Annotated in this window: 135 protein-coding genes, 7 tRNA genes, 3 rRNA genes and 3 pseudogenes (2 of these 148 cut by a window edge); 74 read left to right on the top strand and 74 right to left on the bottom strand. The window is 32.8% G+C overall.

All coding sequences use genetic code 11. From position 1 onward, the window contains the following. A protein-coding gene (locus HA143_RS02290) for a hypothetical protein (protein ID WP_209083031.1) crosses the window boundary here: on the bottom strand, positions 1–147 show its 5' portion. The gene continues 111 nt to the left of window position 1, outside the view; the window shows 147 of its 258 coding nt (coding positions 1–147); its start codon is at positions 145–147; its stop codon lies off the left edge, out of view. Between the two features lie 254 nt (positions 148–401). Here HA143_RS02290 and HA143_RS02285 point away from each other — a divergent pair, with 254 nt between their 5' ends. From HA143_RS02285 to HA143_RS02275, 3 genes are all read left to right on the top strand, one after another. Beyond that, positions 402–575, top strand: coding sequence for a DUF4278 domain-containing protein (locus tag HA143_RS02285; RefSeq protein WP_209083030.1), 174 nt, complete (start codon positions 402–404; stop codon positions 573–575). A gap of 75 nt (positions 576–650) precedes the next feature. After that, on the top strand, positions 651–1,445 hold the full coding sequence (locus HA143_RS02280; RefSeq protein ID WP_209083029.1) for a methyltransferase domain-containing protein: 795 nt from the start codon (positions 651–653) through the stop codon (positions 1,443–1,445). A 39-nt stretch (positions 1,446–1,484) separates the two neighbouring features. Continuing rightward, positions 1,485–2,660 (top strand): aminotransferase class V-fold PLP-dependent enzyme, encoded by a 1,176-nt coding sequence (locus tag HA143_RS02275; protein ID WP_209083028.1) that lies wholly within the window; start codon positions 1,485–1,487, stop codon positions 2,658–2,660. 28 nt (positions 2,661–2,688) lie between these two features. On the opposite strand, the gene HA143_RS02270 is transcribed toward HA143_RS02275, so the two are convergent. The 4 genes from HA143_RS02270 to yidD all read right to left on the bottom strand — a co-directional run bounded on the left by HA143_RS02270 (position 2,689) and on the right by yidD (position 5,564). Further along, positions 2,689–3,393, bottom strand: coding sequence for an SDR family NAD(P)-dependent oxidoreductase (locus HA143_RS02270; protein WP_209083027.1), 705 nt, complete (start codon positions 3,391–3,393; stop codon positions 2,689–2,691). Positions 3,394–3,474: 81 nt separating this feature from the next. Continuing rightward, positions 3,475–5,010: a UDP-N-acetylmuramoyl-L-alanyl-D-glutamate--2,6-diaminopimelate ligase gene (locus HA143_RS02265; RefSeq protein ID WP_209083026.1), complete on the bottom strand. Its 1,536-nt coding sequence runs from the start codon at positions 5,008–5,010 to the stop codon at positions 3,475–3,477. Positions 5,011–5,020: 10 nt separating this feature from the next. Beyond that, the gene (locus HA143_RS02260; RefSeq protein WP_209083025.1) at positions 5,021–5,323 is read right to left on the bottom strand and encodes a glutaredoxin family protein; all 303 of its coding nucleotides are present in this window, start codon (positions 5,321–5,323) and stop codon (positions 5,021–5,023) included. Between the two features lie 4 nt (positions 5,324–5,327). Next, positions 5,328–5,564 carry a membrane protein insertion efficiency factor YidD gene (gene yidD / locus HA143_RS02255; RefSeq protein WP_209083024.1) on the bottom strand — a complete coding sequence of 79 codons (237 nt, stop codon included), beginning with the start codon at positions 5,562–5,564 and terminating at the stop codon, positions 5,328–5,330. Between the two features lie 94 nt (positions 5,565–5,658). On the opposite strand from yidD, the gene rpsD reads away from it, so the two are divergent. The 4 genes from rpsD (at position 5,659) to cysK (ending at position 10,051) form a co-directional block, all read left to right on the top strand. Further along, on the top strand, positions 5,659–6,267 hold the full coding sequence (rpsD, locus tag HA143_RS02250; RefSeq protein ID WP_209083023.1) for a 30S ribosomal protein S4: 609 nt from the start codon (positions 5,659–5,661) through the stop codon (positions 6,265–6,267). Between the two features lie 76 nt (positions 6,268–6,343). Continuing rightward, positions 6,344–7,507: a trans-sulfuration enzyme family protein gene (locus tag HA143_RS02245; protein WP_209083022.1), complete on the top strand. Its 1,164-nt coding sequence runs from the start codon at positions 6,344–6,346 to the stop codon at positions 7,505–7,507. 3 nt (positions 7,508–7,510) lie between these two features. Continuing rightward, positions 7,511–8,980, top strand: a complete 1,470-nt coding sequence (locus tag HA143_RS02240; RefSeq protein ID WP_209083021.1) for a PLP-dependent transferase — start codon at positions 7,511–7,513, stop codon at positions 8,978–8,980. An 84-nt stretch (positions 8,981–9,064) separates the two neighbouring features. Then, a complete protein-coding gene (gene cysK, locus HA143_RS02235; RefSeq protein ID WP_002805805.1) occupies positions 9,065–10,051 on the top strand; it encodes a cysteine synthase A in 987 nt (328 codons plus the stop codon). A 2-nt stretch (positions 10,052–10,053) separates the two neighbouring features. On the opposite strand, the gene queA is transcribed toward cysK, so the two are convergent. From queA to lipB, 5 genes are all read right to left on the bottom strand, one after another. Then, complete coding sequence (gene queA / locus HA143_RS02230; protein WP_209083020.1) at positions 10,054–11,178, bottom strand: tRNA preQ1(34) S-adenosylmethionine ribosyltransferase-isomerase QueA; 1,125 nt, start codon at positions 11,176–11,178, stop codon at positions 10,054–10,056. A 6-nt stretch (positions 11,179–11,184) separates the two neighbouring features. After that, positions 11,185–12,552 (bottom strand): dihydrolipoamide acetyltransferase family protein, encoded by a 1,368-nt coding sequence (locus HA143_RS02225; RefSeq protein WP_209083019.1) that lies wholly within the window; start codon positions 12,550–12,552, stop codon positions 11,185–11,187. A 218-nt stretch (positions 12,553–12,770) separates the two neighbouring features. Beyond that, positions 12,771–13,214, bottom strand: coding sequence for a YlqD family protein (locus HA143_RS02220; protein WP_025880659.1), 444 nt, complete (start codon positions 13,212–13,214; stop codon positions 12,771–12,773). Between the two features lie 38 nt (positions 13,215–13,252). Further along, entirely contained in the window at positions 13,253–15,196 is a 1,944-nt protein-coding gene (locus HA143_RS02215) for an AMP-binding protein (RefSeq protein ID WP_209083018.1), read from the bottom strand. A gap of 27 nt (positions 15,197–15,223) precedes the next feature. Then, positions 15,224–15,874, bottom strand: coding sequence for a lipoyl(octanoyl) transferase LipB (lipB, locus tag HA143_RS02210; protein ID WP_209083017.1), 651 nt, complete (start codon positions 15,872–15,874; stop codon positions 15,224–15,226). A gap of 44 nt (positions 15,875–15,918) precedes the next feature. On the opposite strand from lipB, the gene hpf reads away from it, so the two are divergent. From hpf to HA143_RS02190, 4 genes are all read left to right on the top strand, one after another. Continuing rightward, positions 15,919–16,503: a ribosome hibernation-promoting factor, HPF/YfiA family gene (hpf, locus tag HA143_RS02205; RefSeq protein WP_209083016.1), complete on the top strand. Its 585-nt coding sequence runs from the start codon at positions 15,919–15,921 to the stop codon at positions 16,501–16,503. Between the two features lie 7 nt (positions 16,504–16,510). After that, positions 16,511–17,170, top strand: a complete 660-nt coding sequence (locus tag HA143_RS02200) for a 2-deoxyribose-5-phosphate aldolase (protein WP_209083015.1) — start codon at positions 16,511–16,513, stop codon at positions 17,168–17,170. Beyond that, complete coding sequence (gene recO, locus HA143_RS02195; RefSeq protein WP_209083014.1) at positions 17,171–17,956, top strand: DNA repair protein RecO; 786 nt, start codon at positions 17,171–17,173, stop codon at positions 17,954–17,956. An 85-nt stretch (positions 17,957–18,041) separates the two neighbouring features. Further along, positions 18,042–19,208 (top strand): glycosyltransferase family 4 protein, encoded by a 1,167-nt coding sequence (locus HA143_RS02190; RefSeq protein WP_209083013.1) that lies wholly within the window; start codon positions 18,042–18,044, stop codon positions 19,206–19,208. On the opposite strand, the gene proC is transcribed toward HA143_RS02190, so the two are convergent. The 10 genes from proC to aroQ all read right to left on the bottom strand — a co-directional run bounded on the left by proC (position 19,205) and on the right by aroQ (position 26,338). After that, on the bottom strand, positions 19,205–20,017 hold the full coding sequence (gene proC / locus HA143_RS02185; protein WP_209083012.1) for a pyrroline-5-carboxylate reductase: 813 nt from the start codon (positions 20,015–20,017) through the stop codon (positions 19,205–19,207). The two genes, HA143_RS02190 and proC, sit on opposite strands and share 4 nt — an antisense overlap. Before the next feature lie 7 nt (positions 20,018–20,024). Further along, a complete protein-coding gene (locus HA143_RS02180; protein ID WP_209083011.1) occupies positions 20,025–20,591 on the bottom strand; it encodes a cell division protein SepF in 567 nt (188 codons plus the stop codon). Between the two features lie 150 nt (positions 20,592–20,741). Then, the gene (locus HA143_RS02175) at positions 20,742–21,377 is read right to left on the bottom strand and encodes a YggS family pyridoxal phosphate-dependent enzyme (protein WP_209083010.1); all 636 of its coding nucleotides are present in this window, start codon (positions 21,375–21,377) and stop codon (positions 20,742–20,744) included. A 3-nt stretch (positions 21,378–21,380) separates the two neighbouring features. Then, on the bottom strand, positions 21,381–21,647 hold the full coding sequence (locus tag HA143_RS02170; RefSeq protein WP_209083009.1) for a PII-interacting protein PipX family protein: 267 nt from the start codon (positions 21,645–21,647) through the stop codon (positions 21,381–21,383). Positions 21,648–21,665: 18 nt separating this feature from the next. Next, positions 21,666–22,580, bottom strand: coding sequence for an energy-coupling factor transporter transmembrane component T family protein (locus HA143_RS02165; protein ID WP_209083008.1), 915 nt, complete (start codon positions 22,578–22,580; stop codon positions 21,666–21,668). After that, positions 22,580–23,953, bottom strand: coding sequence for a ribosome biogenesis GTPase Der (gene der / locus HA143_RS02160; protein ID WP_209083007.1), 1,374 nt, complete (start codon positions 23,951–23,953; stop codon positions 22,580–22,582). Before der ends, HA143_RS02165 begins: the two co-directional genes overlap by 1 nt. A 73-nt stretch (positions 23,954–24,026) precedes the next feature. Then, complete coding sequence (locus HA143_RS02155) at positions 24,027–24,512, bottom strand: DUF1823 family protein (RefSeq protein ID WP_209083006.1); 486 nt, start codon at positions 24,510–24,512, stop codon at positions 24,027–24,029. Then, positions 24,512–25,267 (bottom strand): precorrin-2 C(20)-methyltransferase, encoded by a 756-nt coding sequence (locus tag HA143_RS02150; protein ID WP_209083005.1) that lies wholly within the window; start codon positions 25,265–25,267, stop codon positions 24,512–24,514. Before HA143_RS02150 ends, HA143_RS02155 begins: the two co-directional genes overlap by 1 nt. A gap of 21 nt (positions 25,268–25,288) precedes the next feature. Then, positions 25,289–25,897, bottom strand: coding sequence for a tRNA-(ms[2]io[6]A)-hydroxylase (locus tag HA143_RS02145; RefSeq protein WP_209083004.1), 609 nt, complete (start codon positions 25,895–25,897; stop codon positions 25,289–25,291). Beyond that, the gene (gene aroQ / locus HA143_RS02140; RefSeq protein ID WP_209083003.1) at positions 25,898–26,338 is read right to left on the bottom strand and encodes a type II 3-dehydroquinate dehydratase; all 441 of its coding nucleotides are present in this window, start codon (positions 26,336–26,338) and stop codon (positions 25,898–25,900) included. Positions 26,339–26,439: 101 nt separating this feature from the next. On the opposite strand from aroQ, the gene HA143_RS02135 reads away from it, so the two are divergent. The 13 genes from HA143_RS02135 (at position 26,440) to HA143_RS02080 (ending at position 38,087) form a co-directional block, all read left to right on the top strand. Beyond that, positions 26,440–26,521, top strand: a tRNA-Tyr gene (locus HA143_RS02135). A gap of 9 nt (positions 26,522–26,530) precedes the next feature. Then, a tRNA-Thr gene (locus HA143_RS02130) sits at positions 26,531–26,602 on the top strand. A gap of 129 nt (positions 26,603–26,731) precedes the next feature. Beyond that, positions 26,732–26,935, top strand: a complete 204-nt coding sequence (locus HA143_RS09725) for a hypothetical protein (protein WP_245210838.1) — start codon at positions 26,732–26,734, stop codon at positions 26,933–26,935. A 143-nt stretch (positions 26,936–27,078) separates the two neighbouring features. Next, the gene (locus tag HA143_RS09720) at positions 27,079–27,708 is read left to right on the top strand and encodes a site-specific integrase (RefSeq protein ID WP_348534773.1); all 630 of its coding nucleotides are present in this window, start codon (positions 27,079–27,081) and stop codon (positions 27,706–27,708) included. Between the two features lie 389 nt (positions 27,709–28,097). Beyond that, on the top strand, positions 28,098–29,837 hold the full coding sequence (locus HA143_RS02120) for a hypothetical protein (protein WP_348534772.1): 1,740 nt from the start codon (positions 28,098–28,100) through the stop codon (positions 29,835–29,837). 2 nt (positions 29,838–29,839) lie between these two features. After that, positions 29,840–30,871, top strand: coding sequence for a hypothetical protein (locus tag HA143_RS02115; RefSeq protein ID WP_209083000.1), 1,032 nt, complete (start codon positions 29,840–29,842; stop codon positions 30,869–30,871). After that, positions 30,868–31,581, top strand: coding sequence for a DUF6339 family protein (locus HA143_RS02110; protein ID WP_209082999.1), 714 nt, complete (start codon positions 30,868–30,870; stop codon positions 31,579–31,581). The genes HA143_RS02115 and HA143_RS02110 overlap by 4 nt, the downstream gene beginning before the upstream one ends. After that, the gene (locus HA143_RS02105; protein ID WP_209082998.1) at positions 31,578–33,638 is read left to right on the top strand and encodes a DNA cytosine methyltransferase; all 2,061 of its coding nucleotides are present in this window, start codon (positions 31,578–31,580) and stop codon (positions 33,636–33,638) included. The genes HA143_RS02110 and HA143_RS02105 overlap by 4 nt, the downstream gene beginning before the upstream one ends. Positions 33,639–33,867: 229 nt before the next feature. Continuing rightward, positions 33,868–34,128 (top strand): hypothetical protein, encoded by a 261-nt coding sequence (locus HA143_RS02100; RefSeq protein WP_025973738.1) that lies wholly within the window; start codon positions 33,868–33,870, stop codon positions 34,126–34,128. A 62-nt stretch (positions 34,129–34,190) separates the two neighbouring features. Next, a complete protein-coding gene (locus HA143_RS02095; RefSeq protein WP_025973737.1) occupies positions 34,191–34,418 on the top strand; it encodes a hypothetical protein in 228 nt (75 codons plus the stop codon). Then, on the top strand, positions 34,418–36,445 hold the full coding sequence (locus HA143_RS02090) for a hypothetical protein (protein ID WP_209082997.1): 2,028 nt from the start codon (positions 34,418–34,420) through the stop codon (positions 36,443–36,445). Before HA143_RS02095 ends, HA143_RS02090 begins: the two co-directional genes overlap by 1 nt. Then, positions 36,445–37,323, top strand: a complete 879-nt coding sequence (locus HA143_RS02085; RefSeq protein WP_209082996.1) for a hypothetical protein — start codon at positions 36,445–36,447, stop codon at positions 37,321–37,323. Before HA143_RS02090 ends, HA143_RS02085 begins: the two co-directional genes overlap by 1 nt. Continuing rightward, positions 37,323–38,087 carry a DUF6339 family protein gene (locus HA143_RS02080; protein WP_209082995.1) on the top strand — a complete coding sequence of 255 codons (765 nt, stop codon included), beginning with the start codon at positions 37,323–37,325 and terminating at the stop codon, positions 38,085–38,087. Before HA143_RS02085 ends, HA143_RS02080 begins: the two co-directional genes overlap by 1 nt. A gap of 52 nt (positions 38,088–38,139) precedes the next feature. On the opposite strand, the gene HA143_RS02075 is transcribed toward HA143_RS02080, so the two are convergent. Further along, entirely contained in the window at positions 38,140–38,505 is a 366-nt protein-coding gene (locus HA143_RS02075) for a hypothetical protein (RefSeq protein WP_209082994.1), read from the bottom strand. A gap of 72 nt (positions 38,506–38,577) precedes the next feature. Further along, positions 38,578–38,991, bottom strand: coding sequence for a very short patch repair endonuclease (locus HA143_RS02070; protein ID WP_209082993.1), 414 nt, complete (start codon positions 38,989–38,991; stop codon positions 38,578–38,580). Between the two features lie 292 nt (positions 38,992–39,283). Here HA143_RS02070 and HA143_RS02065 point away from each other — a divergent pair, with 292 nt between their 5' ends. Together HA143_RS02065 and HA143_RS02060 are read left to right on the top strand one after the other, a co-directional pair. After that, positions 39,284–39,670 carry a hypothetical protein gene (locus tag HA143_RS02065; RefSeq protein WP_209082992.1) on the top strand — a complete coding sequence of 129 codons (387 nt, stop codon included), beginning with the start codon at positions 39,284–39,286 and terminating at the stop codon, positions 39,668–39,670. Positions 39,671–39,707: 37 nt separating this feature from the next. Next, entirely contained in the window at positions 39,708–39,899 is a 192-nt protein-coding gene (locus HA143_RS02060) for a hypothetical protein (protein WP_209082991.1), read from the top strand. Between the two features lie 96 nt (positions 39,900–39,995). Here the strand turns inward: HA143_RS02060 and HA143_RS02055 are convergent, their stop codons facing one another. Next, the gene (locus HA143_RS02055) at positions 39,996–40,778 is read right to left on the bottom strand and encodes an SIMPL domain-containing protein (protein WP_209082990.1); all 783 of its coding nucleotides are present in this window, start codon (positions 40,776–40,778) and stop codon (positions 39,996–39,998) included. 255 nt (positions 40,779–41,033) lie between these two features. Here HA143_RS02055 and HA143_RS02050 point away from each other — a divergent pair, with 255 nt between their 5' ends. Both HA143_RS02050 and HA143_RS02045 read left to right on the top strand, forming a co-directional pair. Further along, positions 41,034–41,213 (top strand): hypothetical protein, encoded by a 180-nt coding sequence (locus HA143_RS02050; protein ID WP_209082989.1) that lies wholly within the window; start codon positions 41,034–41,036, stop codon positions 41,211–41,213. Next, positions 41,213–41,626, top strand: a complete 414-nt coding sequence (locus HA143_RS02045; RefSeq protein ID WP_209082988.1) for a hypothetical protein — start codon at positions 41,213–41,215, stop codon at positions 41,624–41,626. The genes HA143_RS02050 and HA143_RS02045 overlap by 1 nt, the downstream gene beginning before the upstream one ends. Before the next feature lie 37 nt (positions 41,627–41,663). Here the strand turns inward: HA143_RS02045 and HA143_RS09790 are convergent, their stop codons facing one another. From HA143_RS09790 to HA143_RS02030, 4 genes are all read right to left on the bottom strand, one after another. Then, positions 41,664–41,798, bottom strand: a complete 135-nt coding sequence (locus tag HA143_RS09790; RefSeq protein ID WP_257469929.1) for a hypothetical protein — start codon at positions 41,796–41,798, stop codon at positions 41,664–41,666. An 11-nt stretch (positions 41,799–41,809) separates the two neighbouring features. Beyond that, complete coding sequence (locus HA143_RS02040) at positions 41,810–42,313, bottom strand: ribose ABC transporter ATP-binding protein (RefSeq protein WP_209082987.1); 504 nt, start codon at positions 42,311–42,313, stop codon at positions 41,810–41,812. 18 nt (positions 42,314–42,331) lie between these two features. Then, complete coding sequence (locus HA143_RS02035) at positions 42,332–42,787, bottom strand: hypothetical protein (RefSeq protein ID WP_209082986.1); 456 nt, start codon at positions 42,785–42,787, stop codon at positions 42,332–42,334. 106 nt (positions 42,788–42,893) lie between these two features. After that, entirely contained in the window at positions 42,894–43,361 is a 468-nt protein-coding gene (locus tag HA143_RS02030; protein WP_209082985.1) for a hypothetical protein, read from the bottom strand. A gap of 235 nt (positions 43,362–43,596) precedes the next feature. Between HA143_RS02030 and HA143_RS02025 the strand changes: the two genes are divergently transcribed. Further along, positions 43,597–43,668 (top strand) — tRNA-Thr (locus HA143_RS02025). A 485-nt stretch (positions 43,669–44,153) separates the two neighbouring features. On the opposite strand, the gene HA143_RS02020 is transcribed toward HA143_RS02025, so the two are convergent. The 8 genes and pseudogenes from HA143_RS02020 to HA143_RS01985 all read right to left on the bottom strand — a co-directional run bounded on the left by HA143_RS02020 (position 44,154) and on the right by HA143_RS01985 (position 48,232). Then, positions 44,154–45,671 carry a metal ABC transporter solute-binding protein, Zn/Mn family gene (locus tag HA143_RS02020; protein WP_209082984.1) on the bottom strand — a complete coding sequence of 506 codons (1,518 nt, stop codon included), beginning with the start codon at positions 45,669–45,671 and terminating at the stop codon, positions 44,154–44,156. A 145-nt stretch (positions 45,672–45,816) separates the two neighbouring features. Further along, positions 45,817–46,020 carry a hypothetical protein gene (locus HA143_RS02015; RefSeq protein ID WP_209082983.1) on the bottom strand — a complete coding sequence of 68 codons (204 nt, stop codon included), beginning with the start codon at positions 46,018–46,020 and terminating at the stop codon, positions 45,817–45,819. A gap of 184 nt (positions 46,021–46,204) precedes the next feature. Next, positions 46,205–46,384: a hypothetical protein gene (locus tag HA143_RS02010; protein ID WP_209082982.1), complete on the bottom strand. Its 180-nt coding sequence runs from the start codon at positions 46,382–46,384 to the stop codon at positions 46,205–46,207. Between the two features lie 94 nt (positions 46,385–46,478). Next, positions 46,479–46,613, bottom strand: a pseudogene (locus tag HA143_RS02005) (chlorophyll a/b-binding protein); the annotation flags it as partial. A 242-nt stretch (positions 46,614–46,855) separates the two neighbouring features. Beyond that, positions 46,856–47,038 carry a hypothetical protein gene (locus HA143_RS02000; protein ID WP_209082981.1) on the bottom strand — a complete coding sequence of 61 codons (183 nt, stop codon included), beginning with the start codon at positions 47,036–47,038 and terminating at the stop codon, positions 46,856–46,858. Continuing rightward, positions 47,038–47,190 carry a high light inducible protein gene (locus HA143_RS01995; RefSeq protein WP_209082980.1) on the bottom strand — a complete coding sequence of 51 codons (153 nt, stop codon included), beginning with the start codon at positions 47,188–47,190 and terminating at the stop codon, positions 47,038–47,040. Before HA143_RS01995 ends, HA143_RS02000 begins: the two co-directional genes overlap by 1 nt. A gap of 113 nt (positions 47,191–47,303) precedes the next feature. Continuing rightward, positions 47,304–47,411, bottom strand: a complete 108-nt coding sequence (locus tag HA143_RS01990) for a high light inducible protein (protein WP_209082979.1) — start codon at positions 47,409–47,411, stop codon at positions 47,304–47,306. Between the two features lie 593 nt (positions 47,412–48,004). Then, on the bottom strand, positions 48,005–48,232 hold the full coding sequence (locus HA143_RS01985; RefSeq protein ID WP_245210837.1) for a hypothetical protein: 228 nt from the start codon (positions 48,230–48,232) through the stop codon (positions 48,005–48,007). A gap of 224 nt (positions 48,233–48,456) precedes the next feature. On the opposite strand from HA143_RS01985, the gene HA143_RS01980 reads away from it, so the two are divergent. Further along, positions 48,457–48,639: a hypothetical protein gene (locus tag HA143_RS01980; protein WP_209082978.1), complete on the top strand. Its 183-nt coding sequence runs from the start codon at positions 48,457–48,459 to the stop codon at positions 48,637–48,639. Positions 48,640–48,675: 36 nt separating this feature from the next. On the opposite strand, the gene HA143_RS01975 is transcribed toward HA143_RS01980, so the two are convergent. The 3 genes and pseudogenes from HA143_RS01975 to HA143_RS01960 form a co-directional block, all read right to left on the bottom strand. After that, the gene (locus tag HA143_RS01975) at positions 48,676–49,053 is read right to left on the bottom strand and encodes a phosphoenolpyruvate carboxykinase (RefSeq protein ID WP_209082977.1); all 378 of its coding nucleotides are present in this window, start codon (positions 49,051–49,053) and stop codon (positions 48,676–48,678) included. A 70-nt stretch (positions 49,054–49,123) separates the two neighbouring features. Then, positions 49,124–49,588, bottom strand: a pseudogene (locus HA143_RS01970) (cupin domain-containing protein). A 91-nt stretch (positions 49,589–49,679) separates the two neighbouring features. Then, on the bottom strand, positions 49,680–49,823 hold the full coding sequence (locus tag HA143_RS01960; protein WP_209082976.1) for a hypothetical protein: 144 nt from the start codon (positions 49,821–49,823) through the stop codon (positions 49,680–49,682). A gap of 183 nt (positions 49,824–50,006) precedes the next feature. Here HA143_RS01960 and HA143_RS01955 point away from each other — a divergent pair, with 183 nt between their 5' ends. Then, positions 50,007–50,192: a hypothetical protein gene (locus HA143_RS01955; RefSeq protein WP_209084514.1), complete on the top strand. Its 186-nt coding sequence runs from the start codon at positions 50,007–50,009 to the stop codon at positions 50,190–50,192. 19 nt (positions 50,193–50,211) lie between these two features. Here the strand turns inward: HA143_RS01955 and thiD are convergent, their stop codons facing one another. Together thiD and HA143_RS01945 are read right to left on the bottom strand one after the other, a co-directional pair. Next, complete coding sequence (thiD, locus tag HA143_RS01950) at positions 50,212–50,991, bottom strand: bifunctional hydroxymethylpyrimidine kinase/phosphomethylpyrimidine kinase (protein ID WP_209082975.1); 780 nt, start codon at positions 50,989–50,991, stop codon at positions 50,212–50,214. A gap of 51 nt (positions 50,992–51,042) precedes the next feature. Next, positions 51,043–51,666, bottom strand: coding sequence for a TenA family protein (locus HA143_RS01945; protein WP_209082974.1), 624 nt, complete (start codon positions 51,664–51,666; stop codon positions 51,043–51,045). Between the two features lie 191 nt (positions 51,667–51,857). Here HA143_RS01945 and HA143_RS01940 point away from each other — a divergent pair, with 191 nt between their 5' ends. Further along, positions 51,858–52,031, top strand: coding sequence for a hypothetical protein (locus HA143_RS01940; protein ID WP_209082973.1), 174 nt, complete (start codon positions 51,858–51,860; stop codon positions 52,029–52,031). Positions 52,032–52,052: 21 nt separating this feature from the next. Here HA143_RS01940 and pip read toward each other — a convergent pair whose 3' ends face one another. Then, the gene (gene pip / locus HA143_RS01935; protein ID WP_209082972.1) at positions 52,053–53,003 is read right to left on the bottom strand and encodes a prolyl aminopeptidase; all 951 of its coding nucleotides are present in this window, start codon (positions 53,001–53,003) and stop codon (positions 52,053–52,055) included. Between the two features lie 1,383 nt (positions 53,004–54,386). Here pip and HA143_RS01930 point away from each other — a divergent pair. Next, complete coding sequence (locus HA143_RS01930; RefSeq protein WP_209082971.1) at positions 54,387–55,247, top strand: CPBP family intramembrane glutamic endopeptidase; 861 nt, start codon at positions 54,387–54,389, stop codon at positions 55,245–55,247. Positions 55,248–55,505: 258 nt separating this feature from the next. Here HA143_RS01930 and HA143_RS01925 read toward each other — a convergent pair whose 3' ends face one another. Both HA143_RS01925 and arfB read right to left on the bottom strand, forming a co-directional pair. Beyond that, on the bottom strand, positions 55,506–55,754 hold the full coding sequence (locus HA143_RS01925; protein WP_209082970.1) for a DUF1651 domain-containing protein: 249 nt from the start codon (positions 55,752–55,754) through the stop codon (positions 55,506–55,508). Positions 55,755–55,893: 139 nt separating this feature from the next. Further along, a complete protein-coding gene (gene arfB, locus HA143_RS01920; RefSeq protein ID WP_245210836.1) occupies positions 55,894–56,253 on the bottom strand; it encodes an alternative ribosome rescue aminoacyl-tRNA hydrolase ArfB in 360 nt (119 codons plus the stop codon). Between the two features lie 204 nt (positions 56,254–56,457). Here arfB and HA143_RS01915 point away from each other — a divergent pair, with 204 nt between their 5' ends. Then, on the top strand, positions 56,458–56,694 hold the full coding sequence (locus tag HA143_RS01915) for a hypothetical protein (protein WP_209082969.1): 237 nt from the start codon (positions 56,458–56,460) through the stop codon (positions 56,692–56,694). 228 nt (positions 56,695–56,922) lie between these two features. Continuing rightward, positions 56,923–57,247, top strand: a pseudogene (locus HA143_RS09715) (hypothetical protein). A 112-nt stretch (positions 57,248–57,359) separates the two neighbouring features. Here HA143_RS09715 and HA143_RS01910 read toward each other — a convergent pair. Together HA143_RS01910 and HA143_RS01905 are read right to left on the bottom strand one after the other, a co-directional pair. After that, positions 57,360–57,632 (bottom strand): small RNA NsiR4-regulated ssr1528 family protein, encoded by a 273-nt coding sequence (locus HA143_RS01910; protein ID WP_209082968.1) that lies wholly within the window; start codon positions 57,630–57,632, stop codon positions 57,360–57,362. 67 nt (positions 57,633–57,699) lie between these two features. Then, positions 57,700–58,149 (bottom strand): peroxiredoxin, encoded by a 450-nt coding sequence (locus HA143_RS01905; protein WP_209082967.1) that lies wholly within the window; start codon positions 58,147–58,149, stop codon positions 57,700–57,702. A 946-nt stretch (positions 58,150–59,095) separates the two neighbouring features. Here HA143_RS01905 and HA143_RS01900 point away from each other — a divergent pair. Both HA143_RS01900 and HA143_RS01895 read left to right on the top strand, forming a co-directional pair. Then, a complete protein-coding gene (locus HA143_RS01900; protein ID WP_209082966.1) occupies positions 59,096–59,386 on the top strand; it encodes a TatA/E family twin arginine-targeting protein translocase in 291 nt (96 codons plus the stop codon). A 4-nt stretch (positions 59,387–59,390) separates the two neighbouring features. Continuing rightward, positions 59,391–59,783, top strand: a complete 393-nt coding sequence (locus HA143_RS01895) for a hypothetical protein (protein WP_209084394.1) — start codon at positions 59,391–59,393, stop codon at positions 59,781–59,783. Positions 59,784–59,794: 11 nt separating this feature from the next. On the opposite strand, the gene HA143_RS01890 is transcribed toward HA143_RS01895, so the two are convergent. Then, positions 59,795–60,112, bottom strand: a complete 318-nt coding sequence (locus HA143_RS01890; protein ID WP_209082965.1) for a hypothetical protein — start codon at positions 60,110–60,112, stop codon at positions 59,795–59,797. An 87-nt stretch (positions 60,113–60,199) separates the two neighbouring features. Between HA143_RS01890 and HA143_RS01885 the strand changes: the two genes are divergently transcribed. Then, complete coding sequence (locus HA143_RS01885; protein WP_011375908.1) at positions 60,200–60,415, top strand: Nif11-like leader peptide family natural product precursor; 216 nt, start codon at positions 60,200–60,202, stop codon at positions 60,413–60,415. A 1-nt stretch (position 60,416) separates the two neighbouring features. Here the strand turns inward: HA143_RS01885 and HA143_RS01880 are convergent, their stop codons facing one another. Then, a complete protein-coding gene (locus HA143_RS01880; protein ID WP_209082964.1) occupies positions 60,417–60,902 on the bottom strand; it encodes a hypothetical protein in 486 nt (161 codons plus the stop codon). A gap of 324 nt (positions 60,903–61,226) precedes the next feature. Here HA143_RS01880 and HA143_RS01875 point away from each other — a divergent pair, with 324 nt between their 5' ends. Both HA143_RS01875 and HA143_RS01870 read left to right on the top strand, forming a co-directional pair. Next, on the top strand, positions 61,227–62,756 hold the full coding sequence (locus tag HA143_RS01875; RefSeq protein ID WP_209082963.1) for a phytoene desaturase family protein: 1,530 nt from the start codon (positions 61,227–61,229) through the stop codon (positions 62,754–62,756). A gap of 114 nt (positions 62,757–62,870) precedes the next feature. Continuing rightward, the gene (locus HA143_RS01870) at positions 62,871–63,074 is read left to right on the top strand and encodes a hypothetical protein (RefSeq protein ID WP_209082962.1); all 204 of its coding nucleotides are present in this window, start codon (positions 62,871–62,873) and stop codon (positions 63,072–63,074) included. A 12-nt stretch (positions 63,075–63,086) separates the two neighbouring features. On the opposite strand, the gene HA143_RS01865 is transcribed toward HA143_RS01870, so the two are convergent. Then, a complete protein-coding gene (locus HA143_RS01865; RefSeq protein WP_209082961.1) occupies positions 63,087–63,386 on the bottom strand; it encodes a TIGR03894 family protein in 300 nt (99 codons plus the stop codon). Positions 63,387–63,476: 90 nt separating this feature from the next. Further along, complete coding sequence (locus HA143_RS01860; RefSeq protein WP_209082960.1) at positions 63,477–63,683, bottom strand: hypothetical protein; 207 nt, start codon at positions 63,681–63,683, stop codon at positions 63,477–63,479. A gap of 305 nt (positions 63,684–63,988) precedes the next feature. On the opposite strand from HA143_RS01860, the gene HA143_RS01855 reads away from it, so the two are divergent. After that, complete coding sequence (locus HA143_RS01855; protein WP_209082959.1) at positions 63,989–64,297, top strand: hypothetical protein; 309 nt, start codon at positions 63,989–63,991, stop codon at positions 64,295–64,297. A gap of 277 nt (positions 64,298–64,574) precedes the next feature. Here the strand turns inward: HA143_RS01855 and HA143_RS01850 are convergent, their stop codons facing one another. After that, the gene (locus HA143_RS01850) at positions 64,575–64,715 is read right to left on the bottom strand and encodes a hypothetical protein (RefSeq protein ID WP_209082958.1); all 141 of its coding nucleotides are present in this window, start codon (positions 64,713–64,715) and stop codon (positions 64,575–64,577) included. A gap of 471 nt (positions 64,716–65,186) precedes the next feature. Between HA143_RS01850 and HA143_RS09710 the strand changes: the two genes are divergently transcribed. Beyond that, entirely contained in the window at positions 65,187–65,381 is a 195-nt protein-coding gene (locus HA143_RS09710; protein WP_245210834.1) for a hypothetical protein, read from the top strand. Here the strand turns inward: HA143_RS09710 and HA143_RS01840 are convergent. After that, on the bottom strand, positions 65,378–65,812 hold the full coding sequence (locus HA143_RS01840; protein WP_209082957.1) for an NADH-quinone oxidoreductase: 435 nt from the start codon (positions 65,810–65,812) through the stop codon (positions 65,378–65,380). The genes HA143_RS09710 and HA143_RS01840 overlap by 4 nt on opposite strands. A 369-nt stretch (positions 65,813–66,181) precedes the next feature. Between HA143_RS01840 and HA143_RS01835 the strand changes: the two genes are divergently transcribed. Together HA143_RS01835 and HA143_RS01830 are read left to right on the top strand one after the other, a co-directional pair. Further along, positions 66,182–66,319, top strand: a complete 138-nt coding sequence (locus tag HA143_RS01835; protein WP_209082956.1) for a hypothetical protein — start codon at positions 66,182–66,184, stop codon at positions 66,317–66,319. A gap of 462 nt (positions 66,320–66,781) precedes the next feature. Then, positions 66,782–67,033 carry a DUF3104 domain-containing protein gene (locus HA143_RS01830; RefSeq protein ID WP_209082955.1) on the top strand — a complete coding sequence of 84 codons (252 nt, stop codon included), beginning with the start codon at positions 66,782–66,784 and terminating at the stop codon, positions 67,031–67,033. A 72-nt stretch (positions 67,034–67,105) separates the two neighbouring features. Here HA143_RS01830 and HA143_RS01825 read toward each other — a convergent pair whose 3' ends face one another. Continuing rightward, the gene (locus HA143_RS01825) at positions 67,106–67,996 is read right to left on the bottom strand and encodes a GNAT family N-acetyltransferase (protein WP_209082954.1); all 891 of its coding nucleotides are present in this window, start codon (positions 67,994–67,996) and stop codon (positions 67,106–67,108) included. A gap of 156 nt (positions 67,997–68,152) precedes the next feature. On the opposite strand from HA143_RS01825, the gene HA143_RS01820 reads away from it, so the two are divergent. The 4 genes from HA143_RS01820 to HA143_RS01805 all read left to right on the top strand — a co-directional run bounded on the left by HA143_RS01820 (position 68,153) and on the right by HA143_RS01805 (position 71,555). Beyond that, positions 68,153–69,544, top strand: a complete 1,392-nt coding sequence (locus HA143_RS01820; RefSeq protein WP_209082953.1) for an aldehyde dehydrogenase family protein — start codon at positions 68,153–68,155, stop codon at positions 69,542–69,544. Positions 69,545–69,617: 73 nt separating this feature from the next. Beyond that, the gene (locus HA143_RS01815) at positions 69,618–70,379 is read left to right on the top strand and encodes a LysM peptidoglycan-binding domain-containing protein (protein WP_209082952.1); all 762 of its coding nucleotides are present in this window, start codon (positions 69,618–69,620) and stop codon (positions 70,377–70,379) included. Positions 70,380–70,459: 80 nt separating this feature from the next. Beyond that, positions 70,460–70,669 carry a photosystem I reaction center subunit IV gene (locus HA143_RS01810; protein WP_032526655.1) on the top strand — a complete coding sequence of 70 codons (210 nt, stop codon included), beginning with the start codon at positions 70,460–70,462 and terminating at the stop codon, positions 70,667–70,669. 4 nt (positions 70,670–70,673) lie between these two features. Then, positions 70,674–71,555, top strand: a complete 882-nt coding sequence (locus tag HA143_RS01805; protein WP_209082951.1) for a DNA-formamidopyrimidine glycosylase — start codon at positions 70,674–70,676, stop codon at positions 71,553–71,555. A 44-nt stretch (positions 71,556–71,599) separates the two neighbouring features. Here the strand turns inward: HA143_RS01805 and rrf are convergent. The 5 genes from rrf to HA143_RS01780 form a co-directional block, all read right to left on the bottom strand. After that, positions 71,600–71,716 (bottom strand): 5S ribosomal RNA (gene rrf / locus HA143_RS01800). 64 nt (positions 71,717–71,780) lie between these two features. Then, a 23S ribosomal RNA gene (locus tag HA143_RS01795) occupies positions 71,781–74,656 on the bottom strand. Between the two features lie 258 nt (positions 74,657–74,914). After that, a tRNA-Ala gene (locus HA143_RS01790) sits at positions 74,915–74,987 on the bottom strand. A 12-nt stretch (positions 74,988–74,999) separates the two neighbouring features. Further along, positions 75,000–75,073 (bottom strand) — tRNA-Ile (locus HA143_RS01785). Positions 75,074–75,199: 126 nt separating this feature from the next. Next, positions 75,200–76,684 (bottom strand): 16S ribosomal RNA (locus HA143_RS01780). Together the 16S, 23S and 5S rRNA genes with 2 tRNA genes alongside form the textbook arrangement of a ribosomal RNA operon. A 611-nt stretch (positions 76,685–77,295) precedes the next feature. Between HA143_RS01780 and HA143_RS01775 the strand changes: the two genes are divergently transcribed. After that, positions 77,296–78,735: a glycoside hydrolase 100 family protein gene (locus HA143_RS01775; RefSeq protein ID WP_209082950.1), complete on the top strand. Its 1,440-nt coding sequence runs from the start codon at positions 77,296–77,298 to the stop codon at positions 78,733–78,735. Between the two features lie 2 nt (positions 78,736–78,737). Here the strand turns inward: HA143_RS01775 and petD are convergent, their stop codons facing one another. Beyond that, positions 78,738–79,220, bottom strand: a complete 483-nt coding sequence (gene petD / locus HA143_RS01770) for a cytochrome b6-f complex subunit IV (protein ID WP_209082949.1) — start codon at positions 79,218–79,220, stop codon at positions 78,738–78,740. 32 nt (positions 79,221–79,252) lie between these two features. Beyond that, positions 79,253–79,909: a cytochrome b6 gene (gene petB / locus HA143_RS01765; protein ID WP_209082948.1), complete on the bottom strand. Its 657-nt coding sequence runs from the start codon at positions 79,907–79,909 to the stop codon at positions 79,253–79,255. 72 nt (positions 79,910–79,981) lie between these two features. Here petB and ctpZ point away from each other — a divergent pair, with 72 nt between their 5' ends. The 6 genes from ctpZ (at position 79,982) to HA143_RS01735 (ending at position 84,632) form a co-directional block, all read left to right on the top strand. After that, positions 79,982–81,271, top strand: a complete 1,290-nt coding sequence (gene ctpZ / locus HA143_RS01760) for a carboxyl-terminal processing protease CtpZ (protein WP_209082947.1) — start codon at positions 79,982–79,984, stop codon at positions 81,269–81,271. A gap of 38 nt (positions 81,272–81,309) precedes the next feature. Continuing rightward, positions 81,310–82,566, top strand: coding sequence for an HD domain-containing protein (locus HA143_RS01755; protein WP_209082946.1), 1,257 nt, complete (start codon positions 81,310–81,312; stop codon positions 82,564–82,566). 15 nt (positions 82,567–82,581) lie between these two features. Further along, positions 82,582–83,235, top strand: coding sequence for a septum site-determining protein MinC (locus HA143_RS01750; RefSeq protein ID WP_209082945.1), 654 nt, complete (start codon positions 82,582–82,584; stop codon positions 83,233–83,235). Between the two features lie 118 nt (positions 83,236–83,353). After that, on the top strand, positions 83,354–84,169 hold the full coding sequence (minD, locus tag HA143_RS01745) for a septum site-determining protein MinD (RefSeq protein WP_209082944.1): 816 nt from the start codon (positions 83,354–83,356) through the stop codon (positions 84,167–84,169). A 1-nt stretch (position 84,170) separates the two neighbouring features. Further along, a complete protein-coding gene (gene minE, locus HA143_RS01740) occupies positions 84,171–84,497 on the top strand; it encodes a cell division topological specificity factor MinE (RefSeq protein WP_209082943.1) in 327 nt (108 codons plus the stop codon). Positions 84,498–84,560: 63 nt separating this feature from the next. Then, positions 84,561–84,632 (top strand) — tRNA-Thr (locus HA143_RS01735). Positions 84,633–84,810: 178 nt separating this feature from the next. On the opposite strand, the gene HA143_RS01730 is transcribed toward HA143_RS01735, so the two are convergent. The 4 genes from HA143_RS01730 to HA143_RS01715 all read right to left on the bottom strand — a co-directional run bounded on the left by HA143_RS01730 (position 84,811) and on the right by HA143_RS01715 (position 86,915). Continuing rightward, a complete protein-coding gene (locus tag HA143_RS01730) occupies positions 84,811–85,392 on the bottom strand; it encodes an L-threonylcarbamoyladenylate synthase (protein ID WP_209082942.1) in 582 nt (193 codons plus the stop codon). Between the two features lie 23 nt (positions 85,393–85,415). Next, on the bottom strand, positions 85,416–86,285 hold the full coding sequence (prmC, locus tag HA143_RS01725) for a peptide chain release factor N(5)-glutamine methyltransferase (RefSeq protein WP_209082941.1): 870 nt from the start codon (positions 86,283–86,285) through the stop codon (positions 85,416–85,418). A gap of 12 nt (positions 86,286–86,297) precedes the next feature. Then, positions 86,298–86,450, bottom strand: a complete 153-nt coding sequence (gene psbM, locus HA143_RS01720) for a photosystem II reaction center protein PsbM (RefSeq protein WP_209082940.1) — start codon at positions 86,448–86,450, stop codon at positions 86,298–86,300. A gap of 114 nt (positions 86,451–86,564) precedes the next feature. After that, positions 86,565–86,915 (bottom strand): 2Fe-2S iron-sulfur cluster-binding protein, encoded by a 351-nt coding sequence (locus tag HA143_RS01715; protein WP_209082939.1) that lies wholly within the window; start codon positions 86,913–86,915, stop codon positions 86,565–86,567. A gap of 223 nt (positions 86,916–87,138) precedes the next feature. Here HA143_RS01715 and psbB point away from each other — a divergent pair, with 223 nt between their 5' ends. The 8 genes from psbB (at position 87,139) to HA143_RS01675 (ending at position 94,199) form a co-directional block, all read left to right on the top strand. Further along, positions 87,139–88,662 (top strand): photosystem II chlorophyll-binding protein CP47, encoded by a 1,524-nt coding sequence (psbB, locus tag HA143_RS01710; protein ID WP_209082938.1) that lies wholly within the window; start codon positions 87,139–87,141, stop codon positions 88,660–88,662. Positions 88,663–88,685: 23 nt separating this feature from the next. After that, positions 88,686–88,784, top strand: a complete 99-nt coding sequence (locus HA143_RS01705) for a photosystem II reaction center protein T (protein WP_209082937.1) — start codon at positions 88,686–88,688, stop codon at positions 88,782–88,784. Positions 88,785–88,884: 100 nt separating this feature from the next. Then, positions 88,885–89,364, top strand: coding sequence for a transcriptional regulator NrdR (gene nrdR, locus HA143_RS01700; RefSeq protein WP_209082936.1), 480 nt, complete (start codon positions 88,885–88,887; stop codon positions 89,362–89,364). Positions 89,365–89,474: 110 nt separating this feature from the next. Continuing rightward, entirely contained in the window at positions 89,475–90,566 is a 1,092-nt protein-coding gene (locus HA143_RS01695; RefSeq protein WP_209082935.1) for a 30S ribosomal protein S1, read from the top strand. A 137-nt stretch (positions 90,567–90,703) separates the two neighbouring features. Further along, positions 90,704–91,945 (top strand): methionine adenosyltransferase, encoded by a 1,242-nt coding sequence (gene metK / locus HA143_RS01690; protein ID WP_209082934.1) that lies wholly within the window; start codon positions 90,704–90,706, stop codon positions 91,943–91,945. Positions 91,946–91,957: 12 nt separating this feature from the next. Then, positions 91,958–93,187 (top strand): FGGY-family carbohydrate kinase, encoded by a 1,230-nt coding sequence (locus tag HA143_RS01685; protein WP_209082933.1) that lies wholly within the window; start codon positions 91,958–91,960, stop codon positions 93,185–93,187. Positions 93,188–93,276: 89 nt separating this feature from the next. Then, a tRNA-Phe gene (locus tag HA143_RS01680) sits at positions 93,277–93,349 on the top strand. A 181-nt stretch (positions 93,350–93,530) separates the two neighbouring features. Next, complete coding sequence (locus HA143_RS01675; protein ID WP_209082932.1) at positions 93,531–94,199, top strand: TVP38/TMEM64 family protein; 669 nt, start codon at positions 93,531–93,533, stop codon at positions 94,197–94,199. A 76-nt stretch (positions 94,200–94,275) separates the two neighbouring features. On the opposite strand, the gene HA143_RS01670 is transcribed toward HA143_RS01675, so the two are convergent. Next, complete coding sequence (locus tag HA143_RS01670) at positions 94,276–94,701, bottom strand: hypothetical protein (RefSeq protein ID WP_209082931.1); 426 nt, start codon at positions 94,699–94,701, stop codon at positions 94,276–94,278. A 226-nt stretch (positions 94,702–94,927) separates the two neighbouring features. On the opposite strand from HA143_RS01670, the gene HA143_RS01665 reads away from it, so the two are divergent. Further along, positions 94,928–95,107, top strand: a complete 180-nt coding sequence (locus HA143_RS01665; RefSeq protein ID WP_011375871.1) for a hypothetical protein — start codon at positions 94,928–94,930, stop codon at positions 95,105–95,107. Continuing rightward, on the top strand, positions 95,082–95,633 hold the full coding sequence (locus HA143_RS01660; RefSeq protein ID WP_209082930.1) for a phycobiliprotein lyase: 552 nt from the start codon (positions 95,082–95,084) through the stop codon (positions 95,631–95,633). Before HA143_RS01665 ends, HA143_RS01660 begins: the two co-directional genes overlap by 26 nt. Here the strand turns inward: HA143_RS01660 and HA143_RS01655 are convergent. Next, the gene (locus HA143_RS01655; RefSeq protein WP_209082929.1) at positions 95,617–96,129 is read right to left on the bottom strand and encodes an R-phycoerythrin subunit beta; all 513 of its coding nucleotides are present in this window, start codon (positions 96,127–96,129) and stop codon (positions 95,617–95,619) included. The genes HA143_RS01660 and HA143_RS01655 overlap by 17 nt on opposite strands. Before the next feature lie 178 nt (positions 96,130–96,307). On the opposite strand from HA143_RS01655, the gene HA143_RS01650 reads away from it, so the two are divergent. From HA143_RS01650 to HA143_RS01640, 3 genes are read left to right on the top strand one after another with little or no spacing between them, the layout of a single operon-like run. After that, positions 96,308–96,508: a hypothetical protein gene (locus HA143_RS01650; RefSeq protein WP_209082928.1), complete on the top strand. Its 201-nt coding sequence runs from the start codon at positions 96,308–96,310 to the stop codon at positions 96,506–96,508. A gap of 29 nt (positions 96,509–96,537) precedes the next feature. After that, positions 96,538–98,946, top strand: coding sequence for a UvrD-helicase domain-containing protein (locus HA143_RS01645; protein WP_209082927.1), 2,409 nt, complete (start codon positions 96,538–96,540; stop codon positions 98,944–98,946). 5 nt (positions 98,947–98,951) lie between these two features. Further along, positions 98,952–100,199, top strand: coding sequence for a CCA tRNA nucleotidyltransferase (locus tag HA143_RS01640; protein ID WP_209082926.1), 1,248 nt, complete (start codon positions 98,952–98,954; stop codon positions 100,197–100,199). Here HA143_RS01640 and HA143_RS01635 read toward each other — a convergent pair whose 3' ends face one another. Beyond that, positions 100,200–102,371 (bottom strand): selenide, water dikinase, encoded by a 2,172-nt coding sequence (locus HA143_RS01635; RefSeq protein ID WP_209082925.1) that lies wholly within the window; start codon positions 102,369–102,371, stop codon positions 100,200–100,202. A gap of 10 nt (positions 102,372–102,381) precedes the next feature. On the opposite strand from HA143_RS01635, the gene mtnP reads away from it, so the two are divergent. Continuing rightward, the gene (gene mtnP, locus HA143_RS01630) at positions 102,382–103,275 is read left to right on the top strand and encodes an S-methyl-5'-thioadenosine phosphorylase (protein WP_209082924.1); all 894 of its coding nucleotides are present in this window, start codon (positions 102,382–102,384) and stop codon (positions 103,273–103,275) included. A gap of 37 nt (positions 103,276–103,312) precedes the next feature. Here the strand turns inward: mtnP and HA143_RS01625 are convergent, their stop codons facing one another. The 6 genes from HA143_RS01625 to HA143_RS01600 form a co-directional block, all read right to left on the bottom strand. Continuing rightward, positions 103,313–103,507 carry a photosystem II reaction center protein J gene (locus tag HA143_RS01625; protein ID WP_209082923.1) on the bottom strand — a complete coding sequence of 65 codons (195 nt, stop codon included), beginning with the start codon at positions 103,505–103,507 and terminating at the stop codon, positions 103,313–103,315. A gap of 9 nt (positions 103,508–103,516) precedes the next feature. Then, the gene (locus tag HA143_RS01620; protein WP_002806119.1) at positions 103,517–103,636 is read right to left on the bottom strand and encodes a photosystem II reaction center protein L; all 120 of its coding nucleotides are present in this window, start codon (positions 103,634–103,636) and stop codon (positions 103,517–103,519) included. Between the two features lie 11 nt (positions 103,637–103,647). Then, positions 103,648–103,794: a cytochrome b559 subunit beta gene (psbF, locus tag HA143_RS01615; protein ID WP_025929749.1), complete on the bottom strand. Its 147-nt coding sequence runs from the start codon at positions 103,792–103,794 to the stop codon at positions 103,648–103,650. 1 nt (position 103,795) lies between these two features. Beyond that, on the bottom strand, positions 103,796–104,044 hold the full coding sequence (psbE, locus tag HA143_RS01610) for a cytochrome b559 subunit alpha (RefSeq protein WP_209082922.1): 249 nt from the start codon (positions 104,042–104,044) through the stop codon (positions 103,796–103,798). 134 nt (positions 104,045–104,178) lie between these two features. Continuing rightward, positions 104,179–105,195 (bottom strand): photosynthesis system II assembly factor Ycf48, encoded by a 1,017-nt coding sequence (locus HA143_RS01605; protein ID WP_209082921.1) that lies wholly within the window; start codon positions 105,193–105,195, stop codon positions 104,179–104,181. Positions 105,196–105,204: 9 nt separating this feature from the next. Beyond that, the gene (locus HA143_RS01600; RefSeq protein ID WP_209082920.1) at positions 105,205–105,633 is read right to left on the bottom strand and encodes a rubredoxin; all 429 of its coding nucleotides are present in this window, start codon (positions 105,631–105,633) and stop codon (positions 105,205–105,207) included. Positions 105,634–105,709: 76 nt separating this feature from the next. Between HA143_RS01600 and HA143_RS01595 the strand changes: the two genes are divergently transcribed. Genes HA143_RS01595 through HA143_RS01585 form a run of 3 tightly spaced genes read left to right on the top strand, consistent with a single transcriptional unit; the run spans position 105,710 to position 107,342 of the window. Next, a complete protein-coding gene (locus tag HA143_RS01595) occupies positions 105,710–106,072 on the top strand; it encodes an NAD(P)H-quinone oxidoreductase subunit 3 (protein WP_011375859.1) in 363 nt (120 codons plus the stop codon). Then, on the top strand, positions 106,063–106,812 hold the full coding sequence (locus HA143_RS01590; RefSeq protein WP_245210833.1) for an NADH dehydrogenase subunit K: 750 nt from the start codon (positions 106,063–106,065) through the stop codon (positions 106,810–106,812). Before HA143_RS01595 ends, HA143_RS01590 begins: the two co-directional genes overlap by 10 nt. Continuing rightward, positions 106,812–107,342: an NAD(P)H-quinone oxidoreductase subunit J gene (locus HA143_RS01585; RefSeq protein WP_209082919.1), complete on the top strand. Its 531-nt coding sequence runs from the start codon at positions 106,812–106,814 to the stop codon at positions 107,340–107,342. The genes HA143_RS01590 and HA143_RS01585 overlap by 1 nt, the downstream gene beginning before the upstream one ends. Here HA143_RS01585 and HA143_RS01580 read toward each other — a convergent pair. Beyond that, entirely contained in the window at positions 107,339–108,724 is a 1,386-nt protein-coding gene (locus tag HA143_RS01580) for a gluconeogenesis factor YvcK family protein (protein ID WP_209082918.1), read from the bottom strand. The two genes, HA143_RS01585 and HA143_RS01580, sit on opposite strands and share 4 nt — an antisense overlap. Before the next feature lie 198 nt (positions 108,725–108,922). Between HA143_RS01580 and HA143_RS01575 the strand changes: the two genes are divergently transcribed. Both HA143_RS01575 and HA143_RS01570 read left to right on the top strand, forming a co-directional pair. Beyond that, positions 108,923–109,645 (top strand): ABC transporter ATP-binding protein, encoded by a 723-nt coding sequence (locus tag HA143_RS01575; protein WP_373921629.1) that lies wholly within the window; start codon positions 108,923–108,925, stop codon positions 109,643–109,645. A gap of 5 nt (positions 109,646–109,650) precedes the next feature. Then, entirely contained in the window at positions 109,651–110,496 is an 846-nt protein-coding gene (locus tag HA143_RS01570) for an MlaD family protein (RefSeq protein WP_209082916.1), read from the top strand. Between the two features lie 7 nt (positions 110,497–110,503). Here HA143_RS01570 and bchD read toward each other — a convergent pair whose 3' ends face one another. Continuing rightward, positions 110,504–112,373, bottom strand: the 3' portion of a protein-coding gene (bchD, locus tag HA143_RS01565) for a magnesium chelatase ATPase subunit D (protein WP_209082915.1). It continues 308 nt past the right edge of the window; 1,870 of the gene's 2,178 nt are visible here — the last part of the coding sequence; the start codon falls outside the window, past its right edge; the stop codon is at positions 110,504–110,506.

Here is a 112,373-nt window from a genome sequence, read left to right as displayed (position 1 = left end):
TAAATTTGATTGGCTTACATCATATTTACTCAAAGTAAAAGTTATCAAATAAATAATTGAAAAATAGGCATGTAGGGAAAAAAATTCTTTTGGCTTCAAGACTGGCCACCTTAAAGTATTTCCCAAGAAATATAAAAAACCTTTCATAAAAGAATAGTTACATGAAGATTAAACCAAATATAAACATAATCCTTTTTCTAGACTATTTATAAAAAAATTTACCTAAGATAATAATTAAAAAACTATTAAATCTTCGTTTCTATTTGTAAAAACTAGACATAGATTAAATAATAAGCTTATAATAATTTTGTAGCAATAGCTACTTTTTCGTTCACTCTCACTTGAGGGCGCAGTTCGAGTCATACCATGGAACGGGGGATGGCCGTGTTGTCAAATCGAATATGACTACTTTAACTTACAGAGGTAAAAACTACGTTCAAAACAAACAAGCAGCTAAAAAGCAACTTGTTGAACTTACCTACAGAAGAAACGTATACACCAACAGAATGGATGACGCTTCTTCAAGTAATGAAAAAGCAGAATTAAATTACAGAGGTGTAAATTACACTAAATAATTTAATTTAACAAATTAGAAGCCCCTTATTCAGGGGCTTTTTTTTCGCTATATTTACCGAGAGTCATCTAAACACATGTCCGAAAATTGCTGTAATACAAATCCATCGACTGAAGCACTTAATAATTTCGATCATAAAGATGCGATTCAAGAAAGATATGGTTCAGCCGCATTAGAAAAAGAGAGTTGTCTTTGTACACCAGTTGGATTTAATCCCATTTTACTTGAAGCAATTCCTCAAGAGGTTATAGAAAGGGACTATGGATGTGGTGATCCAACAAAATATGTTCAAAAAAATGATATCGTCTTAGATCTTGGAAGTGGTAGCGGCAAAAATGCTTTTATTTGTGCCCAAATTGTTGGTAAAGAAGGGAAAGTTATTGGAGTTGATCAGAATACTGACATGCTTTCATTATCAAGATCAGCCTCTAAAGAAGTTACAAAGAATATAGGTTTCAAAAATACAGAATTTCTAGAAGGATCAATTGAAAAACTCGATGAATTAGATAAAAATTTAAATCCATTAATCGCCGACAAATCAGTTGATATTATTTTAAGTAATTGTGTTTTAAACTTGGTAATTCCAGAATCTAGAAAGAAGCTTCTAAGAAATATAAAAAGAGTTTTAAACGATAATGGAAGAATTGCAATTAGCGATATTGTCTCTAACAAAAAAGTTCCTTTAAGATTACAAAATGATCATGATCTATGGACAGGATGTATTAGTGGAGCATGGTATGAGCCAGAATTTATTAGTGATTTTAAAGAACTAGGTTTTAAAAATTTAAAATTTGCAGAAAGGAGTGATGAACCTTGGAAAGTTATTGAAGATATTGAATTTAGAACAGTAACTTTAGTAGGCAATATTTAAAGAAAATTCAATAGTTTAATAATCTAATTTAAATTTTCCATGAGAAATAATCTAAGAGATCAAATCCCAGCATTAAAAAATAAATGTTATTTCAACTATGGGGGGCAAGGACCATTACCAAAATCTTCTCTAGAAGCAATAGTTAAAAATTGGGAAATTATCCAAGATTTAGGACCATTTACCAATGATATGTGGCCTTTTATTTACAAAGAAATATTGACCACAAAAAGAATCATTGCGCAAAAATTAGGTATAAATTCAAAGAATATAGCTTTAACGGAAAATATCTCTTCTGGTATGATTTTGCCTTTTTGGGGAATAAAAGTAGAAGAGGGAGAAGAGCTGTTAATAAGTGACTGTGAACATCCTGGAGTAGTAGCTGCAAGTCGAGAATTTTGCAGAAGAAATAAATTAATATTCAAAATTTTGCCAATCCAAAAAATTAAAAATTTAAACGATGAAAATGTAATCTTAGAGATGTTAAAAAATCTAAATAGTAAGACTAAGATCCTAATTATTTCTCATATTTTATGGAACTTTGGATATAAAATTCCTTTAAAACAAATTTCTATCGAATTAAAAAACAATCGAGAAAATTCTTATCTACTTGTTGATGGGGCTCAAACCTTTGGGCACATAAAAATTGAAGAAGAAGTTTTTTATTCTGATTTATATTCAATAACTTCTCATAAATGGGCATGTGGTCCAGAAGGGCTTGGAGCCATTTATGTCTCAGATAGATTTATTCATGAAACAGATCCAACAATAATTGGTTGGAAATCATTAAAAAAAGAACAAGGCATCTATGAGACTTCAGATAATCTTTTTCATGATGATGCAAGGAAATTTGAAATAGCTACCTCTTGTATTCCTTTACTTGCTGGGCTCCGGAATTCTTTAGATCTTTTGGATAAAGACTGCCATGAAAAAGAAAAAAACAAAAATATCAAACAATTAAGTGGAAAACTTTGGGATGAATTAAATCAATCAAAGGGAGTTGAATTAGTTTTAGAAAAAAAATATTTAAATGGGATTGTTAGTTTTAATATCGAAAATATTAAAGATAAGGATAAATTTGTAAAGAAACTTGGAGAAAAGAAAATTTGGATTAGAGTTTTAGAAGATCCAAAATGGTTTAGAGCATGCATACATCAAATGACTACAGAAGCTGAGATTGATTTACTTGCTAGAGAAATAAAAAAATTATTGACTTAAAGATCTTTTGATATAAAAAAAATTTATTTTACCAAGGTATCTCCGAGTTGTCCCATGCAATAAATTTTCCTGTAGATTCTGGTGATTGATTTTTAATAATATTGATCAAGAATTGGGAGGATTTTTCTTTACTAAATAATTTATGTTCTGGAACAAATTTATGAAAAGGTCTAGATAAATCAGTATCTACTGTTCCTGGATGAAGCAATGTGATAGCAGCCTTTGGGAAACGTCTAGCCCATTCAATACTTAAAGATTTAAAAAACTGATTTTGCGCAGATTTTGCAGCTCTATATGAATACCAACCTCCAGTTTGATTATCTCCAATGCTACCAACTCTTGCACTTATACTTGCAAAATTAAAATCAAAATCTTTTGGTATAAATTCTTCAATCGCTTTAGCTAATAAAATAGGAGAAAAGGCATTTATTGAAAAACTTTCCATAATATTTTTTTTATCAAGATGTTGTAATCTTTTTTCTGGTTGAAGAGAATCACTATGAAGTCTACCTGTAGCATTAACAACTAGCCTTAATTTTGAAGGATGATTTGATATTTTATTTTTCAACTGCAAAAGGGATTGAGAATCCTCTATGTCTAATTCCCAAAAAGGATTAAATTCACTTTTTCTTCCACACAAAACAACATCTAAATCTTTTTCACTTTCATTCAGATCTTTAGCTAGTTGTGTTCCAATTCCACCTGCGCCTACAACTAAGGCTAAGCCTTTCATTTTTTTAAAAATAATTCCATTGATTCTAAGAAACTTTTCTTGTGATTTGCGTAAAGATGTTTCCTATTTGATTAGGAAATTTTATTGAGATTTATTTTTTTCTTTTAATAATTTATAAGCTATTTTTCTATCATCAAAATTAATAACTTTATCATTGAGAATTTGGTAGTCTTCATGTCCTTTTCCTGCAATTAAAACAATATCTTTTTTATTGGCAAATTTAATAGATTCATTTATTGCTTTAAATCTATCAATTTCAATTGTTATTTTTTCTCTTTTTTTTATACCCATCAAAATATCATTTACTATCTTTTGGGGTTCTTCTGATCTTGGATTATCTGAAGTTATAAAAAGTTGATCAGAAAACTCTTCAGCTATTGATCCCATTAAAGGCCTTTTACCAAGATCTCGATCTCCTCCACAGCCAAAAACAGTAATGAGTTTCCCCTTACAAAGTTTTTTAATTGATTGCAAAACTTTTTTCAATCCATCAGGCGTGTGGGCATAATCAACAATTACTGTTGGAAGTGATCTTGAAACGTCATCATTTTCAATTTCTATTTTCTCCATTCGCCCAGGAGCGCCAGGGAAAGATCGTATTAACTTTGATAGATCTTTTAAAGAAAAATTAAGTTTATACAAAATTGTTATTGCTTGAATCGCATTCATTAAATTAAATTCACCAACAAGTGGAACAAAAAGTTGAATTCTTTCCTTGGGTGTATGAAAAATGCAGGTTGAGCCATTTTCAGTAAATTTTTTATCTGTTACGAAAAAAAAATCATCATTTTCAAATTCACTTTCAGTAATCTTTGTAGACACTAATGAAGATCTTTTTTCAAGATCAGACGATAATTTAGATATCCAATGGTCATCGTGATTTAATACAGAAATTCCATCCTTTTCTATTAAATAAGGTGGGAAAAATAATTTTCTTTTTGTTTGAAAATAAGATTCCATATCTGAGTGATAATCAAGATGATCTTGAGTTAAATTAGTAAAAATAGCCGCCTCAAATTCGCAGCCTGATATCCTGTTTTGGGCAATAGAATGAGAACTTACCTCTAATATCGCGAATTCAGATTCTGCCTCAACAGCAGCATTTAATTTCTTTTGAAGTTTATCAGCGAAATCAGTTGTATGAGAAGCCACCTCAGAGAAGCCAGGCCATCTATTGAACAAGGTTCCAAATAATGCAGTCTTTTTTCCTAATTTTGTTAAAAGATATTCCAATAAAAAAGTAATTGTCGTTTTTCCATTTGTACCCGTAACACCAATAAGTTTTAGTTTTCTTGAGGGCCTATTCCAAAACTCAGCGACTATTTGACCAAAAATATAATCTAAATTATCCTCTATAACCAAAACCCTATCTCGGTAAATAGATCCAATATTCTGTTTTGCCGCAGATCCAATAATGGCAGCCTCTGCACCATTCTCAATTGCCTCAATACAATATTTTCCTCCATCAACATTTAAACCAGGGATACCTAAAAATAAAGTTCCTTTTTGTACTTCTTTAGAGTTAAAAGAAATATTATTGATTTCTTGATCGATTAGATCTAATGAAGGGATGATCCCTACCAAATCTAAAAGTTTATGTAAATTTATAGATCGCATATAACAAAAATTATTTCTTGATAATGGTATTAATATTTTTTTGAAACCAATTCTTTAATTGATCATCTTTTAATCTTGGGGAAATACGAGGCAATTCTATAATGTCCTTGGACCTAAGTCCTTCAACAGCAATAACAGGCACTTCATAATCATATTTTTTATATTTATCTTGATATAAATCAAACCTATCAATATCAATTTCTTTAAGCTCTTCTAGATTAGGGAATAACTCATTAAGATTTATTTTTGCCAGTTTGTTTTTTAGTGAATCACAAAGGCAACATCCCTGCCTAACAAAAATAAATATTTTCATTCATTTAATCAGGCACAGGGTCACATCCGCAGGGAGTTAAAGGATGACATCTGCTTAATCTTCTTAAAGTTAACCAACCTCCCTTCCAAGGTCCATGTCTAGTAATTGCCTCGTATCCATAAGAACTACAACTTGGAATAAATCTACATCTTGGTCCGAAAAAAGGAGAAAACCACTTTTGATAAAACGAAATCATAAAAAGAAGTATATAAGTAATTGATTTATTAATAGTTTTGAACACTTTAATGATGTAAAATGATATTTCAGTAGTAATTTAGTTTAATTGAATTTAATCAATTATCCAATTTATTGCAAATTTCTATTTAATTTAAATTATGTCAAGATACCGCGGCCCCAGATTAAGGGTTACGCGTCGCTTGGGAGAACTACCAGGTCTCACTAGGAAAGCTTCAAAGAAGTCAAATCCTCCAGGTCAGCACGGCCAAGCCCGTCGCAAGCGATCAGAATATGCAATTCGTCTAGAAGAAAAGCAAAAACTTAGGTTTAATTATGGAGTTTCTGAAAAACAACTAGTGCGTTATGTAAAAAAAGCCAGAGCTCAGGATGGATCTACAGGAACAAACCTACTAAGACTTTTAGAAAATAGACTAGATAATATTTGTTTTAGATTAGGTTTTGCAGGTACTATTCCAGGCTCAAGACAATTAGTAAATCATGGCCATGTAACTGTTAATGGGAAGGTCCTTGATATTGCTGGTTATCAATGTAAATCAGGCGATGTAATCGGAATTAAAGAAAACAAAGCAAGCAAAAAAGTTGTTGAAGGTAATATAGAATTCCCTGGTTTAGCAAATGTCCCCCCTCATCTTGATTTAGATAAACCTAAATTAACAGGAAAAATAAATGGGAAATGCGATAGAGAGTGGGTAGCTCTTGAAATAAACGAACTACTAGTTGTTGAATATTATTCAAGAAAAGTTTAATACTACTTTTCTTTGGATTATTAATTCTCTCACTTTTTAAAAGAGAGATTTAATTTAATTCTTATTTTTAAAAATAATGGGAAATAAGGAAAATAATATAGAAAAGCCAGGTTTTAAGACCTTATCTATTCACCATGGGGAAACATTTGCAGAAGAAACTGGATGCGTTATGCCTCCTATTTTTTCTACATCTACTTTCAAACATGGAAATAAAGATAATTTCGACTACACCAGATCAGGTAATCCAAACTTTAGAATTCTAGAAAACATCCTTAAATCAATAGAAGATTCTAAATACTGTACAGTTTTTGGATCTGGAATTAGCGCGGTAACTGCAATTTCATCAACACTAAAATCAGGTGACAAGATACTCTGCGAGTCAAATCTCTATGGTTGTACAGTGAGGATGTTCGAAAAAATTTTCAAGAAATTTGGACTAGAAGTTTTATACACAGATTTTACAAACGAAAATAATATCAAAAAGATTTCAAACTTCGAGCCAACCTTGATATGGCTAGAAAGTCCTACTAATCCACTTTTGAAGGTACTTGATATTAAGGCGATTTGTGATGAAGCGAATAAACTCGAAATACCAGTAGTTGTAGACAACACATTTTCTACAGCGCTTATTCAAAAACCATTGGACCTTGGTGCAACGCTATCGGTTGTAAGCACCACAAAATTCATTAATGGACATAGTGACGCACTTGGAGGAGCAGTACTGACAAATAATGAGGAATGGAATAGTAAGATGCTTTTCTCTCAAAAAGCTCTCGGGCTTCAACCATCTCCTTTTGATAGTTGGCTAATTACGCGAGGAGTAAAAACTCTTCCTTTAAGAATCGAACAACAAACTAAAAGTGCAGAATTTATTTCTGAAGAATTAGGTAAACATAAAATAATAAGTAAAGTAATTTACCCTTTTAATCAAGAACATCCGCAATTTAATTTAGCAAAATCGCAAATGAAATCTGGAGGTTCAATGATCACCCTAAAATTAAATTTAAAAAAAGAGGATACTTTTAAATTTTGCAAATCTCTCAAATATTTCTCTCTAGCAGAAAGCCTTGGAGGAGTTGAAAGTTTAATTTGTCACCCTGCAACGATGACTCATGCTTCTGTTGATGACAAAACAAAAAATCTACTAGGGATAGATGATGCTCTTGTCAGATTATCAATTGGATGTGAAGATACAAACGATTTAATCTCGGACATTTTATTTGCTTTAAATAAATTCTGAAAATTGAGAGATTTACTTAAAAAACCTATATGGAAAAATTTAGAGTTGGGATATGCAATTCCTGATAGTATTCATGCCGTTTCTGTAGCATTACCAACTTGGAATGATGTAATAAATTATGAGGAAAAAGATCAAGAATGCATGAATTTATTGAAGTCCATTTACCCACGATTCGGGCTAAACCCCATAGTGAAAAGATTATGCGAAAAAGTAAAAAAGCAAAATTACTACAACAATAAAAGTATCTGGCCATATCCGAATGAACGCATAGCTTTTAAAGCTAAAAAATACATTGATAGAAATACTTCTGAACAATTCTCGTTAATAGAAAAAAGAGATAATTTAGCTTTCTTAATAACTGAAAAAGAAGGAGGTATTTATGCAAAATATTTTTGGCAACATACTGGTCTTGGTCTATCTTCAAGAGCTGCCGCTATAGAACTAGGACTTGAAGATTGCCCTCCAAAATCTTACGTAAATGAATGTTCTCAAAGAATAAAAAATAGAATTTCTAAATCTACAAAAATTAACTCTAATGATATTCACTTAACTTCATCTGGAATGTCTGCATTGCATACATCATTGGAAATCATATATAAATTATTTCCAGCTAAACCAACACTCCAAGTTGGTTTTCCATATGTAGATGTACTTAAATTACCAATGAAAATCTTTCACGGAGCAAAGTTAATTACAGAAGAAAATTGCGCGGATATTGAATTAGAAATCAAAAGAATAGATCCATCAGCATTAATTATTGAACTTCCAAGTAATCCAATGCTCAAATGTGTAAACATTAAAAAAATTTCAAAAATTGCAAAAAAGCTAAATATTCCTTTAATTATTGACGATACAATTGGTTCGAATTTAAATATAAATTCCATAGAACATGCAGATATAGTTTTTACTTCACTTACAAAAATTTTTTCAGGTAGTGGTGATATTCTTGCCGGATCATTAATACTAAATCCAAAAAGCAAATGGATTGATCAGTTTAGATATGCATTAAACGAGATTAATATTCCAATACTTTCCGATGGAGATATAGTTTATCTAGAGAAAGTTAGTAGAGATGTAAATCAAAGAGTTTTTGAACAAAATAAAGCATGTTTAGAATTAAAAAAAAGATTAGAGACACATAGCGAGATTAAAAATATTTTCCATCCTGAAAATTGTCCAAATTTTAATTCTTTACTTAATTCTGATGGAGGATATGGCTGCTTATTATCGTTTGAATTAAATGGAGGATTGAACAAAGCTAAAAAATTTTATGATTCTCTAAAAGTATCTAAAGGACCTAGTTTAGGTACAAAATTTACTCTCGTTTGTCCTTATGTTTTACTAGCTCATTATGACGAGTTGGATTGGGCTGAAAGTTTTGGTATACCCTCGCACCTTATTAGAGTATCAGTTGGATTAGAAGACCAAGATCAATTATGGAAAACCTTTTCTGAAGCACTAAATAATTTCTAAATTCCTAGTATTTACCGTATAGAAACTTATATACTCTTTTTCTAAATAATAGTTAGTATTAATATATATTTTCTCAATATATAAATGGCAAAAATTTATGAGGACAACAGTTTTGCTATCGGAAACACTCCATTAGTAAAATTAAAATCAGTTACTAAAAACGCGAAAGCTACTGTACTTGCAAAAATTGAAGGTAGAAACCCCGCTTATAGTGTCAAATGTAGGATCGGCGCAAACATGATCTGGGATGCCGAGAAAAGTGGGAAACTTACAAAAGACAAAACTATTGTTGAGCCAACTTCTGGAAATACAGGAATTGCTCTAGCTTTTACTGCTTCAGCAAGAGGTTATAAACTGATCCTTACAATGCCAGAATCCATGTCAATTGAAAGAAGAAGGGTTATGGCAGTGTTGGGTGCTGAAATTGTTTTAACAGAGGCATCTAAAGGTATGCCTGGAGCAATTGCTAAGGCAAAAGAAATTGCAGAAAGTAATCCTTCTCAATATTTCATGCCAGGTCAATTTGATAATCCAGCAAACCCTGAAATTCATTTCAAAACTACTGGACCAGAAATCTGGGATGATTGCGATGGTGAAATTGATGTCCTAGTTGCAGGGGTTGGAACTGGTGGCACAATTACAGGAGTTTCAAGATACATTAAGCAAGAGAAGGGCAAGAATATTACTTCTGTAGCTGTAGAACCATCACATAGTCCTGTTATTACGCAGACAATGAATGGAGAAGAGGTTAAATCCGGACCACATAAAATTCAAGGAATTGGAGCAGGATTTATTCCTAAGAACCTTGACTTATCAATTGTTGACAAGGTTGAACAAGTAACAAATGACGAATCTATAGAGATGGCTCTTAGACTAGCTAAAGAGGAAGGCCTATTAGTAGGAATATCTTGTGGAGCTGCTGCTGCTGCTGCTGTTAGATTAGCTGAACAAGATGAATATGCTGGGAAGACAATTGTAGTTGTTCTACCTGATTTAGCTGAGAGGTATTTATCATCAATTATGTTTACTGAAGTTCCAAGCGGAATCATTCAAGAACCAGTCAAAGCCTAAATCTATTTTTTATCCAGTAGTGAATCTGGTGAAATATACATCGCATCGCCATAAGAGAAAAATCTAAATTTTTCTTTTATGGCTTTCTTATACAAATCTAATAATCTTTCTCTACCAATCATTGCACTTACTAAAAGTAATAATGAACTTTTAGGAAGATGAAAATTAGTTAATAATCCATCAACTACCTTAAATTTATAACCTGGCTTAATTACTAAATCTACGTATTTAGCTATGGGAATAAAGTCATTAATTTCGTAAGAATAACAACTTTCAAGAGCTCTTACGCTTGTTGTACCAATAGCAATTATTCTTCTATCTGTTTTCTTTACTCTTTTTATTTCCTCCACTACTTCCTTATTAACACTTACCCATTCTTTATGAAGTTTTAAGTTACTTAGATCTTCTTGATCAATTGGTTTGAATGTTCCATAGCCCACGTGCAAAGTTATCGGTATAATTATTACTCCCTTTTTTTTTAGATTGGAAATAAGACTTTTGCTTAAGTGTAAACCAGCAGTTGGCGCAGCAACGGCCCCTGGATTAGTTGCATACTCAGTTTGATAACTATTCTCATGAAAAGATTCTTCTTCAGTATTTTTTATATAAGGCGGGAGAGGGATTTCCCCGTATTTATCAAGAAGGTCATTCATTGAATTGAGATCAGTTATATTTTCAGGAAATTTAATAAATCTCCCTCCAGTTTCTTCATCAACCCCATCAACCATCAAATTAATATCTTCTGCAAAAGGAGATTTTAATATTATTTTTCTATTTATTTTTAACTTTTTCGCCGGCTTTGCCAAACATAACCAAACACATTCATGGGATCTTTCTAAGACTAATAATTCGACTAACGTCCCATTTTCCAATTCAACCTTTAACCTAGCTTTCATTACCTTAGTATTGTTAACAACTACAAGATCGCCTTCTCTAAATTCATCTAAAAGATTCTTGGTAAATTTATTAGTTGAGCAGTCTTCTTCTAAAACACTATTTCTAACTATCATCAATCTTGATTCATGCCTAATTGCAGAAGGTTTACTAGCAATTAATGAAGGATCAAGTAAATAATCATAAGATTCAAGCCTATAATCTCTTTCTTCTTTATTAATTTGAGAAATCAATTAAATTTATGATACGAGTGTCTCTGGCTCATTTTCAATCAGGTTAGCCAAGTCTTTCAAGAATGAAGCTCCATCAGCTCCATAGATCACTCTATGATCAGCTGTTAGATTTACTTGCATTATTTTTTTAACAGATATTGAACCATCACTATTAGCAACAACGGTTGGTTTCGATGATGCTATGGCTAAAATAGCACCGGTACCTGGAGGAAGAATTGCGTCAAATCTATCAACTCCAAACATCCCAAGGTTAGATAAAGTGAAGGTTCCCGTTGAGTATTCATCAGGTTCTAGTTGTTTTGATCTTGATCTTTTTACGAGATCTTTCCATTCCCTAGATAATTCAAATAAATCAGTATTGCATGGTTCTTTTAAAACTGGAGTTATTAGTCCACCATCTTCCATCGCAACAGCAACAGCAATATTTATATTTTCTGGATAAGAAATTCCATTTTCTGAGAAACTGGAGTTTACTTGAGGATGTTTCTTTAGTGTCTTTGCAACTGCTTTAACTAGTAAAGCAGTCATAGTCACTCCGTTCTGTTTTACTTTTTTATAGAAATTATCTAATTTATCTGTGTTAATGGAGTAACCTACCCTAAAACATGGCACATCTAAACTAGATTCCATATTTTTATTTACCGCTTTTTGAAGAGTATTAAATTGAACTGTTTCTCCGGGATTACCAAAACTATTTCCTGAAGCTTCGGGTTTACTTTCAACTCCCAAATTTGAACCAGGAATCGATGCAGGAGAACCACCTTCGCCTATCCATGGAATAGAGACTGGTTGGCCATTAGCTTTTAAAATATCATCTGCTTGAATTCTTCCATGAGGTCCTGATCCATGAACCTTTGCTAAATCAACACCCATTTGAGAGGCAAGTTTTTTAGCTCTTGGAGATGCAATCACCCTCGAAGAAACATTATTTGTAGCGGCATTAATTTGATCGCTATTAAAAGATGGGGCTTCCTTTTCACTCTTTAATACGACTTCTTGTGTTTCTTTTTTTATATTTTCAGTCTGGGCTACTGGTTTTTCTTCAGTTTTATTGCTTACCAATTCAAGTTGATCCGAACTAGAAACTTCGGGTTGATTTCCTTTATTTTGTTCTTGAACAGAAGCTATCTCATCCTCATTTTCTACAATAAGACCGATAGTTTCTCCTACTGGTGCAGTGCTGCCAGCAGGCATTAAAACAGCTGCAAGATATCCATCTTGAAAAGATTCAACATCCATATCTGCCTTATCAGATTCAACAACCAAGACAGATTCACCTCTTTCAACTTTATCTCCTGGATTTTTCAACCATTCCACAATCTTGCCCTCCGTCATAGTAGAACTCAAGGCAGGCATGAATATTTCGTGAGACATAAGAAAATTGTTATTGCATAAGTTTCAAGGGATTTCTACCAAACTTCCTAAAGTTTTTATGGTTAAGAACCCTTTAAACTCTTGTTTTAATTATACGAAATCATGTTCACAGTGGGAACTCTTAAAACTTAAGAAAGTAATAATTTAGATCGATTAGAAATTAAAACTTTTCGAAATTAAGATTTATTTATATTTATCAAAAATACTTAATCTTCTCTTTAATTATTATCTATAGATTGAATAACTCCATCTTTAACCGTAATCGAGACTTGCATTTTTTCAATAAGATTGTCTCCCACAGTGACATCACAGAAACTATCCACTTGCCCTTGATCAACAATTTCGTCCATTTTTAATTCGCGAACTTGACTCTGTTGTTGTAGTAGATTTCTTTTTTGTTCTTCAATTTCATTTCGTTTTGCTGCGACTTGTTGTTGAACCTGACTAACCTGTTCTTGAACCCTTGGATCTAGAGGATTAACCGATTGGGATCTAATATTATTTACTATTTGCTGCCCCTCTTGCTCCAGTTGCGATAATTGCTGGTCAATGTTTGAAATTGCTTTACTTAATTCTTTTTCAGCATCTTCCTTCCAAGTTGGTGTAACTACAGCTTTAATAGCTATTGAGCGCTTAATAGATATTGAGTTTTTTGTTTCCATAAAAAATTAAATTACCTTTTTAATATAGATAGAACAAATCAAATTTTCTTACTAAATTTGTTTTCATACATATTTTCTATTTGTAATGAATACTTTTTTTCTATTTCTTTTCTTTTTTGTTTAAGAGTTTGTGTTAACAACCCATTTTCTAGAGTAAAAGCATCAACAAAATAACAATCTAATATTTGTTCTTCTGATCTTGCTCCTAATCGACTTTTAAGCATATTATTAATTTTTGATTTAAAAAATGTACCAATATTCTTATTCAGGTTTAATTTTGAAAGGTCTTCTTCCAAAAACTTGCTTCTAACCAATTCGACATTAGGAACTACAAGGGCTGTTAAACATTTCTTATCTTGTCCTACTAGTTGAATCTGATTAATAAATTCAGAACTAAGGATTTCAGTCTCTAGCGGATTCGGTTCTATATTTTCACCACTTGATAGCACTATCGTATCCTTGGCTCTTCCTGTTATAAAAAGAGAACCATTTGGTATTAGAAAACCTAAATCACCAGTATCAAACCAACCATCCTTGGATAAAACATCTTTTGTAGCTATTTCATTATTAAGATAACCTTTCATTACTTGCGGCCCCCTAACAAGAATTTTTCCGACTTCTCTGAACTTCAGAATCTTTTTTTTATCATCATTCACTATTTTGATTTCAGTAAATGCTAGAGGCTGACCAGATGATCCTCTAACATTTAATTCTCTTCTTCTACAAGTTAATACTGGACTAGTTTCTGTGAGTCCATATCCCACCAAAACATCTACACCTAAAGATTCAAAAAAAAGATCTACATGTTCTGGCAATGCACCTCCACCGTTAATGGGAAATTTCAGTTTTTCTCCGCATAGTTGTCTAAGAATATTCGGCCATAAAAAAATAGTAGACAATTTATGTAAAGGATATCGGCTAATAACAGAACCCAGTAAGGGGATTTTTGATTTAAAAGTTATTTGATTTATATCTATATTTCTTATCTTTCTAAGACTTCTTTTGAAAACCGAACTATTACTTATCAAAAACTTAATAAGTTTTTGCTTTTTGGGAGGCATTTTTTTCAAAGCCTGAAAAAAACCATCATGTATTGCTTCCCATAGTCTCGGTACAGTAGCCATGACAACAGGTTTTATTTGTGTAATATCATCTTTCAGAAATTTTGGGATTGTATAGTATTGAGAACAACCACATGAGAAAAAGAAGTATTCAGCGCTCCTCTCATAAGAATGCCAGATAGGTAGCACACTTAATACAGAAGTACCAGGCTCTGGATCAGCGATATAGGCTAAGTTAATTATTTGATGCAAAAGGTTTGCATGTGTTAAGGGAACACCTTTAGGTTTTCCAGTTGTCCCAGAAGTGTAAAGAATAGTAGCAACGTCATCAATTCTTGGATTACATTTTTCAATAATATTATTCCGAGAATTTTCTTTTTCTCCTGCACTTATAAATTCACTCCAACTTATTAAACTTTCAAATTTTTCATCTTCTAAATTAATTATGAATCTCAGTCTCTTTTTTAATTCTTCTTTGTGACTTAATTTTAACCAAGTCTCCTTAGATTGAACTATTAGCCCTACTGAATTAGAATGCTCAATAATATAGTCCAGTTCTACTGAAGGAGAATTAATACCTCTGACTGCATTTATAGCTCCTAAACGCATTAATCCTTGATCTGCTATGAGCCATCTTGGAGAATTTTCAGAGATTAAAGTAACTACATCACCTTTGACTAACCCATAATTTTTAAAAGAAAAAGATACTTTTGTTATTAAATCAGCTAACTCAGAATAAGAGAATTTTTCTTTATATTTCCCTCTTAAATCACAAACAGCTAAAGTATCGCCACATTTAAATTTCAAATTCTCCCAAATTTGATCTATGTGATTAAGATTCTTAATATAATCTCTATTTTTAGCAAATTTATAGTTTACAGAAAGTGGTTTGGCTGAATGCCAATACGCTAAATCACCCATATCAAATTGATTTTGGAATTTTAATTTCTATTTTGATACAAAATCAAAATTAAATTCTTCCTGAATGATTTTTTTAACAATTCTCTTGACTTCTTTGATATTTAAATTTTTGTTGAAATCAATCATATTTGCCATTAGACAATCTTTAATTCCGCAAGGAATAATTTTATTAAAATTTTCTAATTCGCAGTCAAAATTAATTGCAAATCCATTTATCGTAATCCATCGTTTACACCCAATCCCAATTGAAGCAATTTTCTTATTTCCTGTCCAAACACCAGTCAAACCATTTTTCAAGTGACATTCTATATTATAAGTTCCAAGAATTTTTATAATAATTTTTTCAATTTTTCTTAAATACCAATTCAAATCTTTATTAAAATTTTTCAAATCTAAAACTAAGTAAGTTACTAATTGTCCAGGCATATGACAAGTAACCTCACCGCCTCTATCAATTTTAAAAACATCATATTTTTCATCATTCAAAGAAAATAGTAAATTATCGTAATTAGATCCTCTACCTAAGGTATAACAAAGCTGGTGCTCCCCTATCCAAATAAAATCAGGTTTAGAGTTATCTAAAATCAATGCCTGCTGATATTCTTTTTGTAATTTATAAACATCATTGAAAAAAGAAATTTTATCAGGTTGTTTAATTATTGCTGTTCTATTAAGCATATTTAAGTAGATTTAGAAAGTAAGTAAATATTTTTAGATTTGTTATGAAAATTTTAATCCATGGAAAGAATCTTGAGCTCACTGGAGCCTTAAAAGAATATACTGAGGCAAAGATAGAAAAAGCAACGCATCATTATAAGGATATCGTTAAAGAAGCTGATATACACCTTTCAATAGAAAAGAACCCAAGAGTCTCATTCCAAACTGCAGAAGTTACTATTTTTGCCAATGGCACTGTAATTAGAGCGGAAGAAAAAACTGAAAATCTATACTCAAGCATTGATTTAGTTTCAAATAAACTTTGTAGAAAATTACGTAAATATAAAGAAAGAAATAATAAAACAACTCATAATAATCATTCTAAAAATAATGAGTCTTTCCCTAATGAAAGTGCCGAATCAAGCTTTATAGATAAAGCTTTATTCCAAGAAGGAAGAGAAGCAAGTCTGCCTGAGCCATCTATAAAAAATAAGTACTTTGAAATGAATCCAATTTCATCAGAAGAAGCAAGAAAACAATTAGATCTAATTGATCATAGTTTTTATGTTTTTCGAAATAAGAAAAATAATGAAATTCAAGTTATATATAAAAGGAATCATGGAGGTTATGGCTTGATTCAATCTAAATAACTTTTAAATGCCAAATATTGAATATGAATTAAACGAGAAAATTCATGCAATTATTATTAACCCCTATCTAACCTGGGAAGATTTCTGTGCGAATTGCGATTTAATAAAAAAATATAATATCAAGAATATTTCTACTTCACTGAATTTTTTAGCTGATTTTAAAAACCGTTTGAGCAATTACAGCCCAAACATAAACGCACTCATTTCTTACCCTTTAGCAGATTTACCAGTTTCATTTATTGACGAATTAGTCTGTTTCGCAAAAGATAAAGGTGCAAACGGAATTGAATATATCCCAAACTTTATCAATTTATCAAAGAGAAATTTAGAAATTTTTGCTGCTGAAATTGAGCAAGTTAAGTTATCTGGATTACCAGTTTCAATAATCATAAATAAATCAAAACTACAAGAAGAAGTTTTGTACAATGCGATAGAGATATGTTTGGAATTAGGAATAAAAAATTTTCAATTTGGGGACGGGTTTGGTCCCCCAATTACATCGAATGATATACCCGAAATATTAAAAATAATAAGCAACCAAAATCAAATTAAAATTGTAGGTGGCATAAAAAATCTCACTCAAGTTATTGATTTGTTGGATGCTGGAATAAATTGCATAGGCACTTCTAAGTTTTATGAAATTTTTCAAGAAGTAAAAATTATTTAAATGTCTGGTTCTGGTGAGTGCAGATTAGAAGGCCTCTGTATTAAAGCTTCTCCATTAGGCGAAAATGATAGGTTAATAACTATTCTTACTGACGAGCAAGGAATAGTTAGATTAGCTGTACCTGGGGCAAGACGGCCAAAAAGTAGTCTGGCAGCAGCAACGCCACTAACATATTTAAGTTTGCAGATTTTTGGGAAAAGAAATCTTAAATCCGTCAGACAAATTAAAATATTAAAAAGCTATTCTGGTCTAGGAAAAAATATTGAATGTCTTGCAGCCGCGCAAGCAATAACCGAATTAACATTTTTGTTAGTGGGTAATAATGACAGGCAACAAAACTATTTGTCCTGCGTTCTTGCCCATTTAGATAGGATTTATTTATATGAAGTTTCTAAAGAAGAAGACATTAAAATGCTCTCAATAAGTATTCAATCTTTAATCCATTTATTGGCAATTGGGGGGATTAATTTGCCTATTCATCATTGCTGTAAAACAGGAGAGCCTATTATTCCGCCTTTAGGGAACTGGGAATGGAGTTGTTATTATTTACCAAATGAGGGGTTTTCATCCATCGAAGATCCTCAAAGTAAACTAAAGATTAATGCATCTGAAGTAGCTTTATTGCAGAGACTTCTCTTCCCCGAATTACCTATAAAATCCAACGGAGAATTATTAGGACCTAAAAAAGTTTGGCTAAAAATATTATTTATTATTGAAACTTGGGTCTCTACTCAATTAGAAAAAGATCTATCTTCACTAAAAATGTTAAGGGAATTATATAGTTAGTATTTACATGGACCATTAACAAATTTCAAAATTATGATCTTGGGTACTTTTACTGTTAACTTTATAAATAGTTCATTCAATTAATGTGATTCATATTGCTTGGTTGGGTAAAAAATCTCCTTTTTGTGGAAACGTAACTTATTGCAATTCAACCACTGAGGAATTGAAGGCCAGAGGTCATAAAATTAGTTTTATTCATTTCGATAATCCCTCTAGTACTAATTCATCAAAACCATTATTTCTAGCAAATGATCCTGATGTAAGTCTTCCTTATTTAATTAAGTCCCAAGTTTATACTATCCCCTCTCTAAGAGCAGAAAAAGAACTAAGACTATCATTAGAAAGATTAAAACCAGATATCGTACACGCTAGTCTAACTTTATCCCCATTGGACTTTAGACTTCCAGAACTTTGTAATGAAATTAATGTCCCACTTATAGGAACATTTCACCCGGCATTTGATGCTAATAATCGAAATTTAACTGCAAGTACTCAACAACTAACATATCAACTTTATGCTCCCTCTTTAGCTAAGTTCGATAAAATAATCGTTTTTTCAGAACCTCAAAAAAATGTTCTAGTAAAATTAGGAGTGCCTAAAGAAAAGCAAATAATTATTCCAAACGGAGTGGATGAAAATATTTGGCAACCTTTTCGAGAAAGAAATAAAAAATATGATCAAGTAAAAAATAAATTAGGAAATGAAAGAATTTTTTTATATATGGGTAGGATTGCTAATGAGAAAAATATCGAAGCACTATTACGTTCTTGGCGCCAAACAAAAAACAATAATTGTAAATTAGTTATTGTTGGAGATGGACCAATGAAGCCAACACTTGAAAATAGTTTTTCTAACCTTAGTAAAGAGAAATTAATTTGGTGGGGTTCGGAAGTAGATTTAGAAACCAGGATCGCGATAATGCAGATAGCAGAAGTATTTTTCTTACCAAGCTTAGTAGAAGGTTTATCATTATCACTTTTAGAGGCAATGTCTACTGGGACTGCATGCATAGCTACAGATGCTGGAGCTGATGGTGAAGTTTTAGATGATGGAGCAGGAATAGTAATTTCAACTGATAATGTGGCTACGCAACTAAAAACTATAATTCCAATTCTGGTAGAACATCCTTCATTTACAAAATATCTCGCGGGAAAAGCTAGAGATCGAATACTTGAAAGGTATACAATTACTAAAAATATAGAGTCGCTTGAGAAAGTTTATATAGATTTAAAAAATAATCTCAAAAACTAACTAAACTCTTTACTTCGATTACTAGCTGAAATTATTGATTCAATTAATGCTGACCTTACACTCTTTTTTTCTAATACTCTTAAAGCAGAAATAGTTGTTCCCCCTGGAGAGGTTACCAAATTTTTCAGCTCGGAAGTAGTTAATTTTTTTTCTTTTATTAAACTGATAGTTCCAAGTATCATCTCCATAACAAGTTCTTCTGAAAGTATTTTTGGTAATCCACCGCTCAACCCGCCATCACTTAATGCTTCTATAATTAAAGAAACAATTGCAGGGCCTGAAGAAGTTAATGCTAAAAATATATCAAGGTAATCTTCAGTAAATTCGTAGACCTTACTTGTATTTTCAAATAATTTTTTTGTAATTTTTTTCTGATATTTTGTAAGATTTTCACACCAAGCAATTCCTGTTAAACCCTTTCCAACAGTTATTGGAATATTTGTAACAACTCTCACACATTTATGATTAGGAAATTTATTAGTAAGTCTATTTATGGAGACTCCCGCAAGAATTGAAACTAATAAATTGTCCTTGATTTTTATATTATCGGGCTCAAATATATCTATAAGATGCTGAGGTTTTACCGAAAGAAGTTTAACTTGACAATCCCAAATTATTTTTGACTCTTTAGAACTAGATTCATAGACGTTTATATTATGCTTATAATTTTGTTTTATATTTTCTAAACTTTTTCGTGATTTTACAACACAATAAACATCATTTGGCTGAATGAATTTTTTATCTAATAAAGGAGTTATTATAGCATTTGCAATATTTCCAAAACCAATAATCGCAATTTTATCAGTCACAGATTAATCATGAATTAGCACTTAATTTAGAATCACCCCATGCTGGTTCAGGAGTAGTGTTTTTCCCAAAACTATATTGTGGTGTATTTTCTGTAGAACCGGAAGAAGGAGTAGCTTCTTCTGGGGAAGAACTAGTTACACTTACACAACTTGGAGCAAAAAGAAAAATACTTTCGCCGACTCTCTCTTGATGTCCATCAATTGCATATGTCCCCCCAGCAACAAAATCAACCGCTCTTTGGGCTTGATCAGGATCCATCATAGTTAAATTAAGAATTACAGTTTTTCTCTCTCTTAATGCTTGTATGGCTTGAGGCATCTCATCAAAACTTCTTGGTTCAATCAAACTTACTTCTGAGGATGAATTCGAGATCCCAGGCATTCCAACTACTTTTGATGATCTGTTGTTATTCATAAAATCGAATGGATTTGAATTTGCAAGGGCATTTGGATTTTTTTTGAAATCATTAATATCATTTAATTCATCCTCTGATGCATAATCAAACTCATCAAAATCATCATCGAGATACTCATCTCCTGCAACAACTGCCTTTAATCTAGAAATAAGTGACACCTTTTAAATCCTCTTGAAATTGATTACTAAGGTTTAAGAACCTTAAGTAATAGATTCATTTTTTAAATGAATAAACTACCTATACTTAAATAACGTTACTTGTACTTTACTGCAAGTTTATAGATAAGATTTTTATAAAAAAATAACTAATTAGAATCTATCTCCAAAAATCAAAGATCCTAATCTTAACCAAGTTGATCCAGCATCAACAGCTTCCTCCCAATCCCCAGACATACCCATTGAACAATCTGGAAGTTGGAGTGAATCAGCGAGGGAACGACATTTTTTAAACAATTCTAAATTTTCTTTAGAGCTAAGTCCTTTAGGATTAATAGTCATCAAACCGGATAATGTGATATTTTTCAATTCTTGAATTTCTCTCCATTTCAATATTAAAAGTTCAGGATTAAGGCCTCCTTTATTAGGGTCATCACTAAACTTAACCTGCAACATTATGAATGGATTTTTATTCTCTTCAAATGAAATATTAGAAATCTTTTGCAACTTTTCAAATGAATCTACTGAATGAATGTATTTAAAATTTTGCACTATCTTTCTTATTTTATTATTTTGTATTCGTCCAATAAAGTGCCATTTTATTTGTTTAAGTTCTTTTAGGATTAATTGCTTCTCAAAAGCCTCTTGAAACTTACTCTCACCAAAATCATTCTGACCCATATTTTGAATAGTCTTGATTTCTTGACTTTTAAATCCTTTACTTACAGCAAGGATATTTACATTTGATGGGATTTTATTTTTGATTTTTAAAAAATTTGCAGGATTCACCTTTTATATAAAAGTTTGTGTGAATAAATTCTCCCATTTCGGTAGATCTTCAGATCCTGTTCTTCTAGCTCTTTGAAGGTTTAATTCTGCCTGATTACGAGCATCTAAATAAGGTATTACTTCAAACAAAACTTCTCTCTGTCTAATTTCCACGGAAAAAAACATTTTTTGGGCATATAAAGTTGCATAGATATCTCTCCCATCATTCCCAGGAGATACTTGGTATAACATTCCAAATGTTGGGTGGTTTAAATAATGCTCTGAACTCAAATTAAAATATTGTATTATTTATAATGCACCATACAGTTTTCTAAGAAAAATTGCTATGCAAATAAAACATATCGATAATGTATTGGCAATTACATTTAGAGATTTCGAAGGGTAAAAAGTTTTAAATCTATTGGTTGTTATATTAATTTTTTCCTTAGAGAGCAATGATTCTGCTCCTTGATCAATTCTCAGAAATATATTCTTAAATAACCTTTCCACTAAAATCAAAAAAATATTAAAGGCTTTCTTGAATCCTAAATTTCGAAAATTTATTGATCTAACTGACACTGATTTAATTATATTTTGCAATTCTTCTTGTACTAAAGGAATAAAACGTAATGCAATTAATAACTGAAAAAGCCACTTACTAATTGGTAATCCAATTTTTCTTAATGGATAGAGAAACCAACCTAATCCCCATACAATGTCTTCTTGTAATGTAGTTAAAAGCATCAAATTAACACTATGAATAAAAGTAAATATCAAAGTGGAAGTTTTTATACCTAGTTCCAAGGCTTTTCTTGATAAATTATAAGGACCAAAATTTATAAACCATATCTTCTGCGAAGGAATTTGCAAAATATTCCATTTTTTATAGCTTTCCAGTACCACTTGCAACTCGTTGGGATTTCTTAAGTAGCTATCAAGAGATTGAAAATCAGAAGATGCGAGTATTGATATACATCCAATTAATAACGATAAGCATGAGAGAACACATAATGATCGCCACCATACTCTTGGTGGCAATAAACTTAGAAAAGTGATTAATAGTAAACAACCCACTAAAAACAATCTCCATATTGGACCTGCCCAAATTGGAGTAATTAGGAATATCATTACAATAATTATTTTTAATCTACTATCTATAATTCTTAGCCAACTTTTATTGCCATAAACGTATTGACCAATAGAAAATTTGGTAAGTAAATTCATTAATCTTTCTGAATTAACTCAATATTGTCCCTTTCAACGTCCTTATTTAATGCTCTTTGCTGTTTTCCTCTCCAAAGCAAAAGGAGAGGTGTTCCTTCAAATCCTAAATTTAATCTAATTTGTTTTTCAATATATCTTCTATAAGTTATTCCAAATAATTTAGGATCATTTACAAAAAGACTAAAAGTGGGAGGTTTATTCTTTACTTGAGTACCGTAATAAAGCCTACCTTGCTTGCCGCTTCTTTTAGTTGGAGGACTTTTCCAACTGACAGATTCTTTAAGCACTTCATTAAACACAGATGTTGTAACTCTCCTTCTATGTTGATTTACAGCATTAAGAGCATGCTCAAAAATATTATCAACTCTTTGTCCGGTTAGGGCAGATATAAAAATCATTTTTGACCAGTGTAAAAAATAAAGTTTAGATCTAAGTTCTTTTTCTACTTGATAAATTGTTGAACTATTTTTTTCTACAAGATCCCATTTATTAACGACAATTATACATGCTCTGCCTTGTTCTTCTATTCGCCCTGCCAACTTCTGGTCTTGGTCAGTTACTCCATCTATAGCATCTATAACTAATACACAAACATCACTTCTATCAATAGATTTAAAAGCTCTATTAATACCAAAGAATTCAGTACCGTATTTAACATTTTTCTTTCTTCTAATCCCTGCAGTATCAACAATTTTCCATTGGTTATCACCTTTTTTAATAAGCGTATCTATTGAATCAGTTGTCGTTCCACTAATATCACTAACTATTGCTCTTTTTTCTCCAGCAATTGAATTTAACAAACTAGATTTACCAACATTTGGCCTTCCAATTATTGACATCATTATCTTTTCTTCTTCATCCTGAATATTATTTTCAGGAAGTTCGCCAATAACGAGATCTAAAAGATCGCCAGTACCTGAACCATGAATAGCGGAAACAGGGCAAGGTTCGCCTAATCCTAATTTCCAGAACTCTGAAGCTAAAGAGATTCCAAGAGTAGTCGATTCACATTTATTAACAGCAACAATTGTTTTACAGCTTGAGTTTCTTAACCACTTTGCTATTGACAAATCACCATCAGTAATACCTTGGTTTCCATCTACAACAAGTAAAGCGAGTGCGGCCTCCTCTAAAGCTAAAAAAACTTGTGTTCTTATCTCTGGGAGAAATTCACTTTCATCATCAAAAACTAAACCTCCAGTATCCACTATTTTAAATTCCTTACCTCCCCATGACGCATTTTGATAAGTTCTATCTCTAGTAACACCAGGTTTATCAAATACTATTGCATCATTACTTTGGCAAAGACGATTTACCAAGGTGGATTTCCCAACGTTAGGTCTTCCGATAATTGCTATTGTAGGAAGAATCAATTCTTCTCTCCAAAGAAAGTAGTATCCATTACAACTATAACCTTAATAGAATCATTTACCTTACTCAAAAAATTTATTTAATTTCTGGATCACCAAAATGTCCTTTTACTGGATTAACAGGCGGTGGAATCGGACTTGGAATAACATCATTATCAGTTGAAAAACAATTATTTTCAATAGTCCAATAAATCAACCAATTTACTGCAGTAGCTCTTCTAGTTCTTCTTGGATAAAGTTCGTTAATCTTATAACCTTTAAAATTAAGAAAATTTTTCAATCCCTGTTTATGCTCCTTTGGAATTGATCGTGTCAAATGAACTGATGCTATTCGCTCTGAAATAATTTGAGGAGCCTTTACAAATTTTTCTGACCAATAAGCAGGCGTTAATGCACTCGGAACCCAATCATTTATAGGTAGTTCTTGAGTATAAAACAGTCTTTCCCAAATCAATTCACAAACAAAAACATCACTCACCTTATCTTCAAGAACTAAAAATAATAGTTCCTTACATATTGGCCATGTAAATTGATTTTCTTCAAAATTTTCTTTTTTATACATTAATCGAACCTTATCAAAATCAAAGAGAAATAAGGCATAACATCCTCTTTATATTGTGATGCATATTGAATAATTTGATTAGGCATGCCAACATTTAAAGCAATTAATGATGTATTGATAATATCTTCTTTTTTTAAGGTTTCTCTGACTAACTTCCATCTTTTCCCAACTTTCATAATTGCCAAAACGATTTTATTCCCTCTGCTTTCTATTATTAAAGAGGTTAATTCTAAATTAGAAGATGGGCATTCTTTGATTATCAAGGTCTCACCTTTTTTAACTAAATCAAACTCATTCAAAGCTGCTGCTGCTGAAATAGAAGAAATACCAGGTATGGTTTTGGTAATAATTTCAGGATAATTATTTTTTATTATCCTCAGAATATTAGAAGAGCTTGCAAATAGCGAAGTATCTCCAAGACAAAGTAAAACAACTGATTCACCATTTTGTATAAATTTTACAATTTTTTCTACAGCATTAAACCATATTTCATCAGGTTCAAAATCCTTCCTAGCCATTGGGAAAATGATAGGTACATTTTTTTTGAATTTGGTATATTTCTTGACTATTTGGGCAGAACAACTCTTTTTATTATCATCTGATATGGGGGAAACGATAACTTTCGCTTTTTTGATTGCATCTAAAGCAGCAATTGTTAAAAGTGAGGGATCTCCAGGCCCAACCCCAACAATAGTTAATGATGGCAAATCACTTTTAAAACCTTTAAATATTTTAAAAAACTCTTTTATTATCATGCTTATATAAGAAAAGTATTTCTAGCTATGGACCCTTGGCATAAGACAACGCTCAGCGAGTATCTCTGACTCCAATTTAGACAATTCCTCTAACCTTTTATAAATTAGATTTTTAGAGAATTTAGTTTGCGCTAGTTTCCAATAAATTCCAAAGTGTCTTGCCTCACTCTCAAGCAAAGATTTATAAAGATTTCTAAAAGATTCTTCTCCAGAATTAAGAGCAAGCAAGCTTAATCTTTCATGACTTCTTGCTTCTATCAGTCCTGCGATTAAGAAACTATCAAGCATTCTGTTGGGTTCATCCTTTCTTATATTCTTAGCCAGTTCTGCTCCATATGGAGGCGGTTTTAAAGCCTTAAGATAATATCCAAGATCCTTTAAAAAATAAAGTATTTTTTCAAAATGCTCTAATTCCTCTCTCGCAATTGGACTTAAAACTTCTGCCAAATTTGGTTCTGATGGATATCTGAACATCAATTGAACAGCTACTCCTGCTGCTTTTCTTTCACAATGAGCATGATCAATAAGAATATCTATTGGATTAGATAATGCAAGTTTGATCCAATCATCTGAGGTTAATGAGGATAAATATTTAATATGAGAAGGAGGCCTTTTAAAATCGACTAGCATTTAATCTTTTCTAGTTAAATACTCAATAATTCCATCAAGAGCTAGGCTATAACTATTTATACCGAATCCACTAATTATGCCTATAGCTTTATCTGTAAGAAAAGATTCTTTACGAAATTCTTCTCTACTAAAAATATTTGAAATATGTAATTCTACAAATGGAATTTTTGATCCAATTAAGGCATCTCGAATGGAAATCGAGGTATGAGTAAAAGCACCTGCATTTATGAGAATACCTTGAATACTTTTAACTGAATCTTGAATTTTATCTACTATTTCACCTTCATGATTACTTTGAAAACAATCAAGATTAATACTTTTTTCTTGGGCAGCTTTAGTTAAATCTTTTTCAATATCATTTAATGTTTTATTACCATATATTTCTGGTTCTCTAGTTCCTAATAGATTTAAGTTTGGTCCATTTATCAATAAAATATTCATCAGCAATAAAGTCTTTTCTTCTAAATGCTATCTAGAAAGAAACAAAAAAACCAAAACATTTTCACACAAAGTGACCATTAACTGATAAGTTCAATTAGTGGGGGTCGGTGCCCGAGTGGTTAAAGGGGGCGGACTGTAAATCCGCTGGCTCTGCCTACGTTGGTTCAAATCCAACCCGGCCCACTTTAAATTGCCCTTGTAGCTCAGCGGTAGAGCACTCCCTTGGTAAGGGAGAGGTCTCGGGTTCAAGTCCCGACGAGGGCACTCGCGGGATAGCTTGGTATCAGTGAGATTACCACTATCGCAGAAAGAAATCATTCAGAAGTGGACGTCCGTTTTGGGGTCCACTTTTCTGTTTTAAAGGCAGATATCTGGAGGTGCATCACACAAACGATGACACCGAAATGGCAACAATCAGAAGAAGCGGCAGCGGCTGGCAGGTCCTTATCAGAAGGAAGAATTATGTCGGTCCAAGGTCCAGAACTTTTCTTTCCAGAGATCTTGCAAAATCCTGGGCAGATGCAGTCGAAGAGAGGACAAAAAAAGTTTTTCCGAATATCCCTATCACCCTGGGAGAGGCAATCAATGACTATATAAATGGTCCGCTGCTGCTGCACCGCAGTGCGGAGAATGAGAAATATCCTCTCAGGGTGACGGCAGAAAGCTGGCTTGGAGATGTTCCACTAAGTGATCTGCAGATAAAGCACTTTGCAGTCTGGCGAGATGAACGATTACTTAAGGTGAAACCCAACACAGTGATGAGAGAACTGAGGATATTAAGAGTACTGATCGATTGGGCAAAGGATGAAAGAGGCGTGGAAATAAAAGATAACCCCGCAAGGAATCTGAGAGTAAGAGGGACCGGAGATGCAAGAGCTCCTTTTTTCACTGATCAAGACGAGAGAAGACTTTTATATGAGCTGTCTCAGATATCCAATAAAAATCATCTGAGACTCACAAAGCTAGCTCTGACAACTGGGTTCCGCCGCTCAGAACTATTGAGCCTGACATGGAGGAATATAGATCTGAAAAAAAAATTACTCTATATATATAGAAAGAATTGTGCCGCCATAGATAATTCAACCGGACTGAAGCTTGTTCCTATGCCGGAAAAGGCGCTAAAGATTCTTGAGGAATTACAGGTAAGAGATGGGAAAGTTATAGAACTATCAAAAGGTGCTGCGAGAAATGGATTCGATAAAGCCCGAAAAAAAGCCGGACTTGAAACTCTCAGATTTCATGATCTAAGACATATAGCCATAAGCAGAATGTGGCGTTCAGGAATGAATGCTTTGGAGATAAGTGCATGCAGTGGTCACAGAGATATAAAAATGCTGATGCGCTACAGCCACTTTCAACTTTCCATATAAATCAGCAGTGCCCCATAGGGGGGTTATTGCAAGTGATGGAGCGTATAAAACCTGTAAAGAAATTTATGATTAATTTTTAGAATATGGCTTCTAAATGTTGCAATTCTCTGGCCTTGAGATGACAATCTGATCGTGGCATCTATCATTTATTAACGCTTTATATAGTGTCTGAAGGGGAATTGAAAACAGCAAAGACACAACTGAAATGGATTGGGACACCATCGCTTGGACAGGGTAGATCCAGTGGTGGTAATGCCGCAAGTGAAATTTTTGAAGCAGGTGGATCACAGAGAAAAAGATCACTGCTGGAAACACTTGTCAGAGAAATCTGTCAGAACAGTCTCGATCAGAGAAGGGATAAAAAGGTGAAAATATTTTTTGATCTGATTGTGCTGAAGGGAGAGAAAAAAGAGAAATTTCTTAAATCAATCAACAGTGAAACTCTTATCCCTCACCTTTCATCAGTGAAAGGTTCAAGTGGAACTGCCCTCACCCTGAAGGCCGGACTTGAATCCATGAAATCATCTGACCTGGTGTGTCTGAAAATCAGTGATTACGGAACTGATGGACTGACAGGTGATGACTGGGACGAGAAAGGAAATTTCCGTAAGCTCTGTGTGCAGAATTTTTCAACCGGAAAAGAGTCCGGATTAGGAGGAAGCTTTGGGCTGGGAAAGGCAGTCAGCTGGATGCATTCAAGAATATTCACTGTTCTTTTCTCATCAAGAATTGAAGGCAGAAAGAAATTAAGAATTTTTGGAAGAAGCGAAATTCCCGCTCATGAAATGGACGGGAAATCATGGCTTGATGGTGCCTACATGGGATCTGAAAGTGAAAAAGATGGAATTCCTATTGCAGAATCCACCTGGATGAAAGAAAGAGATGCAGAAAAAATTCTTCTCAATCGTGATAATGAAACTGAGTGCGGAACAACTATCCTCATCCCAACTTTTCATGAACCTGATCGCGATGATACCGGTTCATCAGGGATAAGAGATCCCGAGGAGCTCTGCAGAGATTTCACAAAGGCTGCATCAAAATGGTTCTGGCCTGCAATCAGCTGGGAAAGACTTGATTTCAAAGCAAGGGTATTTCGGGAAGAGGGGAAATCAGCTGAATACATATCTGAAGCGCGTGCTGATGAAATATGGTCTCCATTCGTTGAGTGCGGAAGAGTCGAACCTTTCGAAGGTGCAAAATCATTATTCCCAGGCGAAAGTTCCTCAATTGATGTTGAGTTTCCCATACCTAGAAGAGTGGAACCCTCAGACAATCCTGAACTTCTTCATGATGAGCTCAAAAGTACTGTCAGACTTGGAGTTTCAAGAGTCTCTTCGAAAGAGGAATGTCTACCATGCCGTTCAACCATTGCTCTTATAAGGGGTTCTGGAATGGTTATAGATTATGCCGAAGGTACAAAATTAAGTGATGGAGGTTCCTATTGTGCAGCTGCATTTGTAGGTACATCCTTGAATGAGATTGCCGCATCTGACAAGACAGAGTTGAGCAGGGGAAATAACGCATTCGCTGAAGAGTATTTCCGTGCAGGTGAACCAGTGACTCATGATGACTGGCTGCCTACAACAAGAAGACTTAGAGAAAGTTATGCATGGAGAGGTCATGCCAGCAGACTTAGAGGAATAAGATATGAACTAAGGCAGATCCTCATTCAGAACTTACTGACTTCATTTATTGCTCCTCCTGATGAAGGACCAGAAATGCTTAAAAGAATGATTAATCTTGGCAGAGGAATTAAAGAAAAGAAAAGTCTATCCAAGACAAAAAGTTCCGCACTTGAAGTTGTTATAGATAGAGATCAATGCTCCTTCATTAAAAAAGCCAATGGATGGAGAATAGCCGGCGAATTAGTACGATCAGGTGAATCAAACAGAACTGCAAAAGTACATTTATCTTTCCAGAGCATTGCAGACAGTGGCCAGGGAGAAATGTGGGGAATAAGTGATATGCGACTTATGGGAAGTGAACAATATATTTCATATGACGACTCTGATTCAAGAAGATTTGTATTCTCTGCTGAAAACCAATTTTCATCAGTTCCTTTTGAGTGCATAGTCAAACCTCCATCAGGAGTAAACCCTGAAATTGCTGGCTTCAGGAAGGTGGGTTAATTATGCATTTTGTCCCCTGGAAAACAATAGATCTTGATGGAGCATTTCGAATAACAGCTCCAGACAGTATTTCTGAAGAGGTGATTCAGGAAGTAAGCAATGGAATTACTTTCAAGTTCAATGGCAAACTTGAAAAGACAAAACTTGAAATACTTCTAACTGCACCATTTGAATGGGAAGAAACACTTCATTCCACAGAAAGAGAAAATCCTCCTGCTAAATTCATATGTCGTCTTATAAGCAGATCAACAGGTAGAAGAGAAATAATTGATTTAGAGGATGGTGGTGATGGATTCTTTTTTTCCGAGACTTCCTATATACCTTTTTTAAATGGAGAAGAAGTCAGAGCAGAAGCTCTGCTTGTAAGAACAGAACAATTTGCCGGAGAAAAATCAAGGAGCGGCTATGCCACAGAAATGGGGCAGATAATTGGGAGGAGTCTTATTCACACCATTCGTTTTGCAACCGCCGAAGCTAATAACGACTCCATCTTCAACATAAAGTGGCAATCCTTTCCCCCTGAAAGTAAAGATCAGTTATGGAGATTAATCCCAAGTGAACCTCCAGTAATTGAAATGAATGCAGATGTGACTGGATCATTGAAAAAACTTCTGATGAGTAAGGCCTTGAGGAAAGATATCAATTCTCTTCAGAGAGATATCATCTTCACCGCAATTTGTTCCTCTGTTTGGACCATGCTTATTTCGATTTCGATGAACTCCATCCAGAATATGTTGAATACAAACAGTGACCTGAGCAGTGAAGAAATTGTTGAGCAATTGCCGCCATCACAACTTCAGACTCTATCTCTATTTTCCAAGAATCTTCTTGAAACTAATATTTCCCCACATGAGGCGGTTGTTGCTCTTGCTAATGAACTTAGATCACCCGAATCTTTTCAGAAGTTTATTCTAAAAATGAGTTCAATAATCCAGCAGGAAACAAAGATTCTGGAATTGGCCGAAATAATGGCAAGAGGGTGCAGTTTTGAATCAGATATTCCCATTGACCTTGAAAAAGAGGAAGTTGCATGAGCGAAAAACTCTTCAGATTAAAATCACCTCTAATAAGTAATGGACTTATTTCTGCTTTAAGAAATCCGGATTCTGTAAGTGTAGAGGAAGTGAATTGCACGGTTGATCTTACGAATCTCTCAACACTTATAGATCAACTTATTCTCGAAAAAGTAATTGGTGCAAACCTAGATGCAAGATTAGTTGAGTGTGTTCATACAACATTCAAATCTCTGCCTTCTCATATTCTTACTGATATGAGGATGTGGCACTGGCTATGCGTAATAAGATATCCAAATATTCCGTGGCTTAGATGGAGAGGTAATATTCCGGTTGATCCGGAAGATGGATTTACTGTTGGAACAGGAAAGAAACATGTTCCATCACTTAGATTTCTTGGGACATCATCAATAAATGGACATGGCAGAAATACTTTCTCGAGACTTTTTTTTGCCGCCGACAGGATGATGGAGAATGATCATTCTGACTATTCCCTGGTCAAAAAATTATTTACCAGTCAGGAACTTCATCTTGGTTTGAGTGATCGAGAATTTGGCCTGATCCCAAAGATAAATAGAATACTTACTGAAAAGCTAGTTGAATTACCAGACAGCAAAGTAAGAATTGCAATAAGAAAACTAAATTCCCTTGGAGGTTCAATATGTCTTGATCTTTTAAGTGAAGAACAACTCCAGCAGTTAATTGATGCTCAGAGTGAAGAGGTCGCATGATTCATAAAAATGCAGTAGGGAAAAGTGATCCACATAGATTAAGTCCTGTAAGAGGGCCTTCATCAGAACTTGAGGCCCATGTAGATTCATGCAGTTTTGATGAACTTCCAGAATATGCAGCAAAAGTTCGATCTATAAAAAAAGAACCTTATTTTGCTGTTGACCTTTTTTCAGGAGCAGGAGGGTTAAGTTTAGGACTAAAAAAAGCAAATTTTGATGTAATACTGGCTTGCGATATCAGAAACGATTCAATAATGACTCACAGACATCACTTTGGTGGATGTTCATATGAATGTGATTTAAGCAAAAGAAAAGTTATTAATGAAATTTCAGAACAACTTAATAAGTGTGGAGAAATATCACTTATCGCAGGTGGACCACCATGCCAGCCTTTCTCCCGAAATATCAAATGGAGAAAACATAACGAAGAAGTTTCTTCTCAACATCAGGAACTGAATGAAGATAGAAGAGAATTATGGGAATCATTTATTTCGATAGTGGAGCAGGTTAAACCAAAAGCTTTTCTAATGGAGAATGTTACTGATATTGCGCAGACAGGTGAGCAGGAAATATATAGATCAATAATTAATAGAGCTGAAAAAGCTGGATATCGTATAAATCCCAAATTAATTTATGCATGGCAGTATGGAGTACCTCAGCTCAGGCCAAGATTATTTATTTCAGGAACAAAGATAAATGAATGCGCTCCAATGATTTGGCCAGAACCTGAATGTCCTTCAATCGAAAAAGCAGTTACATTAGACCAAGCGATTTCAGATCTTCCTCCACTTAAAGGAGGATGGGATGAAAAGTGGAATGAAAAATATAGCTATGAAGGACCCATAACTCCGTATCAAACATTAATGAGGGAATGGTTGAATATTGATGACGAGATAATTCATGATCATCTGATAAGAAGAGTCAGAGAAGATGATCTTGAGACATTTAAATTAATGCGATCAACCGGGGTTAAATATTCTCAATTATCGGAAGAACAAAGAAGATATTCAGTTACGAGTAGAGCTTTCAGAGAAGGTAAAAAAGTAAAGGAAAATCAGAAAATGAGTTTTGGTGATAAATACAATATTCTCAAACCTAATGAACCATGTCTGACAATAACCGCTCATATGTCAAAAGATGGTTACTGGTATATTCACCCTCACCAGAATAGAACTCTTTCCGTCAGAGAAGCCGCGAGAGTTCAATCTTTTCCTGATGGTTTCAATTTTTATGGAGGGCCTTCACATAGATTCCACCAAATTGGAGAAGCCGTTGCACCGCTTGTTGCATATGCAATCGGCAAATCATTAATGAAATCGATTAAAAATCAGAACGAATTTACTCAACCTGATTTAGTTCCCAAACTTAGATTTAATCTTATTAACTGGTATGAATCAAACAAAAAAGAAGTTGAACTTATATGGACAAAAAAAAGGGAAGGCAGAAAAATAATTCCAAGCAATATAAGGGCATGGAATGCATGTCTTGGAAATTTACTACCCGAGACTTTCAAAAAAAATACTAAAGAAAAAAATAAACCTGCAAGCTTAGGAGATAAAGATCTTGAAAAAAGGAAAAAAGATACCTACCAAAGATTAAAAAACTATTGGCCTACTCCTGAGATTTTTCTGCAAGATAAAGTTAGAAAAATGAAAATAAAAAGTTTTAGTCTTGAAAAATATATCCCTTCACTAGAACTAATTGCTGAAGAACTTATAAAAGATGAAATTGACTGGAGTGAAATCACAAGAAAAGAATATGATTTGTTTTCCAGGAATTCGGTAAGAGGCGCATTAGCTACAGTTGGATTAACCACAGAAATAAAACAATCAATATTTATTAGCAGAATTATTTCTCAGATCATGGATATTGATCATGAAATTCTAAAATTCAGCAATATTAATAGAGATATACATATAGGCCATTTACTAGAGACAGATAAGGAGGGGACAGGCTATTGCTCATTGCTGGCTCTATCGAAGGAAGAAGATACAGAAGAAATTATCAAACATAAATTAAAGGGATTTCTTAAGGGAAGCGATAATAAAGCTGCCTGACAATTTATTTATCCGTACATATTGCATATGTACGGTATAAACGAATTACTTGACAAATATATTTGATGTATATATAGTCAATAGTAAGTTTATCTGGTGTCCTGATGACTTCTATACGCAGTCTGAGAGCTATAGCACCCTTGATATGGGGTAAAGCAGGGCAGGTTTTGTTTGTTTTTCCTGAGTGAGCACCAGATTTACTCTCATTTATTCTTTCTATTTTTCAATTATGACTTCTAAATCTATTCCTCAAGACTTAAATTCGGTCGAATCCAGAAGAGATATTTTCTGTAGATTGGCTACCAGCCGCGTAGAAAAAGTCGCATATGCTCTGGATATCCTCTCAAAACTTTCATCAAGAAGGTCAGACTACACAGAGGAAGATATTAAAAATATCAAAAAATTCCTTCAATCTGAACTTGATAAAGCACTTGCAGCTTTTACCCCTGCAAATGAGACGGCAAAAAAGACTTTTGTTTTGAAAGCCTAAATCTCATATATTGCATTTAATTTTTAATGCAATAATTAAATTCTCATAAACAGGAAAAGTAATTGGCTACAAAAAATAACTCTGAACACTTTATTGAATTGGCTAATAAGAGAGTTCCAAAAGCTCTCAAATATTTAGACCTAGTTGGAAATCTTGCAAACAAAAGCAACTATTCCTACACAGAGCAACAATCGCAACAAATTAAAAAAGCTCTTAAAGATAAAGTTAACGAGATTTGTAGAAAATTTGATTCCGGTACTAACAGCGATTCTTCATTCAAACTCAAATAATGTATCAAACTGACTCTAAAAGTAATGAATGGTTTTTCCCTCCGCTATTTGGAGGAGAAAGACAGGGTTTAAATTTGGGAAGTGTAGACTTATTCAAAAAGGTAGATAATTTAGGCAGAGAAAGTGCACAAAACTGCATTAATGCAACTAATTCTTCTGAAGCGACAGTAAAAGTAACCTACAAATTAGAAACTATTGATTCAAAGTATTTCCCTGGCAGAGATGATTATTTATACAGATTAACTTCTGCAAAAAAATATTTTGAAAATTCAGGCGATGGTACTTGGACTAGTAACGAAATAAACCGACTGGCAGAATCAATCAAAATGCTTGAATCTCCTACTATTAAGGTTTTAGTAATAAGCGATTACAACACCACAGGATTATATGGGTCAGAAACTCATAAGATGAGTCCCTACTTTAGATTTTTTAAATCAACTGGATTTAGTGCTCATCAAGGTTCTCTTGCTGGAACCTATGGTCATGGGAAAAATGCCTTAATTAATTTTTCAAAACTCAGAGCAATATCTGTTTATTCAAAACATATTTCTCATCCAGAAAATCAAAGTATGCAAACAAGAGACCTTTATGTAGGACGGTCTAATCTTTGTACACATATTAAAGATGATTTAGAAACTCAAGGAACCGGATATTTTGGAATAACAAGCTCTTCAAAAAATGATTGGCAATCTTTCAGAGGTGATCAAATAAAAAATGTAGAAATCCCATTTGAGAGAAATGAACTTGGAACAGATATATATGTATGGGGATTTCCTGAATCAGACGAATGGGATTTAAAACTATCTATGGGATTAAGTTATGCGTTTTTTCAGGCAATTAAAGAACAGAAAATTGAATTTAGAATCATTGAAAATAACCAACTTAAGTGTTATTTATCTTCTGAAACCATAGAAGAGCAACTTGCTTATTTAGAGCATAACTGTAAAGCCAGATTAGGAGAAAGAGATTGGAAGTTTAATAATGCAAGTCTCATAAAAGGTTTTCTAAAATGTAGTGGCGAGGGTAAAAATATTAAAAATATAACTAAAGAAATTAAAGACCTCGGTTTGGTGAATTTAGATATATATTTCGATAAAAATGATGCGACATTAAAAAATAAATACTGCATCATGAGAAAACCTCTGATGACAATACAGAGTTTTGCAAAAAAGTGTGGTACTCCATATCAAGCTGTTTGTAAGGTTCTTAGTGATGAAGGCAATATATTATTGTCTGAATGCGAGGATCCCACTCATACAGAAATAAATGCGGAGAATGTAGAAGTTGCCAGAGAATACGATCGTAAGAAATATGCAACTGCTATTAGAAATTTAAAGATGTTTATTAATAAAGAGATAAGTGAATTAGATCCAAAAATTGAGACCTTCAAAGAAATTCCCGGGGCGAATGAATATTTACCCGGAGATCCTTTAAGCAATGATACTGAGACTTTTTATGATGGAACAGATTTAGATCAAGGTAATGATCAAGAACAAGAAACTTTTGAAATGAGGCTCAAAAAAGATATAAAAGTCTTTGACCCGAAAGCCCCAAGGCCTAAAAATCCGAAATCTAGAGTTGTTAGAAGAAAACCATCTTCAAAAGGAAATACAGGAGGTAATACAGGAAACTTAGGCGGCCAGGGTACTTCAAATGGAGGGAAAGGTCATGGAGCTGGAAATACTGGAGGCAATGCAAAGGAGGACGAACATGGGAAACAAAATTCAAACATTCCTTCTGAAGATCTTCAAATTATTCGTACAAGGATGGATGGGAATCCAAAAATTAGCAAAATAAATATAAAAGCACTTAAAAACGTTGAAGGTAACCTAAGACTTGGCTTTACTCTTACAGAAAATGGGGAAAGTTTTTTCCCAATAAAAAAATTCAAACTTCTTAATTCTACAAAATCCAATTCGTCAGTAGATGAGCTACTTTTTAAAGACTTAAAACTTGATAAGAATGATGATTTTTATTTAGAGGTAGAATTCCCGACTTCATCTAATTTGACTATTGGGGCATATTAATGATTAGTAGAGTTTCTTATCCAAACCCTGTTTTAGGTAATCCAGGCGATTATGAAAAAGAGGCATTATTTACTTTTAAATCCTTTACTTGGTTTATTGAAAATGATGGTGTTTCACTTGAGGTACCCTTACCAAGCATTAATGATCAAAAATTAAATGGCTATTTTCAAAATAATGAAGCTTCTCTCTACTTAAAAATAATTAGCCCATCATCATATTTCTCAAAAATAATTGAATTAAGATATGACGAATTCATTGAAGGAATTTTCAAAATCACATTCCCAATTGGAGAATTAAATAAAAAAATCTTTTTTTCTTTTTATCTAGCTACTAATCAAACTCTTACAGTTGAACCCGAACTTTTATCAACAAATTTCCCATCAAGTTTTCCCGCTCTCAAGAGCGATATTATTGCTAAAAGCCCACAGTGGAGCGAATTAATTGATCATGAATGGGATCCAAAAAAAAGCAACTCTGTAAGTTTTATGGCAGTAACATTTCATATTGATGAGAAAGAAAAGGAAACTTCTGTTGATTTTGGAAGAGATAGAATTATGATTCAACTTCCCAAAAGTTCATATGATGAATATATTCATTTTGGAGAAAGTAAAGCAGACATAATCCATAGTGGAATTGTTTTTCCAGTTCTTATACAGGCTGTGAATTACGTAATCAATTCAGAAAATAATTCAAGTGATGAATTCTCAGAAAAAACATGGTTTCAAAGACTTAATCAACTAATCTTTGATCAATCTCAAGAACTAGAAAATTTAACACCTCTTGAAATAGCTCAGAAGATTCTTAAAGATCCTATGAAGAGAGGTATTTCCTATCTAACTATTAGTGATAAAGATGCTGAATCGGAGGAGGATTATTAATGGAAAATTTAAAAGTTATAAGAACATCAAAACAAGAATCTTTAACAAGGGAAGTTGAATTATTTAAAGATGAAAAACAACTTGCCCAAAATTATATTAATTCTGAAGGATTTATTTTTGAAGAAGCAGATTTAATTCCTACTAATTTAAACTTAGATATTGAAGAAATAAATTCAAAATTAAATCCCAAATCCGATTCAGAAAGTTCAATAATTATTTATGAATCCCTTAAAAACCTGAATTTAATTAATGCTTCAGATAAAAGGCTATGGACTACTTTATGTCATAAACAATTCATGAATTATGTTCAAAATAGATGGCCATTAAAAGATACTCCTAGGAGTATTATTCTTTCAAGATGGTTATTTAATGGAACCGATCGGACCGCTTTTACAAGAAATGCAATATCAAGATTATGGTGGGCTGGACATCTAACAGCAGAGCCGTGGAAAAAAGAACCTTCTCTAGAGTTTTTAAAGAATGATGACCCTTACAAGTACACCAGAATCATGACAGATGTTGCACAACTTTGGTTTGATATTACTGAAAGAGAATGGGGTGGCAATCTAATTTATAGAATTTGTTTTTTAGAAACTTTTGATAGAATTTCAAAATCTAAAAATGTTAGTGCAACTTTTTTAAGCAGAGAGTTATCCAAAATTTTTACTGGTGTATTAGTAGCAGATGTTGTTCTAGTTGCACATAAAGAACCTCAAGCTCTTATCGAATATGTGGAAGAATTAACAAGCTATTTAGAAATATAAATATCGAAATTAAAAAATTTTTTTTTAATAGTTTTTTATTAGTTTTTTAATTTTAAATTCCCAAAACTTTTTTTCTCAAGATTTTATATTCTTCACTGGATATTAAACCTTTATTTTCTAAAGAAGATAATTTAATTAATTCTGCCTCTATGTAACTCTCAGAGTTAGATGAAATGTAAGAATTATTTTTATCTTTAGATAATGAAGAATCTTCGAAATTATTCTTATTTTCTGAATTGAATTTTTGATCTAAATGAGAGATGTAAAAATCTATAGATTTTCTAATAATACTTGAAATTGATAATCCTGGTCTACTTATTTTTTTTAATTTTGAATATTGACTGTTATAAACTTGGATACTTATCCTATGAAGATTATCTTCAAGATTGAAGTAATTATTATTATTTGATTCGTCCATCATTTTTTATTTAATCATGTAGTTAATTCTAATCAAATTTTAAATTTCTTTTCAGATATTATTTTTTTTTGACTAAATAAAATCAATTAATTTTTCTCTTAAATTATCTACTTTTTTTGTTTCACATTCCCAAATAACGACAGATTTCCAACCTATATTTTTTATTTTTTCCTGAATTTCTAAATCTCTTTTTACATTTACTTTAAATTTATTTTTCCAGAATTCTTGTCTTGTTTTTGGGGTAGAAGCATACTTACAATTTTCATGCCTATGCCAAAAACATCCGTGTACAAAGATAACTGTTTTATATTTTGGGAGGACAATATCAGGAGATCCTGGTAAACCTTTTGAATGAAGTCTGAATCTATATCCCATTGAATGAAGAATCTTTCTTACCTTAATTTCAGGCTTTGTATTCTTCGATTTAATTGCAGACATATTCCTTGATCTCTGCTCACTTACCTTATATATTTCTTCACTACTCATCTAACCAATCAGTTTTAAACAATATACTCTCCATCACCCTAAAGGCACCTATATACAGTACGTGCATTATGTGTTTACACACATACCCACGTATCAGATATAAGTGGTTTAGTTGTAGTTGAGAGTGGTTTATTTTCAGTACTTACAATGATGATGTACACACATCCAGTAAGTAGTCCCCTCTAAATTTCTTGTCTTTTACCCCTCCTTCCCGTGTATTATGGAGGGGTTTCGTAATCCATTGCAATCACTGGGATCTGAGATATGATAAAAATCCTTATATTTAGAATTTATGACAATAAAAATCTTTCTAATACCCCTATTATTAGTCTTCTCACAAATACCTTTGAAGGCTCATGATCACACCTTTGAAAGCTGGAATGCTAAACAATGGGAAGACTATCCTTTTGAATGTGTAGAGACAGGAGCTACACCAGAATATACAAGGTGCTACGCAGAGAAAGCAAATAAAAGAGACTGGGATTTAAGGCAAGAATTGAATGACGATAAACTTTGGAAAGACTGGATGAGTGCAAGACGCAGGATATGTCATCACTACAAGTCAAAACATTTTGGGCAGGGAACAGTTAAACCCTTAATGGTAATTTCATGTGAAATGAGACTAAATACCGAAGCCACTAGATACTGTATTAATGGTGAAGATAAGCAATGCGGATAAAAACAATCTTATAATTTTAGATAGCTCGTCTTAAGTAATGTCACTATCGTCATACCGGATGCACAGAATTTATCTTGCAGCGACCATGAATTATGGTCTCGGTTCTGATGATCCAGAGGAGTTGGCCTACTACAACAAAATCAGAAAAGAGATGGATGATATGAAAAAAGAACCAGTTAAAAAAGGGATACCCCTAAATTGGGATACCCCCGAAGGAATCGATAAATGAACCTGAATACTTTTTTATTAATTGATGGGAGTCTGATGCTTATTGGTCTGCCCTTATTAATGATTCTCAAGGGCAGAAAGAAGACTCCCTAAGTCATCACTTAACCGCGAAAGTCACTCCCATAACGGCAGTAATATCTTTCTTGATAGTTGAAGTGTCATAAGAACCCCAGCTGCTTACCTTCGTGGAATTAGGAACAGTTATCTGAAAAACTCCGGTATTCACTCTCTTTAAACCACCTACTTCAGAGCCTGCCTCTAGAGCGATAGCTTCAGCCCTGACTCTTGCATCCTTTGCTGCCTTAGCAAGCATGTCAACTCGTTTATCAGCCAGCTTTGAATAGGTGAATTCAGGACGGCTTGGTTTCACCCTTACCCCTTTCCCAAGCAATTCTGATATCTGACTGTGAGTCTTCTGGATCTTATAAACATCCCTACTTTCAATCTCAATATTCTGATAAGTAATCCATTCAGTTCTAATGATTTCATTAGTCTTGGGATTCCTGGTTTTATATTCACTGATACTCGCAGGTCCAAGATAAACATCCTGCTTTACACCATCCTCAATTCCATTGGCTTTAAGGAATTCCATTGTCTTATTAATGGACTCCTTGTGCTTGGTAAATGAGTCAATCTGAGTTTTACCTGAGGTCTTTACCTGGACTGACCATTTTGCAATATCACTCTCAAAACTTTCAGTACTTGCACCTGTAACAGTGATAGTATTCTCAACCGTTCTGAACCCTCTCACAAGGACCGTGGAGGCGCCTATAAAACCTCCGATAGATAATACAGCCATTGCGAAAACAAGTGGCGGAGTGCGGCGTATAACACCCAGAGAATCGCCCGGCAGCGACCTGAGTCTCTTAATAATTTTCATTGTCTATCAGTATGTGTGTAGGAGCTTTTTAACAGCTGAACCGAAAGAAAAATTATTAGAAAATCCCTGACTTTTATTCTTTCGTTTCTATCTGGCCATTAATGGAAACATCTAAGTTAGATGTGCCAATTTTGGAGTCGGTTACTAATATTGCCAAACGAAATAATGAAGCGCAAGAAGTATATTTGTATTATGAGAAAAGTTATTTAGAACTAAACAAAGCATTCAAAATAGACAATCTTGACCAGCAAAACTATGGAACTATTTACAAGAGAAACTATTGGTAATTACACGAGAGATCCTTACGAAAAAAATGATCATAAATACTCCAAAGAGATGCAAGAAGTAAGAAAAGAATTACGCAAGCTAGATCAAGAGACAAAAAAAGATGGGGGTGTTGTTGATTGGAATTATATGCTCAATGACATGATGTAATGGGGAAAAGAGGTAAGCCAAAAAGAATAATTAGATGCGGGAAACCAAAAGCTTGCCCTGAATGCGGGCAAAAGCAACTACTTGAAGTTGTCTATGGTATGCCAAGCGAAGAAGTAGTGGATAATATTGCCGAATATGATATTAGAGGTTGCTGCATGGGACCTTTTCGAGAAGTAAAAATAAAGGATAAAAGCGGTAATGTTTATATTTGCCAAGTACCTAAAGCTAACTGGGTTTGTTCAAACAAAGATTGTCGACTAGAAATTTATTGGAGAAAGGATTGCGAACTTACTTCACCAAAAGATGAAGCATATAATTTTTATGGAAATAAGTGGGATACAAATGATTTTGAAAATCAAAACGAAAAGTTTTTAAAATTAAGGAGCAAAGTACATAGAAAATTTAGATCATAAAAACAGAAATCTTTTCTTTTAAACATGGAATATTTTTTTATGGATATAACTTTTTAATAGCTTCTTCTTGTTCTTTTTTTTTGATTTCTTCAGCATCATAAACAGGACAAGTATTCTGATTAAGTGATGAGAAAAAAGCACTCTTTTTAAAACGTTTGATTATAGGAGTCAATAGTAAAAGTTTCACTTTTTATATTTGCTAAATTGCTCAAACATACTTAAATATTGCAGAGGAAAGACGCTGGTTAAATTTTCTATTCTCTCTTCATCCAATACAACACCCTCCGGCAATTTCTTTACTAACTTTGGGATAGCTTTTTTTGTCTCTTCTCTGCAAAAATTAATTCTGTAAGTGGCTTCTTTTTTAATATTATTTTTAATTAATCCATCTTTTTCAAGCATTGATTTTAAATCAAGATTATTTCCTTTTAGAAGAGCAATTAAAACATTATCTGCAATTTTTAAAGCTTCCGCCGGTTCTTTATCTTTGTTTATTCCAAATACCCAGGTACAGGCACCAACACCCAATGCTCTTGCTATACAATCATCATTTCCAATCTCATCACAGGGTAATCTAAAAGACTCTTCAATTTTTTTTAGATCATATCCATTCTCACCTTCTGGGAAGCCGGCTTGAGCGTAGAAAGGAAACAAAAATATTATTGTGACTAGAAGTAAGCGTCTCATATTAAAAATAGAACTTTATCAAATTATTATCTCTAGTTTTCCTTTTTTGAAGACGTCTAATGGAGCAATAGCACAACCGTAAGTAGTCATTTCTTTAAACATCCAATTTGCTGCTTCTTTATGTAAAAATGGTTGAGGTTGTTCAGATTTTACAGAACAACAGTACCAAGGATTTAATTCCCAGAGATTATCTCTACTCCACATTATTGAGAAGAGAGAATATGAATAATGTGGATGTGGTTCCGGGAATGAGCAAACATAAAAATTTATTTTTTTTGTAGAGTATTCTTTGTACACAAAAGTTGCAACTTTGATGGTATCTGGAGGTAAGGAACTCTCTAGATTATTAAAGTCAGTTGATTCACAGAAATCTTCTTTTGGTCTTTCTCTCTCGCCTAAAATGCCGAACGCCGTACCAAAAGCGGTTACCTCATCATGCCAATATTCTTCTATTCGATAAGTTTCTTTTCCCATTAATCAAAAATTAAACTAAAAAAAAGAATATTTCATGACTCTTATTTTAGTTCTGATATCAAATAAAAAAATACTTAAAAGAAAAGTTGAAGTAGGTGAGAAATATTCAAATTATTAGTTCTAATTTGCCTTCTATAAAATAATCTACTTCTGCGAAACCAGAGCCTTTGGTAGTCATTCTTTTCAACATCCAATTTGCTGCTTCTTTATGTAAAGGTGGTTGAGGTTTTTCAGATATTACGGAACAACAGTACTCAGGTATTTTTTCCCAGTGACTCCATTCTTTATTCCACCAGATAGAAAAGAGTGAATAAACTTCCATATGAGATTCTTTCCATTGTGTTTCTGTAAAAGATGCGACATAAAAATATGCTTTTTTTGGGGAGTACTTTTCATAAAAAAAAGTTGCCACTGGAATTGTATCTTCAGGGTTCCAACTCTCTAACTTATATCGGTCAGATGAATACATCTCATCTGAATTGTGAGCCAGGCTACCTTTGGGATGCATCGCTCCAGCAAAAGCTACTGCCTCATCATGAAAGTAATCTTTTATTTGATAAGCTTCTTCTCCCATCAAAAAAACATAAAAAAAGAGGGTTTTATCCCTCTTAGTTTAGATCGACTGTCAATCAATAAGATTATCCCATAGCAGTAATATCGTCTGCAAAAAGTGGACTGAAGATAAGTTACAGCACTCCCTAGAAATAATTTGACAGCCACAGGCAGGCCGTCTAAATTTATTCTGCACACTTCAGAATCATTGTGCTGCAGGCAGTCTTGATTGGTCCAACCCGGCCCACTTTAAAATTGCCCTTGTAGCTCAGCGGTAGAGCACTCCCTTGGTAAGGGAGAGGTCTCGGGTTCAAGTCCCTACGAGGGCATAGCCCAAAGCCTAACTACCGCAAAGATTTTAAAGAATTTAGAGAGTAGAAATTATACATCCTCCAACCATCCATAACGGGATCATCATGGGATACAGACTCTGGAGATGACCCATATTGGGATTAAACCCCTCATTTGAGAAGTAGTTAATCTATCAAAACACTTGATATAGATTTTTTTATGATTTTGCATAATCAAAAAAATTACGAAACCTAATTATTCAAAAGTACTCCTTTGATCCTTTGAATATAACCAATAAAATCAATTTATAAGTAAGATGGCGGAACGTATTTAAGAGGGAATATTGCACTATTTAAGTACTGATATTTAGCTTGTACATGTATCAAGCGCTTCCCCTAAGGCAAAGTTACTTCAATGATATCGTCAAGATTCAAGGCGTTAAATCTTGGAGATTTAGTCATCTTAAACGTATTGAGTTAACAAGTGTTTAAGACATGACACAATCTTCTATATTTTTTGAAAATTAATCTGAAAGCTTGTACCATTCAGACTCAAGATTGGAGCCAGATTCTTTATCACAGCTTCCACCTAATGAATCAACAATTGTACAAGTGTTGTGAACGGCTACTGAAACCGTATTACCATCCATCATCAATCCATCAACGAATATTTGATCAGAAGCTAAAGGAACAGAACTTTGCCTACTTAAGTTCTTTAATAACTTAGACGCTGGTATTTGTTCTGGAAATATTGCCTTAACATTTTCTTCCTCTAGCATATTCAAAGTTGAACTAATGTTTTCAGGTCTTAAGCTTGATGAATCTCCAAGGAAGTCTAGTAAACTAACTGTCTCAAAACCAAAAGCATCACCGTAGTATTCCATTGCTTTGTGTTTAGAGACAATTACTCTGTTTTCCTCTGGAATAGAGCTTACTTGTTTGACGATCCAACTATCTAAGCCTTCTAAGAGTGAATCAGCTTTTTCGAATCTTTCATTAATTAGTTTTCTGTCCCCTCTATTAAAAACTGAAATATCTTTCTTTAAGTTTTTACTTATAACATCTCCCATTTTTATGATGTTATGTGGATCATGCCATACATGTGGATCTAGGCCTCCATGGTCATGATGGTGATGATGCCCCTCTCCTTCGTCGGGTACTTGTGCTATTGGTTCGACATCACTATTTAAAACGTCTTTAAAAAAGTGTTGAGTTGCTTCAAACTCAAAAGGCATGTGTTCAGTAAAAAAAATATATTGACCATCTTCTTTGATATCCACGTTAAAAACAGTGCTTTCTTTCCTTTGATCAAAGTTAAGAATAAAAGCTTTATTACTTGCAATCAATGTACCATTATTTTTTCTGCTTATTGAGTCTTTAGATCCTAATAATTCTTTAGCTAAATCTTCAGAACCTTCAATATCATTAGATTTAAGAATCACCATCTTCATAGCAGGATCTGCATATTCGCCATCAACTTTTTCAAATGACCATTTGTAGGAACCCTTAGAAAGCTGGAATTTACCTGCCCATTCGAAATCACCTTCAGCATGATCATCATGTCCACCATGCTCTGAGTGATCATCATGAACTCCATGATCAGAATGATCATCTACCTTAGCTGAATGTTCAGCATGATCATCGTGACCTCCATGATCAGAATGATCATCTAAGTCTATTGCACTAACACCTACAACAACAGTATTCTTTTTACTTTCCCAATTTCTCATACTTGGAGTCATTTCTTTGCCAAGAGTGAATACTTTGTCTGCGCTATTTAGTAATTGAGCTTGTCTTGGATTGATCTTTAAGTCATGAACATCCTGTTTTCTATCTACTAAGCATGTAACTTCGTCAGAAGGTAATGCAATTGATTTAACTAAATCACAAACTAGTGGTTCAACTGCAACATATGACTTTCCTTTGGCCATGACATCCTGCCCAAAACAAGAAAATATAATCGTTCCAGCTATTGCCGAATTCTTAATAATTGAACTACTTGAACTTGTTTTATTTGTTAAAAGTCTTTTAAAAATTGACATAAAAAATGATAGATATTTTAAAATGATAATCATTTTCATTGTTTCTGGCAAGCCAAGGTATCAAATGTGATGAAAAGTGAATCCGTCTAGCTATTCATGGGATCTCAAAGAATCGTAATTTTTTATTCAAACTTTATTCAAACTTTTAGCGATTGACAGTCGATCTAAAATGATGAAATCTTTGATCGTCAACGTCTGCCATTAAATCATATTCTTTTAAGTTTTCTGTAATCCTTTTATATTCAACATCAAGTTTTTCAGATTTTTCTTTCATCCTTTTATATTCAAAATAATTTACTAAATAAGCTAAATATTTTTCTAAAAAATTTATATTGATTTTTAGGTTCATTAATATCCTTTATTTATTAATAGCTAATAATTATCGTTCTAACTTTTTTTGATTAATAGTCGATCTAAACTAAGGGGCAACTAGCCCGTTTTTTTAATGATCACACTCATCACAGATAGGAAACAAAAAAAGCTTGCCTATATCCCTAAAAGCAAGCTCTCATGACGATTTAATTTTTAAATATTTATACTGGCAATCTACAATCAAGTTCTATTATTCCTTCATCCATTAATCGACCAATTTTTAAAACTATTGCCATATCTAACCTTGAAAATTGTGATTGATGATTTGTAATCCAATCCAATTCAGATAAAGTTATTACTCCAGTTGTATTAACTTTGAGAAAGAGAATTCCTAAATTCATTTATTTAATTAGTTGCTTTTTTCCTTTAGCTATCATTACCACTGGCACTAATAGATATATAAAGAAGGAGATTAAGAAAATGTCTAAATTCATTTTAAAAGATACCTGGGATGATCCAGCCAAAAAGACCGTAGTTTACTACCAATGCGAATAAACCCATCATTGCCATTCTTCCATTAGTTCTCTCAGCATTTTGCCAATAAGTTGATTTTGAGTTTTCCATTTTTTTAAATGTTCGTTAATAAGAATGATTAAATTTTTATAGTGCGAAAGCAATACTTAGTGCTATCGCAGTAGTTATTATTCCAATGCCAAATAGTGATATGGCATTTAAATATGTTTTTATAAGAGTCCTACTTTTCCTGCCGTAAAAACCACAGCAAGAAAGAAACCAAACTCTAAAAGTTCTTTAGCATTTGAAGGGACTGAGTTAAATAAAGATGAGATGAAAATCATTTTGATTTATGTCCTCTAAGCCCCTTGAGGAAAATAGTTATACACCGGGGAGATAAATCCACCGCCATCATCATCGTCATCATCATCATTCCATGGCAAATCACTCAACATTAATGCACTAACAATAAATACTGTTATGACTGGCATAAAAGGAAAAAGTATAGTGTTAATCCAAGTGTTAATTCCTGCCTCAAGCATTACACAAAGCCAGGAATAATTTGACCAGTAGTTAGATATGCACCAATAGCAGCCATAAGACCAAGCATTGCGAATCTACCGTTGATAGTTTCTGCAACTACTTTTTCCTTTTCGATTGTTTTTGTTTTTAAATTTTTTTTGGAATTTTTCATTTGATTTTGGTTTAAAAAAATTAAATTTTATTTTTGAAATTATTTAGTTAAATAAGCGAGGAATCAAGCAGTTAATCAGACTATTAAAATCAAAAAACTTGCTAATGGGCTAATTAAAAAATACCTGGAATAATTTGACCAGTTGTTACGTAAGCACCAACAGCTGCTACGAAGCCGAGCATTGCCGCCCAGCCATTGAATTTTTCTGCTTCTGGAGTCATAATTAAAAAATATATTATGTAAAGAAATATAACATAAATATTAACCAATGTAAAGAAATGACCTAAATTTCAATTTAAAGTAGTACTAATGAAACAGTATTGTTACATATATGCATAGAGGCATATAAAATACTTTTGGAATTATGAGCAACCTGCTTTGGATTTAAAAATTAGTAATAGCTATTTAAGAAGACAATATGATCAAAGACCTTTCCTAGATCTTATTTAACAAAACATTGGAGATTTAAAAATAAGGAGTGTATGGTACTTCTGTTTTCGTTGCGTCGCCATAATAACTTTCAGCTGACTTTACTAAGATCCAATAAATAAAATTTACAAATGATTTTTCCATAGGAATATCTATATCTTTTCTAATTCAAATCAGAATCTCAAATAAAAACAACGTAGAAAATACTTAAAAAAAGAGATTTAGATTCTATTAGTTAGTTTATGATGACTAGTTTTGTATGAATGCTACTAGTGCTTGTCTTATAAATCTATTTAGTGGAGAGTTAGTAGAGAGAAAAGAGAAAGTTAAATCATCTACGATAAACTAAATAAAATGCTTTGGATTTGGCTAACTTTCGAAAAAGTTAACAAAATGCCATGCCAGCAGCACTATTGCGACAGCCCCAAGTTCTATGGCATGGAAAGTCAGGCATACAACCAGCAATATGCCATTTGTCACTTCTAAATACTTCTTCAGTTGGCATACCAAACATTGAGGGTCTAACCTCTCTATTCCTACATCGTGGGCAAATTATTGGTTTTCTATTACAAATAAACCAATTTTCTCTTTCTGGTATTGGTTTGCATTTCATTAAGTTTAATCGTCAAATAATTTTCTCAAATGTTAACGACTAGAAGAGGATAATTTCTTTACCAATTTATCTAGTTGATCAAGTTCTGAGATTTTAAAAGCATTTAAATTATCTTTAAATTTAGATTTTTCATCCTTTATCAATATGAATCCATCAATAAAAAAGAATCTTTATTTTGTATCGCATGTACCGTTTATATGTTTTTTGGCAGCTATTAATTAGATATGAGTTATTTTGCAGAACCTAACCATATTGAATATGATGCATGGTTCGATAAAAATATCGACCCTCTAGATCTAGTGGATTATTTAGATGAAAGGGAGTTCAGTGATTCAGTACACCAAAAGTTTCATAAAATTTCAACTAGAAATTTAATAATTGGGTCTTCTGATAATTTTCACTGGTAAGTGAAAGATCTTTTCATTTATTAAATATCGTAATCCTTATGCAGAATATGTCCCATCACTTTCTCTTCTTGCCTTAGCTAATACAATCTCATCTACAACTTTTTTAATCATGTAAGCACTTTTTTTACCATAACATTTTCCTTTTTTGATTTTCTCACAATCATTTTGAAGAGAACCAACATATTCACAACAATCACATTTAATATCAATTTTCTTTCCTTTATAAACATCTAAAGCTTTAGAAAAAATCCATTGCTGAACTGAAATACTTTCCCAACTATCAAAATTTGACCACTCAACGAAATCCCTATTAAGAATATCTTTCAATCCTTCTACTTCATTTACGTATAATAATTCAGCATCTTTTCTGGATTCATTTTTAATTCCAATTACTTTGACAGGATTTTGATTCATTCCTAATAAGTCGCTAAATTAACTCTATAAATCTAAAGCAAAATTTCATAAATCATAAAAGAAAAATTTCTTAAATAAGATCATTAATTGCTTTACCTAATCTAGAAGCATAATTTATATTACTGAGCAATTCAAAATCCTTAAAATCAAACCCAGGGCCAACACAGCAACTCACTAAAGTAAATTCTCCTTTACTTTTTGCCGCTTGCCAATATCCAGATAGGATCATTTGTACTGGATTATTGAAATTTAAAATTAAATTTCTTTTTAACGTATTTTCATTATCTAGGCACCATAAATTCAGAGGATCACCCCTTAGATAAATCCAAATTTCATCTGCATTTTTTACTCTTTGCTAAGTACTTTTTACGACTCTAAAAGATAATAAATTCCCGTATTGAAGTTTCTACTTTAGCCGTCTTCCCTTATTTAGAGAACTCTTACTCCTTAAGATCTCCTTAAACCATCCACCTTCAGGTTGCGGAGATAAATTAAATTGTTTAATTATTTCTATATTTTTTTGATTAGGATTCACTTCACAAAAGTATCTTAAAAATCCCTATTAATCTATTAATACAGTGTAGTAAGTTGAAAATAACTCAAAATAAAATTAAGCTTTCAAAAACTTAAGCGCAAATAACTGACAAGTCTACAAAATTCTTTTTTTCATCTGCCAGTTCAGTAATAATTCTATGCAGCCACTCAGGGGTAGTTTCACAATAGCCCACGTTTAAAATAGTTTTTTGCTTTGCTGTTTCTTCTTTATTCATAATTTAATGTATTTTTATACAAATTAGTCTTTAATTAAATCCATGTGAATAAGTCTTAATTACTATCTATTTTAAAAAGTTGTATTTAATACAAATTTGAGAACTGCTGGTATACAAATAACATTTAATCCTTGACAAAAAAATCCATACAAGTTTGAGTAGAAAAAATTTAGTGTTTAACCTATGAATAACGTCAAGATTGAAGAATTAATGAAAGTAAGGTTTGATGGTATTGCAAATAGAATTGGGCAATTAAGCAAAAGCGAAAGTGAGTCTTTATTGCTTGAGCATCTTGAGTGGTTGGAAGGTGGATGGGAGTCAGAAGAAATCTTATTTTTAAAAAAGCCCTACAGGAAATGGTGGTTCTAACCTCCCTTTTATAAATAATTTAATGATGACCTAAGGGACCAGGGCCAGATCCTATCTTGTAAGAATTCTCCAAAGATTTTTCAACAAATGATTTTGCTTTTTGTATGGATTCAAGTAGCTCAAAACCTAAAGCTTTGTAACCACAAATAGCAGCACTTAATGTACACCCACTACCATGTGTATTGTTTGTATTTATAAAATTATTAAACAACCACTCTTTTCTACCATTTAAATCAAGAAAAAAATCTTTACCTTTCATATCTTTTAAACCGCCACCTTTTATAAGTACAGCTTTAGCTCCCATAGCAATAATATTTCTTGCGGAATTTTCGATATCTTCTTTACTCCTAATTTCCAAACCAGAAAGTAGATTTGCTTCATAAATATTTGGGGTTACCAAATCTGCAATTGGTAATAAGAGCTTCTTATAAGCATTAATTGCAGAATCTTCCAGTAATTTAGAACCAGTTCTTGTAACCATAACTGGGTCAATAATTTTGGTTATTTTATATGTATTTAATTTTGATGCAGTATCATCAATTATCCTTTCATTAAGTAACATTCCAGTTTTTAAAGCATTAATACCAAAATCAGAAAATAAAGTATCTAACTGACTTAATAAAGTATTCTTCTCTACTGATTCAACACATGTAACCTCAATACTATTTTGTGCGGTAATACATGTAATAACAGAGCATCCATGTACTTTAAGGGCCATAAAAGTTCTTAGGTCAGCCTGGATACCTGCTCCTCCTCCAGAGTCACTACCTCCTATTGAAAGTGCAATTTTAGAATACATAATTTTATTAAATAGACTTTATAAATATTATAAAAATATTCTAAATTTAAATTAGAAATCTGAATACGCATTAAAAAAATCCAACTCCAATTCCATAGCTCTTTTATATAAATATTTTGCCTGATTAATATCATATGAATCTTGATTGGTCTCAATAAGATTTTCTAGTGAATTTGCTAAATTTTCAAAGCACTCATCAGAGTAAGTTATTATCCATTCTTTATATTTATCATCAAAATGCTCTTCATATAAACTTTTTCCTATCCAAGAATAGAGTCTCATACATGGAGTCATTGCAAACATTATCTCAACGGAGCTAAGTCTCTTAGCAGTATCATCAAGAAAATCTGTATAATTTTTAGTAGTTTTTTTTATATAGTTATTAGACAAATCAATATCCCATTCTTTTGCATAAGTTTCATGAAGAATCAACTCTTCTGAAACACCCATTAGAAGTTCACTTAACTTCCTTATTGAATACTTATCTTTTGATTTAGAAACGGCAAGACCATATGCCTTAGCAAAAGTCTCTAAAAAGAAATAATCTTGAGCTAAATATTCTTGAAATATATTTTCAGGAAGACTTCCAGTTCTTAAACCTTGAACAAATTTTGTATTTAAACTTAGTAAAGCGAGTTCATAATTATCCTCCCATAGTATTTTTGTTATTGTCATTTTTTTTTGTTATTCTAAGATTTTTCCTAAGAAAAAGTATATACAATATGAATTAAAATAGATATCTAAATTGGATTATCAATTATTTTCAGATTACTTTTATTAAAAAAAATTTTTAATTTTGAAATTAAATAGTTAAATCCAAGATAATGTTATACAAGCTTTAATGAATTGTTTAAATTTAGTTAATTATGTCTGAAAAATTTGAATGGGACGATACCAATAGTTCAGGTATATGGTGGAGTACCAATGTAAGTATTAGAGACGAGTGTACTTTGCTTAAGGAAGATACTCAATGCAAAGATTCTGATATCGTCGAACTCCTTCGAAGTATTGCCCAGAATATTGAAGATAATGGCCTCTAGTTTTTTAAAAATATTATTTCATTAGAAATTTTCAATTCCTTTTACAGCTTTTATTAATTCGATAGTAATACCTTTTTCACTCATTGAATGACCAGCATCATTAACAATAATCAATTCGGAATTCTTTAATTTCTTATTTAAATCCCAGGCACTCCTAACAGGACATACCACGTCATATCTCCCTTGAATTATTTTTGTTGGTATCGATTCTATAATTTTTATATTTTTCAAAATAAAATCATCTTCTAAGAAAATATTATTAATAAAATAATGACATTCGATCCTTGCGAATGCGTCTGAAAAAGAATTAACTTGGGACTTATCAAAATCGAATTTTTTATTTATTAAATGACTAGTTGAGAGTTCCCATTTTGTCCAAGCTGCTGCTGCTCTTGATCTAAGCTTCACATCTGAAGATGTTAAATATTTATAAAAAGAACTTATTAAATGATTTCTTTCTTCTTTTGGTATTACAGAAATATATTCTTCAAATTGATCGGGGAATATCTCACTTGCACCATATTGGTAGAACCATAACAACTCAAACTTTCTACATAAAAATATTCCTCGCAAAGTCAAGCTAATAACTCTTGAGGGATTATTTATTGCATATACAAGTGAAAGTGTTGAACCCCAAGATCCTCCAAACAAATGCCAACTATCAATTTTTAATAGAATCCTTAATTTCTCAATATCATCAACTAAATGATTAGTCGTATTTTCTTTTAATTCAGAGAAAGGAGTTGATTCACCACAACCTCTTTGGTCAAATTGAATAATATCGAATTTTTCTGGATCAAAGTATCTTCTATATCTTGGTTGACTCCCGCCTCCCGGACCTCCATGAATAACAAGTATTTTTTTGCCATTTGGATTACCAGATCTTTCCCAATAAATAGTATGAATATCACTAACTTTTAAAAACCCCTTTTCTCTTACATCAATTTGTGGAAACAAGATTTGATCTTTCATTTTCAAATATTTTTAATTACTTATATAAATCTATAGTATCCAAAAAGAAATCTAGTTTATAAGCAATTACTTAAACATAAAAAAGGACTGTTTGAACAGTCCTTTTTTAATATCTCATTTCCTTCTTTAAGGATATAAAATTACATATTTTAAAGTCTATTTACTCATAAACCTAGAATACGTGAATTCGGGGATTTCTCTCGATAATTTCAGTCCCTATTGTCGCTAGTAATTATAAAGCGAAGTCTTATCAGACTAATTGATTGAACTTTAATTTTCGAATAATCCCATGCTCAGGAATACGCTTCCTATATTTTGGAATTTGCTAAATTTCAGGCGGACTATCAATCATTTAGATTGCCTCCGAACTCAACATTTATAAATTACTCCTTTTTATATTTTCAGTAAATCCGTAAATATGCTGATTTACTTTTTTCTTAATCTATAAGAGGATTTTAATGATCCATTGTTTTTTATAGATAAATATAGAAATTTAAATTATTTAGTTATTTGCTTAATTTAGATTCATAAATCAAAATAGATTCTATTATTCTTTATATCACTATCAGAAAGTTTATAATCTTCCAATTTCCACTAAAAAAACTTTATACACACATCAACAGATGGATTCTTATTACGGCACTTTCGCCACTCTCTAATCCAATCTGCTAAGGCAAAAGTGTTTTTTGTAGTAAGCATATTTATCAATCAGGGTAATTAAAATCGCCGCCAAGAGGTTCTTCATACAAATGTGTCTTCTTTTATACCTTTATTATAATTTTCAATCACCTTTTTATAAGATGATATGGAGGCAACTAAATCTCCTACATATATAGGCTCCATGGTAATTGTTATAATATTTTTAATTCTTAATTATTTTATATAGGAATTTAATAAATATATTATTTATATGCATTATGGATTTCATCAAAAAGAACAAGATTCTAACTGTAATGGCAGTAATTGCAGTTTTATCATTTGCATTAGAAAAAGCAGGCATAATACACCCTTAAATTATTTTATAAATAATTTCCTAATGCAATAAGTAAACAGAAATTATTACTGCAAAAATAAGCAATGGAGAAAATAATGTAAAAATGAAAGTTGAAAGATTAATAAGCATAGATTTTAAATAAATACACAAATTTAATAAACATCACTTTTAGACATTTGCAATAAGTAAAATTTTAATTATTACGATATAAAAAAGATTTGAATAAAGAAAGATATAAAGAAGAATATGAAGAGGCCTCAGAATTACTATGGACTAGTGATAAAGAAGACAAAATAACTCGGCAATTTTATAAAGATTTATCTCATCTTTCAAAAAACATAAATTATATTAATAAGAAGCAAAGTGGGGTCAATTAATATTTAAATAAAATGAAAAAATTAATAATATTCACTAAAAGTTTTTTTCTTTTAAGACCAAGATGCATATCCACTATATTTTTTATTCCAATTCTTTATGGCATTGGATGGGCTTTATCTCAGCCATTATTATTGTTGAATTTCGAAAAAGAAAATTTATCCTTAATTGGAACTATTTTGACATTCTTACTTTTTATCTTTTTACTTCCATATTGGTTTTATATAAAACGGAAAATATCAAATACATGGGTCCTTCTTGGGATTACTAAACACAAATTCTTAAAAAACTTTGTAAATTTTTCTCAAGGTATTTTATTTGCTTTAGTTTTAATTATTCTAATTCTTGTACCATTATTGCAAAAAAATTATATTTCTTGGATAGGTGAATTTTCGCCAAGCATATTATTAAATTCTATTGTACTTGGATTAGGAGTTGGATTCGCAGAGGAAATAATTTTTAGAGGCTGGTTACTAGAGGAATTAAAATTTGACTATGGTATAAAAATATCAATAGCTTTACAAGCTATAGCTTTTAGCTACGTTCATAATTTATCAAATGAGATCTTTTGGAACATAATTGGATTACGTTTAGGATTTATTTTACTTGGAATATTTCTATCATTAATAAGAATTAGAGATAAAGGTTCTTTATGGAATTGCATAGGAATTCATGGAGGACTTGTTGGTATTTGGTTTTTTATAAATAACGGATTAATAGAATTTAAAGAAAATACACCTTCTTTTTTAGCAGGTCCTTTTACACAAAATATTCCAAACCCAATAGGCAGCTTTAGTGCAATTTTAATATTACTTTTGTTATGTATTTTTTATGCAATAAAATCAAAAAAGATTTTTTCTAGACCTTTTAATTAGATATCAATACCGATTGATTTTTGATTAATAATTGTCAGATTTAAATAAAGCTTAGTAATTATATGAAATTAGAGGCAGCAATAAGATTTATTATGTTTTTAGTAATTTTTGGAGTTGCAAACTATCTAATAATGTTGAGAAGATACGAAAACGACATCAAAAAAAGGAACTTATTGCAACATAAAAAAATTTCCAAGCTATATCCTAAAGGTTCATTTATTTTCTGAAATTAAAAAAAGTTTTATGATGAAATTTTTCTCACCATTTTTTATTAGTTTTTTGCCAACCTTCTTTTAACAATTTTTGCCATAATAATCTTGCTTCTTCAATAACAATTTTTTTTCTAGTTTTCATTAATGGAGGATTTTCCCCATGAATTCCCATAATGATCCCTTCTTCAATAAACATATAAGCAATAGATTTGTCAGAAGGCTCTTTCTCTTTATAGAAACGCATCACCCCTACAAAATTGGAGTCAATTAACCAAAAATCATTATTTGAATTCACTAAACCAAAATTTAATTAAATTAATCATATGCTTTCATTACATTTTGAGAGTGAAATATTTATTTATTTTTCTCATAATTGATATATTTTTTCTTTTTATCTACTTTTTTCAATTCGCCATGTTTTTTCTTAAGCTCAACTATTTCTTTTGCGATGCTTGAGTAGGTTTTGTAGATTTTCTTAATTTACATGGTTTATTTAAGCCATTTTTTATGATTGAGCTAAATCTTATTAATGCTAGCTGCCTATTTAGTAATTGATTTCTATGTTCTTGAACCGCCAAACTTAAACTATTTTTGACTAATTTGTTTTTCAAATTAATCTTAAGAATTGCTTTCTGATAATCATTAAGGACTTTTGAATCTTCTAAATTAAAAATAATCTCTACTCTGCTTTCAATTTTATTTACATTCTGCAATCCAGGACCAGAGGATCTGGAAAATCGCCACTTAATTTCGTTGAATGGGATTACTAATGTTTTAGTAATTTTTAAATCCATTTTTAGTTCTTCTTAATTTAGATTTTTATAATTATCTCTCTAATAATTTAAAACATACCTTAAAATTTGATCGGTAAATACTGGGTGGTTATGTTAGGTAAACCGAAATTCGGTGTATTTGCCGTATAAATATCTTCGGTATTTATCCTTTCATATTTAAAAAAATTATTAGATATTGGATTTGTACTAATTCAAAGGTCACTTATGTATTCAATGTTTGATCTTCTTTTTGAAACACCTTCATATCGCCCAGTATATGTTATTTCTGATAGTGAAATGAAGGAGCTAAAGAAAAACCAACATCAAGAAGAACTTGATGAAATTACAACACAAAAAGTAAAACTTGAAGATGCGTTTAAAGCTCAAATCAAACATCTTGAAGAGAGAGAAAAAGAATTAAAGAAAGAACTTAAAGTACTCTCTGGCTCAAAAAATAAATAATTTATTTTTAGAAAATTTACTTTTTTAAAAGACGGTTTTTAATCGTCTTTTTTAATTCTTCTAGTTTTAAGATATACATTAATCCACAGATTTTAAAAATATTTTCCATAATTAAAAAATGAAGAATAAAAAAGAAAAAATAAGAATGTTTTTACCCTTTAGTTGGGTAATTTGTGCAGCAATATCTTTTGCTTACATAAATGCAGATTTAATAAATACTTAACATAAATGTCTTATCTCTCAAAAGAAGAAATACTTGCATCTTCAAGTGGCTGAGTAGCATCTTTTTTAAATTATCTTCCTGGTTTAGGATTGGGTTACTTCTATCAAAGGAGAAGAAAACCTTATTTTTTAACCATCGCTGCTAGTACTGCATGGTTCGCTTTAGTTTTTTTTAGAAGGAGATTCAGAACCTTCTCAAAGAGAACAAATAATCGAAATTTCTGCTCTTTTTTTCATATCAATAATTATGGTTATAGAAGCAAAATTGGCTTTCACAAAAGCTGAAAAAGAAAAAATAATGTCCTCTGCAAAAAATGTATGGCTTAAATAATCCAAAAAATTAGATTTAATAAAGTAATTAATTAGTTCTCAGTTTCTTAATTTAAATAAATAATTATCATAAATACTTTTTAAGATAAATTTTAAAAAATCCTTTTGTTTTTCTAATTATAAAAAAATAAAATTTCCTTTTCTTTGAGGCCTTCCCATCCTGAGTCAATTAATAATTGATTCAAAGTTTCTTTATCAAAATGCTTAGAACCAGTTTTGACGCATCTATTTCTCATTGATTTTTTAACGCCACTCCTTTGTCTTTTATTCTCTTCATCCATAATTCTGTTATATAGATCTAACATTTTTGGAGGGATTGGTGTACCGTCAAGATCAACTCCATTTTGAATCGCAAGATCAACAGCTTGCATTCCCATTTTCTTCATATACTAAAAAAAATCTAAAACTATAATAAAACAAAACATATTAATCTTGAATTCTGTGAATAATAGTTTATTTATTTTGAATTTCCTTAAGTACTCTAATAGCCTCTTTGATGTGTTCAGGACCATTCAATAAATCTCTAAAAACATGTCTAACTATACCTTTACGATCGATAACATACGTTACTCTACCATCCATAAAGCCTAATACTTTAGGAACTTTAAAAGTTTTCCTGAGAGAATCATTGGTATCGCAAAGTAGTGGATATTGTAATTTATTTTTATTGGCAAATGCCAAATGACTTGATGTACTTCCATTACTGACTCCCCAAACTTGCGCACCTAATACTTTAAATAAGTCATATTTATCTCTAAATCCGCAAACTTCTATGGTGCAACCTGGCGTATCATCTTTTGGATAAAAGAACAAAACAAGAGGATTTTTTAATCCCTTATTTGATCTTTCAATTCCATTTTGATCCAGTAAAGAAAATTCTGGAATTTTATCTCCGATCTGCACAATAATTCTTATAAAGCTCCATATTAGAGGTTAATTTGTTTTATTTGTGGCCTTAAAGATAAATAACTAGTATAAAAGTCAATTTTTTGTTTTAAAACATACTAAAAAATTATTGAAATAAACTAGGATGAATTTATTAATTCAATATTATGGAATTAATAATTTATATTTTTTTTCTTATTCTTTTTTTAGGAGTTATTTTAAATTTAAAAATAACTAATTTTAAAAAAGTTAAAGAGATACGAAACAAAGCTAAAGATTATTCAAAAAGAATAATTTAATATTTATTACTAAGATTAAAATTGAATTTTTTCATTGGGAGTAAATACTAAGCAATATTTTTTTACTAAGTCCTTTGTCTGATTGTTAGAAGAGCTTGTTAATTTTAATTTTAGTTTTTCTATGACCTCATTAGCATTAATCTCACCAAGTCGATATCTTGCACACTTATCCAATACTTTAAACATTTTTGTGGCAACAGCTTCAGCTGGATAAATTAGAAAATTAGGTAAAAAACAACAAATAAGTACTTCAATTTTTTTAAAGAAATTATATATTTAGCGAATAGTTTCAATAATTAAGGATAAAAAATTAATTTAGAAAAAGATTCAAATATAATAGAATAATCTAATATGAGTTGAATCTAGGATTTCTCTAACAATAATAATAAAAGAAATTAAGATAAAATAATTGACAATAATAATTAATCTCCCTGAAAATGAGAAAATTAATAGATAAACATAAAACTCTTATAAATTGGTACCAAAAAAAATTCAAATTAAGTGATTATCAATTACTTTGGTTGGTTTTTTTTAAAGGGATATTAATAACAATAATATTTTTCAAAATTTTTTAATATTAATAAAGCTATTCCAAAAATGAAATTTTTGTATGATTTGACTATATTTAATTATAGATTTCCTAATTATTTAAATAGTTATCAGCTATGAATATTTTTGGTGTAGGTTTGCCTGAAGTTACTGTAATACTTATCTTAGCTCTTTTAATTTTTGGTCCCAAAAAGCTTCCAGAATTAGGAAAACAGCTTGGCAAAACTTTGAAGAGTCTTAAAAAAGCATCGAATGAATTTCAAAATGAAATCGATCAAGTTATGAACGAAGAAGATAAAGACGTATCGCCAAAGTCTACAGAAAGCAATCAAACAAATGAAATTAATCAAGAAAAAAAAGATTTGGCAAACAAGAATTTTTCAAATAAAGAAAATAGCAACAACTAATATCTTGGATAGGCCCATAACCCCCATAGACGAATTTGAAAGAGCATTAGATAAAGCAGCTCTTACTCAAGAAGAATATGAATTAATAGACTACATCCGCTATACAAGCGTTTTTACACAGCCAAGTCTTATTAAAGATTTAAAAAGGTCATCAAAGCCTCCTCTTTTTTCAGTTCTGTGTCAAATTTGCAGAAAAATTGGTTCAGAGATGCCAGCTCATTTCACAAAAGTAATTGAGTGGTCAATTGAAATTAGCGATCACGATACAAAATGGGATGCTCATTTAATTTGCGCAGAAGCATTGAATATAGACAATGTTCCATTAAGTCCTATTCATGGAACAGCTTTATTTGATGTTCTTGTTGTACACAAAGAATTATTTCTTGGCTTTGAATGAATTAAAACAATCTAATCATCTAAGGGGATAGAATCAGTATCTATAACTTCCGAATCATGATATTTATTTATTTTATTTTCAATCCAATTATTAATATAACTAACTAAAGGTAGTGAACCTCTAAAAATAAAAATAGAAGTAGGCAAAGCGCTTAATAAACCGACAACAGGACTTTTAAAAAGTAATCTTCCAGCCTTAATATTAAATAAAACAATAAGTAAGGAGGGAACGATAACTTTAACTACTGTTTTGAGCGCCTCAATCCAACCAACACGATAAGTCCACCATATAAGAACTATTCCAAATACATAAAGAAATAGGTAAGTCATAAAAATAGTATAATAATTATCTATTCATCTTGTTCTGAATAAGAACAAGATTTTTATAAGTTATTTAAAATCAATCAAATTCAGGTGATGAGTTTTTCTGAAATAAGAAAATTTTTAATTAAGATGCAATCTGATGAAGACTTAAAGCAGCTTGTTACATCATCCTCTACAGCTGATGATGTAGCACTAATAGGCCAACGCTTAGGGTATGATTTTTCAGGAGATGATCTCTTAAGATTTAATGGACAGAAAGTTGATAAAGTAACCGTCAGAAAAGTAGATCATCCAGGGGAATACCACTAATTTAAGACTTAACCCATATTGCGAGCCCGCCGCCCCTGCCTCTTGCACACATCCATTTATCTTTAGTGCTAATTGCTATAAGTGAGAAAAATGGCATTTTTTTATCTTCAGGTTTTTTTAGTTCCTTATTAAATATTGGAAAACTACTAATACTAATCTTCAATTCTTCAAAATAAAAAGTTAACAAAGGTCTAAGCCCTTTCAACTCTGCGCTGCCTCTGAATATAATATTTAATAATCCTAAATTAATTGAATTTTTTATTTCAAAATTCAGTTGATCTTCTTTATTTTTCTTTTTCAATTCTAGTTTTGCAGATAATACTTGGAGAATCGAACTAGGTATATTTTTTATTTCATCTGACTCTTTTCCCCAGACATACTGAAACTTCCATATTCCTAACAATTCCTCATAAATTATTCCGCTACCATTCTTTTGAGAATTTTTTTCTAATAGTTTTAACTCTTTGATACCAGGGAAGTCCTTCATAAAAAATTTCAATCTAAGATCTAAATACTAAGAAAACCTCATAAAAAATGTTCTTGTTTAAATAAATCCCATAGAAATATTTCTTTGTTTCGAAATATTTCTAAAAAAAAGGAGCTTTGACACACATAAGGAACAATGTCTGGTTAATATATTTACAAAAAGTAACTAAACCTATGGATTTCATTTCTAAAAGCCAAGGATATGTACCTCTCAAAGCAGTTCCTTACATATTCTTCCTCGCAATTGTACTAAGTATTACAACTTCAACAAATACATTCGTTTAAAACGATTTAGTTTTATAAGTAAAAATAAAATCAATATTTAATGCAAAAATATGATGTCGTAATAGTCGGTAGTGGCATTGGGGGTTTATGTTGTGGTTCAATACTAGCTTTATCAGGTAAAAAAGTTCTCATCTGTGAAGCACATTCCCAACCTGGAGGTGTTGCTCACAGTTTCAAAAGAAATGGTTACACCTTCGAGTCTGGGCCTTCACTATGGAGTGGGATAGGTAAATGGCCAACAACTAATCCCTTAGGGCAAATTCTTAAACTACTTGATGAAGAAGTTGAACTATTTCAATACAAAGGTTGGCAAGTTATAGTCCCAGAAGGTAATTTTAATCTTGATGTAGGGGAAGAACCCTTTAAACAAACAATAAAAACTTTAAGAGGTGACAAATCTGTCAAAGAATGGGAATCATTTATTTCTGTAATAAAACCTCTTAGCCAAATAATAAATGAGATCCCTTTACTCTCGTTTTCTCCTGAATCAATAAATTTCTTAGATCTAATAAATTTAACCTCAAAATTCTTACCTTATATCAAGCAAATACCAAAAATTAATAAGGGTTTTGGGAATTTAGTAAATAATCACTTAGAAGATCCTTTTCTCAGAAATTGGGTTGATTTATTGAGCTTTTTGATAAGTGGAATGTCAATGGATGATACAAATACAGCTGCTATGGCTACTTTATTTAACGAATGGTTTGAACCAAATTCCTACCTTGAATACCCCAAAGGAGGCAGTGAATCTATTGTAAAAGCCTTAATTAATGGATTAATAAAAAATGGGGGAGAATTAATACTCTCATCAAAAGTTAAAGCAATAAACTTCAATAAAAATTTAGCGACGGGTATAACTCTTGAGAATGGTTCCACTTATAGTTGTGAATCTGTTGTAATGAATACTGACATTTGGAATTTAAAAAAGTTAATCCCAAATGAAATCTCAAAAAAATGGAAGACAAAGGCCTTAGATCCTAATAAATGTGATTCTTTCCTTCATATACATTTAGGTTTTGAGGCTGATGGTCTTGAAAATGTGCCCGTACATGCGATACATGTTGATAAGTGGGAGAAGGATATAACCGCAGAAAGAAATATAGCTGTATTTTCAATCCCATCTGTTTTAGATAAAAATATGGCCCCTAAAGGGAAACATGTTCTTCATGGATATACTCCAGCAAATGAACCATGGGAAATTTGGGAAAACCTAAATCCAAAAAAACTAGCATATAGAAATTTGAAAGAAGAAAGATGTTCAATATTCCTTAATGCCGTGCGAAAATTCATCCCTGACATAGATGAAAGGATAGATTTAAAGATGTTAGGGACCCCAATTACTCATAAAAAATTCACTAATACGCATTGCGGCAGTTACGGTCCAGCATTATCTGCCGCAAAAGGTCTTTTCCCAGGATGCAAAACTCCAGTGAAAAATTTATTTACCTGCGGTGCGAGTACATTTCCAGGTATTGGAATTCCCGCTGTTTCAGCAAGCGGTGCTTATGCGGCTGAAAAAATTATTGGTAAAACAGAATTTAAAACTCTTCTTAAAAGAATAAACTTATGAATCAAGTTTTTTATAACTATACAAATACTTAGTTAAGAAAAAAGAATAAAGAGAGCAAAAACGATCAAGAATGATAATCTTTATCTGAACATAAACATAACTTATAGCTTTTATATGTTATTCTTATCAATTCCTCAAGTCTGGCATTTAGTAGGCACTTGGTCAGAGCAACTTCCAAGCGAGGCAAATCTTATAGGAATGGGCCAAACAGAATTAATGATGACTTTACATTCTATCTTTATTCCTCTATTACTTGTAATTTCATATTATATATTCAAACAACTTAATAAAAACGAATCAAAGAAAATTAAAGGATGATCGTTTTAAACTTTATTTAGCTGAACTTCTTCTAACTACTTTTCTTCCAGTAGAATTATCAACTCCGCTTGAATCTTTAGTTTCTTGTGATTGAGAATTAGTTTCAACAATATCAATATCACTCTTATCCATTTCTGCACAAACACCTACTACCATTGCAGCCTGCATTTGATCTGGCAAATCCCCAATAGTCAATAAGGCCTTCAAAACTAATTGAAGTCGGGTTTGCCGATCAATTTCTGGTCTTAATTTTTTTACAGTATTCCAAAGTTCTTGGGTAACTTCTTTTAAAAGTTCTCGATCTACAGCCAAATTAAAACCTTCTTGTCTTTACACTAATCTAACAAAAAATTGGATCTCTTAAAATAATATTCAATAAAAAGATTGTTAGTTGAAATTTTTCTATGAGAATACAAGTTGCATTTGTTGATGCAATTCATTCTTCTCTTGCAAAAGTTCATCTTTTTCAATCTTTCTTAAGGTAAAAGTTCTATAAAATTTCTTTTGAATCTTTATTGGAGTATTTTCAAACTTTTCATTTTTACTTACTAGAGAATTCCACTCTTTTGAATTAAAAGTGGCATAAGGAGAAGATGAAATAACTTTCATGGCTAAATAATACATCTGTACTAATAATAGTACAGATTTACTGTAATGCAACAATTTCCGAGCTTTAATTACCCGCTCATACGTCTTTGGGAGTTAATTAAATTTTCTTTTCTTATCTAAATCATAAAATATATAAGTTTTACATATGAATAAACGTATCATGCATTACCTATTAATGCCTTTTTTTAGTGTCTTAAGACTTTTCTTGCTGAAAACCCTTTAAAATAAATAATTTGTTGGAATTCACATTGACAAGATATTTTTAATCATCGTTCCTATAAAAGTAGTAAGAATTTGATTTTAAAATGCTTTTGAGTAATCAAAAAAGAATAAAAATTCAGGGAATAATTAAAAGAATTGCACATGACAAATCAATTTCATTAGAAGAAAGAATATATGTCGAGAAATTTGCTAAGCACAATTCTACAATTTCTCTTTGGCTAAAGAAAGCTAACAGCTTTAGGAGGAATGTTGTAAAAAACGATAGTGGAATCGATTCCCTTTTACAATCATTTGGGATAGATGGACTCTACAAGGAAAATCATTTCAACCCAAATGAAGATGATATATCTGACTGGTTTGGCGGAGCACCTGATTGGTTAAGAAGAAGTTAAGATCCCTATATATTCAACTTATCCAGGCTGTTTTACACAAATATATACTCGCTATAGATATAATCACCCAAAAAATCCAGGGCAAAAATTTAATGGGAATTAAATAATTTTTTGAAACGGTTTGCATATAGATTTTTCTTTTAGATTATTTCCTCCTTACTATTTTTGAAAATAGGTTTAATTGCTCTATTTTTATATAGAAAATAATAAATCCATACTTAAAGATATTAAATTAAACAAAATTCATAATAAGGTAATAAACCTAAACCACCATTATCTAAGCAACTTTATTTTGAATTTTGATTGGGAAATTTGCTATTTTTGTTTCATCCTGTTCTGAATCATTCCAAAATTTTATAAGTCTTTTTAATTCATCAATCCTCTTTTTTGCATTCGCAATCTTTTCAGTTTTTGTCATACAAAGTTTTTATCTACCCAATTAATGCATGAAAAAAATATATTTCAATGGAAGATCTAGATTAAGATTAGAAATATTAATTTTTGGTTAATCACCTAAATACTAAATAAATCACTTTAAAATAAGTAATTATACTTTAAGGGAAGTGAGGCTCATGAAAAAATTTAATTCTTTTATTTTAAATATTGCGATCAAATTTTGAGACTTCATATACTCTGGTATGAATTTACAAAGATTTTGGGTTTTAGAAGTTATAGCTAGATAACCTTATTTTGCATTTCTTTGAGTTCTGCATTTGAAAGAATCCCCAGGAATTAAAAATGACAAAACAATGTTTTTGATGAAAGAACATTTTTATCAAGCTATTTAACGAAACTAAGTATCTTAAAGAAATTTAGAAAAGAGGAAGAGATAGTTTTTGGATTGATAGATGTTTTTGCGAGACAACTTCTACTTCTTTATTAATGGATCATGGTATTTTATTATTTTGTCTCTCAAGCAAATGCTTATGATGTCAACATAAAAACAGAAGAACATGCATTTAAAACTTATTCCAAATATTTAAAAGATAATCCAAATGATCAAAAAATTAAAGAAATCGCTCAAGATAAATTAAATCAAGTTCAAGAAGTTAACCAAGCTTTATCAATACTAACTTCGGTTTAGATTAGTGCTGAAAAATCTATTAGCAATATTGATATCATCACTGAAGAAGAGATTAATCCTAGGCTAATCATCAATAAGACATAACCTTTTTTTCTAGGTAATTTATAAAAAGACAATCCAATGACCAATATCATTATTAATGAGAAAAAAATTATAATTTTTTCATTAACTAAATTAAGATGCATAACTAAATTTGTTTCTTCAAAATATTTCAGAAGTTTCGATAGCAATAATTCTTCTTCTATTTTCTTGAAATAATCAATGGCACTTATTAAAGCAGAACTTAATAAAGAAAATGCAACTAGTGCAGTAACTGGTTTTGTCAACCTGTTAACTGTTCTGTTAAAACTTGCCCACAAAACAAAAATAAATAAAGCAGTAACAAGAGGTATTAAAGGTATAAGAAATGATGTATTTATGAAATTCCCCACGAATAAAATTAGTATCTAATATAAAATTTTATATTATTTTGAAGCGTTATTTGATTAAGTAAGAATTTTTTAAAATTTTAAATGTAATTAGTACCTATTGCATTCTGTGTAAATTGATACCAAAATGTTATGTGTTATCGATAAATAAAATGCTAGTTATTTCTGAAATTATTCTTGCAAGTGCTATCTTCCTAGGAATTGTGTATTGGGAAGTTAAATTTCTATACGCCAAAACTACAGTAGCTAAATAACTTTCACTAAATACAGACAAAGTAAGGATCCATAAAATTTAAATAAAATTTAAGAATTGAAGTTGACAAAAAAAGCTCCGAATATGAGAGAATAAACACAAATAAATTTAGCCTTCTCATGAGCGAAGTTCAACATTCCAATACTAACTCAACGCAGCAACAGCAGCAGCAACAGCAGCAGTCCTTTACAGATAGCAAAATTAATTCTGCTGAGAGCGAGAGGCTTTATCTTGAGATGAAAGAGGCTTGGCTTTAAATTTAATTCATGTTTGAAATAATATTTCTATAAATTTGTAATTTTTTTTTTAATTTTGAAATAATCAATACTTTTTTATTTTTCTATACCCTTTAAATTTTGTTTAATAGCTAAAGAAATTTGTTTAGAAAACTAAAGCAGTTAGAGAAAATTAACGGAAGAATCGCAATGGGAGGGTTGATATATTTAGTGTTTACAAAATTAGTTTCTAACCGTGATGACATATTAGACCACCTTAAATCTTATTTAATTTAAAAAATGAATTGGAAATCTTATCCGAGAATATTTCTTTGTATATAAGCGTCAGTCAAAGCTAAAATCAATCCCAATAATGTTGAAAATATAGCGATTTCAGTGCATTCTGTTTTATTTTTGAATCACCTCTAGTTTGCGAAATAATTCAAAGTTCGACAACAAGATCAATAATTTTCTATAGTACAGACATACTATTAGTTATTTATTGTGACCTCGGCAACTCCTGAGTTTCTTTTCGTTAGGCCTGGTGATTATGTAGCAATTAAAAATGAAGAAAATTGCAAAGATACTAAGGCAAAGAATAAAAATTATTGGGTCGGTCAAGTTATCGACTGTATTGGAGGAGCTAGAAATCCAACTTCATGGACCTTGTTTCAAGTAGCCAATATTGATAATGGAGAGATCACTATAATCAACGCCGATATTGTAGAAAAAATTTTGAAACCTTCTAAAAGTTAAGCTAATGGGTAATCAAACAAACTTCTTTCATTATTACAAAAACAAAAGGCGACAAGCACATTTTAGAGGAAATCATCCCAGTTCCAAGCAGGCAAGTCCGTATACTTGATTCATGGGGCAGGGAGGTTGAATGCCTTTATACATTCTGTAAGTTTTTGATATTTCCTCAAATCCCAAACTTGATAAAAGATAATTTGCATAAGGATTAAGATTAGAGCAATCCAATAAGATTTGGGAATTTAAGTCACCAACCAACTCCCTTATTAATAGTTCAGCAAGTGGTGGAGTATCCGCTAAAAGAGGTCCTATTCTCCAGCCTTGCTGATTATCCTCCAAGAGACAAGGTCTTATCCTGCCAAATCCATGGCATATCTGATTATTATCGACAATTGCACTGACATTACCATGAGAATTTTTCAACCAGTCATTTAGAAAATGTGGCCTAGGACTAGGTTCTCTTTGATCATCATAAATTAAGACTGCTTCAGAAGAAATTTTATTACCAGGTACAACTTGAAAAAAATGAAATTGATCTTTATAGAAATTTCTCAATGGCAAATCTTGAGAACCATTTAATTTCCATCGATTTGTAATAGAAGATTTTCTAAAACCCCACTTTTCGTAATCATTCAATCTCTCTGGGGCAGCTTCTAGACCAATACAATCAACATTTTTTAAATACTCGAGTGCATGTTTCCATAATCTCACGCCATATCCATTATTTCGGAATTCTTTTTTAACGATAAATAAACCTATAAAACCATACGAGGAATTATATTTAATGCACGCAATAGAACCTATAGGATTATTGTCGAGACAGGCGACCCATACTCCTTGTTTATCTGTATTTCTATAAATTGATACGTCATCCATTCCAGGAGAAAATCCTTCTAACCTTGCCCATTCTGTAACTTCTGGTATTTCATTTATGGATATCAATCTAATTGAAAATTTTTCTCTCATAGAAATATATTAACCAATAAAAATTTGAATTTTCAAAGGCAATATTAATTAATTTGATTATTTCTTATAAGTCATTGACTTTGGTTTAAGTGGCTAAAAATTTTAGTTATTTAAAATTTATCCTCTGATATATTTAATACTATTCATAGAAATAAAATGAAAATCTCGGATAAATTTCATTTAGAAGACATCTATAAATTAAAAAATACAGTTCTAACTGGTAAAACTGAAGATATAAAATGGCGGATCAAACATATAAATATAGTTTCTCAACTTTTGGATGAAAATAAAAAAGAGATAATAAAATCACTTTTTGTTGATCTAGGAAAATCTGAAATTGAAGGGCTTGCAGAGATCCTTTTAGTGAAAGAAGAAATTTCACTTATAAAAAAGAAACTCAATTCTTGGATGCGTCCAAAAAAGATTGATACACCTTTTTATCTATTTCCATCATCCTCCAAAGTTGTTTATGAACCTCTTGGGTGTGTGTTAATTCTTGGTCCATATAATTATCCATTACTTTACGTTTTCAAGCCATTGGTAAATATTTTCTCAGCAGGAAATACTGCAGTTATAAAACCGTCAGAGAAATGTCCTGCGACCTCAAAACTTATTCAAAAGCTTACTTCCAAATATTTCCATAAAGATGTCCTATTAACAGTAGAGGGTGATTACAAACAATCCATAAAATTAATTGAACAAAATTTTGACCACATATTTTTTACAGGAAGTACTGAAACTGGAAAATCCATTATGAAATTGGCTTCAAAAAATCTAACTCCGTTAACTCTTGAATTAAGTGGAACAAATCCTGTAATCATTTTCAAGAATGCAAATTTAGAAATTGCTGCTAAAAGAATTGTTTGGGGCAAATTTTTTAATTCTGGTCAATCGTGCATGGCTCCAAATCATATCTTTGTAGATAAAGAAATTGAAAAAAATTTCATAGAAAAATTAAAGCAATGCATAGTAAGTTTTTATGGGGAAGATCCAATTATTTCCGAAGACTTATCTAAATTAGAAAAAAAGCAATTTTCATCGACTGTAGAAATTATTAAAAGATATAAAAAAGAAAAAAGAATTTTATATGGGGGAACTTTTAGTAAGAAAAAGTTAAAAATATCTCCTACAATTTTGAAAATAAAATCAACTGAAACAGATATTTTGCAAAAAGAACTATTCAGCTCACTACTTCCAGTAATTGGAATCAATGATAAGGAATCTGCTTTAAAACAGATTAATCAAACATCAAAACCATTAGCAATCTACTTATTTGGAGGAAATAAAAAAATCCATAATCAAATTTCAAGAATAACCAGCTCAGGGACTATTTGTATCAATGATGTTATGTTACCAGTCCTTATCCCAAATTTACCTTTTGGAGGTGTTGGGCAGAGTGGTATTGGAAAATTTCATGGAGAAGCAGGTTTTCGAAATTTTTCAAATCAAAAATCTATTACTTTCAAAGGTTTTTTATTTGATTTAAATCTGCGTTATCCTCCTTACGAAAGAATAAAGAAATTTTTACAGTTTATTTTTAAGATTTAAATTACTTAAATTATTTTCAAAAGGCCTAGCGATTTTGGATTAAGAGCTTATCTTTAGATAAACAGTGAAGTTAATGAAATTAGTATTTTTAGTAATTGCAATCCTTATTAATTTTCTTAATCACTCATTGATAAAGTCCGAAGAAAAGATTAGTTCAGGAAATAATAAAATTGAAAATATTACTAAAAAAGAATCAATTAATGGAGAGCAAAATGAAACAAAAAAAATTCATATTGTAAAAACTGGAGATACAATTTCAAATATTTCAAAACTCTATTCAATTAATAAAAATTTAATTATTAAATTAAATAAATTAAAAGACGAAAATTATATTTATGTTGGCCAAAATCTTATTATCTCCGAATCCAATCTAAATTCTACAAAACAATCAGATTTAATAACTAATTATCATATTGTTCAAATAGGAGAAAATCTTACTGAGATATCGAACAAATATAAGTTAAATTTAGGATATTTGATAGAAATTAATAATCTCAAGAATCCAGATTCTATAAAAGTTGGGCAAAAGCTCTTCTTAAGCAAAAACAAACCAAGTAGTTCAGAAAATGAACAAATAATTAATAATAATAAAAATAATAAATTATTTGAGTTAGATAAACAAATTTATGGTCCAATAATTATTCAAAATAAATCTTATGAGAAAATTAAAGGTAGAAAAGTTTTAAATGTACTAAATCAAGAAAATAAGAAACTGATTCTTTCAATTAATTGCATTACAAATGAATTAGATGTGAGAATCCCAGGCAGAAAATGGAGGGGAAGTGAGCCTGCTAAAGAAGAGTTCGAAAAAAACTTAATAAATGATTTTTGTTAGAACTTTTAATTAATATGTGTGAATAATTTGTCTAAGACTATTAATGATGGGTTATTGTTTAAAAAGTTAAATTAAAAGTAATGGCAATTTCAAGAGGAGATCTCGTAAGAGTAAAAAGACCAGAATCATATTGGTACAATGAGATAGGAAAAGTTGCCTCTGTTGATGAATCAGGTATCAAATATAACTGTGTAGTTAGATTTGATAAAGTAAATTACAATGGCATAAGCGGTACTGAAGGTGGAATGAATACAAATAATTTTGCTGAAAGTGAATTAGAAAAAGCTTAAATAATTGCCTGAGTTACCTGAAGTCGAAACTGTTCGCAGAGGTTTAGAGCAAAAACTTAATAACTTTATTATTAAAAAAGTAGAAGTCTGTAGGGATTCAATTGTAGCTTTTCCTGATAACAAGCAGGAATTTATTAATGGACTTCAGAACTCAATTTTGCACAAATGGGATAGAAGAGGAAAATATTTAATAGCTGAACTAAAAAAATTTGAAAATGAGAATATTCAATTTCCTCTAGAAAAATCATCAAAAAACAACGGTTTTCTTATAGTTCATCTAAGAATGACTGGATATTTTAAATTTATTGATAACTCTACTCAGCACTGTAAACATACAAGAATAAGATTCTTAGATAAGAAAAATAAAGAGCTTAGGTACATTGACGTAAGAAGTTTTGGCCAAATGTGGTGGATCAAGGAAGGATTATCACCTAACAAAATAATCAAAGGATTAGGTTCATTAGGTCCAGAACCATTCTCTAAGGACTTTAATGCAAATTACCTAAAGAAAGTTATTTCGAAAAGAACAAAATCTATAAAAGCTATCTTATTAGATCAAACAATAGTGGCAGGTATAGGGAACATTTATGCTGATGAAAGTTTATATTCTGCTGGTATATCACCTTTTAGGGAAGCTAAAACAATAAAGAAGAATGAGTTAATTAATCTTAAAGAATCAATTGTTAATGTATTAATAAAAAGTATAGGTTCTGGGGGAACGACATTTAGTGATTTTAGAGACTTGGAAGGAGAGGATGGAAATTTTGGTTTACAAACAAATGTCTATCGGAGAACTGGTAAACAATGTCGCAAATGTGGGAATTTAATTGCAAAGCAAAAAATTGCTGGAAGAAGTACACATTGGTGTCCAAATTGCCAAAAATAAAAAAGGGCTTACTCAAGAAGAGTAAACCCTTTATAAATATTTTTACCTGGCATTGAGCTATTTTCTCAAGGGGCTACCCCCTAAATATTTTCGCCGCTGATGCGTTTCACAACCGAGTTCGAGATGGATCGGAGTGGTTCCACATCGCCATGAACACCAGGATAGTGTGAACCTTGAGAACTGCATAGAAAATTATATAAATTAAAAACAATAAATTAAGTTTATTTGGTCAAGCCCTCGGTCTATTAGTACTCCTCCGCTGCACTTGTTACCAAGCTTCCACGTAGAGCCTATCAACGGGTGTTCTTCCCGTGACCTTACTGGCTTAAGCCATGGCAATACTCATCTTGAGGTGGGCTTCCCACTTAGATGCTTTCAGCGGTTATCCACTCCGCACATGGCTACCCAGCGTTTACCGTTGGCACGATAACTGGCACACCAGAGGTGCGTTCCTCCCGGTCCTCTCGTACTAGGGAGAAATCCTCTCAATATTCCTGCGCATACACCGGATATGGACCGAACTGTCTCACGACGTTCTGAACCCAGCTCGCGTACCGCTTTAATGGGCGAACAGCCCAACCCTTGGGACCGACTTCAGCCCCAGGTTGCGATGAGCCGACATCGAGGTGCCAAACCTCCCCGTCGATGTGAACTCTTGGGGGAGATCAGCCTGTTATCCCTAGAGTAACTTTTATCCGTTGAGCGACGGCCCTTCCACGCAGAACCGTCGGATCACTAAAACCGACTTTCGTCCCTGTTCGACTTGTAGGTCTCACAGTCAAGCTCCCTTCTGCTTTTGCACTCAACGACTGATTTCCAACCAGCCTGAGGGAACCTTTGTGCGCCTCCGTTACCTTTTAGGAGGCGACCGCCCCAGTCAAACTGCCCATCAGATACTGTCCGCTTCCCGGATAACGGGTAAGCGTTAGAACCCTAGCTCTAAAAGAGTGGTATCTCACAGATGACTCAATAGTACCCACAAGCACTATTTCAACGTCTCCCACCTATGCTGCGCATTCAGAGCCCGAGCACAATATCAAACTACAGTAAAGCTTCATAGGGTCTTTCTGTCCGGGTGTATGTAGTCCGCATCTTCACAGACAATTCTATTTCGCCGAGCCTCTCTCCGAGACAGCGCGCAAATCGTTACACCTTTCGTGCGGGTCGGAACTTACCCGACAAGGAATTTCGCTACCTTAGGACCGTTATAGTTACGGCCGCCGTTCACCGGGGCTTCAGTCGCCAGCTTCACTAAAAGCTAACCAGCTTCCTTAACCTTCCGGCACTGGGCAGGTGTCAGCCCCCATACATCGTCTTGCGACTTAGCGGAGACCTGTGTTTTTGGTAAACAGTCGCTTGCGCCTCTTCACTGCGACCAGCTCTCGCTGGCACCCCTTCTCCCGAAGTTACGGGGCCATTTTGCCGAGTTCCTTAGAGAGAGTTATCTCGCGCCCCTCGGTATTCTCTACCACCCCACCTGTGTCGGTTTCGGGTACTGGCATTTGTGTATTAACGAGTATAGGGCTTTTCTTGGAAGCATGACATCACCAACTTCGCTGCCGTAGCAGCTCGTACTCACGCCTTAGCTCAAGATGTTTTCTCCATCTCTCAAAGCCTCGAACGCTTGAACCAGTAACCAACATCTGGCCTGGTTAGCCTTCTCCGTCCCCCTTCTCAATACACATCTGGTACAGGAATATTGACCTGTTATCCATCGACTACGCCTTTCGGCCTCGCCTTAGGTCCAGACTAACCCTCCGCGGACGAGCCTGCCGGAGGAACCCTTAGGGTTTCGGGGCATGGGATTCTCACCCATGTTTTCGCTACTCAAGCCGACATTCTCACTTCTATGCTGTCCACGTCCGCTTACGCTAACGCTTCACCCTACATAGAACGCTCCCCTACCATAAATAAATTTATCCGCAGCTTCGGTATAACGCTTAGCCCCGTTCATTTTCGGCGCAGGATCGCTCGACCAGTGAGCTATTACGCACTCCTTTGAGGATGGCTGCTTCTAGGCAAACCTCCTGGTTGTCTGGGCAATCCCACCTCCTTTATCACTTAGCGTTAATTTTGGGACCTTAGCTGGCGGTCTGGGCTGTTTCCCTCTTGACTATGGAGCTTATCCCCCACAGTCTGACTGCCTAGTTACACACAGGGTATTCAGAGTTCATATCGATTTGGTACCGCTTTCGCAGCCCGCACCGAAATGGTTGCTTTACCCCCCTGCTGGAGCACTAGACGCTACGCCTCAACGTATTTCGGGGAGAACCAGCTAGCTCCTGGTTCGATTGGCATTTCACCCCTAACCACAGCTCATCCGCTGAATTTTCAACTTCAGTCGGTTCGGACCTCCACTTGGTATCACCCAAGCTTCATCCTGGCCATGGTTAGATCACCAGGGTTCGGGTCTATAAACACTGACAAACGCCCTATTAAGACTCGCTTTCGCTGTGGCTCCACCATTTCCGGTTTAACCCGCCAGTGCCTATAAGTCGCCGGCTCATTCTTCAACAGGCACACGGTCACCCGATTAGTCGGGCTCCCATTGCTTGTAAGCTCACGGTTTCATGTTCTATTTCACTCCCCTCCCGGGGTTCTTTTCACCTTTCCCTCGCGGTACTGTTTCACTATCGGTCACACAGTAGTACTTAGCCTTACGAGGTGGTCCTCGCAGATTCACACGGAATTCCACGTGCTCCGTGCTACTCGGGATACAGCTAGGTCAACTTATCTTTCGATTACGGGGCTTTCACCCTCTGTGGCACGCCATTCAAACGTTTCTTCTAGACTTGTTGATCCATATTGCTGTCCCACAACCCCGATAGTCAAGACTATCGGTTTGGGCTATTCCCCGTTCGCTCGCCGCTACTGAGGGAGTCGTTATTTACTTTCTCTTCCTCCAGCTACTAAGATGTTTCAGTTCGCTGGGTTAGCTCGCACCAACCTATATATTCAGTTGGCCGTCCATGGGGTTGCCCCATTCGGAAATTCCCGGATCAAAGTGTGCTTCCAACTCCCCGAGACTTATCGCAGGTAACCACGTCCTTCATCGCCTCTGTGTGCCTAGGTATCCTCCGTGAGCCCTTTGTAGCTTGACCAATAACTTCAAAATTGAAGCATCAGCTTAATAGAATTGTTATTAATGCATTCGCACAAATAATAAATCTGCATCATTAAAGATGCTTATTGTCTTTAAAAATAATCTATGCAGTTGTCAAGGTTCTCTGAAAACAATGAAATTAATTCAATGAGTCCAGCATCTTAATAAAGATAATTAGGAAGCTAGATTCGTTCAGAATTTGATCACAACTCAAAACATTTCCTTTCTCCAAGATTATGGAAGAGGTGGTAATCAGTGGAGGTAAGCGGACTCGAACCGCTGACATCCTGCTTGCAAAGCAGGCGCTCTACCAACTGAGCTATACCCCCAACATAGAGATATGGGCCATCCTGGACTTGAACCAGGGACCTCACCCTTATCAGGGGTGCGCTCTAACCACCTGAGCTAATGGCCCAGGAAAAATAATGGGTGTGACCTAGAAAAACTTAGGAAATGAAATCCTTAAAGTAATTAAGAATGTGAGATACCGATCGACCTAAGGTGACAAAATAATAATATTAAACATTTTGTTGTCTCCCTGTTAGGAGGTGATCCAGCCGCACCTTCCGGTACGGCTACCTTGTTACGACTTCACCCCAGTCATTAGCCCCACCTTCGGCGTCCTCCTCCACAAGGGTTGGAGTAACGACTTCGGGCATGGCCAACTTCCATGGTGTGACGGGCGGTGTGTACAAGGCCCGGGAACGTATTCACCGCAGTATGCTGACCTGCGATTACTAGCGATTCCTACTTCACGTAGGCGAGTTGCAGCCTACGATCTGAACTGAGCCACGGTTTATGGGATTTGCTAGCTCTCGCGAGTTTGCTGCCCTTTGTCCGTAGCATTGTAGTACGTGTGTAGCCCAGGGTGTAAGGGGCATGATGACTTGACGTCATCCACACCTTCCTCCGGTTTATCACCGGCGGTCTTTCTAGAGTGCCCAACTAAATGCTGGCAACTAAAAACGTGGGTTGCGCTCGTTGCGGGACTTAACCCAACATCTCACGACACGAGCTGACGACAGCCATGCACCACCTGTCACTGCATTCCCGAAGGCACCCTCAAATTTCTAAGAGGTTCGCAGGATGTCAAACCCTGGTAAGGTTCTTCGCGTTGCATCGAATTAAACCACATACTCCACCGCTTGTGCGGGCCCCCGTCAATTCCTTTGAGTTTCACACTTGCGTGCGTACTCCCCAGGCGGAACACTTAACGCGTTAGCTACGACACCGAAGGGGTCGATTCCCCCGACACCTAGTGTTCATCGTTTACGGCCAGGACTACAGGGGTATCTAATCCCTTTCGCTCCCCTGGCTTTCGTCCATGAGCGTCAGTAATGGCCCAGCAGAGCGCCTTCGCCACTGGTGTTCTTCCCGATATCTACGCATTTCACCGCTACACCGGGAATTCCCTCTGCCCCTACCATACTCAAGCCTTTCAGTTTCCACTGCCATGATGGAGTTAAGCTCCACTTTTTAACAGCAGACTTGAAAAGCCGCCTGCGGACGCTTTACGCCCAATAATTCCGGATAACGCTTGCCACTCCCGTATTACCGCGGCTGCTGGCACGGAATTAGCCGTGGCTTATTCCTCAAGTACCGTCATATCTTCTTCCTTGAGAAAAGAGGTTTACAGCCCAGAGGCCTTCGTCCCTCACGCGGCGTTGCTCCGTCAGGCTTTCGCCCATTGCGGAAAATTCCCCACTGCTGCCTCCCGTAGGAGTCTGGGCCGTGTCTCAGTCCCAGTGTGGCTGATCATCCTCTCAGACCAGCTACTGATCGAAGCCTTGGTGAGCCATTACCTCACCAACTAGCTAATCAGACGCGAGCTCATCCTCAGGCGAAATTCATTTCACCAATAGGCATATGGGGTATTAGCGGTCGTTTCCAACCGTTATCCCCCTCCTGAGGGCAGATTCTCACGCGTTACTCACCCGTCCGCCACTAACCCGAAGGTTCGTTCGACTTGCATGTGTTAAGCACGCCGCCAGCGTTCATCCTGAGCCAGGATCAAACTCTCCGTTGTGTTCAAATCCTTTTGTAGATAAATCTACTCAATATGAATTGCATTCTCCAAATAAAATTAAGATTGACTTAAGTTATTTAGGTTCAGCCTCCTTAAATAATTAAGGATTACTTTGAGTGCACATTAAAAATATTTCAAAGTGACTTTCCAAGATCTCAGATCCGTTGGTTTTCAAAAAACTAAAAGTTAGCAATTGAAAACAATTTATATATTCTTGACGGGACCTCACACCTTTATTGCAAATACATCTCAAAATTACCAAATATAAATTTGATAAGGTTTTGACGCAATAAAAGCATCAGTTCCTAAGTTTTTAAATTTTCTAGGTGCAGAGTTAAACAACAAGTGGATAACTCAATTTGAAGGGAAAACCCTTCTTCTGGCTGAAAATATTGATCGAGATCAAATCTCCAAAAGATTCATTCATTTACCAAAAATCAGATTTAAGATAATCGATTGAATAATGCAAAAAAAAATATTTTTGCCCAGAAGAAAATACTAAACCATCCGACTGTAATTATGCAACCTTTTATACAAAAATTTTTTATTAATTTTTTATTTGTTCAAAGTCTATTTAAACAACTAGGCTTAAATAAAGGGATATAAATGAAATGGCAGAAAGATTTAGTCAAAAAAATTTAAGAGTAAGACCAAGTTCTGATGAAAAGAAAATTGTAACAAATGCAAAAAAACACTTCGAAAAGACTTTAGTTGAAATATCAGGCGAGCTAGTAGGTAGTGTTGCGGCACTAGAACACCCAACAAAAAATAAAAAGTTGAATTATGGAGAAATATTTTTAAGAGACAACGTTCCAGTAATGATTTACCTCATTACACAAAAAAGATATGAAATAGTCAAAAGGTTCCTAAGTGTATGTCTTGAATTACAAAGCACTAATTATCAAACGCGTGGAGTATTTCCTACTAGTTTCGTTGAAGAAAATGGAAAGCTTATTGGAGACTATGGTCAGAGATCAATAGGGAGGATTACTTCAGCTGATGCGAGTTTATGGTGGCCCATTTTATGTTGGTATTATGTCAACAAAAGTGGTGATTATGCCTTCGGGAAAAGTCAAATCGTTCAAAGAGGTATTCAACTTTTACTAGATCTAGTTCTGCACCCAACATTTGAGGGTACTCCAGTACTTTTTGTCCCAGATTGCGCATTTATGATTGATAGACCTATGGATGTTTGGGGAGCACCTCTAGAAGTAGAAGTCTTATTGCATGGATGTTTAAAAAGTTGTATAAATTTAATGGAATTAAGTCGAGCAGATCATGTTAGTAGACTGTTAGATCAAAGACTTATTCTCACAAATCAATGGGTTAAGGATTTAGGAAGTTTTCTCTTAAAACATTATTGGGTTACAAGCCAAACAATGCAAATCTTAAGAAGAAGGCCAACTGAGCAGTACGGAGATGACCAACACTTTAATGAATTTAACGTGCAGCCTCAAGTAGTTCCCTCATGGCTTCAAGATTGGTTAGAGAATAGAGGTGGTTATTTAATAGGAAATATTAGAACAGGAAGACCTGACTTTCGATTTTACAGTTTAGGAAATTCTTTAGCCTGTATGTTTGGAGTACTGCCCCCTCCAGAACAAAGAGCTTTATTTAGATTGGTTTTACATAACAGGCAGCATTTGATGGCTCAAATGCCTATGAGAATTTGTCATCCTCATATGGATGTAGAAGAATGGCAAAATAAAACTGGTTCGGATCCAAAGAATTGGCCTTGGAGTTACCATAATGGTGGTCACTGGCCAAGTTTGTTTTGGTTCTTTGGTGCAGCTGTTCTTTTACATCAAAAAAAGTTTCCTTCTGATGATGTGATTCTTATGGAAGAAATGAAATCTTTAATAGAGGAGTCATATTGGTGTCAACTTAATCAATTACCTAAACAAGAATGGGCAGAATATTTTGATGGACCTACAGGTACTTGGGTTGGGCAACAATCAAGAACATACCAAACTTGGACAATTGTTGGTTTTTTATTAATGCATCATTTTCTTAGGCAAGAAAACAATGATTTAGATATGTTTAAAATTTAATATTAAAATAATCCTAAAGTAAGAGATTTATCAATAGGTAAACAAGCTCCGATACCTAGATATATTGTTAAAACAGTCCCAAATAAGAAAACTGCCATTGCTATTGGCCTTCTAAAAGGGTTAGAGAATTTATTAACGTTTTCGATGAATGGCAAGATAATTAATCCAAGAGGTATTAATGTTTGAAGTGCAATACCTAAAAGTTTATTAGGAACTACTCTAAGTATTTGAAAAACTGGATAAAGATACCATTCGGGTAGTATTTCTAATGGTGTAGCAAAAGGATTTGCTTTGTCTCCTAACATTGAAGGATCAAGAACTGCCAGTCCAACGACACAGGCAATAGTACCTAAAATTACTACTGGGAATATATATAATAAATCGTTCGGCCAAGCAGGTTCTCCATAGTAATTATGACCCATACCTTTGGCTAATTTTGCTCTTAATTTTGGATCAGATAAATCTGGTTTTTTTAACGTCGACATTTTAATCTCTAGATAATTTAAAGTATAGGAGTTTATAAAGGACCTGAAATACCCTGTTTACGAATCATTAAAAAATGCATCAACATGAATACGGCTAATGACCATGGCAATACAAAAGTATGAAGACTATAGAATCTTGTAAGAGTAGATTGTCCAACACTTTCTCCACCTCTAAGTAATTCAACCATAAAGTCACCTATTACTGGTATTGCAGCAGGTACACCTGAAACAATTTTAACGGCCCAATAACCAACTTGATCCCATGGCAAGGAATAACCTGTCACACCAAAAGCGACTGTTATGATAGCCATTACAACACCTGTAACCCAAGTTAGTTCTCTTGGCCTTTTAAAACCACCGGTAAGATAAACTCTAAAAACATGAAGGATTAACATCAAAACCATCATAGATGCACTCCATCTATGAACAGATCGAATTAACCATCCAAAACTGACATCGGTCATCAAATAACTTACTGAACTATAAGCTTGAGTAACTGTTGGCTTATAGTAAAAAGTCATTGCAAAACCTGTTGCAAATTGAATTAGGAAGCATACTAAAGTTATGCCTCCTAAACAGTAAAAAATATTTACGTGAGGGGGTACGTACTTGGAAGTTACGTCGTCAGTTATGTCTTGGATTTCAAGCCTTTCTTGAAACCAGTCATAAACGGATGAAGAATTCGCCATCCAAAAAAAAATTAGCTTTGATATTAAAGAGCTTACTTAAAATTCTTATACTTGGTGTTAACACTTAACCCAATGAATTCATCTTTTAACAAACTTTTAACATTCAAAACATTGATTAATGCGTTAATGATCATTGTTTTTTCTACTAATATTTTATTAGTTGAAAGAGTCGATGCTCTCAGTGATACCAAGCAATTAGTACTTGACGCTTGGACCTTGGTTAATGAGGGTTTTTATGACCCAGAAAAGTTTGACGAAATACAATGGAAGAGAATTAGACAAAAAACACTACAGAAACAAATTGAAACAAGTGAAGAGGCTTATTCTGCAATTGAAGACATGTTAAGACCTCTAGAAGATCCTTATACAAGAATTTTACGACCGAAAGATTATGAACTCTTAAAATTAAGCAATTTTGGTAGTGAGATTAATGGTGTTGGACTCCAACTGGGTGAAGATGATGAAAATAAAAAAGTTAAAGTTATCTCTACTCTTGGAGGCTCACCGGCAGAAGAAGCTGGAATAGTAAGCGGTGACTTTATAGAGACAGTTGATGGGCTTTCATCAGAGGAATTGGGACTAGCAAATACTGCCTCTAAGTTGAGAGGTGAATCAGGAAGCAAAGTTTTAGTTAAAATATCTTCGAAATCAGGAGAAGTTAGAGAGGTGGATTTAGAAAGGAGATCAGTAGATCTTAGACCAGTTAGAACAAAAAGAATAAGAGATGACTCTCATACAATAGGATATTTAGGGATAACTCAATTTAGCGAAAGCGTACCCAAAAAAGTTGAGGAAGCTCTTCAAGAGTTAAAAGAGAAAGAGGTTGAAGGTTTAATATTAGATCTTAGAAATAATTCAGGTGGACTAGTAAGCTCAGGAATAGCAGTTGCAGACTCATTCTTGAGTGAGAGTCCAATAGTTGAGACAAAAAATAGAAATGGAATCAAAGATGCAATAATTTCAGAAAAAGAGACATCTTTTGAAGGGCCAATGGTAACTTTGGTAAATAAAGGGACTGCAAGTGCTAGTGAAATACTTGCTGGTTCTTTACAAGATAACGGTAGATCGATTCTCATGGGAGAACAAACTTATGGGAAAGGTTTAATTCAGTCCCTAAAAAGTTTGGCAGAAGATAGTGGAATAGCAATAACAGTTGCTAGTTATTTAACTCCCAAAGGTAATAATATTCAAGGTCAAGGTATTACACCTGACAAGTTACTGGATCTACCTGATGCCAGCGAATACGGAAGTTCTGACGATAAATGGGTGAGGAATGCAGAATTATTTCTAGAGTCACTTCTAGATAAAGAAGAAGTTCCTATTCAAACTAGTGAATTGAGCAATGAAGAAATAAAAATTTAAAATAGCAAAAGTTTGTTTTTTAGAAAATTTTAAACACTATGAGTATTAAAAGGATTTTTCATGATCCAATTCATAAAGAAATAGTATTTGATTCAGGGAAGCCAGAAGAATTAATGATTATGGAATTAATTGATACTATCGCTTTTCAAAGGTTGAGAAGAATAAAACAATTAGGGGCAGCATCATTGCTTTTTCATGGTGCAGAATCAAGTAGATTCACCCACTCAATTGGCGTTTTTTGTATCGCGAGAAAAATATATAAGAAATTAATTGAAGGTAAATCTTCATTTTGTGAAAATAAATTTGTTCTCTATGGAGCAGCTCTATTACATGATTTAGGTCATGGACCTTTGAGCCATACCAGTGAAGCAATATTCGATCATAATCACGAACGATGGTCTCAAAATTTAGTTAAAAATTATTCTCCAATAAATTTAATTCTCAAAAAGTATGACAACGAATTACCTAGACTAATTGGGGAATTATTTGAATCAAAACAACTATTTTCAAACCCTTTAAAAACATTGATTAGCAGTGAAATAGACTGCGATCGTCTCGATTATCTTTTACGTGATAGTTACAACACAGGTACCAAATATGGCTTAGTAGATTTAGAAAGAATTATTTCAGGCCTTACTTTTGCACCTGACGGCAATATTGCAATCAAACCAAAAGGAGTTATCGCAATTGAGCATTTTTTAGTACTAAGAAACTTGATGTATAGAACTATCTATAACCACAGAATAAACGAAATATCATCATGGATTCTGGAAAAAATAATATTTACAATAAAAAATAATTATGAAAAGAAAATTTGGTTAGATAAATCTCTTTATAAATGGATATTTTCTCCTGCAAAGGTTGATTTTGATGATTTCATAAGAAATGATGATATAACCTTTTACTACCATTTGATTAGATGGAAAGATGAATCTTTCGAGCCACTTTCTACGTTATGCAAAATGTTTATTGATAGAGATTTATTAAAAGCATCAGACATAAGTTTTTTAAGTAAAATAGATAGGTTAGAAATCCTTGCATTTGCAAGAAAATTATGCGAAGAAAATAATTATGATTCAGAAATTTTTTGTGGAATCAAGGAAAGATCTTTTAAAGGTTTTGAATCTAACAATGCACTAAAAATTTGGGATGGAGCCTATCAAAACTCATTAGAGAATAGTTCTGCATTAATAAAAACTTTAATGAAGTCTGAAGAAATCTCCTTTATTGTTTATCCAGGTGTGATCAAAAATGAAATTAAAAATCAAATTTCATTAATAAGAAATAATTCCTAAAAGATAAATAATTCAATGAAAATCGTTATAAATAATCTCAAAAGTCAATCTCTAGAAAATATATCATTTGAAAATTGGGACGATATCCATGAAACTTTTAAAAAAATTTCTTTGATGAAAGGACCTCTGGAAGCAAAATTTTTCGCAATCAATGAGTCAATAAGTGCTGATCAATTATCAAAATTAAAAATTAATTTTGACAAAATTAATAATTTTTCTTTATTCATCTATTCAAATAATAGAGATACAATAATAGCTGGAAACTCTTTAAAAATAGATTCAACTTTTGTTAGAGAAAAAGAGTTAAAAAAGTTACTTTTACTTAATTCAAAAAAGAAAGACGATATTCTTCACGAAGGGACAGTAAGATCAGGAGATAGAATATCTTCAAATGGGAACCTATGCATTATTGGAGACGTTAATCCTGGAGCAATAGTTTCCGCCAAGAAAAATATTTACGTTTGGGGAAAGCTCCTAGGGATCGCCTTCGCAGGAAAGGGTGGGGATAATAATGCCTCTATTTCATCACTTTATTTAAACCCTTTACAGTTAAGAATTGCTGATGTGATAGCTATTGGACCCAAGGAAAAGCCCAGAAATTCTTATCCTGAAATTGCTTTAATAGATAATAAAATAATAATTATCAAGCCATACCTAATAAAAACTTAAAATTAATCAATCATTTGAAATAAATTAATTCAAAGTTGATAAATTTAAGAATTACTTAATCTTTAAAATATTTAACTTTCTCAATAGTGGCCTTATTATTTGGAAAATCCTTAAATTCGTGTCGAAAAATACTCGCACTATATTAATTTGTTCAGGGAAAGGCGGTGTTGGTAAAACCACCTTAACTGCAAATCTAGGCATAGCACTTGCCAACAGCGGAGCAACCACTGCAGTATTAGATGCTGATTTCGGCTTAAGAAATTTAGATCTTCTTCTAGGATTAGAAAATCGTATTATCTATACTGCTCAAGATGTCCTAGACAAAAATTGTCGTCTTGAACAAGCACTGGTCAGACATAAAAAGGAGCCTAATCTTGCTCTTTTACCTGCTGGAGATCCTAGGATGTTGGATTGGATGAAGCCAGAAGATATGCAGAAAATCAGTGAGCTGCTTAGTGAAAAATTTGATTTTGTTTTAGTAGATTGTCCTGCTGGAGTAGAGGATGGTTTTAAGAATGCCCTTGCAGCTTGTAAAGAGGCTATTGTTGTTACCAACCCTGAATTATCTGCAGTACGAGATGCCGATAGAGTTATAGGAATTCTTAATACATCTGATATTGAGCCTATCCAGCTTGTAATCAATAGAGTGCGTCCCAATATGATGGCTAGTCAAGAAATGTTATCTATCGAAGATGTTCAAGGAATCCTTTCTTTACCGTTACTAGGTATTGTTTTAGAGGATGAACAAGTAATAATAAGTACCAATAGAGGAGAGCCACTAACACTTACAGATAGTATATCTCCTGCAAAAAAATGCTATTTGAATGTTTCACAGAGACTAACTGGAAAGGATGTGCCAATTATTGACCCCAAAAATGAAGGTAAAAGCCTTAAAGATAAATTCATCAGATTAATGCAAACACGGGTTTTTTAAAATGATGACTCTCAGAGACCTTATAAACAAATTACTAGGAAGAGAAACGGCTAGCGCAAATACAGCTAGAGAAAGATTACAACTTGTTCTGGCTCATGACAGAGTGGATATGAGTTCCTTAACAACTGATCTTTTGGATAAAATGAGGAAAGAAATCCTTGATGTTGTTGCTAAATATGTTGAGATTGATTTTGAGGAAGTAGCAGTAAGTTTAGAGACGGAAGACAGAATGACTGCATTAGTAGCCAATTTACCAATCAAAAGAACTCTTTCAGGGGAAATCAAGTTTAAAAAAAATGATAAAAGTGATAAAGATCTACAAAAGTAATAAATTATAAAAAGCTAAAAAAATACTAATAATTGCTCCTCCTTAATTGTAAGATGTAATAAGGCCGGCTTAGCTCAGCGGTAGAGCAGCGCTTTTGTAAAGCGAAGGTCATCAGTTCAAATCTGTTAGCCGGCATTTTGAGATATTCAATTCTGTTCAATATTTTTTGCCGAAAATAACAAAATAAAACCTACTAAAGCAATAATAGGAAATAATCTTATTTCAAGAACATACTCTAAAAAAGATGCAAGTGGTTCAAATATCCAATAAGTAAAAAATTGAATTAACAAAACAAAACACAATAATAAAAACATTAATGCAATTCCTGAATTAATACTTCTCCTTCTCTAATCAGTCTCCAGTCTTCACTATTATTCCAAGAAATTATAGTACTTGCTTTTCCGCTACCTTTTTCCCAAGGAACCGGTCCAAGAATATCTACGCTAGGAAAGTCTAAAGCAATTCCCTCAGCTTTAATTGATCCCTTGAAGCCCGAAATATTTGCACTCGAAGTTAATAATGGTCCTGCTTCTCTCATAAGGGATTGAGCCATATATGAATTTGGAATTCTTAAACCTAGAGTAAAATTTTTACTTGTTAAGGTTGATTTTTTATTCTCTGAAACAGGAATAATCAAAGTTAAAGCTCCTGGCCAATATTTGGCAGCTAAATTTTCAAAATCTTCTTTAGCAGATTCATCAACATAATCTATTAATTGTTCATTTTCTGCTCCCATAAGAATTAAGGGCTTGTTGCTATCTCTTTTTTTTATGTCATAAATTATCTTTGAAAACTCTGGCAAACATCCAATTGCAGGTAAAGTATCTGTCTGAAAAATGATAGGCAAACCACTTTTAAGTTTCTCAAGAGCCGATTCTTTATTAATTACATTCATTGAAATTATGAACTAATCATAATTTATTTATATCTTCCAATTGTAAATCTTCCAATACCCGAAAAATCTTGTAAGACTTCTACAGATGTAAATCTATTCTCAAGAAACAATTGTCTTACGATTGATCCTTGATCAAAATGATTCTCAAGTATTAACCATCCTTTTTCTTTTAAGAATGATGGCGCCTTGTATATTATTTCCCGAATATGTTCCAAACCATCTTTGCCTGCTAATAAAGCAATTTTAGGTTCAAAATTCTTTACTTCAACCGGCAATTTTTTATATATTTCTTCAGGAATGTATGGCGGGTTTGAAATCACAAGATCTAATTCACCTTTTAAAGACTCAAGAGGATTCCACCAATGTCCACAACAAAATCTCAAATTCTGCTGATTTGAAGAATTCATAAAATTTCTGGATGCAATATCTATTGCATTTTTATCAATATCAGTAGCAATTCCCTCCCATGAAGGATTTGCCATTGCTAAAGCAATACTAATAGCACCTGATCCAGTTCCCAACTCAGCAAAAACTAATTTTTTGGAATTGTTTTCAAAAATCTTAAGTACAATATCAATTATTAACTCCGTTTCTGGCCTTGGAATTAGTACGTTTTCAGAAACACTTAATTTCAGATCTCTCCAGAAAGTAAATCCAGATAGATGTTGAATAGGTACATTATTTGTAAGATGATTATCCCAAACAGATTCAATTAAATCTAAGTTTTTTTGAAAATAAAAATCTCCCTCAGAGTTCAATCTAAGTAAATTAATTTCATTATGAGATATTCCGGCTATTGATTCTAACAAGAGATAAAGAGATTCTTTATCTCCCCCTTTAAATAATTGTTTTTTTTCCCACAATAAAAATTCTTTTGCAGAAACATAAAACATTAATTAATTAATTTAGCGTTTTGGTCCCAGTTTACCTTTACCAGAATCTGAGAAGAAGCTTGATTTTTCACCATCTTGAGTGGAGATATATAAACCTATTAGAAAAATAGTTGGTACTCCCACGAAAAGAAGACTTGCTATGAACCCAAAATTTGTTGTTTCCATTTAGAGTGACGATTTCATAATTAAATAGACTATAAACATTTAAATAGAAATAAAGTGAAAAAATCAATAAATTGCCTCAACTGATTAACAGTCTTAAACAATTTAACGAGATAATTATTTATTATCACTCCTTTCTTTTAGTTCCTTTAAGTTAGAAGGAGGAGATTGAGGTTTTGTAAGTATTACTGCAGATGAATTAATTAGAGTTTGACATGCAAGTCTCCAATTTTTAGGTCTATTTTTAAGTTTCTCTTCTTCCACAGTAGTAAGTGGACTCAAAGAATTTTTGCTTCCTCCTTCTATAGAAACGAAACAAGTACTGCATTGTCCTGCTCCACCACAATTACCCAACATTCCTTTAGGCCCATAAAGTTGTAATTTCTCTCTAATTATGAAATCCCTTAAATTTTCTCCAGTTTTACACTGAATATCAACTCCTTCTCGGATGAATCTAATAGTTGCCATTTTTGTAGTTATTTTTCCTATTTTGGCGTTTTACTTTGAGAATTGTGACCAAAATATTAACAATTTTTAGCCCAAAATTCCTCGAAACTAAAGTAATAGGAATTGATTTGGCCAATTTTTGCAAGAAAATAAATTTATTTACAAAAATCCCTCAAAGACTAAAAAACCCTTACTATCGTGATGTTTAGCTGTTTATTCAGCATAGTTATCTAGAAATTAACCGATGGGATTGCCTTGGTATCGAGTGCACACAGTAGTTATTAACGACCCAGGTCGACTACTGGCTGTGCATCTCATGCATACTGCATTATTAGCCGGCTGGGCCGGTTCTATGGCTCTTTATGAATTAGCCATTTTTGATCCTTCAGATGCTGTTCTCAATCCAATGTGGAGACAGGGGATGTACGTCATGCCATTCATGGCAAGATTAGGAATCACAGGAAGTTGGAACGGATGGGATATAACCGGTGCTACTGGGGTTGATCCCGGATTCTGGAGTTTTGAAGGAGTTGCAGCAGCACACATAGTATTTAGTGGACTTTTGATGTTAGCTTCAATATGGCATTGGACATATTGGGATCTTGAACTATGGGAGGACTCAAGAACAGGAGAACCTGCACTTGATCTACCAAGAATTTTTGGTATTCACCTTCTCTTAGCTGGCCTTACATGCTTTGGATTTGGAGCTTTTCATTGTGCCAATGTAGGTATTTGGGTTTCAGACCCTTATGGTTTAACCGGTCATATTGAACCAGTGTCTCCATCCTGGACTGCAGATGGCTTTAATCCATTTAATCCTGGAGGGATCGTTGCGAACCATATTGCAGCCGGTCTATTGGGTATTATTGGGGGTATTTTTCATATCACAAACAGACCTGGAGAAAGACTTTATAAAGCGCTTAAGCTTGGAAGTTTGGAAGGAGTATTAGCTAGTGCTTTAGCTGCTGTTCTTTTCGTATCTTTTGTTGTTGCAGGAACAATGTGGTATGGATCAGCAACAACTCCAGTTGAGTTGTTTGGTCCAACAAGATATCAATGGGATTCTGGTTATTTCAAAACTGAGATAAATAGAAGAGTCCAAACAGCTATGGATAATGGTGCTACTAGAGAGGAAGCATACGCTTCAATTCCAGAAAAATTAGCATTTTATGACTACGTAGGTAATAGTCCTGCTAAAGGCGGATTATTTAGGGTCGGAGCTCTTGTTAATGGCGATGGCTTACCAACTGGTTGGCAAGGTCATATTACTTTCCAAGATAAAGAAGGTAATGATTTAGAAGTAAGAAGAATACCTAATTTCTTTGAGAACTTCCCAGTCATACTTGAAGATAAAGAAGGTAATGTAAGGGCCGATATTCCATTTAGAAGAGCTGAAGCCAAGTATTCGTTTGAGCAAACTGGCATTACTGCAACTATTTATGGTGGAGACTTAAATGGTCAAACATTTACTGATCCTGCGGTAGTTAAAAGATTAGCTAGAAAAGCACAGCTTGGCGAAGCATTTAAGTTTGACAGAGAAACTTATAAATCTGATGGTGTATTCCGAAGCTCTCCAAGAGCATGGTTTACCTATGCCCATTTATGTTTCGGATTGTTATTCTTATTCGGTCATTGGTGGCATGCTTCAAGAACCCTTTACAAGAACAACTTTGCTGGTATTGATTCTGAAATTGGCGACCAAGTTGAATTCGGTCTATTCAAGAAACTTGGTGACGAGACCACTAGAAGAATCCCAGGAAGGGTTTAAACTAAACTTTATTATTTATTCTCATGGAAGCTTTTGCTTACGTTCTTATTTTAACTCTTGCAGTTGTTACTTTATTTTTTGCTATCGCTTTTAGAGATCCCCCTAAATTTGATAAAAAATAAAATTTTAAAACCCTCTTTCTAAGAGGGTTTTTTTTTATCTACTTTTCATAAGTGTGATATTAATCTAGTATTAGGGTTACAGATTTTCTTATTTCGCTATATGCAGTGTCCAACCTGTCAAAATACGGATAGCAGAGTTTTGGAATCAAGAGCTGCTGATAGTGGGAAAAGTGTTAGAAGAAGAAGAGAGTGTCTAAATTGCAGCTACAGATTTACCACTTATGAAAGAGTTGAAACAATGCCAATTTCAGTTATTAAAAAAGATGGGGGTAGAGAATTATTTGATAAACAAAAATTATTTTCTGGTATATCAAGAGCTTGCGAAAAGACTAATTTCACTAGTGAAGCAATAATTAATTTTGTAGATGGAATTGAATCACAAATCATACAAAATTCTAATAAAGATATTAAATCTTCACAAATTGGAGAGTTGATACTTAAAAGCCTTAGGAAAGAAAACGAAGTTGCTTATATAAGATATGCCTCAGTTTACAGAAAATTTAATGGGGTAAAAGATTTTATCTCTACTCTGGAATCTCTAAAAGGAAGTTCAAAAAATAAATTAGCTTCAATTTTATAAAATTAAGCATCATTAAAGTGTAGAATACATAACACAAATGTTTTCTGCTATTGGTTTGCAGGCTAGTAGCATTCCTTTCTAACTACCTTAGGTAGTCTGCGTTGTAAAAAATGAACGAAACTTCTTCCCAAACTATTAAAGAAATTTCTGAAGATAAAGAAATTCAAAATTCGTCTGAATTAGATAATAATTCAGCATCCCATAATGCGGAAGATTTATCATTCGAAAAGAACGACATTCCTTCAGCAGATTCTTCTTCCAGCAGAACAAATGCGGATTTTGATAATGCAGGTTTCACACAAGAAGAATTTGCATCCCTTTTGGGTAAGTATGATTATAACTTTAAGCCTGGCGATCTAGTAAAAGGTACAGTTTTTGCTCTAGAACCCAAAGGAGCCATGATAGATATAGGTGCAAAAACAGCTGCTTTTATGCCTGTTCAGGAGGTTTCAATAAATAGAGTTGAAGGACTAAATGAGGTTTTACAACCTTCAGAAAGCAGAGAATTTTTCATAATGAGTGAAGAAAATGAAGATGGCCAATTAGCACTTTCTATTAGAAGGATTGAATATCAAAGAGCATGGGAAAGAGTTAGACAACTGCAAAAAGAAGATGCCACTATATATTCCGAAGTTTTCGCAACAAACAGAGGTGGTGCTCTTGTAAGGGTAGAAGGCTTAAGAGGTTTCATCCCCGGTTCTCATATAAGTGCTCGAAGAATTAAAGATGACTTAGAAGGTGAATACTTACCTTTAAAATTTCTTGAAGTTGATGAAGAAAGAAACAGATTAGTACTTAGTCATAGAAGAGCTTTAGTTGAGAAAAAAATGAATAGACTTGAGGTTGGTGAAGTTGTTGTAGGTTCTGTTAAAGGTATTAAACCTTATGGGGCTTTTATTGATATTGGAGGAGTTAGTGGTCTATTGCACATTTCTGAGATCAGTCATGAACATATCGAGACTCCTCATAATATATTAAATGTTAATGATGAAATGAAAGTTATGATAATTGATCTTGATTCAGAAAGAGGACGAATTTCATTATCTACTAAAGCACTTGAACCTGAACCAGGCGATATGCTAACTGACCCTCAAAAAGTTTTTAGTAAAGCTGAAGAAATGGCTGCGAAATACAAACAAATGTTATTTGAACAAACTGACGATAACGAAGAGATGCCCACAGCCTCATCTGAAACAGTATAAATTCACTCATCTATTTTGTGCATGAATATCTGAACTTAAGCCTAATTATTCTTGTACAAGTATTTTTTAATTTACAATAATTGATTTCTAACGATAGTCTAATTTAGGATAAAGACTAATTTCAAAATAATTTGTCAATGAGTGATTTCATTTTTACCTCAGAATCTGTAACTGAAGGTCATCCTGACAAAATATGTGATCAAATTAGTGACGCTGTTTTAGATGCTTTATTGACAGAAGATCCAGAAAGCAGAGTTGCATGCGAAACTGTTGTTAATACTGGTCTTTGTTTACTTACTGGAGAAATAACTTCAAAAGCAAAAGTCGATTACATAAAACTTGTGAGAAATGTAATTAAAGAAATTGGATATGAAGGCTATAGAGCAGGTGGTTTTGACGCAAATAGTTGTGCTGTTTTAGTAGCACTTGACGAGCAATCACCAGATATTTCACAAGGAGTAAACGACGCAGAAGATGTTAACGATGATTTGGAAGATAATACCGGAGCTGGTGATCAAGGCATAATGTTCGGCTATGCATGCGATGAGACGCCTGAATTAATGCCCTTACCGATTAGCTTGGCACATAGATTAGCTATTCAACTTGCCAAAGTGAGGCATGAAGAAGTCCTTAATTATCTACTCCCTGATGGTAAAACTCAAGTAAGCATTGATTACGAAAAAGGGTTACCAGTTTCTATTAATACGATTTTAATTTCAACTCAACATAATCCTGAGATTGATGGAATAACAAATGAAGAAGAAATTCGTCAAAGAATAAAAGAAGATTTATGGAAGCATGTTGTAATTCCTGCTACTGAAGATTTAGAAATTAAACCAAATATTAGCAAAACAAGATTTCTAGTAAACCCTACGGGAAAATTTGTCGTAGGAGGGCCTCAAGGAGATGCGGGACTCACTGGCAGAAAAATTATTGTAGATACTTATGGTGGATATGCAAGACACGGAGGAGGGGCATTTTCTGGTAAAGATCCCACAAAAGTAGATAGATCAGCCGCTTATGCAGCACGTTATGTAGCTAAAAGCATAGTTAAAGCAAAATTGGCAAAAAAAGCAGAAGTACAATTAAGTTATGCAATTGGAGTAGCAAAACCAATTTCCATTCTCGTGGAAACTTTTGATACAGGTATTATTTCACAAGCTAGTTTGACTGAGCTAATTAAAGAGCACTTTGATTTAAGGCCCGCAGCAATAATAAAAGAATTTAACTTAAGAAATCTACCCAAAAAAATGGGAGGTAAATTTTTTAGAAAGACTGCATCCTATGGACATTTTGGAAGAAGAGATCTTCAGCTCCCTTGGGAAAACGTAGAAGAAAAAGCAGCCCAATTAGCAGCGGCTGCCAAAATCTTTTTATAAAATATTTTTTCTATGCCTGATAATTTTTATGGAGGGTTAGATTTTGGAACCAGTGGTGCAAGAATATCAATAATTAATCTTCATAAGAAATTAGTATATTCAAATTCAGTACCTTATTCATACAGCTTTAAAAATCAAAATTCTTGGATCAATTCTTGTGAAAATCTCTTAGTTAGTTTACCTATTGAGGTAAAAATCAACCTTAATAAATTGGCTATCTCCGGCACCTCAGGAACTTTAACAGCATCCAATTTGCAAGGAGAGCCGATAGGAGAAGCAATACCTTATGACCAAGCATGTAATGAAAATAAGATCCTTCTTGAATCTTTAACTTCTGGAGAAGGTCATCTACGTACTCCATACAGTAGTCTTGCCAAAGCATTAAAACTAATAGATAAATATGGGACAAATATACTTTTAAGACATCAATCTGATTGGATCACTGGTTGGTTTTTAAAAGATTGGACTTATGGAGAAGAAGGTAATAATCTAAAACTTGGTTGGGATCTAAAAAAAGAATCGTGGCCAAAAAGCTATCTCAATACTTCATGGCAAAAATGCCTACCTCATATAGTAAAAAGTGGAAAAATTATTGGACAAGTAAATTTTGATTTGGCGGAGAGATTTAACTTGAATAAGAAATTAATATTAATCTCAGGCACCACTGACTCGAATGCAAGTTTAATAGCTGCAGGTTTAGATAAAGAAGATGGTCTCACAGTTTTAGGAACAACAATTGTGGTTAAGAAAATTATTGATAAACCTATAAAAAAACAGGGAATTACAACCCATAGAGTAAACGGCGATTGGATATGTGGAGGAGCATCAAATGCGGGATGCGGTATCTTGTCTAAGTTCTTTTCTGATTTAGAAATAAAGGAACTCAGTCGACAAATTAATCCATCGAAAAACACTTCTTTGGATCTTTTACCTCTAAATAGTCAAGGAGAGAGATTTCCTATTAATAATTCTAATTTAGAGCCGATACTTGGTCCTAGGCCAGTAAGCGACTCACTTTATTTACATGCATTATTTGAGGGGCTAGCTAAGATCGAATTAAAAGGATGGGAAAAACTAGGCAAACTAACAGGTTCACTTCCCAAAAAAATTATTACTATTGGTGGAGGTTCAAAAAACCCTCAGTGGAGAAAAATAAGAGAAAAAATTATAAATATACCAATAGTTTCATGTAATAAAACCACTTCTTTTGGTACTGCCTTATTAGCGATTAATTCAAAATAATAATTTTTGGATATTTGATAAAGATATAAAATTTTTAATTAAAAGGGTTTCACAAACTACACATCTTAATTTAGAGTATATAGGTTAGAGCCGGGATAGCTCAGTTGGTAGAGCAGGCGACTGAAAATCGCCGTGTCCCCAGTTCAAATCTGGGTCCTGGCACCTTTTTACCCTTTCTTTGAATAGGGTTTTTTCTTTTTTAAAATTGTCTAAGACTTTTCAGTATTAAATTTTTTATAAATATTGTAAATTTTTCATATTACTTTTTAATAATCTATCCTTCATAGAAAAAAACTTATACTCAAATTAAATTTTTCAAACAAAAAAGTCAAAAATCTTCAAAATGAATATCAACTCATTAGAAAAAAAAATTAGTAGTATTAAACCAATATACAAATATACTTTCTTAATAATTTGTTTACTGGCTCTCATAGTGGGTCTAGTAAGTTATCTGTTGATAACATACGAAGATCAAATCAAATTATTTGTAGACAAAGCTGGTATTTGGGGGCCATTCATAATTTTTCTAGCAAGAGGGATAAGTATAATTTTTCCAGCTTTACCAAGTTCTATCTTTTCTCTTATAGCAGGAGGAGTTTTTGGATTCAAACAAGGCTATATAACAATCGTTTTATCAGACCTAATTTGTTGTCAACTAGCATTTTTTATAGCTCGGAACTACGGAAGAATTCCTGTTGAACGTTTAGTAGGCAAAAAGCCTATGCAACGTCTAGAAAAATTTAACCGTTATCAACTAGAAGAGAATTTCTTTTTAATGACAGGACTTCTTATGACAGGATTATTTGATTTTTTAAGTTACTCCATAGGTTTAGGAGGAACAAGATGGAGGACTTTTACCCCCGCATTAATAATTAGTTTGTTAATATCAGACTCCATTTTAGTTGCGGTAGGCGCTGAAATTGGTAAGCAAATTTATCTAGTAATTCCTCTTCTAATAGCTTTTGCTTTTGCTATTTTCCAAGGTGTAAGAAAAAAAAGAAGATCTCAATAATTTAATAAAGTAGTAATTTCTGAAAAAAATATTTTCAGAAAATTTTCATTTATTTACAACCTATTTGAATTCCTAGTCAATCCTTATAATTACAAACTTGACCAATTACACCAAGTATAAGTTGATCACCATTTGGATCTTGCCAATCCGAATTATTATTTAAAGAATTATTTAATTGATCAGTGCCTACAGCTACATCTCTAAAAGATTTCTCAAAGCAATTAATATCCATTGTGTACATAATATCCTGAGTAATTTCACTTTTGTTTTTTGGAATAAATTTACTTATTACCCTTACAGAACCATCTCTATTTCTTTGCAGACTTTTTTTATCCCATAATTGCTCTCCATAATTGGTCTTAGGTACTCCAACCCATTCTGGAGATAATGCAAAGACTTGCTTTGTGTTAGTACTAATAAAGATTATAAAAAAAAAGCTTATTATAAAAATTAATTTTTGAGAGAATATTGATTGACAATCATTATTTCCAAAGTTTTTCATAATAATTCTATTTCTGAGAATCAGTATTAAGATAACTAATTTTTAGATGTACAGTCAGCATAACAATTTAAGCTATTATTTTAGAAATGAAACGAAAAAGTTTCCGAAAATTTCTAAAGAAATAATTTTTTACCATCAGAAAAAGATATAACATTTTTGCAAACAAAAAAATTTAATGTAGGAATTCATGTAAGAATGGAATTCTATTGATTTTTATAGTTATTAGATGACTCCATTTAGACCAACTTCATATGATCGCCCTGGAGAACAAATATCAACCACTCCTTCTGGATTAAAAGTAACTTCTGCAAAAAGATTAATGGTGGATTCGATGGTAAGAATGATTCAAAAAGCAGAAAATCATTCCGTAGAAGATAAACTTGACGAAGAATCTAACAACAATTAATCAATTCATCGACAAAAGTATAGGAGAGTGGAAATCTATAAGAAGTACTCATACTTTAGCTTTTCAGGAATTTGAAAACTCAACTAGTAAAATATACATAAATCATATCAACTCAAACAATAAAAAAGTTAATGAAATTTTTAAAAATTACAAATTAAGTTTAAACCTAGAGAGCATAGCGATTTCTATAAAATGGCAATCTATTAGTGATTGGGAAGAAGATGATATGAGTGAGGGAGATGAAACTATTTTGATATTTTTACCCAAGGATGAAAATTCAGGAATTGTTTTACGAAATAAAGGTTATACAGAATCCTTTATTTCATCATCCAATTATTTAGTTGATGAACAAAATAATTTACACATTAAAACCATTTACAAATCAACATTTTCCGAAGAAAGAATTTCCTTTTTATCCACTCACATAAGATCCAGATTTTCTACTATTAGAAATCTGGAAAATAACTCAGTAATACAGACTTCACATACTTCAGAGATAAGGAATTTAGCTAGTTTAAAAGATTAATTATCCTTTCAAATTGACACTCTGTTTCAGATATTAATTGAGGGAGAAAGCCTTTGTTTCCTTTCATATTATTAACTGTTGAATTTAAATCAGAGATTGTTGCATCTCTCATTAATTCAACAACCCTTCTTGCATTTCTTAAAGGTACCCCAAGAGCAAGATAAGTATTTTTAAGATCCTTCAAACAACTTTTTGCTAAAACTGATTCGTCATTAGAAATTAAAAGATAAGCAACAATCCTTAGGATTATTTCTCCATCTCTTAAACAAACGGACATCTTATTAGTTGTATTGAAAGATATTTTTGAATTAACTGAATCTTGATTTTCGCAAATCATTGCTGTTACAGCATCAGCTGCAATTGCATGTGAATTATTGGTTATTGAGGTTATTGCATCTAATCTCGAGTTTGCACTATTAATAAATTCTTTTATATTGCTTAAATCATTTAATTTCTTATCAGAGGAAAATAGTTGATTATTCTTTGAAACTGACATTCCTAAAGTAAAAATCTAAAGTTAGTTTTTAACATTAGTACAAAACTAGTTAAAACAATACAATTTGAAAATTAACGAAACGCTTCTTAATTAATAATTTCATTCCAAAGTGATAGTTGAAATAATTCAAATAAAAAATTTTTTTCCGCTAGTATAAAAATACGTTTTTAATAAAGTTTTGGATCAACAAGATTTAAAATTATCAAAGAAACTTATTTCCTCATATAAAAAGAGATTGGAAAAAGAAATTCTTGACCGAAGTATGAAATTAAGAATGCCTCAAAATAAATTTGAAGAAATAATTAATAACAATAATGAACTGATAAATTTAAAAAAAGCGTTAGAACACCTAGAAACGGAATCTGAAGCTCATAAGTAAAGTCTGATTTTTGAAAAAACCTTCCAAAAGTGTCTCAAACTAACAATTTCCTTTTTAAGTCTTTAAACAATGAACAACTTCAAGCAGTAAAACATGTTTATGGCCCACTATTAGTTGTAGCAGGTGCAGGCAGCGGAAAGACAAAAGCTCTTACCCACAGAATTGCGAATCTTATTGAAAACAACTCTATAGATCCCTATAACATTCTTGCGGTCACTTTTACTAACAAAGCTGCTAAAGAAATGAAAGCAAGGTTAGAAGTTCTTCTAGCACAAGAAATAGCTTTTAATCAATTTGGTCAGCCTTGGTCAAGTCTCAAAGAAATTGATCAAAATCAATTAAGAACAAACGTTCATCAAGAGAGGCTTCAAAATCTTTGGATAGGTACCTTTCATTCTTTATTTTCAAGACTTCTAAGATACGATATTGAAAAATATAATGACCCAGAAGGATTAAAATGGACAAGGCAATTTTCAATTTACGATGAAACAGATTCTCAAACATTAGTAAAAGAAATTATCAGTCAAGATATGAATCTTGATCCCAAAAGATATGATCCCAAAAAGATTAAAAGATTAATAAGTAATGCTAAAAATCAATGCCTAACTTCGAATGATCTTTTAGAAAAAGCAGACAATAATTTTGATAAAACAGTTGCAGAAGCCTACAAGAGATATAGGATTTCACTTTCAAAAAATAATTCTTTAGATTTTGATGATCTTCTACTTTTGCCTGTTTTTTTATTGAGGCAAAATGATGTAGTCAGAGATTACTGGCACAAAAGATTTCAACACATTCTAGTTGACGAATATCAAGATACAAATAGAACACAATATGAACTTATAAAATTAATTACTGCTGGCAATACTGAACCAAAAAAATTCTTTAATTGGGAAGATAGGTCAATTTTTGTAGTAGGGGATGCTGATCAAAGCATTTACAGTTTTAGAGCCGCTGACTTCAGAATTCTAATTGGTTTTCAAGAAGATTTTAAAAATTCATTTAATGACGACACAAAATCATCTTTAATTAAATTAGAAGAAAATTATAGGTCATCTTCTAATATTCTTGATGCTGCAAACTCATTAATTGAAAACAACTCTGAAAGAATTGATAAAGTTTTAAAGGCAACTAAAGCAAAAGGGGAGCTTTTAAAGTTACTAAGCTGTGATGATGAAATTTCTGAGGCAGAAGCAATTACCAATAAAATAAAATCACTCAATAATTATAATCAAAACCCAATTTGGAAAAATTTTGCAATTTTATATCGAACAAGAGCTCAGTCAAGAGTATTAGAGGAATCTCTTGTAAGGTGGCGCATTCCTTATACAATTTTTGGAGGACTGCGTTTTTATGATAGAAGAGAAATTAAAGATGCAATAGCATATTTGAAAGTTCTGGTTAATTCTTCAGATAATGTAAGTCTTTTACGGATCATAAATGTTCCCAGAAGAGGGATTGGTAAGACCACTATTCAGAAACTTAATGAACTATCTAACAGGTTAAATATTCCATTATGGGAGGTTCTTAATGATAAGCAAAGTATTGAAGAAACAATAGGCAGATCATCAAAAGGAATTAATAAATTTACTGAAGTTATGAATGATCTACGTTGCTATTTAGAAAATTCAGGCCCTGCTCAATTACTGCAACTAATCTTAGAAAAAAGTGGTTATTTAAATGACTTGCTAGCTAATGGTACAGAAGAATCTGAAGATAGAAGAAATAACTTACAAGAACTAATTAATGCAGCTACTCAATATGAAGAAGAAACAGAAAGTGGAGATGTAGAGGGTTTTCTTTCTACAGCGGCCTTAACAACTGATAATGATACTAAGAAAAATAATCCCAACTCCGTAACTCTTATGACTCTGCACAATAGTAAGGGTTTAGAATTTCAAAATGTTTTTATCACTGGACTAGAGCAAGGTCTCTTCCCGAGTCATAGATCAATAGATACTCCCTCACTTTTGGAAGAGGAAAGAAGATTATGCTATGTAGGTATTACTAGAGCTAAAGAAAGAGTTTTCTTAAGTCATGCTAGAGAAAGAAGATTATGGGGTGGAATGCGGGAAGCAACAATTCCTTCAATATTTCTTTCGGAAATACCCGAAGACTTAATGGATGGTGAATTACCCCAAACTGGAGGTGCTTCAATAAGAAGAGATTGGCATCTTGATCGTTTAACAAGAGTTGACCGAAATAATCAAAATGAATTTGCTAACAAACCAATAAATGCAGTAAGGAAATTATATTCAGGACCAAGTAAAGGGAAAAGCTGGATAGTTGGAGATAAGCTAATTCACTCAAAATTCGGGAAAGGTGAAATTATACATATTTTTGGGAGCGGGGAAAAAATATCTTTAGCAGTAAAATTTGGTGATAAAGGAAGTAAAATTCTAGATCCCAGATTAGCTCCAATTCGTTACGTAAGTTAAAACTCATGAACGATATCTCTGATTACATCCACGGGGAATTAATCAAAATTCCATTTAATCTTTATAACCTAATTACTAATTACATAGAATCTAATAATAATACTAAGGTAGCTTTTGTTGGCGGTTATTTAAGGGATTTATTAATTAGTAAATACCACAAAAAATCTTTTTCTAAACCTTTAGATATAGATCTTGTTATTGAAGGTTCCTCTATTGCTCTTGCAAAATTTATAAAAAAAAATATTGTAAATGTAGATTTATGTTTAATCAAGGAATTTAATTTATACAATACTGTAGAAATAAATATTAATGATTATAAAATTGATATTGCTTCTGCAAGAAAAGAAATTTATTCTGCTCCAGGGTTAAATCCCACAGTAACTAATAGTAATATTGAGGAGGATCTTCAGAGGAGAGATTTCACTATCAATTCAATAGCCTTTGAGGTTTCGACAAAAAAAATCTATGATCTTTATGGAGGAATTTCTGATATAAAAAACAAACAATTGAACTTACTACATAATAATAGTATTTCAGATGATCCAAGTAGATTAATTAGATGTGCAAAATATGCTTCAAGGTTAGGTTTCAATATTTCAAATAATTCCCTTAAACAATCTCAACGAACAGTTAGACAATGGCCTTGGAAAATTTCAGAAACTGATCAGAAAATGATTTTCCCTCCTGCACTCGGGATAAGAACAAGGATGGAACTAGCTGAAATATATAAACACGATAACTTGAATAATGTAATTTCGATAATTCATAAATGGGAAATTATCTCAATCTTAAATAAAAATATTAAAGTCGATAAAAGGTTTTTAAGAGGACTAAATTGGATTAAGAAGTTGAATGGAAATTATATGCTTTATTTATTAAAAGATGCAGAAGATTTAGAAACAGCATGTAGAAGATTTTTGGTAAATAATGGTGAAATAAAAATATTAGAAGATTATTCCAATATAAAAAAGATATTAAAAACCAACCAAAAAAAATTTATGCATTATTCTCCATCAAGTTGGACAGAATTTATTGAGAAAAGAAACCTTAATGACGAGACAGTCAAATTATTAATATGTGATGGGGTTCCATACTGGCGTAACTTGTTTAAGTGGTTATTTATTTATCAATCCATAAAATCTACAAAAGATGGAGAAACATTAAAAAAAGAAGGATGGGAACCAGGAAAGGAAATGGGAAAGGAAATAAAAAGATTAAGATATTTGGAAATTGACAAATTGAATAGAAATTGATTACATTTTTACCACTTCTCCAACCTTGTACCATTTATCTTTTAGAGTATTTTCGTATTTACGATTGCAACTAATCAACAAGGGTCCACATGTTTGAGGATCTAAAAGTAATGCTATTCTCTGGTTAAAAGTCTCATTATCTAATGAATTTTCGTTTAAAAAATTAATTATTCTTTGTTGGGAATTTCCTTTATGAATTTTGTCAAAAATTTCTTTATTACATTCAAAGAAAGTACTTTTAATATCTTTTCTTATTAAATCAAATACTCCGGGATAAGCTTTAAATGCAAATAAATCTAATAAAACTTTTACAGGCTCTAGATTATTTCTTTCCCTATATAAATTAGATGAGTCAACCATCTCTTTAAGATGTCCAATAAATCCATATCCAGTAATATCAGTAGCAGCATTGACTAATGATTCTCTAAATTGATCTTGAAAAAAATAAATTTCATCAATCAAATATTGCTGACTCTTCACTAAATTATTAATTATTTCAGAAGAACTATTTAGCATATTAATATTTTGCATTTGACCGGCAAAGTAAATCCCAACTCCGAGAGGTCTAGACATCATAAGAATGTCTCCATCATTCATTCCAGATTTAAGCCATGGTTTTGCTCCATTTTTTAAGATTCCTTGGACAGTTAAAGAAATATCTATTCCTAATGAATAAGGTTTATTTACTAAACTTCTTGCCTCGAAAGTATGGCCTCCAAGTAATTCACCGCCATGATCCTCAACTGTTGATTTAATCCCTTGAAGGGATTGAGAAAAGAGGTAACTCTGAAATCCCCTTTCAACTTTTGGTAATGATATTAAAGCCTGCGCTGATGAAAGTTTTGCTCCGCATGCCCACAAATCTGAGCAAGCATGCAAAGTAGTAATTTTTGCATTAAGCCAAGGATCGCTTAGCAAAGCAGGAAATCCATCTACACTTTGCAAGATGATATCTTGACCATTTTGATAGATCTCAACTGAATCTTCAGGGGATGAAGCAAAAGAATCTAAATTAGAATTTATTAATGATTTATTCAAAACAATCTGAGGAATTTTAGCTGCACATCCCCTGCAATCATTCAATGAAATATTTTTTCCACTACTTTTCATAATTAGTCTTTTTGATCTGAACTTGTTAATAAAGTTCAGATCAATTTTATGCTTTAAAATCCAAAAAAGAAAAGAAGGGCCAAAAACGAAATTACGATAAATAGCAAAAGCCTTTGGATGATGGCTTGGAAATACTTTAACTATTTGTAATCCGATCCTTTGAGGAAACCACTTTTTTAATGATCCCCCTTCTATATCCTTTTTTAGATTTTGGACCAATGTATTTACAACTTTTACTGCAAAAACTCCCGATGCTGGTCTTTTTGCTGAATCTACAACTGCGCAATCTCCCGTCGCAAAAATTCCGGAAAAACTTTTCAACTGTAAATTCTTATTTGTGAACATTCTGCCATTTGAATCCGTATCTAATAATTTTTTTTGTACCCATAAAGGAGAATTATTTCCAGTACATAAAAGAATCTTGCCATAATCAAAATTAAGATTTTCAACTAAATCAATATTAAATTTAAGTAAACTTTTTAGAATTTTATTATTAATTTTCCTTGAATCACATAATAGTTTTAAGGATCTACTTCTCCATCTTTTTCTCAAAGCATATGAGACTTCAATTGCAGCTAGACCGCTCCCAACAATTACGAAAGGTAGTTCTTGTACTGAATCAAAAATATCTTCCTTTTGTATCAAGTCGTAAGCTCTCAAAAAAGGTTTAATTGGAAAAGCATTTTGATTTTTCACTAAGGTCTCAAATTCAGTTGGTATTCTTGTTTGACTTCCATAATTAAGAACTAACTGCGAATAGTTCACTGATGGTCTCTGACTTAAAGAAATTTTCTTTAAATTGAAATCAATATCCTGTACTTCTTCTTCTATAAAAGATAATTTTGCATTTTTTGCTAAAGATTTTATATCAATTAAACTTTCTTCTAAAGAAATAGATTTTGAAATCACAGATGGAAACATCGCCGAATAAACCAAATGAGAATCTCTAGATATAATTGAAACAGGAATTTCTGGCATTAATTTTGGACTCATTAACCATTTCTTAATTAAAAGAACATTTGTGTGTCCTCCTCCAATTAGTACTAGATGATTAAAAGTCATTTACATCACAATGAATAAAGAACATTTATTACCAATTGAAAATTCAAGATTAGGAGTAATAGGTGGGAGTGGATTTTACTCAATGGATACAATTGAGTACGTAAAAGAAATAGATATCAATACTCCCTATGGTAAACCTTCTGATTCAATAAAAGTATTTAAGCTTGGAAATTTAGAAATAGCATTCATTCCTAGACATGGAAAAACACATAGATTAAATCCTTCTGAAATTCCTTATAAAGCCAACATTTGGGCACTAAGATCAATCGGCGTAAGATGGATTATTGCTCCTTCAGCAGTTGGCTCTCTTCAAGAACAAATCAGACCTCTAGATATAGTTGTACCTGACCAATTTATAGACAGAACTAAAAATAGGCCAGCATCCTTTTTTAATGAAGGAGCAGTAGCTCATGTAACTATGGGCGATCCCTTTTGTACCAATTTATGCAGAATATTGAGTGAAATCGGAGAAAAAAATATTCCGAGAGGCAGGCAATTACATAAAGGAGGTACTTATTTAGCAATGGAAGGGCCAGCTTTCTCAACCCGCGCAGAATCTAATTTATATAGAAGCTGGGGATGTTCGATAATAGGAATGACTAATCATACTGAGGCAAGATTAGCAAAAGAGGCTGAGATAGCTTACTCCTCATTATCCATGGTTACTGATTATGATTGCTGGCATGAAACTCATCAAGAAGTATCTGTAGAGATGGTTTTAGATAATCTTAGATCGAATACTGAAGTGGCTAATAAAATAATATTTGAAGTAGCGAAAGTAATTGCACTAGAAAGACCGAAAAGTAAGTCTCATTTTTCATTAAAAGATGGCTTGATAACCCAAAAAGAAAATATCCCTAACTCTACTAAGGAAAAGTTAGAGATATTTATAGATTCTTATTGAACTTATATATAATCTAGGTAACTTAAAAATTCATTTTTTAAGCTGAACCTACTCCATTATAAGATCCATAGAAAAATATTCCTAGAACGAATATAACAGCAATTCCACCAGCTGTAGCAACAAGCCATAGTGGGAGAGTACCCTCAGTCCACCTTCTTTCCCAAGCTACAGCGGGTCTACCATCAGGTAACCTATCTGGAATTCTGCCATCGGGTCCTTTTAATTTACTCATGATTTAAATTTAGTTGAAAAAATAGCTGGAAAATAAGATTCCCAAAACAAATACTGATAATAAACCTAGGTAAAGGCTTGTTCGATTAAGTTCTACAGGAACTTTGTTCGGATTTTCGTTTACTTGCATAATGAATAAAGTTAACGTCTGATAAATTGCATAGCTGCAATAGCACCTAAGAAAAATACTGAAGGTATTGCAAGAGCATGAACTGCAAGCCAACGAACAGTAAATATTGGATAAACGCGGACTTCTGCAGCCTGCATTGGAGCTTGTGAGTTAGTCATTTTATTTTGTTCTTAAATCTAATTGAGACTTAGCGTCATACCTTTGAGTAACAACAGGAGCCTTAGATTCAGATGCTTGGAAGTAGCTATCTGGTCGAGGAGTTCCAAAAGCATCATAAGCTAGGCCTGTATATACAAAAAGAAAACCTGCTATGAAGATTGCTGGAAGTGTTACTGCATGAATAACCCAGTATCTGACACTGGTTATTATTTCAAAAAATGGGCGTTCACCCGTTGATCCTGCGGCCATAATCACAATTATTTACTTTATGATCTTACAAGGTAAAATCATATGTTTGCGAAGATATTAAGAGCTTGGTTACAGACAGTTGCTAAATTGATGCAAAAATTAAGGTTTTTTTTATTTTTAAATTGTAGTTATATTTAACCTTGCCACTTAAGTATGTACCCCCGCTCTCCAATAATAAAACCTTTTTGGGTATCAATTTGATCTTTATCTAGAAAAACAATTTTAATAAAATTAGTTGGCAATGACGCAGCTATTGGGTCAGAGTTCCAAGTTTTACCCTTATCTTTACTAACTATAAGAGTTCCATTACCACCTCCAGCCCAAATATCTCCATTAGGATCCCATCCAAGATCGAGGTAGTTATAGCCATTCAAGATTGGAATTATAGGCTTTGTCCAACTCTCTAGATCTTGGCTATTATCATTAAACCTAATTTCAGCACCTCTAGATAACATCCATAAATCTCCAGAAGGATTAAATCCAATACTTTGCACCCTTTTACTACTTGCTCTTTGATGTGCAACCCAAGTATCACTATTACTTGCAAGAGTTGAAAAGAAATTACCTAAGCTACTCACACTTACATAATCTCCATTTTTAGTTCTTCTTAAATCTCTAACCCCACCAGAGCCAGAGGCATCTACTACTTTGGCACTCCATGATTCACCGCTATCTACCGTTTGATATATGGCACCTGCAGTGGTAGCCAATTCAGCAACCCCATTATCGACAGTTGTTATAAGAAATGGTTGGCCTGGTAATTTGCTGCCTAGAGATAGACGAGTCCAATTTTTTCCCGAATCAAGTGTATGCATAACCAATGAGGGCTGACCTATTAACCAGCCCTCTTCACCTTTAAAATCAATATCTAGCAGACGAAAATTTTCCTCACTTGGTAAATCTAAATTTCTTTTATCCCAGGTTTCTCCTCCATCATTTGATTCCATAATAAGTCTGTTAGAGCCTACTAAAAATCCATTATTATTATCTATGAAGTCAACATCCAGAACATTTGCCTGGTCTTCAAATTGAATTGTTTTCCAAGGGCTGCTATCGTTCACCTTTACTCCTGTAGAGGAACAACTGCTCAAGACAAAACAAAGGAGTAAAGATAAAAGAAGATTAGGAATACTGGTAAGAAATTTTTTCATTTTATTATTTTAATGCAAAGAGTATAAAGAAAGGAAACATGCAGCTGCAAATGCTAAACCTCCAAAAATTAATATATTTTTTTGGCCAGGAGGTAGGCTATTGAAACCAAATCCGTAAGTTAAATTTTCTTCAAAACCACTAGGTTTAGATTTTGGACCTATATCTTTATAAAAGTTCTTACCCGCTCTGCAAACGGGACAAACGAATGTATTACCATCTAATTCTGAGAAAGGCGTATTTTTAGGTATATTTAATTTTTTATTTCCTTCAGATGGATCATAAATGTATCCACAACTTCTACATTCGAATCTATTTTGTTCTAGATTAATGTAAGGTTGTTCAACATTTACTCCTGAAGAGTTTTCTGAAAGATTTTCTTTCTGAAAGTTTTCAACTATTTTGTTTTCCTCAGAGGCTGGTTGAATGTTTTCACTCACGGTTTATTATTGTTCTTTAAGAACTTTAAAAGATTTTGCTTAATTAAGCGACTCTTATTCAAAATTATTTTTTAATATGTTTCTATTAACTGGCTATGAATATTTTTTAGGCTTTCTATTAATTGCTGCTGCTGTTCCAATATTAGCTCTTGTTACTAATCTCATTGTTGCACCTAAAGGTAGAACTGGTGAAAGAAAACTAACATATGAATCGGGAATGGAGCCTATTGGAGGAGCATGGATTCAATTTAATATTCGTTATTACATGTTCGCCTTAGTTTTCGTTATATTTGATGTGGAGACAGTATTCCTTTATCCTTGGGCTGTTGCCTTTAATAGATTAGGCTTATTAGCTTTTATTGAGGCTTTGATATTCATTGCAATACTAGTAATTGCTCTGGCTTACGCATGGAGAAAAGGTGCTTTAGAATGGAGTTAAAAAAATTGAACCCACAATTATCCCCAAAAGCAATTAGAGACATCAGAGAAGGCACTTGTAACCCTCTTGGTGAGCCACAAGTTACCACAGATTTAAGTGAAAATATTATCCTAACAAGTTTAGACGATCTTCATAATTGGGCTAGACTAAGTAGTCTTTGGCCTCTCCTATATGGCACAGCCTGTTGTTTTATTGAATTTGCTGCCCTAATTGGATCTAGATTTGATTTTGATAGGTTTGGATTAGTACCAAGAAGCTCGCCAAGACAAGCAGATTTATTAATAGTTGCAGGTACAGTAACTATGAAGATGGCTCCCGCCCTAGTAAGACTTTATGAGCAGATGCCTGAGCCAAAATATGTGATTGCAATGGGTGCTTGTACAATCACAGGAGGGATGTTTAGCGCAGATTCTACTACTGCTGTCAGAGGAGTTGATAAATTGATCCCTGTTGATTTATACCTTCCAGGATGTCCACCAAGGCCAGAAGCAATCTTTGATGCTGTAATAAAATTAAGAAAAAAAGTTGGTAATGAATCAATTTTAGAGAGAACAAAAACAGAGCAAACCCACAGGTACATTACATCTGATCATGAAATGAATCTTGTTTTCTCTGAAAATACTGGTGAATATCTAAACAAAATCTCAACGAATGTTATCCCTTCCTCCCAAAAAGAAAAAATAACTGAATTACCTGAGATCACCTCAAAACCAGAAATTATCAATATTAAAGAGGATTAATGGAACAAGACGGTTTAGCCAAATCATCTGATACCTCAATAGAAAAAGAGGGATTTGTAAGTCAAAATTTATCTAAAGATGGAATTCCAAATCAATCATTAGCTAATGATCATATAGGAATAGAAAATATTTCTGTTGAACCTAGAAAATTATATGAAGCAGTATCTGCTTTAAAAAATTACGGTTTCAACTATCTCCAATGTCAAGGTGGCTACGATGAGGGTCCAGGCAAAAATCTTGTTAGTTTTTATCATTTTATAACTGTTGATGACTTACAAAAAATCGAAAAGATTAAAGAGGTTAGATTAAAAGTTTTCTTAAAAAGAGATTCTGATTTATCAATACCTAGTTTGTATAAAATTTTTAAAGGGAGTGATTGGCAAGAAAGAGAAACATATGACATGTATGGAATAAATTTTATTGATCATCCAAATCCAAAAAGACTTTTAATGCCTGAAGACTGGAGAGGGTGGCCATTGCGAAAAGACTATATCCAACCAGATTTCTATGAACTTCAAGATGCTTATTAGTTTAGTTTCTTTAATTTGCGGTATATAAACATAACTGCTCTTGCTAGTCTTCTCGGATCATGTCTAAGAGTAGGAGTTATTCTTCTTGAATATAATGGTGCCTGCAAAACATAATAACCCTCAGATAATAATTTTTCTTTATTACATTTAACAGGTTCTGCCCCTCTACTTTCGTAATAATCTACAAGTGGAGACTTTTCAAATTGGATCTGCGATAAGATTGCGTTAAAAATTCGAGTATTAACTCCAAAATTTGATAATTGTTTTTCTATTGATTTAATATGTTGGTAAACATCAAGCCCATCTGTTTCTCCAGGCTGAGTCATCAAATTACTGATGTAAATTTTGGGAGCATTACTTTGCAATAAAGCATCTACTATCTCTGGTACTAATAAGTTAGGTAATAAAGAAGTGTATAAACTACCTGGCCCAAGAACAATCAACTCAGCGTCTTTAATAGATTCTAGAGCGCTAGGGAGAGCAGAAGGATTTTCTGGTAGGTAACCAATCCTTGAAATTAATTTTCGAGATTTGCTGATTTTGCTTTCCCCAAAAATTTTTTCACCATCCTCTAATTCGGCCCATAACATAACATCAATATTTGTTGCAGGCAAAACTTGACCTTGTACCGCCAAAACCTTGCTAGAGGCTTGAACTGCTTTTTCTAAACTACCTGTAATTGTTGTTAACGCTGACAAAAATAGATTTCCAAAACTATGTCCCTCAAGACCACTTCCTCCCGAAAATCTATATTGAAACAATCTAGTTAAAATAGGTTCTTCGTTTGATAAGGCAGCCAAACAATTTCTAATATCTCCTGGAGGTTGCACACCTAATTGTTTTCTAAGAATTCCACTACTTCCACCATCATCGGATACAGTTACTATTGCAGTAATATTACTGCTGTAATTTTTTAAGCCTTTCAATAAAGTAGATAAGCCTGTACCTCCACCAATTGCAACAATATTAGGACCTCTGTTTAATTTACTCTTAACTCTTAATGCATCAACTAAAACTGTATTTTTTTCAGGAACAAGCGCTTTTTGAATAGAATTAATACTTCTATTTTGTCCAATCCCTATTAATAAAAGTCCAATAAGAAAAATCAATGGTCCCAAAAATGAAACAGGCAAGAAACTAGTTAAACCTGTCATTAACCAAAAAAATGTTTCAATAAGCCAATAAAGTGGTCTCAAGTTTGTCCAAATTGCCAGCCCTAATAATGTAGTCAAAAATCCTATCGCAGATGTAACCAGCCATCTTTTTATTACCAGTCCTGGTAAAAGCCAACTCAAAATTCTTAAAATTTTGTTTAAAAAGGCAAAATTAGACTTTTTAAAATTTCTATAATATCTTCTAACTCTTTTTTTACGCTTATTCATTTAAAACCTCTTAAATTATTTTTTCTCAAATTTAAAAACTATATAGATATATTATAAATCAAATTCATACATCCTTTTTTATTGCAAAAAATAGGCAAAATATAATTGAAGATAACTTTTTCTTTAATTTAGGTTTTGACAGAATCAAAGCATGTAGTTGAGACAAAAAACCTCTCGATAAGCTGGGGGGTGGTTAATGTGCTTAATCAACTAAATTTTGAACTTAATGATGGAGAAAAATTAGCTATTGTTGGCCCCTCAGGTTCTGGCAAATCAACTATCTTAAAAATATTAGCAGGACTGATTTTACCTACTAAAGGAGAATTAAGAATATTTGGTGAGAAACAAACATATTTGAGATTAGATCAAAATAATCCTCCTGATGTAAGACTAGTTTTTCAGAACCCAGCATTATTAGGATCTTTAACTATTGAAGAAAATGTAGGTTTTCTCCTTAAAAGAAATAAAGACCTATCTAAAAAGTTAATCCATGAGATCGTATGTGAATGTTTAGCTGAGGTAGGATTATTTAATGTTGAGAATAAACTTCCAAATGAATTAAGTGGAGGCATGCAAAAAAGAGTGAGTTTTGCTAGAGCGTTAATTACGGATCAAACTCTTAATACAAATACTAAACCCTTATTACTTTTTGATGAACCAACTGCAGGTCTTGATCCAATTGCCTCATCAAGAATTGAAGATTTAATTAATAAGACAAATGATAAAGCAAACGGATCATCTATTGTGGTTAGCCATGTTCTTAGTACTATAGAAAGGACTGCAGATAAAGTTTTAATGCTTTACGGAGGCAAGTTTAGATGGGGAGGTTCGATTGATGAATTTAAAGAAAGTAATGATCCGTATGTATTTCAATTTAAGCACGGGAAACTTGATGGTCCAATGCAACCCAAAGACATTTAGAAATTATGCGTAGAAGCTTACGAGATTCGATTGTTGGTTTTTCCTTATTAGGAGGAATTTTAATATTCACATTTTTTTCTTTTTGGCTAAGAGGAATAAGATTAAATTCAAAAAATTGGCACCTCTTTGCTGAATTTAACAACGCAAGCGGTTTATCAAAAAAGTCTCCAGTTACTTACAGAGGAATTTTAGTAGGATCAATAGAAGATATCTTATTTACTAATGAATCAATTAAAGCCAAAATAGTTTTAAATAATCCAGACATTATTCTTCCTAGGCCAGCATTTGCAAAGGTAGTAACGAATTCTTTCCTAGGAGGAGATGTGCAAGTCGCTTTAGAGACTAGTGAAAAATCACTACCTAAAAATATTGCAAAACCAACAGCTGAAAATTGCAATACCAAATTAATTATTTGTCAGGGAGATATTATCACCGGGAAACCACTATCAAGTCTTTCAAACATAACTAATAGAATAAGTCAACTTTTAAAAGAATCAAATCAAGAAAACTTAATTGAAAACATAGTAAACTCAATCGAACAATTTGATCAAACACAAGAAAACCTTGATGAATTAATTTATTTATCGAAACAAGAAATCAAAAGAGTTGAACCTTTAATAAAAGAAATTACAATTGCTGCTAATCATTTGAATAACATTTTGTCTACTATCGATGACAAAGAAACCCTGAATGACATTAAATTGACAATTAATTCTGCAAGATCTATCTCCAGCAAAATAGATGATATGAGTGATGATTTTGAAAAATTAACGAAAGATAAAGAATTCACGAAATCCATAAGAGATTTAACTATTGGGCTTTCAAAATTCCTTAACGAAATTTATCCATAAGTAATCTCTAGAATTCATTTATAGCATTTAAAGCCATAGCTGCGATTGCTTTATCTGTAGCTTTTGGAAGTTGGACATATTTCCCATTAGCTGCCTCTGCTAATTCTTTACCAAAGCCACTTGCAATAAATTTTCTCTCTGTATCAATTATTAAGAGTTTTATACCAAGCATGGGATATTTTGCAGCTATATCAAGAACCTCTTGCTTTAAATTGACATTTTCATTTTCATTATCTTTTTCTTCAACCTCATTGTGTCCAAGAGATAATCCTAATGGTACATTTCCTCTTCCATCAGTAATTCCAACAACAATAACTTGCCCTATATCTCCTGTGGAAAGAGCATTTTTTGCTACTTTCGCTGATTGTGTTAGTCCATGAGCTAAAGGCGATCCACCACCGCAAGGCATTGTTTCTAACCTTCTTTTTGCTGCAGTTATAGATCTTGTTGGTGGCAAAAGAACTTCTGCCTGATTACCTCTAAAAGGAATAAGAGCTACTTCATCTCTATTCTCATATGCCTCAGTTAAAAGTCTTATTACTGCGCCTTTAGCACTTTGCATTCTATTAAGAGCCATAGAGCCACTAGCGTCCACGAGAAAAATAACTAAAGCACCCGCCTTCTTTTGAAGAAGCTTTGCCCTAAAATCATTTTCTTCAATAATGATCGATTTATTGGGATTCCTTAATCTTCTTGATTTTTGATATGGAGCTGCAGCTCGAAGAGTTGCATCTACCGCAATTCTTTTTACTTTACCTCTTGGAATAATAGGTTTTACATATCTTCCTCTACTATCACTAAATATCACAGATCTACTTCCACTATTTCCTGCTTTAGCTTTAGCTGATGAAAAAAGTAATAAATCAGGATCAACCATACATGCTTCGGGATCTAATATAAATTCTTCTGGTATTTCGGGAGTAGATTCTTCTTCTCCATCAGAATTATCTTCTTCTTGTTCTTGCTCTTGATTATCATCATTTTCATTAGCCTCAGGTTCAGATTCATCATTATTTGATTGAGGCGGGGGTGGCGGGTTCTGATCCTCTGGAGGCGGGGGTTCAATCTCATCATCTTCAGGTGGTATTTGCATTGCACGTGGAAGGATAACTAATCTTACTGCGACTTTTAGATCCTCAGAATTTACATTCTCATCGCCTCGAAGAGCTGCATTCGCTTTAGCTACTTTTACTGCAAACAATTCTGATCTATGTCCTTCTACTCCTCCTCTAAGAGCTTCATTCACTAAATAGGTTATTTGCTCTTTTGTTATCTTCACATCCTTTAACCATTGCCTTGCCAAAATTAATTGAGTGGATAAATTATCAGATTCTTCGGACCATTTTTCTGAAAATTTAATATTATTTTCCGCATGTGATAAAACAGATTTTGTTATTTCAACTCTTTGAGTATTATCAATAGATTGATTGGCGGAAAGCACAATTGCAAAACGATCTAAAACATGATCTCTTAAAGCGCCTTCTTCAGGGTTATAAGTTGCTATTAAAAGGGATTTACAAGGATGAGAAAGACTCAAACCATCTCTTTCAATATTATTTTGCTCTCTTCCTATAGCTTCAAGAATTAAATTTACAATTCCATCATCCAATAAATTTATATCGTCTACATAAAGAACACCTCTATGAGCTTCCGCCAAAATTCCAGGCTGAAAAACTTGTTCACCCGTATTTAATGAGGCAGCAACATCAATTGATCCAACAAGTCTATCTTCAGTAATTCCAATAGGCACTTGAATAAATGGTGCCTCTCTTACTTTTTTAGGAATTTCTTCAATTTGATTCAGGTAATCACTCCCAATTGTGTCCTGTAACAATTTATTAGTATTAATATCCCATTCCTCTGGTCTATTTGGATCT

This window comes from Prochlorococcus marinus CUG1415, assembly GCF_017696015.1.
Lineage (GTDB): Bacteria > Cyanobacteriota > Cyanobacteriia > PCC-6307 > Cyanobiaceae > Prochlorococcus_A > Prochlorococcus_A marinus_AE.
This window is presented reverse-complemented; position numbering and strand designations above follow the sequence as displayed.

What these genes read in the sequence shown, in the direction of transcription:
- HA143_RS02285 (WP_209083030.1), top strand. Translation starts at nt 402, where the DNA reads ATGACTACTTTAACTTACAGAGGTAAAAACTACGTTCAAAACAAACAA.
- HA143_RS02280 (WP_209083029.1), top strand. Translation starts at nt 651, where the DNA reads ATGTCCGAAAATTGCTGTAATACAAATCCATCGACTGAAGCACTTAAT.
- HA143_RS02275 (WP_209083028.1), top strand. Translation starts at nt 1,485, where the DNA reads ATGAGAAATAATCTAAGAGATCAAATCCCAGCATTAAAAAATAAATGT.
- HA143_RS02270 (WP_209083027.1), bottom strand. Translation starts at nt 3,393, where the DNA reads ATGAAAGGCTTAGCCTTAGTTGTAGGCGCAGGTGGAATTGGAACACAA.
- HA143_RS02265 (WP_209083026.1), bottom strand. Translation starts at nt 5,010, where the DNA reads ATGCGATCTATAAATTTACATAAACTTTTAGATTTGGTAGGGATCATC.
- HA143_RS02260 (WP_209083025.1), bottom strand. Translation starts at nt 5,323, where the DNA reads ATGAAAATATTTATTTTTGTTAGGCAGGGATGTTGCCTTTGTGATTCA.
- rpsD (WP_209083023.1), top strand. Translation starts at nt 5,659, where the DNA reads ATGTCAAGATACCGCGGCCCCAGATTAAGGGTTACGCGTCGCTTGGGA.
- HA143_RS02245 (WP_209083022.1), top strand. Translation starts at nt 6,344, where the DNA reads ATGGGAAATAAGGAAAATAATATAGAAAAGCCAGGTTTTAAGACCTTA.
- cysK (WP_002805805.1), top strand. Translation starts at nt 9,065, where the DNA reads ATGGCAAAAATTTATGAGGACAACAGTTTTGCTATCGGAAACACTCCA.
- HA143_RS02225 (WP_209083019.1), bottom strand. Translation starts at nt 12,552, where the DNA reads ATGTCTCACGAAATATTCATGCCTGCCTTGAGTTCTACTATGACGGAG.
- HA143_RS02220 (WP_025880659.1), bottom strand. Translation starts at nt 13,214, where the DNA reads ATGGAAACAAAAAACTCAATATCTATTAAGCGCTCAATAGCTATTAAA.
- HA143_RS02215 (WP_209083018.1), bottom strand. Translation starts at nt 15,196, where the DNA reads ATGGGTGATTTAGCGTATTGGCATTCAGCCAAACCACTTTCTGTAAAC.
- lipB (WP_209083017.1), bottom strand. Translation starts at nt 15,874, where the DNA reads ATGCTTAATAGAACAGCAATAATTAAACAACCTGATAAAATTTCTTTT.
- hpf (WP_209083016.1), top strand. Translation starts at nt 15,919, where the DNA reads ATGAAAATTTTAATCCATGGAAAGAATCTTGAGCTCACTGGAGCCTTA.
- HA143_RS02200 (WP_209083015.1), top strand. Translation starts at nt 16,511, where the DNA reads ATGCCAAATATTGAATATGAATTAAACGAGAAAATTCATGCAATTATT.
- recO (WP_209083014.1), top strand. Translation starts at nt 17,171, where the DNA reads ATGTCTGGTTCTGGTGAGTGCAGATTAGAAGGCCTCTGTATTAAAGCT.
- HA143_RS02165 (WP_209083008.1), bottom strand. Translation starts at nt 22,580, where the DNA reads ATGAATTTACTTACCAAATTTTCTATTGGTCAATACGTTTATGGCAAT.
- HA143_RS02155 (WP_209083006.1), bottom strand. Translation starts at nt 24,512, where the DNA reads ATGTATAAAAAAGAAAATTTTGAAGAAAATCAATTTACATGGCCAATA.
- HA143_RS02150 (WP_209083005.1), bottom strand. Translation starts at nt 25,267, where the DNA reads ATGATAATAAAAGAGTTTTTTAAAATATTTAAAGGTTTTAAAAGTGAT.
- HA143_RS02145 (WP_209083004.1), bottom strand. Translation starts at nt 25,897, where the DNA reads ATGCTAGTCGATTTTAAAAGGCCTCCTTCTCATATTAAATATTTATCC.
- aroQ (WP_209083003.1), bottom strand. Translation starts at nt 26,338, where the DNA reads ATGAATATTTTATTGATAAATGGACCAAACTTAAATCTATTAGGAACT.
- HA143_RS09725 (WP_245210838.1), top strand. Translation starts at nt 26,732, where the DNA reads ATGACACCGAAATGGCAACAATCAGAAGAAGCGGCAGCGGCTGGCAGG.
- HA143_RS02115 (WP_209083000.1), top strand. Translation starts at nt 29,840, where the DNA reads ATGCATTTTGTCCCCTGGAAAACAATAGATCTTGATGGAGCATTTCGA.
- HA143_RS02110 (WP_209082999.1), top strand. Translation starts at nt 30,868, where the DNA reads ATGAGCGAAAAACTCTTCAGATTAAAATCACCTCTAATAAGTAATGGA.
- HA143_RS02105 (WP_209082998.1), top strand. Translation starts at nt 31,578, where the DNA reads ATGATTCATAAAAATGCAGTAGGGAAAAGTGATCCACATAGATTAAGT.
- HA143_RS02100 (WP_025973738.1), top strand. Translation starts at nt 33,868, where the DNA reads ATGACTTCTAAATCTATTCCTCAAGACTTAAATTCGGTCGAATCCAGA.
- HA143_RS02090 (WP_209082997.1), top strand. Translation starts at nt 34,418, where the DNA reads ATGTATCAAACTGACTCTAAAAGTAATGAATGGTTTTTCCCTCCGCTA.
- HA143_RS02085 (WP_209082996.1), top strand. Translation starts at nt 36,445, where the DNA reads ATGATTAGTAGAGTTTCTTATCCAAACCCTGTTTTAGGTAATCCAGGC.
- HA143_RS02080 (WP_209082995.1), top strand. Translation starts at nt 37,323, where the DNA reads ATGGAAAATTTAAAAGTTATAAGAACATCAAAACAAGAATCTTTAACA.
- HA143_RS02075 (WP_209082994.1), bottom strand. Translation starts at nt 38,505, where the DNA reads ATGGACGAATCAAATAATAATAATTACTTCAATCTTGAAGATAATCTT.
- HA143_RS02070 (WP_209082993.1), bottom strand. Translation starts at nt 38,991, where the DNA reads ATGAGTAGTGAAGAAATATATAAGGTAAGTGAGCAGAGATCAAGGAAT.
- HA143_RS02065 (WP_209082992.1), top strand. Translation starts at nt 39,284, where the DNA reads ATGACAATAAAAATCTTTCTAATACCCCTATTATTAGTCTTCTCACAA.
- HA143_RS02060 (WP_209082991.1), top strand. Translation starts at nt 39,708, where the DNA reads ATGTCACTATCGTCATACCGGATGCACAGAATTTATCTTGCAGCGACC.
- HA143_RS02055 (WP_209082990.1), bottom strand. Translation starts at nt 40,778, where the DNA reads ATGAAAATTATTAAGAGACTCAGGTCGCTGCCGGGCGATTCTCTGGGT.
- HA143_RS02050 (WP_209082989.1), top strand. Translation starts at nt 41,034, where the DNA reads ATGGAACTATTTACAAGAGAAACTATTGGTAATTACACGAGAGATCCT.
- HA143_RS02045 (WP_209082988.1), top strand. Translation starts at nt 41,213, where the DNA reads ATGGGGAAAAGAGGTAAGCCAAAAAGAATAATTAGATGCGGGAAACCA.
- HA143_RS02040 (WP_209082987.1), bottom strand. Translation starts at nt 42,313, where the DNA reads ATGAGACGCTTACTTCTAGTCACAATAATATTTTTGTTTCCTTTCTAC.
- HA143_RS02035 (WP_209082986.1), bottom strand. Translation starts at nt 42,787, where the DNA reads ATGGGAAAAGAAACTTATCGAATAGAAGAATATTGGCATGATGAGGTA.
- HA143_RS02030 (WP_209082985.1), bottom strand. Translation starts at nt 43,361, where the DNA reads ATGGGAGAAGAAGCTTATCAAATAAAAGATTACTTTCATGATGAGGCA.
- HA143_RS02020 (WP_209082984.1), bottom strand. Translation starts at nt 45,671, where the DNA reads ATGTCAATTTTTAAAAGACTTTTAACAAATAAAACAAGTTCAAGTAGT.
- HA143_RS02015 (WP_209082983.1), bottom strand. Translation starts at nt 46,020, where the DNA reads ATGAACCTAAAAATCAATATAAATTTTTTAGAAAAATATTTAGCTTAT.
- HA143_RS02010 (WP_209082982.1), bottom strand. Translation starts at nt 46,384, where the DNA reads ATGAATTTAGGAATTCTCTTTCTCAAAGTTAATACAACTGGAGTAATA.
- HA143_RS02000 (WP_209082981.1), bottom strand. Translation starts at nt 47,038, where the DNA reads ATGCTTGAGGCAGGAATTAACACTTGGATTAACACTATACTTTTTCCT.
- HA143_RS01995 (WP_209082980.1), bottom strand. Translation starts at nt 47,190, where the DNA reads ATGAAAAATTCCAAAAAAAATTTAAAAACAAAAACAATCGAAAAGGAA.
- HA143_RS01990 (WP_209082979.1), bottom strand. Translation starts at nt 47,411, where the DNA reads ATGACTCCAGAAGCAGAAAAATTCAATGGCTGGGCGGCAATGCTCGGC.
- HA143_RS01985 (WP_245210837.1), bottom strand. Translation starts at nt 48,232, where the DNA reads ATGAAATGCAAACCAATACCAGAAAGAGAAAATTGGTTTATTTGTAAT.
- HA143_RS01980 (WP_209082978.1), top strand. Translation starts at nt 48,457, where the DNA reads ATGAGTTATTTTGCAGAACCTAACCATATTGAATATGATGCATGGTTC.
- HA143_RS01975 (WP_209082977.1), bottom strand. Translation starts at nt 49,053, where the DNA reads ATGAATCAAAATCCTGTCAAAGTAATTGGAATTAAAAATGAATCCAGA.
- HA143_RS01960 (WP_209082976.1), bottom strand. Translation starts at nt 49,823, where the DNA reads ATGAATAAAGAAGAAACAGCAAAGCAAAAAACTATTTTAAACGTGGGC.
- HA143_RS01955 (WP_209084514.1), top strand. Translation starts at nt 50,007, where the DNA reads ATGAATAACGTCAAGATTGAAGAATTAATGAAAGTAAGGTTTGATGGT.
- thiD (WP_209082975.1), bottom strand. Translation starts at nt 50,991, where the DNA reads ATGTATTCTAAAATTGCACTTTCAATAGGAGGTAGTGACTCTGGAGGA.
- HA143_RS01945 (WP_209082974.1), bottom strand. Translation starts at nt 51,666, where the DNA reads ATGACAATAACAAAAATACTATGGGAGGATAATTATGAACTCGCTTTA.
- HA143_RS01940 (WP_209082973.1), top strand. Translation starts at nt 51,858, where the DNA reads ATGTCTGAAAAATTTGAATGGGACGATACCAATAGTTCAGGTATATGG.
- pip (WP_209082972.1), bottom strand. Translation starts at nt 53,003, where the DNA reads ATGAAAGATCAAATCTTGTTTCCACAAATTGATGTAAGAGAAAAGGGG.
- HA143_RS01930 (WP_209082971.1), top strand. Translation starts at nt 54,387, where the DNA reads ATGAAAAAATTAATAATATTCACTAAAAGTTTTTTTCTTTTAAGACCA.
- arfB (WP_245210836.1), bottom strand. Translation starts at nt 56,253, where the DNA reads ATGGATTTAAAAATTACTAAAACATTAGTAATCCCATTCAACGAAATT.
- HA143_RS01915 (WP_209082969.1), top strand. Translation starts at nt 56,458, where the DNA reads ATGTATTCAATGTTTGATCTTCTTTTTGAAACACCTTCATATCGCCCA.
- HA143_RS01910 (WP_209082968.1), bottom strand. Translation starts at nt 57,632, where the DNA reads ATGAAGAAAATGGGAATGCAAGCTGTTGATCTTGCGATTCAAAATGGA.
- HA143_RS01900 (WP_209082966.1), top strand. Translation starts at nt 59,096, where the DNA reads ATGAATATTTTTGGTGTAGGTTTGCCTGAAGTTACTGTAATACTTATC.
- HA143_RS01890 (WP_209082965.1), bottom strand. Translation starts at nt 60,112, where the DNA reads ATGACTTACCTATTTCTTTATGTATTTGGAATAGTTCTTATATGGTGG.
- HA143_RS01885 (WP_011375908.1), top strand. Translation starts at nt 60,200, where the DNA reads ATGAGTTTTTCTGAAATAAGAAAATTTTTAATTAAGATGCAATCTGAT.
- HA143_RS01880 (WP_209082964.1), bottom strand. Translation starts at nt 60,902, where the DNA reads ATGAAGGACTTCCCTGGTATCAAAGAGTTAAAACTATTAGAAAAAAAT.
- HA143_RS01875 (WP_209082963.1), top strand. Translation starts at nt 61,227, where the DNA reads ATGCAAAAATATGATGTCGTAATAGTCGGTAGTGGCATTGGGGGTTTA.
- HA143_RS01870 (WP_209082962.1), top strand. Translation starts at nt 62,871, where the DNA reads ATGTTATTCTTATCAATTCCTCAAGTCTGGCATTTAGTAGGCACTTGG.
- HA143_RS01860 (WP_209082960.1), bottom strand. Translation starts at nt 63,683, where the DNA reads ATGAAAGTTATTTCATCTTCTCCTTATGCCACTTTTAATTCAAAAGAG.
- HA143_RS01855 (WP_209082959.1), top strand. Translation starts at nt 63,989, where the DNA reads ATGCTTTTGAGTAATCAAAAAAGAATAAAAATTCAGGGAATAATTAAA.
- HA143_RS01850 (WP_209082958.1), bottom strand. Translation starts at nt 64,715, where the DNA reads ATGACAAAAACTGAAAAGATTGCGAATGCAAAAAAGAGGATTGATGAA.
- HA143_RS09710 (WP_245210834.1), top strand. Translation starts at nt 65,187, where the DNA reads ATGGTATTTTATTATTTTGTCTCTCAAGCAAATGCTTATGATGTCAAC.
- HA143_RS01835 (WP_209082956.1), top strand. Translation starts at nt 66,182, where the DNA reads ATGAGCGAAGTTCAACATTCCAATACTAACTCAACGCAGCAACAGCAG.
- HA143_RS01825 (WP_209082954.1), bottom strand. Translation starts at nt 67,996, where the DNA reads ATGAGAGAAAAATTTTCAATTAGATTGATATCCATAAATGAAATACCA.
- HA143_RS01820 (WP_209082953.1), top strand. Translation starts at nt 68,153, where the DNA reads ATGAAAATCTCGGATAAATTTCATTTAGAAGACATCTATAAATTAAAA.
- HA143_RS01815 (WP_209082952.1), top strand. Translation starts at nt 69,618, where the DNA reads ATGAAATTAGTATTTTTAGTAATTGCAATCCTTATTAATTTTCTTAAT.
- HA143_RS01810 (WP_032526655.1), top strand. Translation starts at nt 70,460, where the DNA reads ATGGCAATTTCAAGAGGAGATCTCGTAAGAGTAAAAAGACCAGAATCA.
- HA143_RS01775 (WP_209082950.1), top strand. Translation starts at nt 77,296, where the DNA reads ATGGCAGAAAGATTTAGTCAAAAAAATTTAAGAGTAAGACCAAGTTCT.
- petD (WP_209082949.1), bottom strand. Translation starts at nt 79,220, where the DNA reads ATGTCGACGTTAAAAAAACCAGATTTATCTGATCCAAAATTAAGAGCA.
- petB (WP_209082948.1), bottom strand. Translation starts at nt 79,909, where the DNA reads ATGGCGAATTCTTCATCCGTTTATGACTGGTTTCAAGAAAGGCTTGAA.
- ctpZ (WP_209082947.1), top strand. Translation starts at nt 79,982, where the DNA reads ATGAATTCATCTTTTAACAAACTTTTAACATTCAAAACATTGATTAAT.
- HA143_RS01755 (WP_209082946.1), top strand. Translation starts at nt 81,310, where the DNA reads ATGAGTATTAAAAGGATTTTTCATGATCCAATTCATAAAGAAATAGTA.
- HA143_RS01750 (WP_209082945.1), top strand. Translation starts at nt 82,582, where the DNA reads ATGAAAATCGTTATAAATAATCTCAAAAGTCAATCTCTAGAAAATATA.
- minE (WP_209082943.1), top strand. Translation starts at nt 84,171, where the DNA reads ATGATGACTCTCAGAGACCTTATAAACAAATTACTAGGAAGAGAAACG.
- HA143_RS01730 (WP_209082942.1), bottom strand. Translation starts at nt 85,392, where the DNA reads ATGAATGTAATTAATAAAGAATCGGCTCTTGAGAAACTTAAAAGTGGT.
- prmC (WP_209082941.1), bottom strand. Translation starts at nt 86,285, where the DNA reads ATGTTTTATGTTTCTGCAAAAGAATTTTTATTGTGGGAAAAAAAACAA.
- psbM (WP_209082940.1), bottom strand. Translation starts at nt 86,450, where the DNA reads ATGGAAACAACAAATTTTGGGTTCATAGCAAGTCTTCTTTTCGTGGGA.
- HA143_RS01715 (WP_209082939.1), bottom strand. Translation starts at nt 86,915, where the DNA reads ATGGCAACTATTAGATTCATCCGAGAAGGAGTTGATATTCAGTGTAAA.
- psbB (WP_209082938.1), top strand. Translation starts at nt 87,139, where the DNA reads ATGGGATTGCCTTGGTATCGAGTGCACACAGTAGTTATTAACGACCCA.
- HA143_RS01705 (WP_209082937.1), top strand. Translation starts at nt 88,686, where the DNA reads ATGGAAGCTTTTGCTTACGTTCTTATTTTAACTCTTGCAGTTGTTACT.
- nrdR (WP_209082936.1), top strand. Translation starts at nt 88,885, where the DNA reads ATGCAGTGTCCAACCTGTCAAAATACGGATAGCAGAGTTTTGGAATCA.
- HA143_RS01695 (WP_209082935.1), top strand. Translation starts at nt 89,475, where the DNA reads ATGAACGAAACTTCTTCCCAAACTATTAAAGAAATTTCTGAAGATAAA.
- metK (WP_209082934.1), top strand. Translation starts at nt 90,704, where the DNA reads ATGAGTGATTTCATTTTTACCTCAGAATCTGTAACTGAAGGTCATCCT.
- HA143_RS01685 (WP_209082933.1), top strand. Translation starts at nt 91,958, where the DNA reads ATGCCTGATAATTTTTATGGAGGGTTAGATTTTGGAACCAGTGGTGCA.
- HA143_RS01675 (WP_209082932.1), top strand. Translation starts at nt 93,531, where the DNA reads ATGAATATCAACTCATTAGAAAAAAAAATTAGTAGTATTAAACCAATA.
- HA143_RS01670 (WP_209082931.1), bottom strand. Translation starts at nt 94,701, where the DNA reads ATGAAAAACTTTGGAAATAATGATTGTCAATCAATATTCTCTCAAAAA.
- HA143_RS01665 (WP_011375871.1), top strand. Translation starts at nt 94,928, where the DNA reads ATGACTCCATTTAGACCAACTTCATATGATCGCCCTGGAGAACAAATA.
- HA143_RS01655 (WP_209082929.1), bottom strand. Translation starts at nt 96,129, where the DNA reads ATGTCAGTTTCAAAGAATAATCAACTATTTTCCTCTGATAAGAAATTA.
- HA143_RS01640 (WP_209082926.1), top strand. Translation starts at nt 98,952, where the DNA reads ATGAACGATATCTCTGATTACATCCACGGGGAATTAATCAAAATTCCA.
- HA143_RS01635 (WP_209082925.1), bottom strand. Translation starts at nt 102,371, where the DNA reads ATGACTTTTAATCATCTAGTACTAATTGGAGGAGGACACACAAATGTT.
- mtnP (WP_209082924.1), top strand. Translation starts at nt 102,382, where the DNA reads ATGAATAAAGAACATTTATTACCAATTGAAAATTCAAGATTAGGAGTA.
- HA143_RS01625 (WP_209082923.1), bottom strand. Translation starts at nt 103,507, where the DNA reads ATGAGTAAATTAAAAGGACCCGATGGCAGAATTCCAGATAGGTTACCT.
- HA143_RS01620 (WP_002806119.1), bottom strand. Translation starts at nt 103,636, where the DNA reads ATGCAAGTAAACGAAAATCCGAACAAAGTTCCTGTAGAACTTAATCGA.
- psbF (WP_025929749.1), bottom strand. Translation starts at nt 103,794, where the DNA reads ATGACTAACTCACAAGCTCCAATGCAGGCTGCAGAAGTCCGCGTTTAT.
- psbE (WP_209082922.1), bottom strand. Translation starts at nt 104,044, where the DNA reads ATGGCCGCAGGATCAACGGGTGAACGCCCATTTTTTGAAATAATAACC.
- HA143_RS01605 (WP_209082921.1), bottom strand. Translation starts at nt 105,195, where the DNA reads ATGAAAAAATTTCTTACCAGTATTCCTAATCTTCTTTTATCTTTACTC.
- HA143_RS01595 (WP_011375859.1), top strand. Translation starts at nt 105,710, where the DNA reads ATGTTTCTATTAACTGGCTATGAATATTTTTTAGGCTTTCTATTAATT.
- HA143_RS01590 (WP_245210833.1), top strand. Translation starts at nt 106,063, where the DNA reads ATGGAGTTAAAAAAATTGAACCCACAATTATCCCCAAAAGCAATTAGA.
- HA143_RS01585 (WP_209082919.1), top strand. Translation starts at nt 106,812, where the DNA reads ATGGAACAAGACGGTTTAGCCAAATCATCTGATACCTCAATAGAAAAA.
- HA143_RS01580 (WP_209082918.1), bottom strand. Translation starts at nt 108,724, where the DNA reads ATGAATAAGCGTAAAAAAAGAGTTAGAAGATATTATAGAAATTTTAAA.
- HA143_RS01570 (WP_209082916.1), top strand. Translation starts at nt 109,651, where the DNA reads ATGCGTAGAAGCTTACGAGATTCGATTGTTGGTTTTTCCTTATTAGGA.